General features: G+C 62.7%; 97 protein-coding genes and 5 pseudogenes (2 of these 102 only partly in view). 53 read left to right on the top strand and 49 right to left on the bottom strand.

From position 1 onward, the window contains the following. Positions 1-675 carry the 5' portion of a mandelate racemase/muconate lactonizing enzyme family protein gene (locus X773_RS48260; protein ID WP_023675536.1) on the bottom strand. Its footprint begins 546 nt before the window's first position, so only the first 675 of its 1,221 coding nucleotides appear in the window; the start codon lies at positions 673-675; its stop codon lies off the left edge, out of view. Positions 676-793: 118 nt separating this feature from the next. On the opposite strand from X773_RS48260, the gene X773_RS48255 reads away from it, so the two are divergent. From X773_RS48255 to X773_RS48240, 4 genes are read left to right on the top strand one after another with little or no spacing between them, the layout of a single operon-like run. Then, positions 794-1,588 carry an SDR family oxidoreductase gene (locus X773_RS48255; protein WP_023675535.1) on the top strand — a complete coding sequence of 265 codons (795 nt, stop codon included), beginning with the start codon at positions 794-796 and terminating at the stop codon, positions 1,586-1,588. A gap of 4 nt (positions 1,589-1,592) precedes the next feature. Next, positions 1,593-2,441 carry a transketolase gene (locus X773_RS48250; protein ID WP_023675534.1) on the top strand — a complete coding sequence of 283 codons (849 nt, stop codon included), beginning with the start codon at positions 1,593-1,595 and terminating at the stop codon, positions 2,439-2,441. Further along, positions 2,438-3,427 (top strand): transketolase C-terminal domain-containing protein, encoded by a 990-nt coding sequence (locus tag X773_RS48245; protein ID WP_023675533.1) that lies wholly within the window; start codon positions 2,438-2,440, stop codon positions 3,425-3,427. Before X773_RS48250 ends, X773_RS48245 begins: the two co-directional genes overlap by 4 nt. A 9-nt stretch (positions 3,428-3,436) precedes the next feature. Continuing rightward, positions 3,437-4,621 (top strand): mandelate racemase/muconate lactonizing enzyme family protein, encoded by a 1,185-nt coding sequence (locus X773_RS48240; RefSeq protein ID WP_023675532.1) that lies wholly within the window; start codon positions 3,437-3,439, stop codon positions 4,619-4,621. On the opposite strand, the gene X773_RS48235 is transcribed toward X773_RS48240, so the two are convergent. Beyond that, positions 4,622-5,656 (bottom strand): LacI family DNA-binding transcriptional regulator, encoded by a 1,035-nt coding sequence (locus X773_RS48235; protein WP_031211416.1) that lies wholly within the window; start codon positions 5,654-5,656, stop codon positions 4,622-4,624. A 245-nt stretch (positions 5,657-5,901) separates the two neighbouring features. On the opposite strand from X773_RS48235, the gene X773_RS48230 reads away from it, so the two are divergent. The 4 genes from X773_RS48230 to X773_RS48215 all read left to right on the top strand — a co-directional run bounded on the left by X773_RS48230 (position 5,902) and on the right by X773_RS48215 (position 10,325). Continuing rightward, positions 5,902-6,912 (top strand): ABC transporter permease, encoded by a 1,011-nt coding sequence (locus X773_RS48230; protein ID WP_023675530.1) that lies wholly within the window; start codon positions 5,902-5,904, stop codon positions 6,910-6,912. Positions 6,913-6,976: 64 nt separating this feature from the next. Continuing rightward, positions 6,977-7,951 carry a substrate-binding domain-containing protein gene (locus X773_RS48225; protein WP_023675529.1) on the top strand — a complete coding sequence of 325 codons (975 nt, stop codon included), beginning with the start codon at positions 6,977-6,979 and terminating at the stop codon, positions 7,949-7,951. Positions 7,952-8,007: 56 nt separating this feature from the next. Beyond that, positions 8,008-9,567 carry a sugar ABC transporter ATP-binding protein gene (locus X773_RS48220; RefSeq protein WP_051406094.1) on the top strand — a complete coding sequence of 520 codons (1,560 nt, stop codon included), beginning with the start codon at positions 8,008-8,010 and terminating at the stop codon, positions 9,565-9,567. Beyond that, positions 9,564-10,325, top strand: a complete 762-nt coding sequence (locus tag X773_RS48215; RefSeq protein WP_023675527.1) for an SDR family NAD(P)-dependent oxidoreductase — start codon at positions 9,564-9,566, stop codon at positions 10,323-10,325. Before X773_RS48220 ends, X773_RS48215 begins: the two co-directional genes overlap by 4 nt. Here the strand turns inward: X773_RS48215 and X773_RS48210 are convergent. From X773_RS48210 to X773_RS48200, 3 genes are read right to left on the bottom strand one after another with little or no spacing between them, the layout of a single operon-like run. After that, positions 10,322-11,221 carry an aldose 1-epimerase gene (locus X773_RS48210; protein WP_023675526.1) on the bottom strand — a complete coding sequence of 300 codons (900 nt, stop codon included), beginning with the start codon at positions 11,219-11,221 and terminating at the stop codon, positions 10,322-10,324. The two genes, X773_RS48215 and X773_RS48210, sit on opposite strands and share 4 nt — an antisense overlap. Further along, positions 11,205-11,789: an SDR family oxidoreductase gene (locus X773_RS48205; RefSeq protein ID WP_023675525.1), complete on the bottom strand. Its 585-nt coding sequence runs from the start codon at positions 11,787-11,789 to the stop codon at positions 11,205-11,207. Before X773_RS48205 ends, X773_RS48210 begins: the two co-directional genes overlap by 17 nt. Positions 11,790-11,797: 8 nt before the next feature. Next, entirely contained in the window at positions 11,798-12,577 is a 780-nt protein-coding gene (locus X773_RS48200) for an SDR family NAD(P)-dependent oxidoreductase (protein ID WP_023675524.1), read from the bottom strand. Positions 12,578-12,999: 422 nt separating this feature from the next. Between X773_RS48200 and X773_RS48195 the strand changes: the two are divergent. From X773_RS48195 to X773_RS48160, 8 genes and pseudogenes are all read left to right on the top strand, one after another. Beyond that, a pseudogene (locus tag X773_RS48195) lies at positions 13,000-13,308 on the top strand (YoaK family protein); the annotation flags it as partial. Between the two features lie 544 nt (positions 13,309-13,852). Next, positions 13,853-14,167 (top strand): helix-turn-helix transcriptional regulator, encoded by a 315-nt coding sequence (locus X773_RS48190; protein ID WP_023675522.1) that lies wholly within the window; start codon positions 13,853-13,855, stop codon positions 14,165-14,167. Next, a complete protein-coding gene (gene hyfB, locus X773_RS48185) occupies positions 14,167-16,185 on the top strand; it encodes a hydrogenase 4 subunit B (protein WP_023675521.1) in 2,019 nt (672 codons plus the stop codon). Before X773_RS48190 ends, hyfB begins: the two co-directional genes overlap by 1 nt. Beyond that, positions 16,176-17,132 (top strand): NADH-quinone oxidoreductase subunit H, encoded by a 957-nt coding sequence (locus tag X773_RS48180; RefSeq protein ID WP_023675520.1) that lies wholly within the window; start codon positions 16,176-16,178, stop codon positions 17,130-17,132. The genes hyfB and X773_RS48180 overlap by 10 nt, the downstream gene beginning before the upstream one ends. Further along, positions 17,132-17,794 (top strand): hydrogenase-4 component E, encoded by a 663-nt coding sequence (locus X773_RS48175; RefSeq protein WP_023675519.1) that lies wholly within the window; start codon positions 17,132-17,134, stop codon positions 17,792-17,794. The genes X773_RS48180 and X773_RS48175 overlap by 1 nt, the downstream gene beginning before the upstream one ends. Continuing rightward, the gene (locus X773_RS48170; protein WP_023675518.1) at positions 17,791-19,242 is read left to right on the top strand and encodes a hydrogenase 4 subunit F; all 1,452 of its coding nucleotides are present in this window, start codon (positions 17,791-17,793) and stop codon (positions 19,240-19,242) included. The genes X773_RS48175 and X773_RS48170 overlap by 4 nt, the downstream gene beginning before the upstream one ends. Before the next feature lie 18 nt (positions 19,243-19,260). Beyond that, the gene (locus X773_RS48165) at positions 19,261-20,778 is read left to right on the top strand and encodes a nickel-dependent hydrogenase large subunit (protein ID WP_023675517.1); all 1,518 of its coding nucleotides are present in this window, start codon (positions 19,261-19,263) and stop codon (positions 20,776-20,778) included. A gap of 12 nt (positions 20,779-20,790) precedes the next feature. Then, positions 20,791-21,330: an NADH-quinone oxidoreductase subunit B family protein gene (locus X773_RS48160; RefSeq protein WP_023675516.1), complete on the top strand. Its 540-nt coding sequence runs from the start codon at positions 20,791-20,793 to the stop codon at positions 21,328-21,330. Here the strand turns inward: X773_RS48160 and X773_RS48155 are convergent, their stop codons facing one another. From X773_RS48155 to X773_RS48145, 3 genes and pseudogenes are all read right to left on the bottom strand, one after another. Next, a complete protein-coding gene (locus tag X773_RS48155; RefSeq protein WP_156937301.1) occupies positions 21,331-21,897 on the bottom strand; it encodes a hypothetical protein in 567 nt (188 codons plus the stop codon). 198 nt (positions 21,898-22,095) lie between these two features. Further along, positions 22,096-22,350, bottom strand: a pseudogene (locus X773_RS48150) (FAD-dependent oxidoreductase); the annotation flags it as partial. Between the two features lie 98 nt (positions 22,351-22,448). Further along, complete coding sequence (locus X773_RS48145; protein WP_023675512.1) at positions 22,449-23,780, bottom strand: sorbosone dehydrogenase family protein; 1,332 nt, start codon at positions 23,778-23,780, stop codon at positions 22,449-22,451. A gap of 398 nt (positions 23,781-24,178) precedes the next feature. Here X773_RS48145 and X773_RS48140 point away from each other — a divergent pair. After that, positions 24,179-25,114: pseudogene (locus X773_RS48140) on the top strand (DMT family transporter); the annotation flags it as partial. A 92-nt stretch (positions 25,115-25,206) separates the two neighbouring features. On the opposite strand, the gene X773_RS48135 reads toward X773_RS48140, so the two are convergent. After that, the gene (locus tag X773_RS48135; protein WP_198023536.1) at positions 25,207-26,403 is read right to left on the bottom strand and encodes an ROK family transcriptional regulator; all 1,197 of its coding nucleotides are present in this window, start codon (positions 26,401-26,403) and stop codon (positions 25,207-25,209) included. A 143-nt stretch (positions 26,404-26,546) separates the two neighbouring features. Here X773_RS48135 and X773_RS48130 point away from each other — a divergent pair, with 143 nt between their 5' ends. The 13 genes from X773_RS48130 to X773_RS48070 all read left to right on the top strand — a co-directional run bounded on the left by X773_RS48130 (position 26,547) and on the right by X773_RS48070 (position 40,534). After that, positions 26,547-27,812: an ABC transporter substrate-binding protein gene (locus X773_RS48130; RefSeq protein WP_023675509.1), complete on the top strand. Its 1,266-nt coding sequence runs from the start codon at positions 26,547-26,549 to the stop codon at positions 27,810-27,812. 57 nt (positions 27,813-27,869) lie between these two features. Beyond that, complete coding sequence (locus X773_RS48125; RefSeq protein WP_023675508.1) at positions 27,870-28,808, top strand: sugar ABC transporter permease; 939 nt, start codon at positions 27,870-27,872, stop codon at positions 28,806-28,808. Next, positions 28,801-29,733, top strand: a complete 933-nt coding sequence (locus X773_RS48120; RefSeq protein WP_023675507.1) for a carbohydrate ABC transporter permease — start codon at positions 28,801-28,803, stop codon at positions 29,731-29,733. Before X773_RS48125 ends, X773_RS48120 begins: the two co-directional genes overlap by 8 nt. A 10-nt stretch (positions 29,734-29,743) precedes the next feature. Further along, positions 29,744-30,841, top strand: a complete 1,098-nt coding sequence (gene ugpC, locus X773_RS48115; RefSeq protein ID WP_023675506.1) for a sn-glycerol-3-phosphate ABC transporter ATP-binding protein UgpC — start codon at positions 29,744-29,746, stop codon at positions 30,839-30,841. 4 nt (positions 30,842-30,845) lie between these two features. Continuing rightward, positions 30,846-31,619, top strand: a complete 774-nt coding sequence (locus X773_RS48110) for an SDR family oxidoreductase (protein WP_023675505.1) — start codon at positions 30,846-30,848, stop codon at positions 31,617-31,619. A gap of 37 nt (positions 31,620-31,656) precedes the next feature. Beyond that, entirely contained in the window at positions 31,657-32,658 is a 1,002-nt protein-coding gene (locus X773_RS48105) for a TIM barrel protein (RefSeq protein ID WP_051406093.1), read from the top strand. Continuing rightward, a complete protein-coding gene (locus X773_RS48100) occupies positions 32,655-33,467 on the top strand; it encodes an SDR family oxidoreductase (RefSeq protein WP_023675503.1) in 813 nt (270 codons plus the stop codon). Before X773_RS48105 ends, X773_RS48100 begins: the two co-directional genes overlap by 4 nt. A 225-nt stretch (positions 33,468-33,692) precedes the next feature. Next, entirely contained in the window at positions 33,693-34,955 is a 1,263-nt protein-coding gene (locus X773_RS48095) for an NAD(P)/FAD-dependent oxidoreductase (protein ID WP_348625919.1), read from the top strand. A gap of 129 nt (positions 34,956-35,084) precedes the next feature. Further along, positions 35,085-36,332: a sugar ABC transporter substrate-binding protein gene (locus tag X773_RS48090; protein WP_245274640.1), complete on the top strand. Its 1,248-nt coding sequence runs from the start codon at positions 35,085-35,087 to the stop codon at positions 36,330-36,332. A gap of 4 nt (positions 36,333-36,336) precedes the next feature. Then, positions 36,337-37,290, top strand: a complete 954-nt coding sequence (locus tag X773_RS48085; protein ID WP_023675501.1) for a sugar ABC transporter permease — start codon at positions 36,337-36,339, stop codon at positions 37,288-37,290. A 7-nt stretch (positions 37,291-37,297) separates the two neighbouring features. Continuing rightward, the gene (locus X773_RS48080) at positions 37,298-38,113 is read left to right on the top strand and encodes a carbohydrate ABC transporter permease (protein ID WP_023675500.1); all 816 of its coding nucleotides are present in this window, start codon (positions 37,298-37,300) and stop codon (positions 38,111-38,113) included. Between the two features lie 22 nt (positions 38,114-38,135). Next, a complete protein-coding gene (locus X773_RS48075) occupies positions 38,136-39,470 on the top strand; it encodes a sulfatase-like hydrolase/transferase (protein ID WP_023675499.1) in 1,335 nt (444 codons plus the stop codon). 68 nt (positions 39,471-39,538) lie between these two features. After that, positions 39,539-40,534: a LacI family DNA-binding transcriptional regulator gene (locus X773_RS48070; protein ID WP_023675498.1), complete on the top strand. Its 996-nt coding sequence runs from the start codon at positions 39,539-39,541 to the stop codon at positions 40,532-40,534. 12 nt (positions 40,535-40,546) lie between these two features. Here the strand turns inward: X773_RS48070 and X773_RS48065 are convergent, their stop codons facing one another. Both X773_RS48065 and X773_RS48060 read right to left on the bottom strand, forming a co-directional pair. Next, positions 40,547-40,987 (bottom strand): DUF2267 domain-containing protein, encoded by a 441-nt coding sequence (locus X773_RS48065; RefSeq protein ID WP_023675497.1) that lies wholly within the window; start codon positions 40,985-40,987, stop codon positions 40,547-40,549. Continuing rightward, the gene (locus X773_RS48060; RefSeq protein ID WP_023675496.1) at positions 40,984-41,367 is read right to left on the bottom strand and encodes a hypothetical protein; all 384 of its coding nucleotides are present in this window, start codon (positions 41,365-41,367) and stop codon (positions 40,984-40,986) included. The genes X773_RS48065 and X773_RS48060 overlap by 4 nt, the downstream gene beginning before the upstream one ends. Before the next feature lie 310 nt (positions 41,368-41,677). On the opposite strand from X773_RS48060, the gene X773_RS48055 reads away from it, so the two are divergent. Beyond that, the gene (locus tag X773_RS48055; protein WP_245274639.1) at positions 41,678-42,103 is read left to right on the top strand and encodes a VOC family protein; all 426 of its coding nucleotides are present in this window, start codon (positions 41,678-41,680) and stop codon (positions 42,101-42,103) included. 76 nt (positions 42,104-42,179) lie between these two features. On the opposite strand, the gene X773_RS48050 is transcribed toward X773_RS48055, so the two are convergent. The 5 genes from X773_RS48050 to X773_RS48030 form a co-directional block, all read right to left on the bottom strand. Beyond that, on the bottom strand, positions 42,180-43,376 hold the full coding sequence (locus X773_RS48050; RefSeq protein WP_023675494.1) for a glycoside hydrolase family 172 protein: 1,197 nt from the start codon (positions 43,374-43,376) through the stop codon (positions 42,180-42,182). Between the two features lie 24 nt (positions 43,377-43,400). After that, positions 43,401-44,243: a carbohydrate ABC transporter permease gene (locus X773_RS48045; RefSeq protein ID WP_023675493.1), complete on the bottom strand. Its 843-nt coding sequence runs from the start codon at positions 44,241-44,243 to the stop codon at positions 43,401-43,403. After that, entirely contained in the window at positions 44,236-45,162 is a 927-nt protein-coding gene (locus X773_RS48040; RefSeq protein WP_031211400.1) for a sugar ABC transporter permease, read from the bottom strand. Before X773_RS48040 ends, X773_RS48045 begins: the two co-directional genes overlap by 8 nt. A gap of 21 nt (positions 45,163-45,183) precedes the next feature. After that, positions 45,184-46,539: a sugar ABC transporter substrate-binding protein gene (locus X773_RS48035; RefSeq protein WP_023675491.1), complete on the bottom strand. Its 1,356-nt coding sequence runs from the start codon at positions 46,537-46,539 to the stop codon at positions 45,184-45,186. 73 nt (positions 46,540-46,612) lie between these two features. Further along, positions 46,613-47,617, bottom strand: coding sequence for a LacI family DNA-binding transcriptional regulator (locus X773_RS48030; RefSeq protein WP_023675490.1), 1,005 nt, complete (start codon positions 47,615-47,617; stop codon positions 46,613-46,615). Between the two features lie 887 nt (positions 47,618-48,504). Here X773_RS48030 and X773_RS48025 point away from each other — a divergent pair. Beyond that, positions 48,505-48,957, top strand: coding sequence for a hypothetical protein (locus X773_RS48025; protein ID WP_023675489.1), 453 nt, complete (start codon positions 48,505-48,507; stop codon positions 48,955-48,957). A gap of 39 nt (positions 48,958-48,996) precedes the next feature. On the opposite strand, the gene X773_RS48020 is transcribed toward X773_RS48025, so the two are convergent. The 3 genes from X773_RS48020 to X773_RS48010 all read right to left on the bottom strand — a co-directional run bounded on the left by X773_RS48020 (position 48,997) and on the right by X773_RS48010 (position 52,776). Then, a complete protein-coding gene (locus X773_RS48020; protein WP_023675488.1) occupies positions 48,997-49,671 on the bottom strand; it encodes a response regulator transcription factor in 675 nt (224 codons plus the stop codon). Next, entirely contained in the window at positions 49,668-51,110 is a 1,443-nt protein-coding gene (locus tag X773_RS48015; protein ID WP_023675487.1) for a sensor histidine kinase, read from the bottom strand. The genes X773_RS48020 and X773_RS48015 overlap by 4 nt, the downstream gene beginning before the upstream one ends. A gap of 148 nt (positions 51,111-51,258) precedes the next feature. Then, positions 51,259-52,776 (bottom strand): alpha/beta hydrolase, encoded by a 1,518-nt coding sequence (locus X773_RS48010; RefSeq protein WP_023675486.1) that lies wholly within the window; start codon positions 52,774-52,776, stop codon positions 51,259-51,261. 279 nt (positions 52,777-53,055) lie between these two features. On the opposite strand from X773_RS48010, the gene X773_RS48005 reads away from it, so the two are divergent. Further along, entirely contained in the window at positions 53,056-53,553 is a 498-nt protein-coding gene (locus tag X773_RS48005) for a hypothetical protein (protein ID WP_023675485.1), read from the top strand. 84 nt (positions 53,554-53,637) lie between these two features. Here X773_RS48005 and X773_RS48000 read toward each other — a convergent pair whose 3' ends face one another. Continuing rightward, positions 53,638-55,005, bottom strand: a complete 1,368-nt coding sequence (locus X773_RS48000; protein ID WP_023675484.1) for a four-carbon acid sugar kinase family protein — start codon at positions 55,003-55,005, stop codon at positions 53,638-53,640. A gap of 4 nt (positions 55,006-55,009) precedes the next feature. Next, a complete protein-coding gene (oiaX, locus tag X773_RS47995) occupies positions 55,010-56,284 on the bottom strand; it encodes a 3-oxo-isoapionate-4-phosphate decarboxylase OiaX (RefSeq protein WP_023675483.1) in 1,275 nt (424 codons plus the stop codon). Positions 56,285-56,468: 184 nt separating this feature from the next. On the opposite strand from oiaX, the gene X773_RS47990 reads away from it, so the two are divergent. After that, positions 56,469-57,182, top strand: coding sequence for a transcriptional regulator NanR (locus X773_RS47990; RefSeq protein WP_023675482.1), 714 nt, complete (start codon positions 56,469-56,471; stop codon positions 57,180-57,182). 312 nt (positions 57,183-57,494) lie between these two features. Next, positions 57,495-58,463: a helix-turn-helix domain-containing protein gene (locus X773_RS47985; RefSeq protein ID WP_198023535.1), complete on the top strand. Its 969-nt coding sequence runs from the start codon at positions 57,495-57,497 to the stop codon at positions 58,461-58,463. A 78-nt stretch (positions 58,464-58,541) separates the two neighbouring features. On the opposite strand, the gene X773_RS47980 is transcribed toward X773_RS47985, so the two are convergent. The 7 genes from X773_RS47980 to X773_RS47950 form a co-directional block, all read right to left on the bottom strand. Then, positions 58,542-60,449 carry a hypothetical protein gene (locus X773_RS47980; protein WP_023675480.1) on the bottom strand — a complete coding sequence of 636 codons (1,908 nt, stop codon included), beginning with the start codon at positions 60,447-60,449 and terminating at the stop codon, positions 58,542-58,544. Then, complete coding sequence (locus tag X773_RS47975) at positions 60,446-61,480, bottom strand: Gfo/Idh/MocA family oxidoreductase (protein WP_023675479.1); 1,035 nt, start codon at positions 61,478-61,480, stop codon at positions 60,446-60,448. Before X773_RS47975 ends, X773_RS47980 begins: the two co-directional genes overlap by 4 nt. A gap of 1 nt (position 61,481) precedes the next feature. Next, entirely contained in the window at positions 61,482-62,546 is a 1,065-nt protein-coding gene (locus X773_RS47970; protein WP_023675478.1) for an ABC transporter permease, read from the bottom strand. After that, a complete protein-coding gene (locus X773_RS47965) occupies positions 62,543-64,087 on the bottom strand; it encodes a sugar ABC transporter ATP-binding protein (RefSeq protein ID WP_023675477.1) in 1,545 nt (514 codons plus the stop codon). The genes X773_RS47970 and X773_RS47965 overlap by 4 nt, the downstream gene beginning before the upstream one ends. Beyond that, positions 64,084-64,737, bottom strand: a complete 654-nt coding sequence (locus X773_RS47960; RefSeq protein WP_023675476.1) for a DUF2291 family protein — start codon at positions 64,735-64,737, stop codon at positions 64,084-64,086. Before X773_RS47960 ends, X773_RS47965 begins: the two co-directional genes overlap by 4 nt. A gap of 113 nt (positions 64,738-64,850) precedes the next feature. Continuing rightward, positions 64,851-65,792: a D-ribose ABC transporter substrate-binding protein gene (locus tag X773_RS47955; protein ID WP_023675475.1), complete on the bottom strand. Its 942-nt coding sequence runs from the start codon at positions 65,790-65,792 to the stop codon at positions 64,851-64,853. Between the two features lie 263 nt (positions 65,793-66,055). Further along, complete coding sequence (locus X773_RS47950; protein ID WP_023675474.1) at positions 66,056-66,883, bottom strand: phosphogluconate dehydrogenase C-terminal domain-containing protein; 828 nt, start codon at positions 66,881-66,883, stop codon at positions 66,056-66,058. Between the two features lie 341 nt (positions 66,884-67,224). Between X773_RS47950 and X773_RS47945 the strand changes: the two genes are divergently transcribed. The 3 genes from X773_RS47945 to X773_RS47935 all read left to right on the top strand — a co-directional run bounded on the left by X773_RS47945 (position 67,225) and on the right by X773_RS47935 (position 69,729). Further along, on the top strand, positions 67,225-67,899 hold the full coding sequence (locus tag X773_RS47945) for a DUF2161 family putative PD-(D/E)XK-type phosphodiesterase (RefSeq protein ID WP_023675473.1): 675 nt from the start codon (positions 67,225-67,227) through the stop codon (positions 67,897-67,899). A 147-nt stretch (positions 67,900-68,046) separates the two neighbouring features. Next, complete coding sequence (locus X773_RS47940) at positions 68,047-68,472, top strand: hypothetical protein (RefSeq protein WP_023675471.1); 426 nt, start codon at positions 68,047-68,049, stop codon at positions 68,470-68,472. Between the two features lie 66 nt (positions 68,473-68,538). Then, the gene (locus X773_RS47935) at positions 68,539-69,729 is read left to right on the top strand and encodes an NADH-quinone oxidoreductase subunit D (protein WP_023675470.1); all 1,191 of its coding nucleotides are present in this window, start codon (positions 68,539-68,541) and stop codon (positions 69,727-69,729) included. A 286-nt stretch (positions 69,730-70,015) separates the two neighbouring features. Here X773_RS47935 and X773_RS77965 read toward each other — a convergent pair whose 3' ends face one another. After that, positions 70,016-70,447, bottom strand: coding sequence for a hypothetical protein (locus X773_RS77965; protein ID WP_023675469.1), 432 nt, complete (start codon positions 70,445-70,447; stop codon positions 70,016-70,018). 475 nt (positions 70,448-70,922) lie between these two features. On the opposite strand from X773_RS77965, the gene X773_RS47925 reads away from it, so the two are divergent. Genes X773_RS47925 through X773_RS77270 form a run of 3 tightly spaced genes read left to right on the top strand, consistent with a single transcriptional unit; the run spans position 70,923 to position 73,729 of the window. Beyond that, a complete protein-coding gene (locus X773_RS47925; protein WP_245274638.1) occupies positions 70,923-71,891 on the top strand; it encodes an HlyD family secretion protein in 969 nt (322 codons plus the stop codon). Then, positions 71,888-73,501 (top strand): DHA2 family efflux MFS transporter permease subunit, encoded by a 1,614-nt coding sequence (locus X773_RS47920; protein WP_023675467.1) that lies wholly within the window; start codon positions 71,888-71,890, stop codon positions 73,499-73,501. Before X773_RS47925 ends, X773_RS47920 begins: the two co-directional genes overlap by 4 nt. A gap of 60 nt (positions 73,502-73,561) precedes the next feature. Beyond that, positions 73,562-73,729: a hypothetical protein gene (locus tag X773_RS77270; RefSeq protein ID WP_084640998.1), complete on the top strand. Its 168-nt coding sequence runs from the start codon at positions 73,562-73,564 to the stop codon at positions 73,727-73,729. Positions 73,730-73,733: 4 nt separating this feature from the next. Here the strand turns inward: X773_RS77270 and X773_RS47915 are convergent, their stop codons facing one another. Beyond that, the gene (locus X773_RS47915) at positions 73,734-74,486 is read right to left on the bottom strand and encodes a metallophosphoesterase (RefSeq protein WP_023675466.1); all 753 of its coding nucleotides are present in this window, start codon (positions 74,484-74,486) and stop codon (positions 73,734-73,736) included. Beyond that, positions 74,479-75,291 carry a nucleotidyltransferase gene (locus X773_RS47910; RefSeq protein ID WP_023675465.1) on the bottom strand — a complete coding sequence of 271 codons (813 nt, stop codon included), beginning with the start codon at positions 75,289-75,291 and terminating at the stop codon, positions 74,479-74,481. Before X773_RS47910 ends, X773_RS47915 begins: the two co-directional genes overlap by 8 nt. A 709-nt stretch (positions 75,292-76,000) precedes the next feature. Between X773_RS47910 and X773_RS47905 the strand changes: the two are divergent. Then, a pseudogene (locus X773_RS47905) lies at positions 76,001-76,856 on the top strand (hypothetical protein). Between the two features lie 59 nt (positions 76,857-76,915). Here the strand turns inward: X773_RS47905 and X773_RS47900 are convergent. The 16 genes and pseudogenes from X773_RS47900 to X773_RS47825 form a co-directional block, all read right to left on the bottom strand. Further along, entirely contained in the window at positions 76,916-78,430 is a 1,515-nt protein-coding gene (locus X773_RS47900; RefSeq protein ID WP_023675464.1) for an aldehyde dehydrogenase family protein, read from the bottom strand. Positions 78,431-78,617: 187 nt separating this feature from the next. After that, entirely contained in the window at positions 78,618-79,892 is a 1,275-nt protein-coding gene (locus X773_RS47895; protein ID WP_023675463.1) for an RNA polymerase sigma factor, read from the bottom strand. Further along, a complete protein-coding gene (locus X773_RS47890) occupies positions 79,889-80,263 on the bottom strand; it encodes a YciI family protein (RefSeq protein WP_023675462.1) in 375 nt (124 codons plus the stop codon). The genes X773_RS47895 and X773_RS47890 overlap by 4 nt, the downstream gene beginning before the upstream one ends. Before the next feature lie 84 nt (positions 80,264-80,347). Next, positions 80,348-81,466 carry a DNA topoisomerase IB gene (locus X773_RS47885; protein ID WP_023675461.1) on the bottom strand — a complete coding sequence of 373 codons (1,119 nt, stop codon included), beginning with the start codon at positions 81,464-81,466 and terminating at the stop codon, positions 80,348-80,350. 109 nt (positions 81,467-81,575) lie between these two features. After that, on the bottom strand, positions 81,576-82,460 hold the full coding sequence (locus X773_RS47880) for a transglutaminase family protein (RefSeq protein WP_023675460.1): 885 nt from the start codon (positions 82,458-82,460) through the stop codon (positions 81,576-81,578). Positions 82,461-82,467: 7 nt separating this feature from the next. Beyond that, positions 82,468-84,952: pseudogene (locus X773_RS47875) on the bottom strand (circularly permuted type 2 ATP-grasp protein). Between the two features lie 6 nt (positions 84,953-84,958). Continuing rightward, complete coding sequence (locus tag X773_RS47870) at positions 84,959-88,330, bottom strand: transglutaminase family protein (protein WP_023675459.1); 3,372 nt, start codon at positions 88,328-88,330, stop codon at positions 84,959-84,961. Between the two features lie 446 nt (positions 88,331-88,776). Beyond that, on the bottom strand, positions 88,777-89,967 hold the full coding sequence (locus tag X773_RS47865; RefSeq protein ID WP_023675458.1) for an acyl-CoA dehydrogenase: 1,191 nt from the start codon (positions 89,965-89,967) through the stop codon (positions 88,777-88,779). 243 nt (positions 89,968-90,210) lie between these two features. Further along, positions 90,211-92,523 carry a Tex family protein gene (locus tag X773_RS47860; RefSeq protein ID WP_023675457.1) on the bottom strand — a complete coding sequence of 771 codons (2,313 nt, stop codon included), beginning with the start codon at positions 92,521-92,523 and terminating at the stop codon, positions 90,211-90,213. 119 nt (positions 92,524-92,642) lie between these two features. Beyond that, positions 92,643-93,824: a serine hydrolase gene (locus X773_RS47855; RefSeq protein WP_023675456.1), complete on the bottom strand. Its 1,182-nt coding sequence runs from the start codon at positions 93,822-93,824 to the stop codon at positions 92,643-92,645. 27 nt (positions 93,825-93,851) lie between these two features. Next, entirely contained in the window at positions 93,852-95,048 is a 1,197-nt protein-coding gene (locus X773_RS47850) for a serine hydrolase (RefSeq protein ID WP_023675455.1), read from the bottom strand. A 62-nt stretch (positions 95,049-95,110) separates the two neighbouring features. Continuing rightward, positions 95,111-96,139 carry an extracellular solute-binding protein gene (locus X773_RS47845; RefSeq protein ID WP_023675454.1) on the bottom strand — a complete coding sequence of 343 codons (1,029 nt, stop codon included), beginning with the start codon at positions 96,137-96,139 and terminating at the stop codon, positions 95,111-95,113. A 27-nt stretch (positions 96,140-96,166) separates the two neighbouring features. After that, positions 96,167-96,979 (bottom strand): ABC transporter permease, encoded by an 813-nt coding sequence (locus X773_RS47840; RefSeq protein WP_023675453.1) that lies wholly within the window; start codon positions 96,977-96,979, stop codon positions 96,167-96,169. After that, on the bottom strand, positions 96,972-97,901 hold the full coding sequence (locus X773_RS47835) for an ABC transporter permease (RefSeq protein WP_023675452.1): 930 nt from the start codon (positions 97,899-97,901) through the stop codon (positions 96,972-96,974). Before X773_RS47835 ends, X773_RS47840 begins: the two co-directional genes overlap by 8 nt. Continuing rightward, positions 97,901-98,995, bottom strand: a complete 1,095-nt coding sequence (locus X773_RS47830; RefSeq protein ID WP_023675451.1) for an ABC transporter ATP-binding protein — start codon at positions 98,993-98,995, stop codon at positions 97,901-97,903. The genes X773_RS47835 and X773_RS47830 overlap by 1 nt, the downstream gene beginning before the upstream one ends. 138 nt (positions 98,996-99,133) lie before the next feature. Beyond that, positions 99,134-100,801: an amidohydrolase gene (locus X773_RS47825; protein ID WP_023675450.1), complete on the bottom strand. Its 1,668-nt coding sequence runs from the start codon at positions 100,799-100,801 to the stop codon at positions 99,134-99,136. 141 nt (positions 100,802-100,942) lie between these two features. On the opposite strand from X773_RS47825, the gene X773_RS47820 reads away from it, so the two are divergent. Continuing rightward, complete coding sequence (locus X773_RS47820; protein ID WP_023675449.1) at positions 100,943-101,974, top strand: histone deacetylase family protein; 1,032 nt, start codon at positions 100,943-100,945, stop codon at positions 101,972-101,974. A 237-nt stretch (positions 101,975-102,211) separates the two neighbouring features. Beyond that, positions 102,212-103,855, top strand: coding sequence for an MFS transporter (locus X773_RS47815; RefSeq protein ID WP_023675447.1), 1,644 nt, complete (start codon positions 102,212-102,214; stop codon positions 103,853-103,855). 220 nt (positions 103,856-104,075) lie between these two features. Here X773_RS47815 and X773_RS47810 read toward each other — a convergent pair whose 3' ends face one another. After that, positions 104,076-106,376 carry a hypothetical protein gene (locus X773_RS47810; RefSeq protein WP_023675446.1) on the bottom strand — a complete coding sequence of 767 codons (2,301 nt, stop codon included), beginning with the start codon at positions 106,374-106,376 and terminating at the stop codon, positions 104,076-104,078. A 327-nt stretch (positions 106,377-106,703) separates the two neighbouring features. Here X773_RS47810 and X773_RS47805 point away from each other — a divergent pair, with 327 nt between their 5' ends. From X773_RS47805 to X773_RS47790, 4 genes are read left to right on the top strand one after another with little or no spacing between them, the layout of a single operon-like run. Next, complete coding sequence (locus tag X773_RS47805; protein WP_023675444.1) at positions 106,704-107,564, top strand: xanthine dehydrogenase family protein subunit M; 861 nt, start codon at positions 106,704-106,706, stop codon at positions 107,562-107,564. Beyond that, positions 107,564-108,040: a (2Fe-2S)-binding protein gene (locus X773_RS47800; protein ID WP_023675443.1), complete on the top strand. Its 477-nt coding sequence runs from the start codon at positions 107,564-107,566 to the stop codon at positions 108,038-108,040. Before X773_RS47805 ends, X773_RS47800 begins: the two co-directional genes overlap by 1 nt. Positions 108,041-108,042: 2 nt before the next feature. Beyond that, on the top strand, positions 108,043-110,307 hold the full coding sequence (locus X773_RS47795; protein ID WP_023675442.1) for a xanthine dehydrogenase family protein molybdopterin-binding subunit: 2,265 nt from the start codon (positions 108,043-108,045) through the stop codon (positions 110,305-110,307). Next, positions 110,307-110,552, top strand: coding sequence for a MoaD/ThiS family protein (locus tag X773_RS47790; RefSeq protein ID WP_023675441.1), 246 nt, complete (start codon positions 110,307-110,309; stop codon positions 110,550-110,552). The genes X773_RS47795 and X773_RS47790 overlap by 1 nt, the downstream gene beginning before the upstream one ends. A gap of 274 nt (positions 110,553-110,826) precedes the next feature. Here X773_RS47790 and X773_RS47785 read toward each other — a convergent pair whose 3' ends face one another. After that, positions 110,827-111,720, bottom strand: coding sequence for a LysR family transcriptional regulator (locus X773_RS47785; protein ID WP_023675440.1), 894 nt, complete (start codon positions 111,718-111,720; stop codon positions 110,827-110,829). 151 nt (positions 111,721-111,871) lie between these two features. Between X773_RS47785 and X773_RS47780 the strand changes: the two genes are divergently transcribed. The 5 genes in view from X773_RS47780 to X773_RS47760 are tightly spaced (at most 58 nt apart) and all read left to right on the top strand, a layout consistent with a single transcriptional unit that may run on beyond the window. Further along, positions 111,872-113,062 (top strand): MFS transporter, encoded by a 1,191-nt coding sequence (locus X773_RS47780; RefSeq protein WP_031211387.1) that lies wholly within the window; start codon positions 111,872-111,874, stop codon positions 113,060-113,062. 8 nt (positions 113,063-113,070) lie between these two features. Next, the gene (locus X773_RS47775) at positions 113,071-113,541 is read left to right on the top strand and encodes a cyclophilin-like fold protein (RefSeq protein ID WP_023675438.1); all 471 of its coding nucleotides are present in this window, start codon (positions 113,071-113,073) and stop codon (positions 113,539-113,541) included. 12 nt (positions 113,542-113,553) lie between these two features. Beyond that, complete coding sequence (locus tag X773_RS47770) at positions 113,554-113,949, top strand: cupin domain-containing protein (protein ID WP_023675437.1); 396 nt, start codon at positions 113,554-113,556, stop codon at positions 113,947-113,949. A 26-nt stretch (positions 113,950-113,975) separates the two neighbouring features. Continuing rightward, positions 113,976-114,992: a zinc-dependent alcohol dehydrogenase family protein gene (locus tag X773_RS47765; protein ID WP_023675436.1), complete on the top strand. Its 1,017-nt coding sequence runs from the start codon at positions 113,976-113,978 to the stop codon at positions 114,990-114,992. Between the two features lie 58 nt (positions 114,993-115,050). Beyond that, positions 115,051-115,343: the 5' portion of a lipocalin-like domain-containing protein gene (locus X773_RS47760; RefSeq protein WP_245274637.1), read on the top strand. It continues 142 nt past the right edge of the window; only the first 293 of its 435 coding nucleotides appear in the window; its start codon is at positions 115,051-115,053; its stop codon lies off the right edge, out of view.

Raw genomic sequence — 115,343 nt, 5'->3', positions numbered from 1 at the left:
CTCGACCATGATCTCCATGTCGCGGCCGACGGCGTCGCGGATTTTCTGGAAGGGCTCCAGCGCCTTGTCGAGGTCGGCAAGCGAAATGCGGGTGCCGTTCGAGGCCTCGGCGGCGATGTCGAACGGCCATATCTTCATCGCGCCGATGCCTTCCGATTTCAGGCTCTTGGCGAGGTCGCCGGCATTGTAGCGCCAGGCGAGCAAATCCTCATATGGGCCTTCGTTCGAGTCGCCAGCCTTAAGCGACCAGTCTTCGCCACGTTCGAACAGCGCGTTCTTCCTTGTGGCGCGGACATGCTTGTAGCCGGCGCAGGTGTTGTAGATCGGCACGGTCTTGTGGGTACGGCCGCCAAGCAGCCGCCAGACCGGCTCGCCGAGCGCCTGGCCATAGATATCCCACAGCGCGATGTTGACGGCGGAATTGCCGCGCACTTCGGCGCCGGAATCGCGCGCGCCGACATAGACGCTGCCCAGCGTGCGGTCATGCAGCTCGATGTCGCGCGGATCCTTGCCGAGGAGATAGGCGGCGACATTGTCGTGGATATAGGAGGCGACCGGACCCGGCGCCCAGAAAGTCTCGCCGGTGCCGATGAGGCCGGCATCGGTGTGGACGCGCAGCCAGAACAGGAACGGGAACTCCGCCAGCTGCAGCGTTTCGAGCGCAACGACTTTCATCTTTTCCTCCCCATTGCCGACCAACCGCACGGCCGGCGCACAATAGCACATCCCCGTTGACAGCCATTTATGGTACCGGTATCAATCCCGTCAAGATGGCCACCGGGAGGGTGCTCGCTTGCCTGCCGAAATTCACGATACCACGCGACCGAGGGCGCTGGTCACCGGGGCCGCCGGCGGCCTCGGCCGCGAAGTGGCGATCCAGTTGGCCCGGCGCGGCTGTGCTGTCGCAATTGCCGACATCAATGGCGAAGGATTGGCCGAAACCGCCCGACAAATCAGGGATATCGGTGCGGAAACCGAGGCCATAACAGGCGATTTCACCAGGGAAGGTGCGCCGGAAGCGGCGGTGGAAAAAGTGGTCGCACGCTGGGGCGGCATCGACATCCTCGTCAACAATGCCGGCTATGGCGTCATCGAGCCGTTCCTCGATGCCACCTTCAAGGCCTGGAACCGCACGCTGGCGCTCAATGTCACCGCACTTGCCATGGCCTGCAAGGCGGCGGGCCGGGTGATGCGCGAGCAGCGTTCGGGGCGCATCGTCAACATCACCTCGCCGGGCTCGCGCATGGCGCTGCCGGACTACACCGCCTACACCGCCAGCAAGGCCGGCGTCGATTCTATCACCCGCGCCGCTGCGGTGGCGCTGGCGCCCTATGGCGTGCTGGTCAACAGCCTGGCGCCGGGCATGATGGACACCGAGATGCAGCGCTCGACGGAGACCGATCTTGCCCGCGCCAACGGCCGCGACGACCTGCAGGCCTTTCTCGACGAGCGCACGCGCCGCATCCCGCTCGGCCGCCGCGCCGAGATTTCCGAGGTCGCGGAGGCTGTCGTCTGGCTCTGCCTCGATTCGCCCAAGTACATGACGGCCGAGCGGCTCAACATGTCGGGCGGGCTCGACAAGGACTGACCAGATGCTGCGCAACTCCCCTCCCGGTACCGCCGATGTCGGCGCGCTCGAACGCAAGGCAACGCGGCTGCGCCGCCACATGCTGACCATGGCGCACGGCCAGGGCCAAGGCTATATCGGCCAGGGCCTCGGCATCGCCGATGCGCTCGCAGCGCTGTATTTCCATGAGTTGCGCTACGACCCGCACAATCTGGCGTGGCCCGAGCGCGACCGTTTCCTGTTGTCGACCGGTCACTATTCCATCGCGCTGTGGGCGGCGCTGGCCGAGGCCGGCATCATTCCGATCGAGGAGCTGGTCACCTATGGCGCCGACAAAAGCCGGCTGGTGATGTCGACGCTCGACACCACGCCCGGGGTCGAAATGATCGGCGGCTCGCTTGGCCATGGGCTGGGACAAGGTGTCGGCCAGGCGCTCGGACTGCGCGTCGACCGCTCCGACGCGCGCGTCTTCGTCGAGCTGTCCGACGGCGAGATGCAGGAAGGCTCAACCTGGGAAGCGGCAATGTCGGCCAGCCATTTCAAGCTCGACGGGCTGGTGGCGCTGATCGACTGCAACGGGATCCAGGCCGACGGGCCTGTCGTGCTCGACATGGAACCTGTCGCCGACAAATGGCGCGCCTTCGGCTGGGAAACATCAGAGATCGACGGCAACGACATGACGGCGATAGTCGGCGCGCTGACCGGTGCACGTCAGCGCAACGGCAAGCCGAAGGCGATCGTGCTGCGCACACTGCCCGGCAAGGGCGTGCCGCGCATCGAGAGCAGCGAGAAATCGCACTTCTTCCGCATCGACGTGGGGCAATGGGACGGCATCATCGCCGAGTTCGAGAACAGCGTGGGAGCGGGCCAGTGAGCGGCACGGCGATGGAGGCTGGCCGCACGCCGGCCATGGGCCAGGACGAAGACGTTGGCGACGGCCGGCAGAGCGTTGAGGCACCGTTCGGCCGCGCGCTGGCCCGTCTTGGCCAGAGCCATCCAGACATTGTCGGGCTGACCGCCGATCTCGGCAAATACACCGACATATTGCCGTTCCGCGATGCCTTTCCAGACCGCTTCTTCAATGTCGGCATGGCCGAGCAGAATCTGGTCGCCGTCGCCGCCGGACTGGCGCGCACCGGCAAGGTGCCGTTCGCCACCACCTATGGCGTGTTCGCGACGCGGCGCGCCTATGATTTCGTCGCCATCGCGCTCGCCCACTCCAGCCTCGACGTCAAGATCGTCGCCGGACTGCCGGGATTGACCACCGGCTATGGCGGCACGCATCAGGCGATCGAGGACCTGGCGCTGATGCGCATGATCCCCGGCCTGACCATCATCGACCCCTGCGATGCGACCGAGATCGAGGCTGCGACCGGCGCGATCGCCGAGCATCGTGGTCCGGTTTATATGCGGCTGCTGCGTGGCAACGTGCCGGTGGTATTTGAAGCTGGCTATCGCTTCGAAATCGGCAGGGCGCGACAGCTTCGCGAAGGCTCGGATGTCGGCATCATCTCGACCGGCTTCATGACCGAGCGGGCGCTGGACGCGGCGGAAGCCTTGCGCAAACAAGGCATCTCCGTCGGAGTGTTGCACGTGCCGACGATAAAACCGTTCGACGCCGAGGCGGTGGCCGAATTTTCGACCGGCTTCAACCATATCGTCACGGCGGAAAACCATGTTGTTGTCGGCGGCTTGGCGAGCCTTGTGGTCGAGACCTTGTTCGATGCCAGCATTGCGAAGAAGGTAACGCGCATCGGCCTGCCCGACCGCTATATCGAATGCGGCGCGGTGCCGACCTTGCAAGCGAAGTACGGCCTGACGACCGAGGCCGTCATCGCAACGATCGCCGCCCTGAATTAGGACTGCCGCATGAAGATCACAGAGATCGAGACGTTTGCCGTCGGCGCGGGCTGGAAGAACTGGCTGTTCGTCAAAGTGCATACCGACAAAGGCATCCATGGGATTGGCGAAGGCACGCTGAACGGCTTCATCAAGACCACCGAAGCCGGGGTGCACGAGCTGAAGCATCTCGCCATCGGCCAGGACCCGCGCCGCATCAATGCGCTGGCCAAGCGCTTGCTGGACAGCGTTTCGCTCGATGGCGGCCATATCCACCGCACGGTGATCGCGGCGATCGAGGTCGCCTGTTGGGATATCCTGGGCAAGAGCCTCTGCGTGCCGATCCACCAGTTGCTCGGCGGCCAGGTGCGCGACAGCGTGCTCGGCTACGCCAATGGCTGGTACCGCACGGAACGCACGCCGGAAGCCTTCCTCGAGGCCGCCAAAGCGGTTTTGGCCAAGGGTTTTAAGGCATTCAAGCTCGACCCGTTCGGTACCGCGCAAGGGTTTATTTCGCGCGAGGAACTGGACCTCTCCTACGCTATCTGCCGGATGCTGCGCGACAGCTTGCCCACGGACACGCTGATCCTGATCGACGTGCATGCCCGCTTCACCGAGATCGCGGCGCTTCAGGCAGCCCAGAAATTTTCCGATCTCGATATTTACTGGTGGGAGGAGCCGACCTCGCGCGACCGGCCGGAGACCGTGCACGAAGTGGCGCACCGCTCGCCGATCCCGGTTGCGACCGGCGAGATGTACGACACGGTCGGCCAGTTCTACACGCTGGCCGCCGGCGGCGGCGTCAACATCTTCCAGCCTGAGCCGATGTCGCTCGGCGGCATCGGGCCGTCGATGCAGGTGGCCAATCTGGCGCTCGCGCATGGCAGCCATATCGCGCCGCACCAGAGCGGTGGACCGGTGGCTACGGCGGTGTGCCTGCAGCTCGCGGCAGCGGTGCCGAATTTCCTTATCCAGGAGCATTTCGACGCCTTCAACGACCCGTGGACGCGCGACCTCGCGACCTGGCATCCGACCATCAATCCCCACAATGGCCACCTGTCGTTGCCGGACGCGCCGGGGCTCGGCATCGATCTCAACATCGATGCGATCAAGGATCATCCCTACGATCCCGATGCCTATCTCAACGTCCACGCCGAAGGCTGGGAAAAGCGCCTCGGGCGGCGAGACGACACGGCAAAGAAACAGCCGTCCTGATCAAGCGCTCTCGCGGTCGACGATCTCGAAGCCGAGGCTGGTGATGGTCGGCACCTTGGTGTCGCCGCCGAGCCTTGCCAGCAATTGCCGCACGGCGCGCCGGCCCATCTCGTAGCGATTAACCTTCACGGTGGTCAGCGGCGGATAGAGTTGGGCCGCGAGATCCATGTCGCCATAGCCGGCGATGGCGATCCTGCCCGGCACCGCCCAGTGGCGGCGGTGGCATTCCTGCACGGCGCCGACGGCCAGCGTGTCGCTGGAGAAGAAGATGGCGTCGATGTCCTTGTGCCTCGACGTCAACGTCACCAGCGCCTCGGCGCCGCCTTGCGGGGTGATCGGCACCTCGACCTCCATGTCGGCATGGTTCTTGATGCCGAGTTCGGTGAGCGCGGCATGATAGCCGGTGCGGCGCTGCTGCAGGCGATCATTGCCATGGATCGGCGTCGAGACGAAGCCGATGCGCTTGTAGCCCTTGGCCGCCAGATGCATGGTCATGGCGTAGGCGGTCTCGAAGTTGGACACGCCGACCACCATGTCGATCGGCTTGCGGCCCTTGATCTCCGAGATTTCGACCACTGGTGCGCCGCTGCTCTTGAGAAGCGCACGGGCCGTGTCGCTTTGCACGAAGCTTTGCAGGATCATGCCGACCGGGCGCCAGCCAAGCAGGGTGCGGATCGATTTCTCCTCTGCCTCCTGCGTGAACTCGCCCTGCACCAGGAGCATCGAATAGCCGCTCTCGTGGCATTCGTCGGACATGCCCTGCACTTGCTCGGCGATGCCCGAATTGATCAGCGGCGGCACCACCGTGCCGATCATGCGGCCGTTGCCGCGCATGCTGGACGCCAGCCGGTTGGGTACGAAGCCGGCCTGCTCGATGGCCTGCAGCACCTTGGCGCGCGTCTCCGGCGAGACCATATCGGGATTGGACAGCGCCCGCGACACGGTCATCGGCGCGACGCCGACGCGCTTGGCGATCTCGCGGACGCCAAGGCGCCGCGACTTTTTCTCGCCCGGGCCGTCCGGCCTGTCGGTCATCAGCATGCTCCAAGAGAGCGCGACCCGCCAAAGCAATGTTCTCCGGGTCACGCCACAAACGCCATTCATAGCGGTTGCGGCGGACGCTTTCCAGCGATGGACCCAGCTATGCACCATCAGGGAATTTCATCATTGACAAGTTATAATATTATAATCTTAATGGGCGAGAGGAGCGCGGCAAGATCGGCGTGGGCGCGTGGCGCCGGTCGCAAGAGCCGGCAACAGGCGCCGCAAGGGAGGTCAGGATGAACAGCGTGGCTGAGGTGAGCTCGCCGCCGCGGAACGCGCAATTGTTTCGGCGGCGACTGATCGGCTTCATTGCCGTCGGCGAAGTCGGCGTGCTGGCAGCGATGGCCCTGCTGATCGCGTTCTTCTGGCTGCTCGAACCAGCGTTCCTGTCGGAGCGCAATATCCGCGCCATTCTCAACGTCGTCTCCTTTGTCGGCATCATTGCCATCGGCCAGACCATCCTGCTGGTTACCGGCGAGTTCGACCTGTCGGTCGGCTCGGTGGCTGGTCTCTCCGCCGTGGTCGCTGCCAAGCTGATGACCGCGGCCGCCCTGCCGGTGACGGTCGGCATTCTCGGCGGCATCGGCGTCGGAGCTCTGATCGGGCTGCTGAACGGCCTGATTGTCGTCAGGCTCGGCATTCCCGCCTTCATCCAGACGCTCGGCATGCTGTTCATCGGCCAGGGCCTGATCCAGGTGGTGACCGGCGGCTATCCGGTCTACCCGCTACCGGAGGCGATCAACACGATCGGCGGCACCGACTTCGCCTTCGGTCTCGGCTGGAGCTTTGCCTTCTTCGTCATTGCGGCCGTCGTCGCCGACTTCGTCCTGCGGCGCACCGTGCTCGGGCGCAACATGTATGCCACCGGCGGCAACCAGGAAGTGGCGCACCTCGTCGGCATCAACACCAATGCCTACAAGATCGGCGCCTTCATTGTCGTCGGCGCGCTGTCGGCGATCGCCGGCATGTTCGTCATGGCCGATCTCGGCAGCGGCGGCACCTCGATCGGCAGCGGCTGGGAACTGACGGTCATCGCCGGTGTCGTGGTCGGCGGCGTCAGCCTCTTCGGCGGCGCCGGCACAGTGGCCGGCGGCGTTGTCGGCATTCTTTTGCTGAAAATTGTGCAGAGCGGCCTCGTCGTCATCGGCGTCAACTCCAACTGGCAGCAGATCGCGGTCGGCGTGATCATGGTCATGGCCGTCGGCCTCGACATCGTGCGCCGCCGCTACTTCATCGCCGGAGCCTGAGCAAACCGCGGGGAAGTGGACATTGAGCCGGCAAAAAATGCCGGAGAACCAAGGGAGGTACGACATGAGAATAAATCTGAAGAACGGACTGATCCGCAGCGCGCTTGGCGCGGCGGCAGTAGCCACTTCGCTCGGTTTAGCGAGCATTGCCCAGGCGGCGGACATCCACCTGCTCTGGGTGCAGGCGATGAAGGATCATCCCGTGCACCGGCTGATGCAGGCCGGTTTCCTCAACAAGTGCAAAGAGCTCGGCTACACCTGCGAGGTCGTCGGCGACCCGAGCGCCACCAACTGGGACATCCCCGCAACGCTGCCGCTCGCCGAGGCCGCCCTTGCCCGCACCAAATACGATGCCATCGGCGTCTATGGCGTGGATCCGGCGATCTATTCCTACATCACCAAGCTTGCCAAGGAGGGTTTCCCGATCGTCACCTGGCATGTCCTGCCGCCGGAAGGCACCGTCAATGGCCTCAAGGCGGCGACCGGCGAAGACATCGCCGAGGTCGGCGCCAATGCCGCGATCGCGATTGGCGACAAGCTCGGCGGCAGGGGCACGGTTGCGCTGACGCAAGGCGCCTCCAACGATACCGAGAACGCCATGTCGGACGCCTTCCGCAAGACCATCGCGGCGAAATACCCCAGCATCAAGGTGCTCGACACGCAGATGGAGGGCTTTGAGCCGTCGGCGGCCGAGGCAAAAGCGGTAGCCATCCTGCAGGGCAATCCTGATGTGACCGCCGCCTTCGGCACCACCGGCAACAGCATCCAGACCTGGTCGGGCGCTGCCCGCAAGGCCGGACGCGATGTCGTCATCATCGGCATGGACTATATCAGGCAGAATCTCGATCTGGTGAAGTCGGGTGCCGCCTACGGCATCGTCGCGCAGCCGCTCTATGAAGAGAGCGCCAAGGTTGCCGAACTGCTGGGTGATCTCGCCCAGGGCAAGACCGTGCCCTACAGCAATCCGTTGCCGGCCAAGGTGATCACCGCTGCCGACCTCGATCCCTATTACAAAATGCTGGACAGCGCCGGCCAGTAACACCCTGCTGCCGGGTCTGCATCTGGCGGGCCCGGCAACATCCAGAGAGGATCGCCGTGTCGACCACCCAAGAGCCGCTGTTTTCGGCCACCGCCATCGCCAAGAATTTTGGCGGCGTGCAGGCACTGCGCGGCGTCGATTTCGATGTCGTTACCGGCGAGATTCACGCCCTGCTCGGTCAGAACGGCGCCGGCAAGTCGACGCTGGTCAAGATCCTCAACGGCGTGCATCCGGCCGGTTCCTACACCGGCACGATCCAGCTCGACGGCCGGCCCGTCAGTTTTGCCTCGCCGGCCGATGCGCGATCGAACGGTGTCGGCTACGTGCCGCAGGAAATCGAGGTGCTCGAACAGCTTTCGGTCGCCGAGAACGTCTTTGCCGGCCGCACCGGTCTGGGCGACGGCATGCTGGTTCACCAGCGCAAACTCGAGCAGCGTGCCGGGGAAATCTTTGCCGACCTCGGCATCGACATCAATCCCAGGGCCTATGTCGCGTCGCTGACCTCGGCGCAGCGCCATCTGGTGATAATTGCCCGTGCCATCGTACAGAAGCCGCGCGTGCTGATGCTGGACGAGCCGACAGCCTCGCTCTCCGGCACCGAGGTCGACGCGCTGTTCAGCGTGCTGCGCCGCCTGAAGGCGCAAGGCGTGGCTATGATCTACATCACCCATCGCCTGCCCGAGGTGCTGGCCATCTGCGACCGCGCCACTGTCTTGCGCGACGGGCAGGTGGCGGTGCGGATCGCGCGCGAGGACTTTGACGCCGAGACCTTCATCTTCTCGATGTCGGGGCAAAGGCTGCAGCGGCTGTTTCCCGAACATTCAGCACCCGTCGGCGCGCCGACAGCGCTGGACGTTCGTCATCTCACGGTCGCCGGCCACAGCGGCGCGGTGCATGGCGCCAGGGATATCAACCTCTCCGTGGCGGCGGGCGAGATCGTTGGGCTGGCTGGGCTACTGGGCTCCGGCCGCAGCGAGATCCTGCACGGCATCTATGGCCGCGTTCCCGCCGATGGCGAAATCCGAGTCACTGGCCGGACCGTATCGATCAGATCGCCCAGGGATGCTCGCGCGGCTGGCATTGCACTGCTGACCGAAGACCGCAAGCGTGATGGCCTGCTGTTCAACCTGCCGGTCGGCGCGAACATCACCATCGGCAATCTCGCGCCCTTGTCGCGGCACGGCATGGTGCGTGGCCGGCTGGAGCGCAGTTCCATCCTCGCCGCCATGAGCGCGCTCAACGTCAAGGCGTCATCGCCGCAGGCTTCGGTCACCCATCTGTCGGGCGGCAACCAGCAGAAGCTGCTGTTTGCCCGCGTGCTGATGCGGGCGCCGAAAGTGCTGCTGCTCGATGAGCCGACCAAGGGCGTCGATGCGGCAACCCGGCACGAAATCTACCGGCTTGTCGTCGAACTTGCCGAGAAAGGCGTGGGCTTGCTCATCGTGGCTTCCGAGATCGAGGAACTGATCGGCCTTTGCGACCGCTGTCTCGTCGTTGCCGACGGCCGCATCGTCGACGAATTCGGCCGAGGCGAGGGTGGCGAGGATCGTGTCTTGTGGTCGGTAACGGCGGCGCAAGCCGAGCGCCATGCCCTGGCTGCACAGGTTTCGTCATGATGTTCGCCGGCAAACGCGTTTTCGTCACCGGCGCTGCGACCGGCATCGGTCGCGCGACGGCCGAGTACCTCGCCGCCGAGGGCGCCAAGGTCTTTGGCGCCGGGCTGGATGGCGAGGAAGGAAAAGTGCTCGCCAGCCGCTACGCCGAAAGCCAATTGATCTTCCGCGAGAGCGATCTCACCCGTGAGGCCGACGTCCAGGCTGCCGTGTCGGCAGTCAATGCACGGTTCGGCGGGCTCGACGCGGTCGTCAACTGCGCCGGCATCTATCCCACCGGCAAGCGGCTGGAAGAGGTTTCCGACGAGGATTGGGAGAAAACCATAGCCGTCAATCTGACGGCCATTTTCCGCGTCTGCCGCGCCACCTTGCCGCTGCTGCGCGCGGCCGGCGGCGGCTCGGTCGTCAACATCGCCTCCGTTCATGCCGATGCCACGGTTCCCGGCGTGCCCGCCTATGCCGCGACGAAGGCGGCGGTTGTCGGCCTGTCGCGCCAGATGGCGCTCGACTATGCCGTCGACCGTATCCGCGTCAACGCCGTCCTGGTCGGCTCGGTCGCCACCCGGATGACGCTGGACGGGTTGGAAGCGGCCGGCGGTGCCGAAGCACTGGGGCTGTCGTTCGAGCCCAACAGGATCGCGCGCATCGCCAATCCCTCCGAGATTGCCACCGCAATCGGCTTCCTGGTTTCGGATGCCTCGTCCTTCGTCACCGGCAGCGCCATGCAAGTGGATGGCGGCCTGCTGGCGCGGCTGCTCTAGGTCTTGAGCGCGAAGGGCGTGAACGTAACCGTGCCGACAGCACTTTCACCTGTGGCGAGCACAATCACGCCTTCTTCCGGATCATCCCATCGGCCCCGGTTGAAGGCGCCCGAGGCGTTGGTCTGCGGCTCGACGCAGAAATATGGTTTGGTGGGATCGGCATAGAGCATCAGGTGCTTGAAAACCGCATCACCCTTGATGCGCAGTCCCGCGCCGCGCGTCGGAAAGTGGATTGTCGCTTCACCGCCCCAGCCGCCATAGTCATTGTTGCGCCAGCCATCCGGCAAGGGCCGCGCGGCGGTAAAATCGAGTTCGGGTGGCAGCGTGATCGGATCGCCCGAAATACCATCGGGCTCTTCAAGGTAGAAGCGCCTGGCCCTGAACTGCAATGTCACGTCTGGGTCGCGATCGAACCAGGGATGCAGGCCAAAACCGAACGGCAGGGAGATCGCCCCGGTGTTGGTCAGTGTCATGGTCACGCGCAGGCCCTCATCGGAGACCCCGAAAGTCTGCGTCGCGCGGTAGGAATGAAGGTCGGCTCCGGCATTGATGTCCAGCGAGAGCCTTGCGTCGGCGGTTCCGGCCTCGGTGACGGTCCAGGCGTGTTGCCAGCCACTGCCATGGACGTTGAATTTTTCGGGCGGATTGTTGGGCTGCACCAGCCAGCTTTTTCCCCCGAACTCAAAGGCATTTCCGGCGATGCGGTTGGCATAGGGCGTCATCGGGAACATGGCGATGCCAAGCACATTGCCGGCCTCGCGTTCCTCGTCCGAGAGCCGGCGCATGAGGTCGATGCCGCGCCAGCGTAGCGAACTCACGGAGCCACCGATCTGCGGCACCAGGGCGACTTCGAGCGCTCCCGATCCGATGTTCACCCATTCAGAAATTGCGCCCATAGCCTGCCGTCCATCCACCGTCTACGCTCAGCATCTGGCCCGTCGTGTAGGTGTTGAGCGGATCGCAGAAGAACAGCACGGCCGCAACCGCTTCCTCGATGCTGCCTGAGCGGCCGGCCGGTGTGTGGCTGAGCATCGCTTTGTCGCCGGAAACCATGGTTTCATCTTCGACCGCGCCGACGCCGACGGCATTGACCAGCACCTTCGGGCCGAACTCCATGGCCAGCGTGCGCATGCCTGCGAGGATCGAGGCGTTCTCCATGGAAAAGCGCGGATGGCGGCGCATCGGCATGCCGGCGGTCGCCGAGAGCAGGAAGACAATGCGTCCGCTGCCGTGCTCGGTCATGGTCACGGCAGCCTTGCGCGCATCGGCGTAGTGAGACCGCGGATCGCGCGTCGCCGTTCCTGGCCACAACGCGCAGGAGATCAGCAGGATATCGGCGGCCCGTGCATGGGAACCCTCGACCAGATGGCCGCCATTGGCCTGCAACGCGGCAAGTGCGGCCTCGGCCACCGGATTTGTGTCGCCATCGAGTGCGTAAGCAGTGCCCTCGAGATCGATTTCCATGCCCGCACTCACATCATGTATCCTGCTGTCCAGCCGCCATCGACGGCCAGCACCTGGCCGTTGATATAACTGGCGGTGGGGGAAGCGAGGAACAGCACCGCCTCGGCGATCTCCTCCGGCCGGGCCGGCCGGCCAAGCGGCACATGGGCGAGGAACTCCTCGGTGCGTCCGGCGAACTTGCCGTCCTCGCCATAGAACAGTTTGGCGGTCAGCGCTGTCATCACTGAACCCGGCGCGATCGCATTGGTCAGGATGCCCTTTTCGCCCAGTTCAATCGCCATCGAGCGCGTCAGGTGGATGATGCCGGCCTTGGCGGCGACGAACGGGCTCTGCAGGCGCATCGCCGCCAAGCCGACCACCGAGGCGATGTTGACGATGCGGCCGCCTCTGCCGGCGGCAAGCATCGGCACAAGCGCCGCGCGGCTCATGATGTAGAGGCCGTCGAGATCGATGCCGGTGATGCGATCCCATTCCTCGACTGGGAATTCATCGATGGTGACGCGGTGCGCCAGTGTATTGACGCCGGCATTGTTGACGAGAATGTCGAGGCGGCCGTAGCGCGCCATGGTGGCGGCTATCGCGTCGTCCACCGAGGCGGCATCGCGGATGTCGACGGCACAGGCCATCGCGCTGCTCAGGGTTGCCGCTACGCGCTCGGCGCCTTCCATGTCGATATCGGCGACAACGATTGCAGCATCATTGTCGGACAGCCGTTTGGCGATAGCGCTGCCGATCGCTCCCGCTGCACCAGTGACCAGCGCCGTCTTACCTCTCAAATCGCATCGCATGCGTCATTCCCCACCTTCGACCAGATTATGCTATTATAATGCTACAGGCTTCACAACAGAGCAGATTCGAACCGGAAGGAACGTCACAAACGCATCGCATAACATTGCCGGAGGTGCAGGAGGCAGGCTGAGTCGGCTTCGCCAGTAGCGGGCGCCGGTCCGACCCCCGCAGGAATAGACAGCCGCTTGACACGAGCCTTCGGAGGCAAGGCACTCCTTGCGCCAGATTTGTAGGCAGGACGGCCTCGTCAGCCGCTGCAGCGAAGTCGGAACTGGCAGCTCGATGAGTGGGGGGAAAGGCGGTAGCGCTCTCCCGCTACCAAATTCCAAAGATAAATCAGACACATAGAGATGTGCCGGTGCCAGTCGTCTCATTGTAGCGGGTCGCGCGATTTTGCAATTTTGACACCCGGTTTTGCACCATCATCACCAAGCTGTCGGAAGCCAGAATCCGGACAACGCATGTCACTGGCCTGGTGACTGACATGGGCATCGAACTCGGCAAGCTGCTTTATTGGAACATCTCGGGGAGTGACTCGGACGAACTGTTCGTGAAGGCAGATCGAAGAAAGCTGAGGCTGCTTGCGTCGCTTGTGGCATTGTTCTTTCTCGGCGGCGTCATCGGCGCTGTGGGTTTCAAGCATGTCGGCTTCGCGGCGACGTTGTTTCTCGCGGCCATTCTCCTCGTGCTGGCCTCCATGCCAGTCCTGGAGGACGTCTCCGTTCGCATGAGGCGGCTTTGGCAGTAGCGCTACAGAGCTTTGCCGCATGCCAGATTTGGCAGCACATTCGCGAAGGCGCTGTTCCTGGATTTCGGCAGCTATCTGTTTGGCCGATCCTGAAGCACGAACACGATGAGACCGGCCCAACGGCAAGAGCAAGCGAACTCAGCCATACCCACTCATAACGTAGAGTGGGGTCGAAGAGATAGCCGACGCGCCCGCGGCGGCTCCAATCGAGTGGCCGGCCGAGATAAGGCCCATTGCCAGCCCCATCACGCGCAATCCGAGANGCGCCCGCGGCGGCTCCAATCGAGTGGCCGGCCGAGATAAGGCCCATTGCCAGCCCCATCACGCGCAATCCGAGACGGCTGGCGACAAGACTGGCCGTGACGGGAATGGCCGCATGGCTTTGGTGCGCAGGGCGTATTGCCCGGTTTTCTACAGCCTCAAGACAGATGCGTCACGCATCACTAATTGAATGCGCCGCATTTTAATATATGCTGCAAGACGTAGAGATAATATCTCAAAGCTGATCAAAAAGGGGGATGCGACCGTGATAACTGCTCCACAGTTGCGTGCCGCGAGGGCGCTCCTTGGCATCGACCAGCGCAGGCTTGCCGAATTGTCCGGTCTTTCCGTGCCGACAATTCAACGCATGGAAGCCAGCGAGTCGATTATTCGGGGTAACGTCGATTCTCTCATGAAGCTGATCGGGGCACTTGACCTCGCCGGCGTGGAATTGATCGCTGAAGGCGCCTCCAGCCAGATCGGTGGGCGCGGCGTGCGACTGAAAGCGGATTTTGACCCCGCCAAAATCCTTGGCGGGGTCGACACGGATGCCAAACTCCCCGTGAGGAGCGTGGCGTGATTTCGGGGGCCGCGGTCCTCCTGTGGGGCGTTGCTGCGCTCCTGGGGACTGCGGTGCTTGCGATTGCGGAAAGCCGCAGATCGGACTCGGGAACACGCCTGATCTACGGCTTGACGCTAGGTATATCGGCGGCCGTGCTCATGGTTCTCGCGAGCCGCATCGCCGACAATCCCGTCACCCCGTCGACTGTGGTGTTGCCTCTTGGATTGCCATGGATTGGCGCTCATTTCCGTTTGGATGCGCTCTCGACTTTCTTCCTCATCGTCGTCAACTTCGGCGGCTCCATGGCCAGCCTTTATGGCCTCGGCTACGGCAGGCATGAGTCTGCGCCGCATCGGGTGCTGCCGTTCTTCCCGGCTTTCCTAGCCGGAATGAACCTTGTCGTGGTGGCCGACGACGCCTTCACTTTCCTGCTTTCTTGGGAATTCATGTCGCTCGCCTCCTGGGCGCTCGTCATGGCGCACCATCGCGAGCAGGACAATGCGCGGGCGGGCTACATCTATCTCGTGATGGCGAGCTTCGGCACACTCGCGCTGCTGCTTGCGTTCGGCCTGCTCGCCGGATCCGATGGAACCTACACATTCGACGCGATGCGAGCCGCCGATCCCACCCCGTTCGCCGCTGCTTTCGTCCTGGTTCTCATGCTGCTGGGCGCCGGCTCCAAGGCTGGACTCGTCCCGCTGCACGTTTGGCTGCCACTCGCCCATCCGGCCGCGCCAAGCCACGTCTCGGCTCTCATGAGCGGCGTGATGACCAAGGTCGCAGTCTATGGCTTCATACGCGTTATTTTCGATCTGCTCGGTGAGCCGGCATGGTGGTCGGGCGTTGCCGTGCTTTTCCTTGGCGGCCTGACGGCGGTTCTCGGCATCCTCTACGCGCTGATGGAAAAGGACCTGAAGCGACTGCTTGCCTATAGCACCATTGAAAACATCGGCGTCATCTTCGTAAGCCTTGGTCTCGCGCTCGCTTTCAAGGCGAACGCCATGCCATCGGCTGCAGCGCTGGCGCTCACCGCCGCGCTGTTCCACGTCCTCAACCATTCCTTTTTCAAGAGCCTGCTGTTTTTCGGCGCGGGCGCCGTGCTGACGGCAACCGGAGAGCGGGATATGGAGAAGCTGGGCGGTCTCATCCACCGCATGCCCTTTACAAGTTTTGCCTTTCTCGTCGGTTGCGTCGCGATCTCGGCACTTCCACCCTTCAACGGCTTCGTCTCCGAATGGCTGGCCTTTCAGGCCATATTGCAGAGCCCCGATCTGCCACAATGGGGACTGAAGGTCATGGTGCCCGCCGTTGGCGGTCTGCTGGCGCTGTCAGCGGCACTGGCCGCGGCCTGCTTTGTAAAGGCGTTCGGGATTACATTCCTCGGCCGGCCACGCTCGGCCGCGGTGGAACTGGCGCATGAGGTCGACCGCTACTCGCTGGCGGCAATGTTCATTCTCGCTGCCCTTTGTCTCCTGGCCGGCATTCTGCCCGGTCTTGTGATAGACGGCCTCTCATCGGTGACACTGCCACTGATCGGCAGTCGGATGCCTGTGCAGATGGCCCAGCCCTGGCTGTCTATCGTGCCGATTGCAGCGAGCCGCAGTTCCTACAACGGCCTGTTAGTGTTCCTGTTCATCGCCTTTTCCGCATCCGCTGCGGCATATGTGATCCATCGCTTTGCATCACATGCACTCCGTCGGGGTCCCGCCTGGGGTTGTGGCTTCCTGGATGTGGTCCCGAGCTCGCAGTACACGGCCGTCAGCTTCGCGCAGCCTATCCGCCGCGTCTTCGGCACGTTCGTATTCCGTGCAAGGGAAACCGTCGAAATGCCGGCACCTGGCGAGACCGGTCCGGCTCGTCTGAATGTCGAAATGCATGATGTGATCTGGGAGACGCTGTACCTGCCTATCGGCCGGGCCCTCGACTTTGCGACCGACCACCTCAACCATCTGCAGTTCCTGACGATCAGGCGCTACCTGACCCTCGTCTTTCTCTTTCTCATTGTCCTGCTCCTGGTGCTCGCACTATGGCCGTGATTCTCGAATTGGCCGTTCAAGGCGCGCAGATGGCGCTGGTGCTTTTGCTGGCGCCGCTCCTGACCGGATTCGTGCGCAAGGTGAAGGCACGGCTCTTGCGCCGCCAGGGTCCTTCCCTGATCCAACCTTACCGCGATCTCTTGCGGCTGATGCGCAAGGAAGTCGTTCTGGCGGACAACGCATCCTGGCTGTTTCGCGTGACGCCCTATCTGATCTTTGCCACCACCTGGGTCGGCGCGGCGCTCATCCCGACATTCGCGGCCGGCCTCACATTCAGTTGGACCGCCGATCTCATAGCCATTGTCGCACTGCTGGGAAGCGCCCGGTTCTTCCTGGCGCTGGCAGGCATGGACGTCGGCACGAGCTTCGGCGGCATCGGCTCGAGCCGCGAGGTGATGATCGCTTCGCTGGCCGAACCCGCCATGCTGCTCATCGTGTTCAGCCTGGCGCTCGTCGCAGGTGCTACGCAACTCTCAACGGTCGCCGCCTTCATGGGGTCACCGGAGGTTGGCTTGCGGGTGTCGCTCGGGATGTCGCTCATCGCCCTCGTGATGGTGGCGATCGCCGAAAACGCCCGCATACCCGTGGACAACCCATCGACCCATCTGGAACTCACCATGGTTCATGAGGCGATGGTGCTGGAATATTCCGGTCGCCATCTGGCGATGATCGAGTTTGCCGCCTTCCTCAAGCTTCTGCTCTATGTGTCGCTGATTTCCTGCGTCTTCCTACCTTGGGGACTGGCGAGCGCCGGGGCAGGATTGGAATCCCTTGCTCCGGGTGTCGTCGCCTATGTCGGCAAGCTTGCCGTCTGTGGCGTTCTCCTCGCCGTGTTTGAGACTGCCATCGCCAAGATGCGCGTCTTCCGCGTCCCGGATTTCCTCGGGGCAGCGCTGATGCTGGCCCTGCTCGGCACGCTCCTGCTGTTCGTCTCACGGAGCCTCTGATGAACGGCCTCACCTTCGACATCGCTCACCTGCTCGCCGGCGGCCTGGTGCTGGTCAGTTTCATGATGCTGTATCAGGATCGCCTCTTTGCTCTGATCAACGTTTTTGCGCTTCATGCAATCGTGCTGGCCCTGTCCGTAGCTTGGCAGGCATACATTCAGGACGCGCATCATCTCTACGTCACGGCGGCGATCGCCCTCGTCTTCAAGGCGATCGTCATTCCTGTCGGGCTTCATCGCATCATTCAGCGGCTCGGCATCCATCGTGACGTCGAGACCGCCGTCGGCATCGGTACGACGATGCTTGCGGGGATAGGCCTGGTGACCCTGTCCATGGTCCTGATGCTGCGCGTCACTCCCGAGGCTGATCCCCTCGCCCGCGAGGACCTGGCTTTCGCGCTGTCCATCATTTTGCTGGGGCTGCTGGTGATGGTCACCCGCCGCAACGCCGTCAGCCAAGTTGTCGGATTCATGTCGCTCGAGAACGGTCTGGTCCTCGCCGCCACGGGGGCCAAGGGCATGCCTCTGGTCGTCGAGATCAGTGTCGCCTTCTCGATCCTTATCGCCTTCATCGTCATCGGAGTCTTCCTGTTCCGCATCCGCGAGAGGTTCGACTCGGTGGATGTCGGCGCGCTCGACGACTACAGGGGAGAACACCGTTGACCGCGTTTTCCCTCGATGCGGTGGCCGCCATTTTGCTGATACCGGTCTTCGCGGCCGCACTTCTGGCGGCGCTGCCGAAATACCGGATATCGGCGGGCGTCAATGTCGCTGCGAGCTTGCTGACCTTGCTCGCCGCACTGTCGCTTCTTGTCACCGACCGCCCGCAGCCTGGGCAGTATCTGCTCGTCGACGATCTCAACATCGTCTTCATCGTGCTCAACACATTCGTCGGCTTCACCACCAGCGTCTTCAGCGCTTCCTACATTGCCCACGAACTGGAGAGCGGGCGGCTGACAGTCCCGAACTTGCGGTTTTATCACGCAATGTACCAGGTCATGATGTTCGGCATGAACCTGGCGTTCGTGTCGAACAATATTGGCTTGATGTGGGTGGCGGTGGAGCTTGCCACGCTGACCACCGTGCTCATGGTCGGCATCTACCGCACGCACGAAGCGCTGGAGGCCGCCTGGAAATATTTCATTCTGGGCAGCGTCGGCATCGCGCTCGCACTGTTCGGCACCATCCTCGTCTACATGGCTGCACAGCCGGTTGTTGGCGAGGGGACGAATGCGATGGTCTGGACGGTGCTCATCGCTCACGCCGCGCGCTTCGATCCGGCTCTGCTCAATGTCGCCTTCATCTTTCTGCTGCTCGGCTACGGGACAAAGGTCGGCCTTGCGCCCTTACATGCCTGGCTGCCAGACGCGCATGCTGAGGGTCCAACGCCGATTTCCGCAGTGCTGTCGGGCTTGCTGTTAAACGTCGCACTCTATGCCGTGCTGCGCTTCAAGCTATTGCTCGCGGCAAGCCCGGAAGCGATCGCACCTGGGCCATTGATGATCACGATGGGACTGACGTCGCTTGTCTTCGCGGCCTTCATGCTCTACCGCCGCCGCGACATCAAACGCCTGTTCGCGTACTCCTCGATCGAGCACATGGGCATCATCGTGTTCGCCTTCGGCATAGGAGGCCCGCTCGCCAATTTTGCCGGGCTGCTGCACATGGTCATGCACAGCCTGACCAAGTCGGCGATCTTTTTCACGGTCGGCCACATTGCCCAGGTCAAGGGGACACAGAACATCGCCGAAATCCGGGGACTGACGGAAACACATCCTGCCCTTGGCTGGGCGCTCGTCATCGGCGTCGTTGCCATTGCCGGCCTCCCTCCGCTCGGTATCTTCATGAGCGAATTCCTGGTCGTGAGTTCGACATTTGCAAGACACCCTCTTTTGGCGATGCCGTTGGTTTTCGGGATTCTGCTCGCTTTCGGCGCCCTGCTGCTTCGACTGACCGGCGTCGCTTTCGGCGAACCGCGCGGCAGCACTGCACCCGCCGAGGCGTCCTACATTCCGATGTATTCCCACTTGGCGTTGGTGTTTGCCGCCGGCATCTATCTGCCGCCACCGCTGGTCACATGGTTCCAGCACGTCGCAAGTATCCTGGGGTGAGCAGAGGAGAGAAAGAGCATGCCCGGGCTGATCGACCTCATCCTTGCTGGCCAACGTGTCGAAAATCATTTCCCGTGGTCGCGCGCCGTGGTGACTCCGAAAAAATGGGGCTTTGCCGTCGAGCAACTGGCCGAGGGCCACTGGAGCTTGCTCGGCCTATGGGGTGAGCCAGGCGCCGTCCACATGGCACTTCTCGATGAAAGCGCCGGGGACATTGGCGTCGCCAGCCTGGAATGCCCCAGTGGCCGCTACCCATCGGTCGGCCGGCTGCATCCGCCCGCATTGCGCCTGGAACGTGCGGCCGCTGACCTGTTCGGGCTCCTACCACAAGGTGCGCCTGATACACGACAGTGGCTTGATCATGGCCACTGGGGTGTCAGCTATCCGTTGAGTACCCGCGTCCGGACGTCTGCTGCGACTGCCTTCCCGTACAGTTTCCTGCCTGCAGAGGGGGAGAGCCTGCATCAGATCCCGGTCGGGCCCGTGCATGCCGGCATCATCGAGCCGGGCCATTTCCGGTTCACGGCGAGCGGTGAAACGGTCGTCCGGCTGGAGCAGCGCCTCGGATACGCGCACAAAGGTATAGAAGGCCTGATGGCGGGGTCCGACATCGACCGTGCGGCCAAATTGGCGGGCAGAACCTCTGGCGACAGTACCGTGGCATACTCCCTCGCTTTTGCCCGCGCCGTCGAGGCGGCGCTGGGTGTCCAGGTTCCCCCACGCGCGGTCTGGCTGCGAGCGCTCATGGCCGAGTTGGAGCGCCTGGCCAATCATCTGGGCGACATCGGCGCTATCTGCAATGATGCCGCCTTCGCGCTCATGCATGCCCACTGTGGGGTGCTGCGTGAGCGCGTATTGCGGGCAAGCGATGCTGCCTTCGGTCATCGTTTGATGCGCGACTGCATCGTGCCCGGAGGCGTGGCAAGCTTCCTGAGCGATGAGGGCACGACAGCGCTCAGGTCCCTGATCGCAGAGATCAGGCAGCGGTTTCCCGCGCTGGTCGAGCTCTACGACAACACTGCGTCGCTGCAGGATCGGACTGTCGCGACTGGCCGGCTGAAGGTGGAACTCGCTCGTCAATATCGCGCCGGAGGCTACGTTGGCCGGGCCTCCGGTCGGGACTTCGATGCCCGACGCAATCTCGCTTATCCACCCTATGGCGAACTCGCCTTCGATGTACCTCTCCTCCAGGAAGGCGATGTGAACGCCCGTGTATGGATTCGTATCCACGAGGTCGAACAGAGCCTGTCCCTGATCGAACAAGTCCTGCGACAGCTGCCAGACGGGCCGATCCGCGTCGATTTCGCGCAGACAAACCGATCGCATGAAGGCATGGCGCTCGTCGAAGGTTTCCGCGGCGACATTCTGGCCTGGCTGCGCATTGGCAAGGGCGGCTTGGTCGAGCGCTGTCACCTCCGTGATCCGTCATGGTTTCAATGGCCGCTCCTTGAAGCGGCGATCGAAGGAAACATCGTTGCCGACTTTCCGCTGTGCAACAAATCGTTCAACTGCTCTTATTCGGGCCATGATCTCTGAAGGCACGCTGTCATGCGCAAGCTTCTTTTTGAAAGCCTGATACGCCCCCCTCTCACCGAGCGTCCGCCGTTGGCAAGCAGCACGGCAGTCGACGAACTCGCACGCGCGCTCGATGGGGCTGCTCACAAACGATTGGGGCGAAGCCTGTCGATCCGGGCGGTCGATGCCGGTTCCTGCAACGGCTGCGAACTTGAGATGCACGCGCTGAACAACGCCTTCTATGACATCGAGCGTTTTGGGATCCGGTTCGTCGCATCACCGCGCCATGCCGATGTACTGCTCGTCACCGGGCCGGTCACAAAAAACATGCGCGAGGCATTGAAGCTGACCTACGACGCAACACCCAACCCAAAATGGGTGGTCGCACTGGGAGATTGCGCAGGCAATGGCGGCTGTTTCGCCGGCAGCTATGCGGTGGTGCGCGGAGTGTCCGAGGCCTTGCCTGTCGATCTGCACATTCCAGGTTGTCCGCCGCCGCCAATCGAAATTCTGAAAGGCCTGCTCGCCTTGCTTGAGGGCGTGAATTCCAAGACTGGTGCTGCCCGAAGGTGACTATGTAGAGGCTTTGCCAAGGTTGGCCTTGTCGCTGCATAGATCCAACCAATGCGTAGCCGTGAGTTTAAGGGCATCAGCCAACCTCTGTCCCAAAATTGGAAGGCGCTCGGCGGCGAGAACGGCTAAAACGCCTGCTTTTTCGCCGGCAGCCCAGCGCTTTCGATCGAAGGGGAACCCGTTCCCTAGTCCGAAATGGTTACTTGCGCTGCAGCTAATGTAGTTACAATCTTGTGCAGTCGGAAGCTGCATGGGCCGGCCAGGCGCGAATACCGCCTTCGCCGGCGTCTCAAAGCAGCCGACCACATTTTTGCGGTGCTCTAAGGGGGAATCAATGAGATTGACGATTGTTTGCGCGGCAATTGTGATGGCCGTATCCACCGCCGCCGTTGCGCACGAGAAAAAGAGAGTGGTCAGTACAGAAGTAACGTCGGCCTGCGCCGACCTGTCGGGCAGCACGATCAAGAAAAACAGGGAAACAAAATTGGATAGCAGTTCAACCGGAACTGTCTCCAGCGCGATTTCGAAAGACAAATCGGAGCCGCGCCTGGGATATGAAACGGTCAATCCTGCAATCATATCGATCTATTAGCTGAGGAAATAGCAGGCAGGTCTATCGGCGCTCAGGCTTCGGGAGCAGGGCATGGACCGACTCGCGGCCATTGCCTACGGACCATATTCAAGATCGATCAAGTCGGACGCCGCCGCGAAATCAGCCGTTAATCGCTTGGTGGCGGCGCTCGGCCTCATTGCGCATGCCTGCGCTCAATGTTTGATGCGGTCACGCATTGCGTACCAAAGCATGCCGAGCACATAGAGCGGGCCGCGCAGCGCCGTGCCGCCGGGGAACGGCAGCGGGCTTAGGGTCGAAAACAGATCGAGCCGCGAAGCATCACCGGTGATCGCCTCAGCGAGCAGCTTGCCCGACAGCGTCGACAGGATCACCCCCTTGCCCGAATAGCCATGCGCAAAATAGACGTCGCCATAGCGACCGACATGCGGCAGGCGCGATGTCGTCACCTGGCATTTGCATCGAAATCGCAGCCGAATGCAGCCATATCGGGCGTGGCGCAGTAGCCGAAGGCTGGTGAGGTCGGAATCAGAAAGGCCACCTGCGCTCAACGGCCATTCGCCCGGCGGACCCGCCAGATGACATTACCGACGTCGTCGGCGACGAGCAGTGCGCCAGTCTGATCGATAGCGACGCCGACCGGCCGGCCCATCGCCTCGCCATTACGCCCGATGAAGCCAGTGAGCACATCTTCCGGTGGACCGCTCGGTTTGCCACCATGGAACGGCACGAAGATGACCTTGTAGCCGCTGTGCACGCTTCTATTCCACGAGCCGTGCTGGCCGACGAAGGCGCCGTTGCCGTAGGCCGGACCGAGCCGCGCGCCTTTGGAGAAGGTCAGTCCCAGCGAGGCAGTATGAGAGCCCAGGGCGTAATCGGGCTTGATCGCTGCCGCCACGAGATCGGGGCGCTGCGGCTTGGCACGTTCGTCGACGTTCTGTCCGTAGTAGCTGTAGGGCCAGCCGTAGAAAGCGCCGTCACGAACCGAGGTCATGTAATCCGGCACAAGGTCGTCGCCGATCTCGTCACGCTCGTTCACGGCGACCCAAAGCTGGCCAGTCTCAGGATTCCAGGAGAGCCCGTTCGGGTTGCGCAGGCCCGAGGCGAAGACCCGAGTGCGGCGGGTAGACCGATCCACTTCAAGGACAGCGGCGCGGTTCTTCTCCGCGGCTATGCCGTTTTCTCCAACGTTGCTGTTGGAACCAACGGTGACATAGAGCTTGCGTCCATCCGGAGTTGCGATCACGTCCTTGGTCCAATGATGGTTGAGGTCCCCGGCCGGCAAGTCGATGATCTTTTCCGGCGACGTGCTGACTCGGGTCTGGCCATTGGAGTAGGGGAAAGCGACGAGCGCGTCGGTATTCGCGACAAAGAGTTTGCCTTTGGACAGCGTCATGCCGAAGGGCGAATTGAGGCCTTCCGCGAACGTCGTGCGCACATCCGCAATGCCGTCGCCATCGGTGTCGCGCAGGAGCGTGATGCGGTTGGCGCTTTTGGTCGCGGCGCCAGCCCGCTTCATAGCCAGGTCCATGAAGACCTTTCTAAGACTGAAGCCTTCGTCATGCTTGGCAGGGGCATTGGTTTCAGCAACCAGCACGTCGCCGTTCGGAAGCACATGTAGCCAGCGCGGATGGTCGAGGCCGGTGGCGAAGGCGTTCACTGTCAGCCCCTTCGCCGGGGTCGGCATACCTTCTTTCTGCCAGCCTTTCGCCTCGGCGATGTTAACAGTCGGGATCAGCGTCGGTCTTGGTTTCGGTAAAGTGGGGTTGGGGCCATAGCCGGATATTGCCCCGGTTTTTTGCGCCGGAATGCCAGCGCAGCTTGCCATGACGGTGCCCAACACCGCTACGAGTACGCTTCCTGGGAAGCCGGCATGCATCGGACGTCCTCCGCATGGATTTGTGTCGCGCTCTTTGTGCAAACGGAAGTCAGTGGCTTATTCTTCCAATTGCCTCGAAACAGCGGCGCTCGTAATCCGAGGGCCAGGAATTCGCGACAGATCTGCGCTCGGTAGAAATATGGCGCGAGAAGACTGTGGCAACCGCGCGAATATCTGTCGCGCAATATAAATCTCACATTTGTATCGCGCGAAATCGGTACGGCTTGCGCTTTTCGGTATCGAGTTGCTCATGGGCCAACATGCGTTCGAATGGAAGGAGACCGTGAACGGCGGGACCCACAATGACCCACCGATTGCACCAGCTGGTGAAACAGCTGTTGTTGCTGCTTAGCAAGACGCCGCAAATCTGCTAAAGTCTGCGGTGGGAGGAGACGGATATCCAATCGCTGCCGATAGCACATCCAAGTGTAGCGAAGGCGACACCCGGCGCATCACTTCCGCTCGCCTATTCCCTCGCGACGCTCTGCTGGCTCCTGTCGGCCGGCGTCTATATCGCCGCCAAGTGGGTTGCCCCCGAGATGCCGCCTTGGGCGCTCTGCTTCTGGCGGCTGACGCTCGCGTGCGCGATCCTGCTGCCTATCGTCCATCGTCATCACGGGGCGATGCTCGTGCTGATCCAATCCCGGGTGATCGAGGTGCTGGTCATCGGCACTATCGGGCTAACCTTGTGTCAGGGCATGATCTACACGGGCCTCAACTACACCAACGCGACAACCGCCGGCATCATCATGGCGCTGTCGCCGATCATGACCATGGTGCTTGCCCGCTTCGTGCTCGGCGAGCCCCTCGGTATCTGGAAAGCGCTTGGAGCGCTGGTCGCTCTGGCCGGGATGGTGGTGATCGTGGCGCGCGGCGACCTTGCCGCGCTGATGCAGCTGCAGTTCAATCCCGGCGAGTTGTGGATCGTCGGCAGCGCGTTTTGTTGGGGCCTCTACACCGTGCTGCTGCGTCGCGCCAAATTCGCTATCGAGCTTCTGCCGATGGTGGTCCTGCTGCTGGGAGCCGGCGCGCTGGCCGCACTGCCCTTCTATCTCTGGGAACTGTTTTCCGGGGATCGTTCAGCGCTGCATGCGAACGGCCTTCTGGCTCTCGCCTATGTTGCCGGCCCCGGCGGCGCTCTGATGTACTATCTCTACAACCGTAGCGTCGAGACGCTTGGTGCGGGGCGCGCCAGCATGCTGCTCTATCTCCAGACCGCCTTCGTCGCCGTTCTCGCTTATCTGGTCCTTGGCGAAAGCTTGCACGACTACGATCTCGCCGGCGCCGCCTTCATCATCGCCGGCCTGCTGCTCGCCACCGCGATCAAGCCGAGGCAGCGCACGGTGCGTGTCGCGTACGCAAACATCAGTTCCGCTGCTTCGGCGAGCAGCTCGCAAAATCAGAGCGCCACCCGAAGCAAGCCGGGTCACTGAAGCCGGCTGTTGTGGCGCAGCACGAGGCCGACCGCGCCGAGCAATGCATCGTTCTCCGTGTGCTTGCCAACGATTATCCGCGTGCGCAGCGCAGGCGCCACATCGCGGGACTTGATGAGCGTGTGGCGTTCATATGATGCGATCAGTGGCGCCAGGAGAATGTCGCCCGCCAAGGCCATGCGGCCGCTGATGATGATGAGCGGCGGATTGAGAACCGAACCGATCAGGCCAAGGCCACGGCCGGCGAACTCGGCGGTGTCCTCGATCATCCGCAGCGCCCTCACGTCGCCCTCCTCGGCCATCATGATCACGTCGTTCATCGTGACCGGCCGCCGCACGATGCGCGAAATCTGCTCGAGCGGTCCGGCAAAGCTGGCATAGAGCTCCAGGCATCCTCGATTGCCGCACCGGCAAAGGTCGCCGCCGGGATCGATGCTAATGTGCCCGAATTCGCCGGCGCCGCCGGCGATGCCGCTCACCAGACGACCGTGCTGGACAATGGCCCCGCCGACGCCCAGATCGACCTTGAACAGCACGAAATCGTCCTGGCCGACGGCAGCACCCCACATCAGCTCGGCAATGGCCGAGCAGTTGCTCTCATTGTCGGCGAAGATCGGCTGTTCAAGGACCGGCCCGAACACATCGCGGATGTTGACCCCGGCCCAGGTCGGAACGATACTCGCGCGCAGCACCACTCCTTCGCGGCTGACTGGGCCCGAGACGGAGACCCCAACCCCCAGGAGCCCCGCCATCGGCAGACCGTTCTCTTCGTAGCATCGGGCAATTACTGACTTGGCGAGCTGGGCCGCCTGTTGCGGCTGGTAGTCCAGACCCATGGGGATAGTTTGTTCGGCAACGAAAGAATGCGAGACGTCAGCGACGACACACCGCATCTCGTCGAGGCCCAGATGGATGCCGACGCAGGTGCCCGCAGCGGGATTGAGCGTCAATGTCGTGGCAGGCCTGCCGATACCCCTGGCCGCGTCATGATGGGCCGAGGATTCGATCACCATCCCTGACTTTCTCAAGCCGTTGAGCGCGGTTGAAACCGTCGACCGCGCCAAACCGGTAATGCGGGTAATTTGCGACGCAGAAAGCACGCCGCGCTCGCGCAGGCATCGGACGATCAGGCTCTCCGGCGACGCGGACGGCCTGTCGATCAGCCAATTTCTAAGCGAAGGTTTGTTCATGATGAGCACAAAGCACGTTGACTGATAGCCCAAATATGTCATCTTGGAAAGAACGGAGATTACTGCATCTCGCCGGCCACGACCTCAAATCGCGGGCCACAAGCGGTCGATACGAACCGTGCATCACATATGGGAGTGAAACGATGAAATACCTGAGGACGGCCTTTGCGGCCGCTACCGCCTTCACCTTGATTACCGGAACAGCCCTCGCGGAGCCGAAGACCAACCTCTTGCATCAATGGGCCACCGGATCGGACGCCCAGGCTATCGCCAAGCTCGGCGAGATGTTTACCGCCAAGGGTGGCACCTGGCAGCAGACCTCCATCGCAGGCCATACGGCCAATACCCTGGCCAAACTGCGTGCTGATGTGATCGCCGGCAACGCACCTCCCGCTGTGCAGCTCAAAGGCCCCGAGATCGCCGAATGGAACGAGACGGGCATGACAGCCAATCTCGACGACCTGGCGAAGGCGGAAAATTGGGAGAAGGTCGTCGCTCCCGAATTGCTGCCGGTGATGAAGCCGACCGGGAATTGGGTGGCCGCGCCGATGAACATCCACCGCATCAACTGGCTGTGGGCATCGCCGAAGGTCATGAAGGACGCGGGCGTCACCGAGATGCCGAAGACATGGGCGGAATTCAACGCCGCCTGCGACAAGATCGTGGCCAGCGGCAAGATCTGCATTTCGCACTCGACCGCCGACTGGACCGACTCGACCGTCTTCGAAGTGGTCGTGTACGGTCAGGACCTCGATCTCTACAAGAAAGCTTTCGTCGAGGGCGACGTCGATGCCATGCGCAGCGACGGCATGGTCAAGGCCTTCGAGCAGTTTCGCACCATGACCTCGAAGTACATGGACCCCGGCATGAACGGGCGTGACTGGGATACCATGTCGCATCTCGTCGGCCGCGGCGAGGCCGCCTTCCACATCATGGGCGACTGGACGATCGGCCTGCTGACGGCCGGCGGCTTCAAGGAGGGCACCGACTATGTCTGCGCTCAGGCGCCGACCGATTGGGGCAAGCCCGGTTTCATCTTGAATTCAGACTCCGTCGTGTTCTTCAAGCAGAAGGACCCGGACTATATCGAGGGACAGAAGCTGCTTGCCAGCATCATCCTGTCGCCCGAATTCCAGACCATTTTCAATCAGACCAAAGGGTCCATTCCGGCCCGCCTCGACGTCGATCTTTCGAACGGCTTCAATCCCTGCCAGCAACTCTCGCAAAAGGATCTGCAAGCCTCGATCGCCGCCGGCACGCTCGTGCGTTCGATGGCGCACAACATGACGGTTCCGCAAAAGGTCCGCGGCGCAATAATGGATAGCATCACGGAGTTTGTAGCAACGCCGGATATGAGTGCGCAGGACGCGGCCAATGCGATGGCGGATGCGGCCGAAGCGCAGAAGTGACGCTGCCCATGATGGCCGGGGGCGAAGCTCCCGGCCAGACCTCGCCGGAGCAGCCCGATGTCCACCCATGATCTGATTGTACCAGCCGCAGCTGCCGCGGCCCGTCCGTGGCGCGAGCGCCTGGGCACGATGGTGCCCATTCTGGTGCTGGCGCCGTCGATAGCGGCGAGTTTCATCTATGTTTTCGTCTTCACGCTCTGGACACTCTACATCTCGCTGTCCAATTCGTCGCTGTTGCCGACCTATGGGTTCGTCGGCCTGGACAATTACGCTTCGCTCTGGGCAAACCGGCGCTGGAACATCGCCTATACCAATCTCTTCCTGTTCAGCGGCTTCTATATCGTTGGCTCTATGGCGGTTGGCCTGCTGCTCGCGATCGCAATCGACCAGCGCGTCCGCGGCGAGGCGGCTTGGCGCACCATCTTCCTTTACCCGTTGGCGGTGTCCTTCATCGTCACCGGCACGGTGTGGAGCTGGCTCTATAATCCTGTCGACGGTATCCAGGCCTTCGTTCGCGGGCTCGGCTGGACCGACTTCAGCTTCGCCCTGACGGCCAACCGCAACACTGCGATCTATGCGGTGATCATAACCGTTATCTGGCAGTCGTCCGGCTTCGCAATGGCACTTTTCCTGGCCGGTCTGCGGTCGGTCGATCCGGATCTCGTCAAAGCCGCGCAAATCGACGGCGCGTCGGTTTTCCGGACTTATCGGAGGGTCATCCTGCCAACCATCGCTCCGATATTCCTGGCGGTGGCGGTCATTCAGATACAATTCGCCATCAAGACCTTCGACCTGGTGGCGGCGTTGACGCGAGGCGGCCCAGGTGTGTCCACCACCTTCCCCGCCATCTATGTCTACGACCTGATGTTCCAGCGCGGCCAAATCGGCGAGGGTGCCGCCGCGGCGATGATGATGCTCGCGGCGGTCGCGGTGGTGCTGGTGCCGTACTCCTTGTGGATCGTCTGGCGCCGGCGGGCGGAGGGCCGCAATGGCTGAAATTGCTCCCGATGCCAGCTTTGATCCGGCCCGCCCCAATCCGACCGGCTTTGATCCGGAAGCTGCCGCGGCCACGCGCCGGCATTTCTGGAGCCGCTTCCTTGTCTATGCCGTGCTGACGCTTTTCGCGATCGTCTATCTCGTGCCGCTACTGGTGGTGATCTTCAACTCATTGCGCGAGCAGTCGGAGATTGCCCGCAACGGCCTCATCTCCGTACCGCGCAGCTTCCGGTTCGATGCGTGGGCGCAGGCCTGGGGATCCTACTGCGTCAGCGGTACCTGCGAGGGCATGAAGCGCAATTTCTTCAACTCGCTGGCGATGACGATCCCCGCCACCATCATCTCGACCATTCTCGGCGCCATGAACGGCTACATCCTCTCCAAATGGCGCTTCAGGGGCTCTGAACTGATCTTCAATCTGATGCTGCTCGGCGTATTCATGCCCGGCCAGATTTCGTTGATGCCGTGGGCGTTCCTGCTCGGCAAGCTCGGCCTGACCAATTCCACATACGGGCTGGTGTTGATCCACGTCGTCCAGGGCATCTCGTTCACCACCCTGTTCTGCCGCAATTTCTACGTCAGCATACCGGACGACCTGATCAAGGCGGCACGCATCGACGGCGCCGGCTTCTGGCGGATCTTCCGCAAGATCATCCTGCCCCTGTCGCCGCCGATTCTGATTGTCACCGTCATCTGGCAGTTCACCGGCATCTGGAACGAGTATTTGTTCGGCGTCGTCTTCACATCGGGCCAGCAGCAGCCGATTACGGCGGCGTTGGTCGCGCTCACGGCCGGCGGCACGACCGCGCGTGCTTACGATGTGATGAGCGCAGCCGTGCTGATCGGCGCGTTGCCTCCGCTGCTGATCTATCTGTTTGGTGGAAAATACTTCGTGCGCGGCCTCACCCAGGGCGCCATAAAATGAGGCGTCGCCGATGTCCGCGTTGATGATCCGCAACCTTCACAAGAGCTACGGCTCGCTCGAGATTCTTGCCGGCATCGATCTCGAGGCTAAGACCGGAGAATTCGTCGCCCTTGTCGGCCCGTCGGGTTGCGGCAAGTCAACCTTGCTCGCCATGATCGCCGGACTGGAAACCGTCACGTCGGGCGAGATATGGATCGGCGACCGGCTGGTGAACTCGGTGCAACCCAAGGACCGCGATATTGCGATGGTGTTCCAGTCATACGCCCTCTATCCCACCATGACGGTGCGCCAGAACATCACCTTCGGCATGGAGAGCCGCGGCGTGCCAAAAGCGGCGCAGGCGGAAGCTGTCCAGCGGGTTGCCGCACTCCTGCAGATCGAACAGCTGCTTAAACGCAAGCCCGGCCAGCTCTCGGGGGGCCAGCGGCAGCGCGTTGCGATGGGGCGTGCCCTCGTGCGCGACCCGAAGCTGTTTTTGTTCGACGAGCCCTTGTCCAATCTCGACGCCAAGCTGCGCGTCGACATGCGTACCGAAATCAAGAAGCTTCACCATCGCGTCGGCAAGACCACGGTGTATGTCACCCACGATCAGGTCGAGGCGATGACGCTTGCATCCCGCATTGCGGTGATGAACCAGGGCTCGGTACAGCAGTTCGACACGCCGAAGCGGATCTACGACCGGCCGACCAACATGTTCGTTGCCGGTTTCATGGGATCGCCGGCGATGAATTTCATTCCCGCCCGGCTTACGGGCTCGACCAGCATCTCGGTACGCGCCGCTGACGGCAGCGACGCCAGCCTCGCCCTTGCCGCGCCGATGCCCGCCGGTGCGCCAAAGGACGTCGTGCTCGGTATCCGGCCGGAACACATCTACCGTTTCACGACCGATCTGAAGTCGCGCAAACCTGCTGTAGCGTCCATGCAGGCGCCGGTCGAATTGGTCGAGCCTACCGGGGCCGAGACGCTTGCCGTGCTCAGGCTGGGTGACCTGGAGATCACCGGCCGTTTCGAGCCGGATGACGCTCCCGTCATGGGCGAGACGATAACGCTCGGCATCGACATGTCGCGCGCCTGTCTGTTCGATCCAACAACCAAGGCGCTTCTGTAGTTTGATGTCCGTACAATTCGCGACTTATCCAAGCTTGACCGATCGGGTCGTGGTGATCTCCGGCGGCGCCTCCGGTATTGGCGCCGATATGGTCCGCGCCTTCGTGGCGAACGGCGCCCGGATAGCCTTTCTCGATGTGCAGGACGAACCAGCGGAGGCGTTGGTGCGCGAGCTCGCTGGTGCCGCCGGGCAGGCTCCGTTATATCTCCATTGCGATGTGACCGACGTTGATGCGCTAAAGGCGTCGGTAGCAGGCGTGCGCGCGCGGCTTGGTCCGGTCGCCGTCCTGGTGAATAACGCAGCCAATGATCAGCGCCATCCCATCGACGCGATAACGGCCGACTATTGGGACCGCAGCTTCGATGTCAATCTGAGGCATCACTTCTTCGCCGCGCAGGCAGTGCATCCGCATATGAAGGAACTCGGCTTCGGCTCGATCATAAACTTCTCCTCCATTGCCTGGCGGTTCGGAGCGGACCAGATGGTGGCCTATGCCACCGCCAAGGGGGCCGTGGTGGCGCTGACGCGTGCGTTGGCGCGGTCGTTCGGACCGGATAACATCCGCGTCAATGCGATCGAACCCGGCGCCGTCATGACCGAGCGGCAGCGTGAGCTGTGGTTCAAGACGCAGGAGGCAGTCGACCAGACGGTGCAGCGGCAATTGATCCGCCGCGTCCTGCTGGGCGAGGAGATTGCACGCACGGTGCTCTTCCTGGCAGCCGACGACAGCCGCATGATCACCAAACAGTCCATAACCGTCGATGCCGGTCTACGCTAGTGACGCCTCTCCGCTCTCCATTGGAACCGCCAAGCTGATGTTTCGTCTCGGCCTCAACCCTTACGGACTGACCTACTATCTCGGCCTGCAGGGCCGCGGCACGCCGCGGCACAATCCGGACGGCGTGGGGCTGGAAGGCTTCATCACGCTGGCGCAGGAACTGGGCGCACGCACGCTCGAGATCTACGAACCGTGGTTGACCGACTTGACTGACGCCGAAATCGTCGCCCTGCGCAGGCGTCTTGCCGCGCTGGACATCGTCCCGGTGGTGAGCGGCGGACTTCTAGTGGCAGGTCCGCTGGACAACGCCTTTCGGGCTGCGCGCCTGCTCGAGGCGACGACGATCCGTATCGCACTGACGCCTGTCCTGTGCGGCGACCGCAATGCGTGGGGTCCGAAATGGAGCGAGTTCAACGCAACGATTCGCGCTGCCTTGACGGAATGGGGGCTGCGTGCGGCGGCCGAGGGACGCGTGCTCGGCATCGAGAACCATCAGGACTTCGGCAGCGACGAACTGGTTGCGTTCTGCGAACTCGGCGGGCCGGGTGTCGGCATCACCTACGACACCGGCAACACCTTTCCTGTCGGCGAGGCGCCGCTTGCCTTCACGCGCCGGATCGCGCCCCATGTCCGCCACGTTCACCTCAAGGACTATCGCGTCCAGTTCACGGATGAGGGCTACCGCCTGGTCCGCTGCGCGATCGGCGACGGCGCCGTGCCTTTCGCCGAACTGGCAGCCATCCTTGGCGAGCACCACGACACGCTGACGGCGGTGCTTGAGCCCGGCGCGCTGGAGGCCCGTCACGTTCGCTGTCTTACCGACGACTGGTGGAACGGATATGCGCCGAAGACCGCCCGCGAGTTCGCGGCCTGCCTGAGTGCTGCGCGCCTGAACCGCCTTGCGGACGACGCCGACTACCGCACGCCATGGGAGCGCGATGATGACAGCGCGCTCGTTTCGTACGAGCTCGACATGATCCGCCGCAGCGCCGCAAACATGAAGAAGTTCGATTTCATTGCAATGGAGAAATCAGCATGACCACCCGAGACCTCAGCGGCCTGACCGCCTTCGTCACCGGCTCGGGACGCGGCCTCGGCCGCGTGATGGCCGACCGCTTGGCCGAACTTGGCGCAAACGTCGCGGTCCACGACCTCGATTGGGCCCGGCCATCTCAATATGGCGAATTCGCGGACCTCGGCGACTCTGCCAGGGGCTTGGAGAAGCATGGGACGCGCATCACCGCGGTCACCGGCAACATCGGCGACAAGCAAGCTGTCGCGGAAATGAAGAGGAAGATCGAGGCGGAGCTCGGCGACGTGCACGTCTTGGTAAACTGCGCCGGCGGCGACATCGGCGCCAAGGGCGTAAAGCCCAATCCCAACAACGCACTGGACATCGACTACGAAGACATCAAGGTTCTAACCGAGAACAACCTCATCGGCACGATGCTGGTCTGCCAGGCGTTCGTTCCGCCGATGGTCAAGCGTGGCTCAGGCTCGGTGATCAACATCGCCTCGGCGGCAGCGCATATCGGATGCTCGCCCGAGGTGGTCTACTCGACGCTCAAGGCGGCTGTCGTCCATTATACGCGCTGCCTCGCCAAGGAACTGATCGACGATGGCGTACGCGTCAATGCGGTGAGCCCCGGCGCCACCAAGACGGCACGGTTCCAGGCGAGCCGTGTGGTCGATCCGCAGCGCATGGATTCGAGCAAGAAATCGCTGAACCGGTATGCGGAGCCTGAAGAGATCGCCGAAGCGGTGGCCTTCCTCGCCGGTCCGCGCGCGCGCTTCATCAACGGGCAGGTAATCCGAGTCGATGGCGGTTTCACGATCTTTCCAGGTTAGGCCGCGACCATTGCCGGTTTCGGATGAGTATTTGATTGTGCCGTGACCCGATAAAGCTGTTATCGTGCCCTCGCATCGGGGGCGAAGCCATGCAGATCGCGGGGATGGGTTCAGGCAGCATCGGCCGCTGTTTGGCGGTTGTCCGCTGGCCAAGGCGTTACGCTGATGGCGTTGGTGCCGCCTCGAAGCGCTGTTCCGGCGCCAGCACACCCGGATCCGCGGCAAATGACGGATGACGCCAACATCCTTGATGCGGTGGTGGTCGGGGCCGGTTGGGCCGGCCTGGGCGTCAGCTATTCGCTGGCACGGCAAGGCTTGCGCCATGCCGTACTGGAGCGAGGCCGCATCGGAGAGACCTGGCGCACGCAGCGGTGGGATTCTTTCCGGATGAATACCCCAAACGTTCAGACCGTCATGCCAGGCGACTTCTATGACGGTTCAGATCCGTTCGGTGCCCTGACGCGCGACCAGTTCGTCGCCCTGCTTGAGGATTTCGCCAGGCGAAACGAACTACCGGTCGAACCGGACACTGTTGTGACCGAGCTCTCCGGTGGGAACGGGAATGGCGTCTATCGGTTGACCACCTCGCGCGGCAAAGTTTTGGCACGCAACGTGGTGATCGCAAGCGGCGACTTGAATTGTCCGGTGCGCCCAGTGTTCGCCGCTGCCTTGCCGCCAGGCCTGCGCCAGTTCGATGCTTCTGATTACCGCAGCACCGCCGATCTTCCGGCTGGAGCGGTGCTGGTGGTCGGAAGCGGCCAGTCTGGTGTCCAGATCGCGGAGGACCTGGCAGAAGCAGGCCGAACAGTCTTCCTTGCCACCAGCCGCGTCGGGCGGCTCTCGCGGCGCTACCGAGGTCGCGACATCATGATCTGGCTCGTCGAAAGCGGGTTTCTCGACGTACGTCGAGACGAGATCATTCGACTTGCGGGGCGCATTCCACCTCGTGGTCTGCTTGGCGTGGAACACACGATAAGCCTGCAAGCGCTCGGCGCCCGAGGCATCGTGCTGCTAGGGCGACTCGCGGGCGTCGAGGACGACCGCCGTCTGTCGTTCGCCGACGATCTCGAAGAGCATATTCGTTTTGCGGATGAAGCCTCCGCCAACGTTAAACGCTATATCGACGAATACATCAGCCGCTCTGGAATCGATGCTCCCGTGTCGGAGCCGGATCCAGCGGATACTGTCACAGCGCATCGGCCGGACCCGGCTATCGTTTCGCTTGACCTCGCCGGGTCCGGCATCACGACCGTGGTGTGGTGCACCGGCTTCAAGGGCGATTTCAGTTGGGTGAGGCTTTCCGGTCTGCTCGACCCGGAAGGACAGCCTGTTCACGAGGATGGCGTGGCCGCCCTGCCAGGCATTTACTTCGCTGGCCTCCACACGCAAGTCAGGCACAATATTGGCAGTCACCGAGGAGGCGCCCCGCCTTGTCGAACACATCGTGCGGCGTTCGTGACGACCTGGACACCGTCGGCGGGTTTCTAAACCCCAAGGCCATTGATGACGACTAAGTCTCAGCTTGACAAAAACTGCGGTATAGCGGGTATATTAATCGAATAATATAACGCCATCCATTGTGAGGAAGGCGGTTGGCAAACCAGGGAGGAGACCAAGATGAGCCGCTACAAGTCAGTCGGATTCCTGCACGGCATGGTTTTGGGCGTGGCCCTGACGACCGCGACTGCGGCCTATGCCGAGACCTTGACGCTCTATTGGAACGCCGGCCACGCCTATCAAGCTTATGCCGATGCAATAGCAAAGTTCGAGGCCGATCATCCCGGATGGTCGGTGCAGTGGGAGAAATTCCAGTGGCCGGATATGCGCACCAAGCTGGTGGCGGATTTTGCTGCGAAGAGCCCGCCCGATCTCGTCGCCGAACCCGGCGGCTGGGTGCAGGAATTCGGCCAGCGGAATCTGCTGCGGCCGCTGAACGACTTCATCGAACAAGACGGCAAGGCGATCGGCTATCCCGACGACTGGCAAGCCTATTCCGTCGAGCGCAACAAACTCGGCGACCAGTACTATGGCGTCCAGATCCACCTCACCTGCGCCACCCTCGTGTACAACGTCGATATGCTTAAGCAGGCGGGCTTCGACACGCCGCCTGCGACCTGGGAGGAGTTCCTGAAGGTTGCCAAGGCGACGACGACCGGCGCCCGCTTCGGCTTCGCTCCCAACCCCAGCATCGGATATTATTCGTCGTGGCTGCTGCAGAACGGCGTAAGCTATTACGATCCCAAGACAAACAAGGTCAATCTCGACAGTCCTGAGGCGATCGAAGCGATCCAGTTCCTCGCCGACCTGATCCACAAGGAAAAAGCAGCGACCAAGCCGGCGGCGGGTGCTGACTATGAGGGTCCGCAAAAGCTGTTCACGGCCAACCGGGTCGCAATGATCATAACCGGTCCGTGGGACGTGAAGCCGATCCGCTCGGGCAACCCGAAGCTCAACTGGGCGGTTGCGCCATCACTCAAGCACAAGGTGCAGGCGACGTTCGCGGGCGGCGTCAGCGTGATGATCCCTAAGGACGCCAAGCACCCGAAGGAGGCCTGGGACTTGTTGAAGCGGCTCGTCGCGCTCGACACGGAACTAGCGGCTACCAAGGAAGCGGGCATGACGATGCCGCGCAAATCCTGGGCCGAAAACGCCGAGGTTCAGGCCGATCCGGTCATCGGCAGCTTCAGCAAATGCCTGCCTTACGCCCAAGACGTCACCGCCGAGCTGCGCCTCACCGGCAAGCACGCGCGAATCGAGAAGCGTCTGCAAAGTGCGCTCGAGGATATCATCTACAATCAGAAGCCAGCAGCCGAGATCATGCCGAAATTCGCGGCCGAGGCCAACGTCATCCTGGCCAACAACTAGGTCGATGTTTATCAGCGGCAGCACCGATACGGCCGATACGGACATTCGCGTCGGCGCGATGCCGACCCGGCGAGCTGCCCGCTTCAGCCGGCGCACCAGACAAACGCTTCTCGCTTACCTGCTGCTGTCGCCAGCAATCCTCTATTTCTCGGTCTATTTCTTCTATCCGATAGGACTGGAGTTTTGGGCGAGCCTGTACAGCGGCCAGCCGCTGATCGGCGAGAGCCGATTCGCCGGACTGGACAACTACGTTGCTGCCCTCGGCGACGCGCGCGTTCGGCAGTCGCTCTTCGTGACGCTGGCCTTCGCGATAGGCGTCACCGCGGCCAGCATCGCCATTGGCCTCGGACTGGCGGTCGTGCTCAACCGGCCGATCCCGGGGCGCACTCTGATCCGCGCAATCATCTTCTTTCCCTACATCACCTCCTTCGTGATCGTCGCGTTGATGTGGCAGGCAATTCTCGATCCCTACACTGGCATCTTGAACAGCTTCCTTGCCGAGCTTGGGCTGCCGACCCAGAATTGGCTCGGCGACACCTCGACCGCGCTGCCGACCCTCATCGCCATCACGGTCTGGAAGGATGTCGGCTATGCCATGCTGATCTACCTCTCCGCGTTGCAGTCGATCCCGTCCGACTTCTATGATGCCGCATCCATCGACGGCGCCACGCCGACGCAGCAATTCCGCTATCTGACCTGGCCGTTGTTGACGCCGACCACGCTGTTCATCGCGGTCGTCAGCACGATCAGCCAGCTGCAGGAGCTGGCGCCGGCCTACCTGATAACCAAGGGCGGACCGGCCGACGCGACGCGGTTCTTCAGCCTGCACGTGTTCGAGGCAGCCTTCTTCGAGCTCAACATCGGCTACGCCTCGGCGCTGTCTTTCCTGATGTTCCTGCTGATCCTGGCCATCACCTTCGTTCAGTTCCGCCTGCTCAACCGCGAAACCACCTATTGAGGTTGGCATGACATTCGCAAAAACGCTCCCGTCCTACCTACTGCTGCTCTTCTGCGTGGCGCTGTCGATCTTTCCGTTCCTCTACATGCTTTCGCTGTCGCTGCAGAGCGATGCCGACGTCTTCAGCGGCATTCCGATTCTGATCCCCGAGACGTGGCAATTCACGAATTACATCGACATCTGGCAGAAGGCGCCGTTCGCGCGTTTCACGCTCAACAGCTTCATCATCGCCGGCGGGATTACCTTCCTCCATCTGATCTTCGATCCGTTGATCGGCTACGTCTTCGCGAAGATGGAATTCGCCGGTAAGCGCGTCATGTTTGTCGCGGTGCTGTCGACGCTGATGATCCCATTCTTCATCCGCATGATCCCGCTCTATGTGCTCACCGCGCGGATGGGATGGCTCAACACCTATCAGGGCCTTATCCTTCCATTCGCCATGAGCGCCTACGGAATCTTCCTGATGCGGCAGTTCATCCGTCCGATTCCCGACGAGTTGCTTGACGCTGCACGGATGGACGGCTGCTCGGAACTCGGCCTTTACTGGCGCATCGTGCTGCCGCAGGTCCGTCCGGCACTGGCGACGCTGGCCCTCCTCACCTTCGTGTTCCAGTGGAACGAATTCCTCTGGCCGCTGGTCGCCGTCAACACCACCGAAATGCGGCCGATCACGACGGGACTGACGCTTTTCAACCAGGAATTCTTCACCCAGTGGAACCTGACGGCGACGGGCGGGATCATTCTCTTCATCCCGAGCCTGCTGCTGTTCCTCTTCACGCAGCGCTACTTCGTCCGCAGCGTGATGCTGGCAGGCATGAAATGACCATTCGGAGTTATTGCACCCTATGACGTCCCGCCGACCGAACGTGATCGTCTTCTTCACCGACCAGCAGCGTTGGGACACCGTTGGCGTCCATGGCAATCCGCTCCAGCTTACGCCAAATTTCGACCGCCTCGCCGGGATCGGCACGTTCGTGGCGAATTCGTTTACCTGCCAGCCCGTTTGCGGCCCCGCCCGCTCCGTCTTTCAGACGGGGCGGTACCCGACTACGACCGGCTGCTACCGTAACGATATCCCACTGCCTAAGAGCGAGCGCACGCTCGCGCATCATTTCGTCGCGGCAGGTTATGACACCGCCTACATCGGCAAGTGGCACCTGGGGTCCGCCGAGCCGGTCACCCAGGAAGAACGCGGCGGGTATCGCTACTGGCTGGCCTCCAACATCCTGGAGTTCACTTCCGGCCCCTTCGACACCGTCGTCCACGACAATGACGGCAAGGCGGTGAAGCTGCCGGGATACCGCGTCGATGCCCTAACCGACGCTGCAATCCGCTATGTCGCATCGAGGGAAGACGAGCCGTTCTTTCTATTCCTGTCCTTCCTCGAGCCGCATCACCAGAACCAGACGGACAACTACCCTGCCCCGCTCGGATACGAGGACAGGATCCGCAAGAAGCTCGCCATTCCCGGCGATCTCGCCGCACTTGGCGGCACGACAGCGGAACATTTCCCCGGCTATCTGGGCATGGTCGCACGCCTCGACGAGGCGTTTGGACGGCTGATCGAGGCGCTCTACAGCCTTGGCCGGCTTGACGACACGATCATCCTCTTCACCTCCGACCACGGATGTCACTTCAAGACCCGCAACAACGAATACAAGCGTTCCTGTCATGAGGCGTCGATCCGCGTGCCGACGCTATTCCACGGCCCCGGCTTCCAGCGCATCGGCACATATGAAGGCCTGGTCAGCCTCGTCGATCTCGCGCCGACCCTGCTCGCCGCGGCCGGCCTGAAAGTGCCCAATTCGATGCAGGGCGTCTCGCTGCTCGACGCGCTGCAGGGCGAACGGCCGCCGCGCGACGAGATATTCATTCAAATCAGCGAGCACCATGTCGGCCGCGCCTTGCGCACCAGACGGTGGAAATATGAGGTCGAGGCACCGGGAAAAGACGGCTGGCGGGATTCCGGCAGCGATTTCTATATCGAGGCGAGGCTCTACGACCTCGATGGCGATCCGAACGAGCTAACCAATCTCATAGCTTCGCCCGATCACGCAGAGACGCGTGCATGGCTGCGAGGCCGCATCGTTGCCCTGATGGAGGAGGCCGGCGAGGCAAGGCCCGAGATCCTTGCCGCCGGACATGGAAGCTGGAATGAAATCCGGCTGAGCGACAGCTGATCATGTCACGTCGCGCAGCGGATCCAACAATGCACGAGAGAAGTTCCGATCGCAGAAAGGCGCCGACCATGGCCGATGTCGCCCGGCGCGCCAATGTATCGACCGCTGCCGTGTCGTACCTGCTCAGCGGCGACAGCACGCGCCTGAAGTTCGTCGGCAAGGAGGCGCGGCAGCGCATCCTCGAGGCCGTCGCTGAGCTCAACTACGTGCAAAACCGCACCGCGCGGCAGCTGCGCCGCCAGCAGGCCGAGCGAATCTGCCTTGTACTGCCTCGTCTCGGCGTGCCGTTCAGCGACCGGATCGCGCAGGATATCCAATCTGCAGCGGCGCTGAGGGGATTTTCGACAATTGTCACCGCGGGAGACACCTTCGAGCGAACCGACCGGATCGTGAGGGAAATCGAGAGCGGGCTGGCAGACGGCATTATCGCCGACTGGCAGCATCTCTCCGAGCCCGAGGTGATGCTCTTGGCCGCGCGCCTGGCGGCCGCGGGCCGGCCAGCGGTGATCTTCCATCCGACCATCGAGCCGGCAGGCTTCTCGGTTGTGCGCCAGCATACTGGCAGGGCCGTCTTCGAGGCACTCGACTACCTCTACCGAACCGGCCATCGCTGCATCGCCTATATGGTGCATGAGCAAGCGGTGGACGGGAGCCGTCTCGCCGCCTATCGCAGCTTCCTGCAAGCACGCGGCCTTCCGCTGCGAGACAACCTGGTGATCGGCGGTGCAGAGGGGCGCAAAGCTGCGTTTGCCAATGCTACGGCGCTGGCCGCCCGCAAGGATCGGCCGACCGCGCTTTTCGTCGAATCCGATCTTGCTGCCGTGACCGCCCTGCACGCATTCGAGGAGGCCGGCCTCTCCGTGCCCGGCGACATTGCAGTCATCGGCTGCGGCAATATCGACGAGGGCGAATTCAGTCATCCGGCATTGACGACAATCGGCCCCGAAACTGCCCACTACGACCATCTTGCCGATCATCTGATCTCATTGATCTCGGCAACACCGGGCGCAATACCTACCCTTTTCAGCGTTTCGTGGCAGTTGGTCCGTCGCGCGTCCGCATGAGCAGGATCGCCGCTATTTGACGCCCACGCTTTCAGGCCAGAGGACCTGGATTTCCTTTGGCAGCGCATCCCGCACCTTTGCCGACTGGCCAAGGTCGATATGCCGTGCAAGCACACGCAGCACTGAGCGTGCCGCATCCTCGGGATCGACAGGACGGGTCGATTTCAATTCATCGGCGATGTGTTGCAGGAACTTCTCGAGCGAGCGTGTCTTGTCGGGCATGTCGGCGGGCCGATAGCGATCATAGTAGGCGCCGCGCACGAGCAGCGGCAGTTCCGCTCCCAAGTTGGCCGCCAGTCCGATCTGCAGCCTGTCCCGAAGGGTTCGCAGAACGGCGCCCAATGTATGCCAGGCCACGTGTCGATCCGGACCAAGATCCGCCATGATCTCGTCAAGCCAGATGTTTGTTATTTGCAGCGTTTTGTCAAAAACGTCCAAGCCGGTTGCGCTCATCGTCGCCTCCTCGAAAGGTTCTGCGGGCGAAACGGCGACCGGAGATTATTGTTTCGTGGTCCTGTGAAAATCGTCCTGGCAAAGCGGCGGAAACCGGTTCGGTCGGAGAGCCTGTCGGCGTCAGGTCTGCTCGACCTCTGCATCTGCTGGATTTCGGCGATCTGTCGGAAGCGGCCGTTTTCCACCCCGTTGAGTGCAGTCACAGCGGCCAGATTGTCGCCCTTTTCATCCCACCGCACCGGCTCGCGATAGGCGTTTCCCCTGAAACGGATATCGCGCACCGCCGCCAGAACGTCGCGCCGGCTCGGATATCCCTTGGATACAGTGCTGGCGTCTTTGATCGCGGCAAGGAGAAGGCAGGCCGAATCGTAGGCATTCACGGCATAATTGCGCTTCGGCTTCGCCGTCCGACGATCTCGCCAGCTTCGGCGAGCGTCGCTTCCAAGCAATCCCTTCGCGCGTCAACGACGCCCGTTCAACCTTCCCACAGTTGTATTCGGCGCCCTGCGTTCCGATCATTAAAGTCGTCTTTGCTGATCCGAAAGGTGGTTGTCCTCCGTCTAACTGAGCTTGCGCTCATCGGTTCCGAACGCCGTCAGCAATGAGACCAGTCCTCACGTTGCCCGAGCCCGGGTATCTCTTGACTGACTGAGCGGCCCGCGCCGACAATGGCATTGGGAAGATGGCGGGATGGCGCCCACGGTGTTCGGCACCACTTGGCGATCAAGCTGCGAAAGGGCTGTCATGGATTGGAAGCTGGAACTGGTCCCGGTCCCCGTATCGGACGTCGATAGAGCAATTGCCTTTTATGTTGGGAAGGTCGGCTTTCATCTCGATCACGACCACACCGTAAGCGACGAGATACGTTTCGTGCAATTGACGCCGCCCGGTTCGGCCTGTTCGATTGCCATGGGCAAGGGCCTCGTCGACAGCCCCCCGGGATCCATAAGGGGCCTGCAACTGGTCGTGCCCGATGTCGATGAGGCACACCGGTACCTGGCCGCTCAAGGTATCGAGGTCAGCGATATCAAGGATTTTCCCTGGGGCAGATTTGTCTTCTTTGAGGATCCCGACGGCAACACCTGGTCTGTCCAGCAACTTCCACCTCGCAGCTGAGGTGGCGCGCTGCGGCACGGTCGTGCCCCGACACAGATAGCGCGGGATGCACGGTTCAATTCGAACGCATCCCGGCCTAACGCCTCTTCTCGTCGAAGGCGGCATTCCAATTGTGATAAGGCGCGCGATAGGTGGGGATGCGGTCCTCGACATCGGCAAGCGCTTCGAACGGTTTGTGCGGTTCGGCCTGATACCAGAAGGCGACCGACGAAATGTCGTCCGAGCGGCGATTGGCGTGACCGTGCTCGATGGTCACCCGGATGCGTTTGTGGAAGATGACCGGGTCCTCTATGTGCCAGCGATAGAGCGTAACCGGCTCGGTCCAGTTCGGCCCGCCGGCGGCGATGATGCCGTGATAGGGCGCGCTGTAGTCCTGTGTCGGGCACCATGCCGTATTGAAATAATCTTCCGTGCCGGTGCCGTGCAGCGTCGGCGGCCAGGCATCGTTGGCGCCGGGGCCGGTCTCGCCGCGATCGTCGATCAGTTCGGCCTTCGGTCCGATGCGCGGATCGGGCTTGCGCACTGTATCCGGCACGGAAATGCCCGGCTCGCCATCGACGAAGATCATGTCGTCGCCCTCGCCATACCAGTCCCATAGTGCGGAACGCCGCCGCGAATAGACGGAATAGAGCACGCCGACATAGTGGCCATGACCTTCCGCCTCCAGGATGGTGTAGTTGCCGTTCCCGTCGGTGTTTTCCCCGCCAAACAGGACCTGCTCGTTGGCCAGCCCCGTCTCGTCTATGCCATCAGGTCGCTGCTGCCTGTATTGGGCGTGGAAGCGGCCCAGGCCTTCCTCGAGTTCCTCATGCAGTTCGAGATCGACATAGTAATAGAAAAGCAGGTCGTCCTCAGCCTCATTGGTGACGGTGAAGCGCATGTGGCTGGCAAACGGCATCGGAAAGTAGCAGTTGAAGGCCTTGCCATCCTCTGGACTTGCCTGCACCGGCAGGCTGGCAAAATTGCGCGTGCGGGCGTGGCCCATGCCGAAGAAATCGCCGATCGGCGTTTCGATGCTCGGATATTCCTCGCCATCCCAGTAAGCGCGCAGCACGATCTTGCGCAGGAAGTCCTCACTCTTGCAGGCGAGCGTCGCCCAGATATGCGTGACGATGCCGGCACCGTCATGCTCGGCAATCACCACCGTCTGGCCGGGTTCAATATGCAGCCGGTCGTCATTGCCGCCGGTGCGGTCGTAGCTTGAGAACCGGCGGGTTTTGGCGTCGCGCAATTTGGCGAGCCCGCGAAGCGGCGACAGGCCGGCATTATCCATGTGTTTCTCCTCTTGCTTCAGCGGTTATTTCAGGCCGTTTGTCTTGATGGATTCCATGATCTGGCGCTGGAAGATCACGAAGAGGACCAGCATCGGCACGGCGACGATGGTCGAGGCGGCCATGACGTAATTCCAGGCGGCGGCGTACTGGCTCTTGAAATTTGCTATCGCAACCTGCACCACCCAGAGATCGAGGTCGGAGGTGATCGTCAGCGGCCACAGGAAAGCGTTCCAGTTGGCGAGGAAGAACAGGATCGCGAGCGCCGACAGGATCGGCCGGCTGAGCGGCAGGATGATGCTCCAATAGATGCGCCAGTAGCCGGCGCCGTCCATGATCGCGGCTTCTTCCAACTCCCTGGGCAGCGACAGGTAGTATTGCCTGAGCAGAAAGATGCCGAACGCGTTGAAGATCGCCGGAATGATCAGCCCGGCATAGCTGTCCAGCATATGCAGCGTCCGCGTCAAAATGAACAGCGGCACGATGATTACCGGCAGCGACACCAGGAAGGTCGAGAACATGGCGAGGAACAGAATGTCGCGGCCCGGAAAACGCAGCCGTGCGAGCGAATAGCCGGCCATCGAATGGAAGAACAGCGCAGCGACGGTTACTGTGGCCGACACAAAGAACGAATTGAAGAGATAGCGCAGGAACGGCACCTCGGTCAGTACGTAGAGGAAATTGCCGAGCGTCGGCCGTTCCGGAATGAGGCTCGGCGTGAAGACGTCGCTCGCCGGCTTGAGCGAGATGACCAGCATCCAGACAAGCGGGAATACCGTCATCAGGCCAAGTGCGGCGGTTGCCAGCATCCAGGCAAGTCTCGCCGCCCGTATCTGCGAACGGCCGGAAGGAGTTCGGCCGTCAGTCATGCTCGAAGCGTCCGCCGCGCGTCAGCACGAAGAAGAAGACCGTGACCAGCATCAGCGCCAGCACCAGCAGCGATGCCATTGCCGATGCATAGCCGAACGCGCCGAACTGGAATGCCTGCTTGTAGATGTAGATGATCAGCACCGAGGTCGAATTGACCGGACCGCCTTTGGTCATCACATAGATCAGGTCGAAGACCTGGCCGCCGGCGACAGCCGCGACGAGCGAGACCAGGAGGACGAAGAAGCTGGTCGGCTTGAGCAAGGGCAAAGTAATGTACCAGAAGCTTGTCACCGGCCCGGCACCGTCGATCTTTGCGGCTTCGTAGTACTCTGCCGGGATGTCCTGGAGCCCGCCGAGGAAGATCAGCATGTAGAAACCCATCAGGAACCAGACGCTGACCAGCACCAGCGTGAACAGCGCCAGATTTGGATCGCCGAGCAGCGAAATTCCGCCGAGGCCGACGAGCGGCGCCAGCCGGCTGACGATGCCGACCTTTTCGACCAGCATGAGCTGCCACACGAGCGCCACCACGACCAGGCTGACCATCTGCGGCGCAAAGAACATCGAGCGCATGACCGCGTTGAAGCGGTTGGTCTTCTGCACCAGAAGCGCCAGTCCCAGTCCGGCGACGTAGAGCGCCGGCACCAGCATGACGGCATAAGCTACCGTCACCTTCACGGACGACCAGAACAGCGGGTCGCCCCACATGCGCCTGTAATTGCCGAACCCGACGAACCTGTAGCCGCCGAAGCCGTTGACCTCGAAGAACCCGACTACGAGCGACAGCAGCATCGGCACGCCGACGAACACCAGCAGGCCAAGCGCATCGGGCAGGACGAACAGCCATGCGGCGCAGCGCTCCCTTTGCTTGGCGGTGAGGCCGCGGGCGGAATTCGCGCCCGCGGCTGGCGGTTTCATCTGATCCATGCTGGAAAGGGCCTAAAGGATCGGCGCGCCGGAATAGGAAGCGAGGAACGCATCGAGTTGCTGACTGGCCGTCGTCGCCGCCTGCTGGGCATCGACCCCGCCAAGCTGTGCCGACTGGATGGCGTCGGAGATGATCTTGTAGGCCTCCGGCGGAACCCGCGGCTCGGCGCGCGTCCCCGGATGGATCTCCTTGGCGAAGGTGCCGAACTTGCCGGTGCTGAAGACATCGGCGCCGGCCTTCAGCGCGCTGTTGCGCGGCGGCATGTCGCTCTTGGCGACAGTGCACCAGTTGACGACCCGGTCGATCGAGGCCTGGTCCATTGAGGCCAGCGCCCAGGCGCAGAACTGGGCGGAGGCATCTGGGTTCTTGCCTCCGGCATTGGCGACAAAGGCCCAGCCACCGCCGACGGTGACGTATTTGCCATTGGCCGGTGTCGGCAATTTGAAGATGCCGTAGGGCACGTCCTTGGCGTTGTTGTCCATCGCCGAAATGCCCCAGATGCCGCAGTTCTGCATGGCGCACAGCCCTGCCCCGAGATTGGCGACTATGTCGAAGCCGCCGCCGACCACCTGACGCGGCGCCACGCCGGTATTGATGGCATCCTGCCAGAGTTTCAGCGCCTGGACGGTGGCCGGCGAATCGAAGGCGCTCTTGCCGTCCTTGCCCTGGAATTCGCCGCCGCCCTGCCACAGGAACGGATACCAGGTGAAGTTCTGGTAATAGCCGGGAGTCGTTTCGAACAGCACGCCGTAGCGACTGGGCGTCGTCAGCTTTTTGGCGACCGCCAACAGCTCGTCCCAGGTCTTCGGCACGTCGTTCTCGTTGAGCTTTGCATCCTCGAACGCTTTGACCGAATAGTAGAAGGCCATCGGCTCGACTTCCATCGGCACACCGTAGATCTTGCCGTCCACCATGCGGTTGGCGATGACGCTTTCCGGGAAATCGGCTTTGGCGGCATCCTCGATATGCGGCGTCAGGTCGGCAAGCACGCCGCCATTGTAATAACGCAGGAAATCGCCGGGGCTGATGAGGAAGATGTCAGGGCCCTCGCCCGACGCGAAGGCCGTTGCCAGCTTGGAACCGGAGATGTATTCGCTGTTGACGACATATTCGAGCTCGACCTTCTGGTCGTGGCCGTCGTTCCAGTCGGCCACCAGCTTTTCGAACCACTGGACCTGCGGCTTCACGTCTCCGCCAGGCGCATAGAACTGCCAGAATTTCAGCGGCGCTTCCTGAGCGCGCACGGCCATCCTGTTGATGAACGGGAAGCCTGTGAGGCCGGCGGCAGCGAAAGTGGCGCCGCCCTGGATCAGCCGACGACGGTTCAGGCTGGCCAATGGCCGGTCGCGGGTCGTTTTGTCAGTCATCAATTCCTCCCTTGGATGTTGTTCGGTCGAACGTTGGCGAAGGGACCTCCGTTCCCTTTGCCGGCATCTGGCGTCACGCGCTGTCGAATGGGCTCAACGCGCATGGGATCACTTCGGTGCGCGGCGCGCTCTCGACTTTGCCACCCAGCCGTTCGAGCAGCATTTCCGTGGCGCGCTTGGCAAGCATTGTCGGACTGTTGCCGACACGGGTCAGCTTCGGCCTGACATATTCCAGTTGAGGCAGGTCATCGAAGACTGCGATGGCGATATCCTGAGGGATATTGATCCCATGGTCGTAGAATTCGGTCAGCGCACCGGAGGCCATCAGATAATTGGCGAAGAACATCGCCGACGGCAGGTTTCCGCCGTGCTTCTCCCTGAGCCAGGTGACCGCTTCCCGCCCTGACGGGGCAAGATAGCTTCCCTCGAACCGCAGATCGGCGGAGATTGGCACGCCATTGTGGGCGAGCCCTTTTTCGAAGCCGGCAGCACGCGCCATCGCCTCCTTGAAAAAGGATGGCCCGGTGACATGGGCGACGCGGCGATGGCCCCTCTTCGCCAGATACTCGCCCATCAGATAGCCGCCGCCGAAATCGTCCAGCTGGACGCTGTCGACAGCATGGTTCGGCAGATGGCCGATGAAGACGGCGGGCAGATCGAGGCTGAGCAGTTCGCTGTGCATGCCGTGCAGCGCGAAGTCGGCAACGATGACGCCGTCGACCCGCTTGCGCCCTATCTGGCGCAAATACTCGCGGCCGTGATCCTGTGAATGTCCGCCCGGCACGTCGGTGTTGAAGATCAGCATGTCGAGGCCGACCACTTCGAGCGTCGACTGCGCCGTTTTCACCAGCTCCGGATAGAACGGGTTGCGGATGTCCGGGATCAGCATCGCGACGATGTTGGTGCGGCCGGTGCGCAGACTTTGCGCCTGCGGGTTCGGCGTGTAGCCGAGTTCGTCGATCGCCGCTTGTACGCGTTCACGCAGCGATTTCGATACCCGGTCCGCATGGTTGATGACATGCGACACGGTCGTGCGCGACACGCCCGCTCGCGTGGCAACTTTGGAAATCGTGCTCATGATGACAGGTTATGAGCACATGAATGCATTTGCAAATCGATTTTACCGATGTCTCGCAAATCAGGCGGATTGCGCAAAATGCCAAAAGAAAAGGCCGGACTGTTAAGCCCGGCCAAGTGTGAAGGTCTATAACCTCCAGAGGGGAACGCGCCGGACGCAATGGGAGGAGACATCCGACGCAATTCGCATATGGGTCTGTATTGGTGGAGTTTCAACGATGCGGCAGTAGACCAACGGCGTTGCTGCCATAGAGCCAGAAACGCAAAGCATTCGAAGGGGGCGGTGGATCGCAGCTGCCAGTTGGACACAAAGGTCGCCGAATGCAGGGTGGCTCCTGGCATAGGGACTTCAGTCTGTAGGCCTATCGACTAAGGACCCGCACAGCCAAACTTTGGTCCGAGGCTGCTATCGCAAAAGCCCGAAATGCGAGAGTTTCAGGAACTGAGTTCCGAGGAGCCCCGTTGCGATGCCGACTGTTACAGGAGGCCGCCATGGACCCGAGCATTCACCAGGCACGTTGGCTGCTTTTTCCGTTATTTGGCCTGTGTTTCGGGATCGCGGCCATTGGATTTATTGTTGGCTGACAGTGGGAACTCGGCGCTATCGCGGAGAGACGCAACCACGGGAAGGCAAAAGACTTGCGCAGTAAATAGTCCCTTCCTGCGCTAGCGAGACCCACCAGTTACCATCGTGGGACTGGTGGGCCTTGACGTTCCGGACGCAAACCATTGTTTTAAGCATCACACGAATTCGAACAGGAGGCAGTACGACAAAGCCGTATGATTAAGGGGAGTTCCGACATGCGACTGACAAGTTCATTGATGACGACCCGGAAACGAAGGACCGGATCTTCACGAGGACGTCATGTCGGCATTTCTGTAGTCGTCTTGACCTTCATTCTCGTCGTGAGCCCCTATCGCGTCGTGGTCGATGGATCATCGCAGCCGCTCGGCCCGCAGGCTGCCTGGGCCAAAGATGGCGGGAACGGCAATGGCGGGAACGGGAATGGGAACGGCAATTCGGGCAATTCGGGTGGAAACTCCGGCAATTCGAACTCGAACGCTGGTGCCGGCAAGGGCAAAGCAAAGTCGCAGGACGACAATCTCCCTGATCCCGCCCCTGCGGTAAACCCCGATAGCAAGCCAAAACTCTTTGTCAACGCATCCACAGGAGACCGGGTCGAGGTGAGCGGCCCGAGCATTGGCGTGGTGCATTCGAACGGACTCAGTGAGCGCATCGACAGCGACCAATATGAAATGCGGGATGCCGAGGGCCGCATCATCATTCGGCGCCTGGCGACGCGTTCCGATCGGGACAGGTTGCTTGGAATGATCAACTGAGGCCCAGTTCACATGGCCGCGCAGTGCGGCAATTTCGGCTCAAGCATGATCGCGAACAGGCGGATGGCGGCGCTCAGTCGCGTCGCGCAAGGTCATGGCGGCTTCGGTCCTGTTGCTGACGTTGAGCTTGGCCAGGATTCGCGTCATGTGGTGCTTTATCGTCTTTTCATGCAGGTTCAGCCGAAGCCCGATCCGCTTGTTGCTCAGTCCCGCGGCAACCAGCGTCAGGATCTCCCTTTCGCGGCTGGTGAGGTCGGCAAGTCCTTCAGCTTTCGCCGGCTCTTTTGATTGAGCCGAGAGATCGGCCAACAGGCGCGCCGACAATTGTGGACAGACATATCGTTCGCCCGACGCTACCGTGCGCAGGATCGCAGCCAACGTCCTCGACCCGACCCCCTTCAGAACATAGCCCCTTGCCCCGCTCTGCAACGCGGTCATCACGTGCTGGTTTTCTTCCGAAACGGTCAGCATCACAATTTTCAGTGCCGGATGCCGCTCAAGGGCCGGTCCGATCACGCCAAGGCCACCTCCAGGAACCGAGATGTCCATCAGCAGAATGTCGGGCCGCTGGTCTTCGATTATCCGCAGGGCATCGTCTCTGCTGCTTCCTTCACCGACGATCTCGAACCCGCCGATCTGATCGAGCGTGCGCACAACGCCTTCCCTGAACAGCGGGTGGTCGTCGACGATGGCGAGCTTGATGGCTACTGTCATGTCTGCCCCATTTCAACGATGTTGAGGCCCATTCTTACGACTGTGCCACTCTGTGAGGAAGTCACGGTAAACTGACCCCCGAGGCTTTCCACCCGCTCGCGCAGCCCAACGAGTCCCAGCCTCTCGGGACGCACGATTTGCGGGTCAAAGCCAGCGCCGGCGTCGGCCACTTCGATACAAACGCGCTCGCCGTCGAAATGTTTCTCGACCGACTGACCTTCACCTCCGGCATGACGGAATCCATTGTTCAGCGCCTCCTGGACGAAGCGAAAGATGCAGATCTTGGCCGCCGGCGACAACGGCGCATGGCCGCCGGTCATCGATAATCTCACTTTGACGCCGGTTCGTTCTTCGTGCGCCTGTACGGCTAGCTGGAGAATTTCACCCAGTTCGGCATGCTCGATATGCGGCAGGACAAGGCCCTTGCTGATGCTCCTGATCTCGCGCATGGCATCGTCCAGATGTGCTTTGATGGCCAGCAATTCCTGTGCACGCTTCGATTGCGGCGTAGCGGGATCGGCAATGACGGGGCTGTCGATCCCCAGCGCCGCGAGAGCAACCAATTGCGCGGGGCCATCGTGCAAGTCCGCACCGATGCGCCTGAGATAGCGTTCGTTAAGTGCGGTGGCACGCTGCGAGGCACGCTGCACCCGCAGCCTCAACAGTCTGTTTTGCGCAAGCAGATCGGAAAGCTCGGCAATGCGCTGCTTCAACGAGCGGCTCTGCGAACTGATCATGCGGCTGCCACGGAACACGATTGCCGACAGCCCGAGAAAGAAGGCCGCTGTGACGGCGGCAACGTCCAGCCAGGTTCGAATGAGCGCCTGATGCAGGTTTCTTTCAAAATCAGTGGCGACCTCGTAGAATTCCGAAACGGCCACCACTTCCCCCGACCATGGCTGCAGCACCGGATTGTAGATCTCGAGGAGATGCAAGCCGCTGGCTCTTTCGGCCTCGCTGTCCGGATCGTCGAGCTTGTCGAACTCCGAAACCATTTGGCCTGCGAATGCCGTCCGGAGATTGTCGCTGGGTTCAAAGCGCTTGCCGATCAATGTCTTGTCGGTCGAATACAGGATGGTTCCGTCGCGACGCCAGAGCTTGAAGGATTCGAGCCTTGTGCCGAGTGCCCCTTGTCCCAGCGTTTCATCGAGCGCGTGGGCGACGCTCTCGTCGAGCACTTCGCTCTTGCGCATATCCGGAAGCAGCGGTGCGATAACGCTGTCCACGTAAAGAGCCGTTGCGGATGCCGAATTCTGCGTGACCACGGTTTCTATATGGTTCGTGACGGAAATCCCCACCACCACCATGGCTGACAGGGAAAATAGACCGCCCGCGAGCAGGAACTGCGTTGCCAGCGACAGCGCATTCCAACGGTCAACAAGGCTTGTCAGCCTGTGTGGCTTGGTGTTCCGAATGGCCCGCTCGACGGCACGCCGCACCAGTGGCGCGATTCTGGAGAGCCGGCTAATCCGTTGTCGAACGTCGCTGAAAGACGCCATCCTAGGTATGTAACCGATCAATCGCGATGGAACTAGGGCCTGATGAGAGGGCGAACAGCGTATCCGGCGCTTTTTTGGGCAAACCGTCTCATTGCGTCGTTCGGTAAAGCTCGGACGCGGCCTGCTTCAGTGCCGCCCGTCCATCCGGCCTCAGATACATCATGTGCCCGCCCTCCAGCACCTCGGTGCGAATGGGCTTTGCGCCGGCAAGCGAAGGAATTTGACCAAGCAGGTAGCGCGAGCCCATGTACGGCGTCACCAGGTCGCTGTAGCCGTTGACGATCAGCACGCCGAGGCTGGGGTTTAGCACGCGCGCCTGTTGAAGGTCGTCCATGACACCCGCATAGCCCTGACGCGTCGCGCTCGTCCCATAGTCCCAATTGCCGCTGACTTCACGGTTGAGAAGCCGATAGCTGATATCCGTGCGGAAGTTCAATTCATCACGCACATAGCCGACGAAAGCGGAGGTGAGCGCCGGCACGCTTCGGTCGAGCACCGGATCGGGACCCTCGACTCCCAGGCTCTCTGGCGCCACGTCCGCTGTCGCGATGTTGCCGTCATAGGCGCTGAGAACATTGCCCTTTGCCCGTGCAAACTCCTTGGCGAACAGCCCTATGGGAATGCGTGCAAAGTGCCGCTGGACGAGATCGAGCGGCAGACCGGTGATTGCGGCGACACGCTGGCTCGCCAGGCGTCCACCCTGCTCCAGCCCACCTGCCAGCGCGGCCAGATAATCGCCGAGCGCATAGCGTTCGACTTCCGCCAGCCGCTCCTGCAGGGCCGGGCCGGAAACGCCTTCGCTGTGTAGGCGCACTGCCGCCAGCGACGGCAGTTCCAGCGCCCAGTGGAGCGGCTGGAACTCGTCCGGGCGCACCAGCGTGAATTCGAGCGCCGGCGAAATCAGCACGACGCCACTCGGGCTGATGCCGATGTCTTCCTGAAGCTTCCTGGCGAGCAATGCTGCTCGAAAGCCGCCATAGCTTTCGCCAGCCAGGAAGACAGGCGATGCCGTACGGTTCGTCTGCGCCAGATAGAGCCGGATAAACGCGCCTATCGACGCGGCGTCCTGGCTGACGCCCCAGAAGCTGTGTGCTTCCGTGCCGGGCGCTTCACGGCTGTAGCCGGTTCCAACAGGGTCCACAAAGACCAAGTCGGTCATGTCGAGCCAAGTGTCGGGGTTGTCGAACAGCCTCTGCGGCGGCGGCAGGAAACTTCCATCGGCCGCCGTCGCCAGGACCCGCGGACCGAGCGCGCCGAGATGAAGATAAGCGGAAGCTGCTCCCGGACCGCCATTGAACACGAAGGTGATCGGGCGCCGCGGATCCGGTCCCGTTTCTTTCCCGGCGTGCAGAGCATAGGCGACATAGAAAATCTCGGCGGTGATATCGCCTTTGCCGGACGGTAATGACAGCGTGCCGGCCTTGGCCTCGTAATCGAGCGTGCGTCCGGCAATGACGATCGAATGATCGGAAGTCTGCGGCGGTGGCAGGAGCGAGAGAACCCCGCCTGTGGGCGGCGGCCGCTGGGCCGTCTCCGCGTGACCCACCCCAGTTCCGGCAACCAACAGCAGAAGAGCGAGGGCGATTTCTTGCAGCTTGATAGGCATGACGTCTCCGGAGCAATTGGCTGAAACTAGCACACCGTCGGCCGAACCAAAGTCACAGCACCGTGCGCCAGTACGTCTGACAAGAAGGGATCGGTTTGGGAAATCCGATGCCCAGGCGGAAGATAGGGCGCGAGGGTCACGGCGGCAGCCTCAACCTCTTCCAGCAGATGCGTGCGGCGGAATGGCGGACCAAACGACTTCGTGAATTTTCTGCCGGTTGACTCGATTGGCCCACTTCCTAGGTTGGCATTCGGGGCTCCCGTGCAATCCGAAGTTGGTATGACATCTTTCCACACCCGAAAGCTTGCCCTTCTCCTTCTATCGGCAAGCGCCGCCATCCTGTCTTCCTGCGTCATGCCCGACGACACGTCGAGCACTGCAAAAGAGGACGCCACGGCGGCAGCAGCCCGCAGGGAGATGGTCGGCCTTAGCGAGGCGGACGTTCGAATGTGCGCCGGCTTTCCGACCGCCACTGCCGATGTCGGCAAATCCGGCCAGATCTGGACCTATCAGCGCGTCGTTCAACGTGGCAATCTCAACATTGTGGTTCCGACGGTGGCCATTGGCCCGGTCCCTGCGCTCGGAGGTTCCGTCAACGTCGCCCCCGGCGGCTATTGCAACACACAAATTCGAATGGTTGACGGTCATGTTGCCGAGGTTGCCTACGCCGGCGACAACAACCTGCCGAACAACCGCGATGCGCTTTGTGTCAGCACGGTGGACGCCTGTGTCGCCTACGCCCGTCAGTATCATCCAGGCAGGGCAATGGGCAGATAGCGGGATGAGTGGCATTGCCGCTGATCTGAACGCCTGAGATTTCTGGTTTGCCGGCTAGTGACTATCCTCGATCCCGATCGAGCATCACCGATTTGACCTGATATCCCCGCTCTCAACCGCCGACCCGACCCCATCGCGAATAGTGGAGAAATAGCGGTCGGTTCCGACCTGCCCGCCCTTGAGGGCAATTTCCAGCCCATCGATCGCCTTAATGCTTGAATGCGCCACACAAAGTGGCGAGCCCGGCGATGCCGGCAGCGGCATTCGCACAGTCAGCGCGTCGACGCCCATCTGGCCAAGTGCATGGCTCGACGTGTCGCCGCCGGCGATGACCACGCGCAGTAGCTTCTCTTGAAGCGTCAGTTCGCGGAGAACCTCGCCAAGGCCGCGGCCGAGCTTATGGCGGGCGCCTTCCCGGAGATCGATTTCTGCACCGCGGTCGGCCGCAGGTCCGAGCGCGGTGTAGAGGATGACGCTGCGCCCGGCCCGTAGGCTGGAGCGGCCGGTTGCCACCGCGCGCGCAATCGCGTCGTTCGAAGCCTCAGAAACCAGTTTGACCGGGTCGAGCTCGATCCCGTCGAAGCCGTCGGCCAGAGCATGACGGATCTGTCGTTCCGTCGTCGGCGAGCAGCTCCCCGAGACCACGGCGATCCTGTCGACAGCGCCCGGCGGCGAAAAGGCGGATTTGGTATCCACGATCCGGTTCGATGCCCATTCGACCAGCAAGGCATATTCGATGCCTGAAGAGCCGACGACGAAATAACCGCCCGGCTTGCGAGCGCGCCAAATCTCCTTGCCGGCAAGTGCCTGGGTTTCCAGGCTATCGACATCGACAAGCACGATACCTGAGCCATTCTCCACAAGCCGGTCGAATGCTTTCGACCGCGACGCAGACTGCAGCGTCGCCAGGTCGACCAGGCCCGAGGCGAGGCTGGTCTGGCGCGACAGATGGATCAGCAGGTCGGATTCGTCCATCGGCGTGGTCGGATGGCGGCTCATCACGGGATGGCGGTCGATGCGGAAATATTTTTCGCGATAGGCCGCGAACAGATGACCGAAGGCGGTGTAGCGCTTCAGCTGCGGCGCGCCGACCACCAGCGGCACGCCGTCTTGCCGGAAAACCGAGCGGCCGATTTCGATCGCCCGGCCGATGCTGCCGATTGCCGGGCTGGAATCGAAGGTCGAGCAGACCTTGTAGTGGCAGATCTCGGCGTTGACGGTCTTCAGCCAGGCGAAGGCATCTCGCAGATGCGTGTCCATCCACTGCGGCGTCTCGCTGCGGCTGGTGCCGGCCAGCCCGAGGGCGCGGCAATGCGCAAATTGCGAAAGCAGCGCCTCGTCCGGCTGGCGCATGAACAGGACGGTCGGCACCCCGCCGAGCTCGAGCGCCTCCATAACGTCGGTCGAGCCGGTCAGGTCGTCGCCATAGTAACTCAGAAGCAGGTTTTGCATGGCGTCAGGCCGCCTCGCCGCCGCCGAACTTCTCGATCGACCGCGCCAGCTCGACATGGCTCAAGGCATAATCCGCCAACGGAATGTCTTGGACTGCCGCCTGCCAGGCCTGCTGCACGGCGCGCACGCCGGCGCCCGGCCCGTCCGGGTGGCTGACGATGCCACCGCCGCAGAGATAGAGAAGATCGACCGTTCGGCCGGTTCGCTGGAAGGTTTCAGGCGCCTGCCCGCCCCACTGGCCGGAGCCGGCGACCGGCAATGCGCAATCGGCCGGCGAAAAGATCGGCGTGGTCACCGCCTTGAAGGATTCGACGAAGGACCAGTCGGGTTCCCAGTATTTCGAGGCGATGCCGTTGATCTGGAACTGGTCGACGCCGAGCAACCGCCAGAACTGCTGCCAGACCTTGAAATCCATGCCGAGGCCGGGATGGCGGGTGAGAATGTCCCAGCCATTGCGGTGGGCATGGAGCACCAGGCTAGAGCGCTTTCGGAGGTAAGCCATGCCACCAAAGCCGATCGAATTGATGTTGACCACCGCGCAATTGCCACCGGCCTTTGCCACCAGATCGTGGTTTCGCATCATCTCGTCGGGATCGGCATGTGAAATGCCGAAGGCATACATGACCTTCTTACCGCTCTTCTGCTCGTGGTCGAGGATCAGCGGCATGATTGCCCTCACTCGCTCCGACAGCGGTGAATAGGCCGGGCTCATCAGCTTCTCGTCGTCCTTGATGAAGTCGACGCCAGCGGCAATCAGCTCTTGCACCATTGCGGCCGTCTCGTACGGGCGGAGTCCCAGCGCCGGCTTGACGATGGTCCCGATGATCGGACGATCCGCGACACCGGTCAGCCTGCGGCTGCCCGTGACGCCGAATTGCGGGCCCGGATGCGCGCCCCGGTACTCCTCGGGTAGCTTCATGTCGACGACACGGATGCCGGACAGGCCCTTGATCGAAAAGGCGCCGCCGATGGCGATGGTCATCAGCGCCGACAGGTCGGTGCCGATGGCGTCCAGCGGAAAGGCGATATCGATGTCGGCGCGCTTGACCGGGCCGTTGCGTGCTTCGGGGCTTGCTCCCGAACCGGTTTCGGGAAGGGACGGCCGGTCCGCGTCCGGCAGATGCCGTATCGCCAGGACTCGCGCTGCGACCCTGGCCTTGAGCTCTTCCGTCTCGCCGGCCAGCGCGACGAAGGTCCCGGTCGACTGGTCGCTTGCAATCTTGGCCGCCAGCGCCTCGATATTGCCGGGCGTTTCGATGCGATAGGTAAGAACAATCATATTCGCGCGGCCTGCCGGGGTGGTTCGAAAAAGGTTCCTTGGCCCTTGAAATCTGGTATAATGAGTACATAAGCTTTGCAAGCCCTATCCGGCTGGGCAGGGCCGGGCGAGCCGGCAGCAGGCGTTCCGGAATTCACGCCGGAAATGCTAGATAGGGGGCCGGCCAAAGGAGTGATTCGCGACGATGAACCGTTCGGAGCCGATCGTCCGGCGCAAGCTTTCCGACGAAGTATTCTTGAGACTGAAGCGCTTGATCACCGGCGGCGAATTGCTGCCGGGTGACGACATGCCGTCGGAGCGCGAATTGATGGAGCGTTTCGAGGTCGGCAGGCCGGCGATCCGCGAGGCGATGCAGGCATTGAGCAATATGGGGCTGGTCGCGATCTCGCATGGCGAGCGTGCCAAGGTGCTGCAGCTCACCGCCAAGTCGATCATCAAGCAGGTCGACGGCGCAGCCAAGATCATCCTGTCGTCATCGAAAGACACGCTCGAGCACCTCAAGAACGCGCGCATCTTCTTCGAGCGCGGAATGGTCAAGGAAGCTGCAGAAAAGGCCACAGCCGAGGACGTGCAGCGGCTGCGGGAAACGGTCGCCGAGCAGCGCAGCCATCGTGGCAACTCGGAAGCCTTCATATCCGCCGACATGAAATTCCACACACAGATCGCGGCAATATCCGGTAACCCGATCTATGTCGCCGTCAGCGAGGCAATGCTAGGCTGGCTAAAGGAATACCACACCGAAATGCTGATCTGGACCGGCAAGGAAAAGTTCACGCTAACCGAGCACGAAGAGATCGTCGGACGCATCGAAGTCAAGGATGCGGATGGCGCCGAGAAGGCGATGATCAAGCACCTCGAACGCTCGCGCGCGCTCTACGTGATGAATTCCGGCAACTGAAAATCAAGTGCAGGTCCCGACCGGCGTCGCGGTCGGACCTTGCTCTCGGCCTACTGGCTGACCACAGATCAGCCTGAGCCCGGACCGACGCAGTTTTATGTTGCCGTCTGAATCCGGTGTATGTGCCGCGTTGTTTTCATTCAGCGATTTCAGCATTTGCATCTTCCCAGCCGTGGATTTCCGCCGCCCGCTTTCGTCAGCAGGCCCGCATAGGCCCGTCTTGGAGGCGCCTGGCTTCTTCTTGAATTGGCAATTCTTGCAAAGACTATGCTAGATTTGCCAATCGGCGAGAACGACACCCGGAGAACCGCAATGGCTGACAGGAGCCTCCACGTCGTGATCTGGCTGCCGACGAATTTCTATTCGGCCGTCGTCTCGACGCTCGTGGAAATGTTTCAGCTTGTGAATGACGTCTGCCGGTCACAGGTTCTCTCCTGTGAGTTCGTTTCAAGGGGCGCGCCGTCGACATCAAGTACAGGAATTTCCTTCCCGACGAAGGCTCAACCATCCCGGAAAATGGATGTCCTGATTCTCATTGCGATGCCGGGCGTCGAGATTCCGGAGCTTCTGCGCTCGCTCGACGAGGAGAGTGAACATTCAAAACCGCTGATCGCGCTCGCGCAACAGCAGGACGCAATCATCGCAGCACATTGCGGCGCGTGTTATCTGCTCGCCAATTCGGGATTATTGGACGGTAAACGCGCAACGATATCCTGGTGGCTGAAAGCCGAGGCAAGCCGCCGGTTTCCGCAAGTGCGATGGGACGCTTCCCGCCTGCTCATTCGCCAGGACCGCCTTTACACATGCGGAGGCGGGTTTTCCGGACTCGAACTCGCCAGGGCTTTGCTGATCGATCTGGGCTTCTCGAAAGAGGAGCGGATCATTCGAAAACTTCTGGTTCTTCCTCCGCCGCGCAAATTCCAGAGTCCCTACGAATTTTCTCTCGACGAAATTTCGAACGAGGCCAGCCCATTCGAGAACAAGCTGCGCGAGCTCTCGAAAGACAAGATGTCGGAAATCGATCTGAAATTTCTCGCAACTGAATTGGGCATGTCTTCGCGAACCCTGTCTCGCAGATTTTTCGACGAACTCCAGACAACGCCGGGAAAATGGATCCAGGAACGGCGGCTGGAGTTGGCAAAATCCATGCTTGAGGAAACGAAACTGAGTGTTTCAGAAATTTGCTATCGCGTCGGATATCAGGACGTCGCCTCGTTCAGCCGTCTTTTTTCCAAGACAACTGGAATGGCACCAGGCGAGTTTCGAAAGCAAATCCGGTGACAAGTCGGCAACGGAAGTGCTGCGGCTACGGGCAACCGCCGCGGAAGTGCGGCTATCCATGAGCCTCGGCAAATGACTTCAGCCGATCCGGACGATTGCATAGGGTGTCATCACAAGATGGTCTCGGACCGACGTATCTCGCGGAATCTTGCGCGATATTCGTCCATCCCAGATCTTCAGAGGACCCCGATCGGAGCCGAGCCCGGAAACATCGACTGGAACGTCGTCCGAGGTAAGGTTCGCCAGCCAGACGATGATCTTGCCTGTCTGGGAGCGGCCGGCCAGTGCCAGCACCCGCGTCTCATCGGTCGTTGTCGCCGCCATATGCGCATGGCCGGCCAGATCGCAAAGTCCTTTCACCGCGTGGAAAATCGGCCGGGGTGCACCTTCTTCGACAGGTTCGCCCGACGAGGCCAGTACGCCGAATGGTCCGGTGAAGCTGCAGAGCGTGAGCATTTCGAGCCCGGCCGGCGCAACGCGCGCGGCATAGCCGATCGTCCACGCGGCCCCGAACAGCCCGGCATGGCGAGGGTCGCGGTCGGCCATGGCAATGCGCTGATTGTCGGGATTGGCCTTGGTCGCGCCGCCATAAGGGTTCTGGCGCATGGCAATGGTCGACGGCCCGATCCGATAAGGTATTGTTCCGAAGATCGTTCGTACTGACGCCGTGATGAAAGGCAGTGCCCCCAGCGATTGCATGACGCTGAGATCGTCGGCGGCGTGCACGATCGGGCAGGTGCAATGCGTGACGAAATCGAGCGGGTCAGCCGGCACACGCTTGCGATTGAGTTCGGTGAAATAACTGAACATGCCGCCACCGAGGCTGGTGTCGGGAAAGGCGCGCCGCGCCGCGGCATAGACGTCTTCGAGCGGTGGGCATTGCGGCCATGCGCTGCCCGGCGGCGTCGACTGCCGGTCGACCGAGGGCGAGACGGCAATGGCCGAAAGCTTGAGCCCGGCCTGGCGCACCATGTCGGCGACGCCTGAAAGCTCGGCGTCGAGATCGCCGTCGCCGGCAATGACACATTCGAGCGTTGTCCGGACCGGATAGGCGGCGGCGAGCTGGGCGTAAGCCCGCAAGGCGTCGAGCCCATGGCCACGCGTCGGGTCGTAATGGAACATCAATTGCTGCGGACCAAGCTCGGACAGCATCGGCAGCTTGCCCAGCGCCGCCTCGACCTCATCCGGATAGACGATCACGCCGATATCCGGCAGCGCCGGTCCGGCTTTGCCGAGCGTGACGCGAATTGGTTCGACGGTTGCCGCAGCCGCCGGCAGTTTCCCGCGACCCTCTATCCGCAAGCTGATGGTCTGGCGGAAGGTCTTGCCGGCGGGCAGCACATAGGGCCATGGCAGCGCGAGCGGCCGGACATAGGTCTTGTAGGAGGCATCCGACCAGTTGCGCTGGTCCTCCATCTCGAAAGTATCGCCTTGCATACGGCATTCGGCGGTGACGCCCGGCCGGACCTCATGGGTGATCGCCCGCAGATCCTTGAAAGGCTGCCAGGCATCGATCAGCTCTGGAAGCCGCGTCGCGACCACGCTGCCATCGGTATGCTCGACTGTGACCGGGCTGCCGGCCAGGCCGGCAATCGGATGCAGGATGCAGAAGCCGCAGCGATTGGTCTCGAAATCGTTGTCGGGAAGAGCGCTCACGTCGAAGATCAGCTGGCCATCAGCCGAGCCCTTGATGGTCGCACGGAAGTCGAGCCGGCTTCCCTCTGGTCCGAAACAACCTGCCGAATAGCTGACGAAGAAAGCGTCATCGCCCTGGTCGATGATTAAATCGGTGAGCGTCGGCTCGTAGGTGCCCCAGTCGCGATCCCTGACGATGTAGGCGATGGCACGCAGAACTTCGGTGTCGCCGTGGCGGATGCTGCGCAGATTGCCGTTGACGAAGTCCGCCGTCAGCGCGCCGGCGCGCAGCCTGACCGGTTCGGCTTCAACGGCACGTGTGCCGTAGAGGAGGAAGGCGTCGGCTGTCATTTCAGCAAGGCGTCGAGTTGCACCGGCTCCCGGCTTGCGGCGCCGGCATAGGCTGCCTCGACCAGCGCTAATGTCTTGAGGTTGTCCGCGCCCGAGGTCGCGGGCTCGGTTCCGTTGGTCAGGCAATCGACCCAGTGCTTTTGAATGGCGACGACGCTTTCCTGGATGTTGTGCCACGGCCGTGATGCCCAGGCCAGCAGCGGTGGCGAGACGTCGCTCACGGCTGTCCCGCTCCTGCCGGTGACGGTGAGCCGGTAGCCCTGCGCCAGCCGGATCGTGCCGTCGCTGCCGTCGATCTCGATCAGCGTCTCCGGAAACGGCTCGGTAGCGAGCTTGCTCGCGTAGCTGCAGTCGACCACGGAAGTGGCGCCGCTCGTGTGGTCCATCAGCATCGTCGCAACGTCCTCGCCGGCAATGCCGGGATTGATGCGCGCCGTTCGCGCAGTGACGGTCGAGACGTCGCCCAGCAGGAAGCGGGCGATGTCGAGGATGTGGATACCCAGATCCTCGATGATGAAGCGCTTTCCCGTCGCCAGATAAGGCTGGCCAGAAAACACGTCATAGGCAGAGCGGAACGAGATCCGTCCGAAAAAGGGGGGGCCGATTTCGCCGCTGTCGAGCACGGTACGCACCGCCTGGATCGGCGACTGCCAGCGAAAATTCTCATGCACCATCAGCGGCACGCCGGCGTCAGCACAGGCCTTTACCATCGCCTTGGCGTCGGCAAGCGTCGGCGCAAACGGTTTTTGGCAGATTGCCGGAACGCCGTGCTGCGCCGCCATCTCCACGAGCATTCTGTGGCTTGGTGCGGTGGTGGCGATGTCGACGAAATCCAGCCTTTCGCCGGCAAACAGCGCTGCCGCGTCGGTATAGCGCCGCGCGACCCCGAACTGGTCGCCGACGATCCGCAGCCGGTCCGGATCACGGTCGCAGATGGCGGCGATCGAGGCGCCCTCTATGTCGCGCCAGGCATGCAACTGGTTGACGGCAAAGAAGCCGCAGCCGATCAGCGCTCCACGCAGTTCCGCCATGTCAGCCGGCCTTTGCCATCTGCATCAGCGTGACACGGCTCTGCAGCCGGCGCTGTGCCTGGTCGACGACGACGGCGACGATGATGACGAGGCCCTTGATCACCATCTGCCAGAACGAGCTCACTCCCATCATCACCAGCCCGTCCGAAAGGATGCCGATGACGAAGGCGCCGACAATGGTACCGCCGATGGTACCGCGACCGCCCGACATCGAGGTGCCGCCGAGCACCGCCGCGGCAATGGCGTTCAGCTCGAAGCTCTCGCCGGTCGCCGGATGCGACGCCATCAGCTCGGACGAGATGATCAGCCCGACGATCGCCGCGCAGAAGCCGGAGAACATGTAGACGAACATCTTCACCATATTGACGCGGACGCCCGAAATCCGCGCCGCCCGTTCGTTGCCGCCGACCGCGAAGATGTGGCGGCCGAGCGGGGTGTATTTGGCGAGATAGGCCGCCCCTAGCGCAACGACGAGCAGAATCCAGAGCGCGACCGGCAGGCCGAGCAACCGGCCGGCGCCGAGAAAGCCGAATCCGGTGGTGCCGAGCTCCGGCTTGCCGACGAGATTGGGGAAAGTACGGCCGTCCGACGACAGCAGCGCCAGGCCGCGTGCGACATAGAGCACGCCGAGCGTGGCAATGAAAGGCGCAACGTTAAGCCTGGTGATCAGCAAGCCGTTGACGGCGCCGATCAATATGCCGACGGCAAGCGTGATCAGCGCGATCTCGAAGACGTTGAAATAGATGGTGTAGCCGACCTGCAGGTCGATGCCGTTGAGCACGAGGTAGCCGGCCACCATGCCGCACAGGCCGACGATCGAGCCGACCGACAGGTCGATGCCGCCGGTGATGATGACGAAGGTCATGCCCATTGCGAGGAATGCGTTCAGCGCCACGTGCTTCGACATCAGGATAAGATTGGCGGCCGATAGGAAATTGGGGGCGGCTATCGAGAAGAATAACAGCACGGCGATCAGCGCGATGAACGTCCTCGCCTTCATCAGCGTCAGCAGGACCGAGCCGCCCGACATGGAGTTGACCGCCGCCTTGGCTGGGATGTCAGTCATGCGCCTTGCTCTCCGTGCGGGACCGGTCCGTGGCCGAAGGCCGAGGCAGCGACGAGCGCGGCCTCCGTCGCCTCTGCGCGATCGAACATGCCGGTCAATTTTCCATTGCTCATCACTGCGATACGGTCGGACAACGCCATCACTTCGTCGAGATCGGAGGTGGCAAACAGAATCCCCAGGCCGTCGCGCGACAGCTTGCGCATGGTGCGGAACACGTCGGCCTTGGCGCCGACGTCGATGCCGCGGCTGGGCTCGTCCATCAACAGCACCTTCGGGCCGGTGAGCAGCGCCTTGCCGATCACCACCTTCTGCTGGTTGCCGCCTGACAGCGACGAGACTTCCTGCGCCGGATCGGCGACCTTGATGGCCAGTTCGCGCACCGTCTGGGTCACCGCCTGTCGTTCGGCGGCACCACGAATGTGGAACAGGCGCACGAACCGCGACAGGCTGGCCAGCGTCAGATTGCTGGCGACGGAGAGGATCGACACCAGCCCTTCGCGCTGGCGGTCTTCGGGGATCAGCGCCAGGCCGCGCCGGATGCGCCGCGTCGTGTCGCGCTCGTGCACTTTTTTGCCGGCAATGAATATCGCGCCCGTCGAATGGCCGTGGCGGCCCATGATGCAGTCGAACAGCTCGCTGCGTCCGGCGCCCATCAGGCCATAGATGCCGAGGATTTCGCCGGTGCGTAGCGATAGCGAGACGTGATCGACCGCAAGCCCGCCGGTGACGCGCGGCAGGCAGATGTCCTCGGCGCGGAATATTTCCTCGCCCGGCACATGGCCGTCGGCCTTGGCGAAGTCCTTGGCGTCCGAGCCGATCATCTGCCGCACGATCCATTGGGTGTCGACGTCTTTCATCTCCGCCTGGCCGGTGATGCGCCCGTCGCGCAGCACCGTGATGGTGTCGCCGATGCGGATCAGTTCCTCGAGCCGGTGCGAGATGTAGACGATTGCCACGCCGCGTGCCTTGAGGTCGGCAATCACCTTGAACAGGATCTCGACTTCCGCCGCGCTGAGCGCCGAGGTCGGTTCATCCATGATCAGGATGCGCGCATCGAGCGAAACCGCCTTGGCGATCTCGACCAGCTGCTGCTGGCCGATGCGCAGATCCTCGACCAGCATGTCGGGCCGGATGCCGGCTTCCAGGCGTTCAAGGAACTCCGCCGCGCGGCGCTCCTGCTCCTTGCGGTCGATCTTGCGGAAGCGGTTGGTGATCTCGCGGGTGGCGAAAATATTTTCGGCGACAGTCAGATTGCCGAACAGATTCAGCTCCTGGAAAACCATGCCGATGCCGCGGCTCACGGCATCACCGGAAGACGAGAATGAAACCTCCTCGCCGTCCAGCAAGATGCGCCCGAGCGTCGGTTGCTCGACGCCGGCGATGATCTTCATCAGCGTCGATTTGCCGGCTCCGTTTTCGCCGACCAGCACGTTGACCGCGCCTTTGCGCACCTCGAAATTCGCCCGCTTGACCGCGACGGTGCCGGAATAGACTTTCGAGACGTCCTCCAGCTTTAGGATGACATCTTGATCGCCGGTCATGGCTTCGGCCCGATCTTTGCTTCCGCCGGCGTCACCAGCGGCAGGTCCTGGCCACTGCCCGGCGTATAGGCGCCAAGTACCTCGACGCTGCGGCCCTCGAGTGCCTCGCGCGGCAGCTTGGAAAGCACGGTCTTGTCGGCATAGGCGTTGAAAGCCTTGCCGAACTGGGCGAAGTCGATCTGGTTGGTGAAATCGTTGAACTGGATGAAGTCGAGGCTGTCGCGCAGCGCGGTTCCGCGCATGGCGGGTCCGATCTGCACCCGCGCGTCCGCCTTGCCGTCGCCGTCGGCATCGATGTCCATCGTCGCCGCGCGTGACTGTGTGTTGGCTGCCACGACCTTGCCCTCGAGCCGAACCGCGAAGGTCCATGGCGAATTCGCCTGCTTTTTCGGATTGCCGTATTTGGCGCCGGCAGCGGCGGGATCGGTCTTGGCCAAGGCATGAACCTCGGGAAACGGCCCGGCCTTCTGCTGCAGATAGGGTATCACTTTCGCCGCCCAGATGTCCTCGACCATCTTGTCGGGATTGAACGCGGAGCCAGTGCCGCCGTTTTCCGCCGACGGCGTCGGCAAGATCTTGCAGGCGGTCAGGCTGCCTATTGCTGCGAGGAACAATGCGACAAAGATCGGCCGGGTCAGCGTGTTGAACATGTCGGCTCGTTCGGCATGGCGGTCAGGAGCACCCAGAGAAATGGAGGCAAGGGCGAAATGGAAGCAAGGGACGAACCGGAGGCTCGTCCCTTGCTGCTTGATGTTACGCCGGCTCAGTTGGTGAGCGCGAATGTCTCCAGCTTGGCGGCATTGTCGCCATTGACCAGGACGCAATCCATCAATTGCTTTTCCTCGGCCGGAGACTTCTTGTTCTTGATGAAGTCGTTGGCCTGCTCGACCGCCATCTGCGCCTGCGCGAAGGCCGGCTGCAGGACTGTCGCCTTGATGCCGCCGGAGGTGATCGAATCGCGCACGTCGTTCGACCCGTCGAAGCCGACGACGATGACGTCCTTGCGGCCGGCAGCGGCAAGTGCCGCATAAGCGCCCATCGCCATCGTGTCGTTGCCGGAGATCACGCCCTTGATATCGGGATTGGCCTGGAGGATCGATTCCATCTTTGAATAGGCCTCGGTCTGGCTCCAATTGGCCGACTGCTGCGCCACCATCTTCAGGTCCGGATAGTCGTCGATGACGTCGTGGTAACCCTTGGAGCGGATGCCGGCATTGGTGTCGGATTCCTTGCCGACGAGCTCGACGAAATTACCCTTCTCGCCCATCAGCTTGACGAATTCCTGTGCGCCGAGCTGGGCGCCCTGATAATTGTTGGAGACGATCTGCGCGACGGCAACGCCGGTGGCATTGATCTCGCGATCGATCAGGAAGGAAGGAACGCCCGCGTCCTTGGCCTTCTGCACCGCGGCGACGGTGGCGTCGGCGCCGGCATTATCGAGGATGATCGCCTTGGCGCCGCGGCCAATCGCCGTGTCGATCAATTCGGACTGCTTGTTGGCGTCGTCGTCATGGACGAGCACCAACGCCTCGTAACCGAGTTCCTTGGCCTTGGCCTCCGCGCCGACAGCTTCCGCCTTGAAGAACGGATTGTCATGCGAGGGCGTGATGATGGCGATCAAATCCGCCGCATAGGCGGGTGCGGCGGTGCCAAGCGCCAGCATGCCGGCAAAAGCCGCAAGCGTCATTCTGCGTGTCAGTTTCATGTATTCCTCCCGTTGAAAATCCGTGCCTTATCCCAAGGCTATATGCATTCGATTTCGTTAGCCGGCCGTAGGCGGCGGGTCGCGTCAGATTCACAAGCCTTGCCGGCTTCACTTCGACGGATCGCTCCCCCTATCCTCCACTCATCCAGCGCCTGATCCTGCTGCGAAGCTTGACGGTCCGATCCATCGAACAGCTAAGCCAACTGGTATGATGAGTCAATGACAATTACAGGTGACATGTTCCGGAAGACGCGTCGCTGCCCTCAAGTGATGCGCTGAATGCTCGCGGCAATCTCCTCCGGCTCGAACACCCGCTTCCAGTCGTCTCGCATCAGCACCGGCTTGCCGAACTCTATCGCCTTGTTGCAGGCGTCGGAGAACACGCCTTTGGTCTCGCCGAAGATGACGGCGCCAAGCACGTTCATATGGCCAAGCAGGAAGTCGAGCGCCGCCTGCTTGTCGACCCCGCGCGCCACCACCTCGTCAACGGCCTCCTTCATGACGACGAGCAGCGAAGCGCATACCGTTTCCGAAAGGCCGGGCTCGAGCAGCGCCATCTGATCGACGGTGACGCGATGCGAGCGCATGACCGGGGCCCAGATGATCTTGGCGATCGCCTCACCCCTGGCGAAATCCTCCTCCGGTCCCTGCATCAAGGCGCTGACCATGTGCTGCTTGGCCTTGACGCCGCCGAAATAGTCCTTCTTCGCCGCCATGTCGGTCTCGTCGTTGAAGATCGGCGGATGGCACGGGTGGGTGACGAAATAGGTCAGGTCCGGCCGCTTCGGCAAATGCCCGGCGAAAGGTGCCGCGGCGTCGAGCACGACGACCATCGTGCCTGATGCAAGCTTGCTCTCGATACTCGCCGCGACCTTGCCGATGTGCGTGTCCGGAACCGCCAGGATCACCACATCGGCGCCATCAAGCGCCTCATCGGCGCTGACGGCATCGATGCCGAGGCCCGACTTAAGCCGCTCGCGGCCGGCGTCGCTGACCTCGACATGGCGTATCGTATAGGGAGATCCGCGAAAATTGGTCGACAGACGGTAACCCATTTTGCCGCCCGCACCAAACAGCGCAATCGTTGTCATGTGTCCGTTACTCCTGAATTCCAACGACGGCCCTGCCGATCGTTATCCCATTGACTTGTGAGCACATTGCCGCCGGTTGGCGGATTAGAGAACGCAGGGGAGCCGCCGCTCAAATGACGATGCCATGGACGATGTCTCGGGCGCCCGGATGTCCAGCACAGCGCAGCTACGCGGAGCATGCTACCTCAGGTACACATTATACCAGCATACCAAATTGGCAAGCGGCCATGGCACGGCTCTGACCACTTGCTCGGCCGTCGTTTACCTCCTGTTCAACGGCAATGAGCGATCATCGCGCTGAACCGCCGATCGGCGGGATGATTCGCAGCCGACAAAGGCCCATGCTCGAAACGTCACTCTACAGCCCGGTCAAGGCCTTCCTGGAAGGCCTGGGATTTATGGTCAAGGGCGAGATCGGCGGCTGCGATCTGCTGGCGCTGAGTGCCGACTCTCCACCGATCGTCGTCATCTGCGAGCTGAAGCTGAAGTTCAACCTCGAACTCGTCCTCCAGGGCGTCGACCGTATGGCGGCGAGCGACGAGGTCTGGCTAGCGGCATGCATGTCGGCCCGCGGCAAGGGCCGTGAGAGCGATGTGAGATACCGCAATCTCTGCCGTCGGCTCGGCTTAGGCCTGCTTGGCGTGCGACCGAACGGCGAGGTTCAGGTGCTGCTCAGCCCGACGGCATTGGCTCCGCGTCGCGATCCCCGGCGCCGCTCGAAGCTAATTGACGAACATCGGCGTCGGCAGGGCGATCCTGTCGCCGGCGGCGGCTCGCGTGCGCCGATCATGACCGCTTATCGCCAGCAGGCGCTGGCATGCGCCGCAGCCCTCGCCGACGGCCCAAAGCGGCCGCGTGACTTGAAGCCCAACCTGCCGAACGCGCCTAAGATCCTGCTGCACAATGTGTATCGCTGGTTCGCACGCACCGATCGCGGGATCTACGAACTGACCGCTCAGGGCCGTGAGGCGTTGCAGCGCTGGCCGCAGCCCGATCGCAGCCACACCGCTGCCTGAGACAGGCAACGCCGGATTTCGCGCCCTGCTTTCCGCGACAATCACGGCTTTCGGCAAGACATCACCTCGGTCACGGAACCATATTTCGACACGATGGTTTTGTCGTCACCGAATTGATCGTCCGCTGAGCAAACGGAAGGAACGGCCATGCGCCTATCGACGACAATTGCCACACTTTCGGCGCTGGCCCTTGCCTCGCCGGTCTATGCGCAATCCGTGGGACCAGAGCTTGCCCCTGTCCCGCCGACGGCCCCGCAAACCCTGCCAGAGCAAGCCACGCCCGAAGGGACCACTCCCGACCAGACTACACCTGACCAAGCCTTCTCCGCCCAGAATTTCACCGCAGTGACAATCGTGGCGATGGAGGATCTGCCTCCTGACATCAAGGCACAGGCGGAGGCCGTCGTCACCCAGACCAGCGCCGAGGATTTGCGCATCCTGCAAAGTTCGATCGACGCATCCCCGCAGGCGGCATCGGCGCTGGCGGCGAACGGGCTTAATTCCACGCAGGTCGTGGCGGCCAATATCGACGGCGACGGCACGCTGACGCTGATCATCCAGACGACGACGTGAGCGGCTGAAAGCGGACAAGCCGGCTCCGGCACGGAAACGAAGGCCGCCCGATCGCGGAGGACTGTCATGGCCGAGGCTGCAGTTCGCAACTTCACCATCAATTTCGGGCCACAACATCCCTCCGCTCACGGCGTCCTGCGGCTGGTGCTCGAACTCGACGGCGAGATCGTGGAACGCGCCGATCCCCACATCGGCCTGCTGCATCGCGGCACCGAAAAGCTCATCGAGTACAAGAACTACCTGCAGGCCTTGCCCTATTTCGACCGGCTCGACTACGTCGCGCCGATGAACCAGGAGCATGCATTCTGTCTCGCCGCCGAGAAGCTCCTCGAAATATCGGTTCCGAAACGCGGACAGCTCATCCGCGTGCTTTTCTGCGAAATAGGCCGGCTGTTATCGCACCTCCTCAACGTCACCACGCAAGCCATGGACATCGGCGCGCTGACGCCGCCGCTCTGGGGTTTCGCCGAGCGCGAGAAGCTGATGGTCTTTTATGAGCGCGCGTCCGGCGCCCGCATGCACGCGAATTATTTCAGGGTCGGCGGCGTGCATCAGGATCTGCCGCCGGAACTCCTCGACGACATCTGGAAGTTCTGCGATCCGTTCCTCAAGGTCTGCGACAATCTCGAAGAGCTGTTGACCGAGAACCGCATTTTCAAGCAGCGCAATGTCGATGTCGGCGTGATCGGCCTCGACGATGCCTGGGCCTGGGGCTTTTCCGGCGTGATGGTGCGCGGATCGGGCGCGTCCTGGGACCTGCGCAAGGCGCAGCCATACGAATGCTATTCGGAGATGGATTTCGATATCCCAGTCGGCAAGCATGGCGACTGCTACGACCGCTATCTCGTCCGCATGGAGGAAATGCGCCAGTCGGTCCGGATCATGCGGCAATGTCTGGAAATGTTGCGCTCACCAGAAGGTCAGGGGCCGGTCGCGATCCCGAACCGCAAGATCACGCCGCCGCCGCGTGCCACGATGAAGCGCTCGATGGAAGCGACGATCCACCACTTCAAACTTTATACCGAAGGCATTCGCGTGCCGAGCGGTGAAGTCTATGCCGCCGTCGAGGCGCCGAAGGGTGAATTCGGCGTCTACCTCGTGTCGGACGGGGGCAACATTCCCTACCGATGCAAGATCCGCGCACCTTCCTTCGCCCACCTGCAAGCGATGGATTTCCTGTCCCGAGGCCATATGATCGCCGATGTTGCCGCGATCATCGGCTCGCTCGACATCGTGTTCGGAGAAATCGATCGCTAGTTTAGCCAGGTCGCAGGATCTTCCCCGATCGCAGGATCATTCGTCGTTAGTAGCCGCGCAGGCAGGCCTGGACGGCGCTCGACCGCCGGTCAGACGAAGGCCCTCACCTGCGGCGGGCCAGCTCAAATTCTCACATCAAGGACGCACGCATGGCCGCGACAAGGCGCAGCCAAGCGTCGAGGAGTTTCACAATCTGCGCGGCCCGACGGGGCACGAGCCCTTCCAAGTTCGGAAGCGCTCTCCACGGCGCGGAAAGAACGCGTGTTCCGCCGTTCCTCGTACCGCCTCAATGCACGATCAAGCCCTTCATCCAGGCAACAAATCTGTTGCCGCGAACTATCCCGCGCACCCTGGCAGCGGCCCATCTCGCTTGCATCGTAGCGCCGACATGGCAATGGCAGACGATTTGGTGCAACTGCCGGTCGCTCAGTTCGAAGAAGCGCTTTGCCTCACCATAGGTATCATCGCTGAGGCCCATGGCACGCAGAACCGGATCCTCGAAGGCGACAGTGAGCGGCGTCCCAGCGCCACGCGATCTGTCACGCGCTTCCCTGTTCATATATTCGGTGCCTGGAAGCGCCCCAAGGCATCGCGTCGGATTTTGTTCGAGAAGTTCCGCCCAACGTTCAATCCGCTGGGTTCGAGTCATCGCCGGATACGCCGCGAAGGACTCAACTTCCGCGACGGCCTGCAGTTGGTCGAGTGTTTGATGTTTCATGGTCGGCTCCTGTCGACAGGTGAATTCGCCCACGCCTACATGAGCAATTATCGCGCCATGGAGCGCTGACAAGGCCGGACCGTCGCAACATGAGGCGTACGGATCACCTGCCCGGTGAAGCGGCGCTCGAATTCCGACGCGCCCCCGCCTGTGTTCGATGTCGACCCGTTAACCGAACCCGTTTCCGGACAGGAACTTTTGCGGAAGCTTGCCGTTTGGCTTTGCGTCCGCTTCGGCGGCTGCAATATCAGTCTTGAAAGCAATTCCGTTGGACACGAAGCCTCAACGCGTCGAGCAAGACGTCGAGCCTGTAAATGAAACCCGGGAGCAACCGGCCCCGGTTCGAGAATCTCGTGAGCGATCGGCAGAGCCCCGGCAGGAAAAACCCGACGGGAATGCCTCGCAACGAAAGGCCGGTCTGCTCGGCTTTCCCAGGCGCCATCCCTATGCGGCCGCAGCCATCGCGCTTGCGCTGTTGCTCGTCGCGGCAGGCATCGCGATCTGGTGGCTGAACGCTCGCCAGTACGAATCGACCGACGACGCCTTCATAGATGCGCGCACAGTGATGATCGGTGCGCAAATAGCCGGCCGCATTACCGAGCTGGCGGTTACCGACAATCAGCATGTACAGGCGGGCGATGTCCTCCTGCGTATCGACGACAGCGACTATCAGGCAAACCTGAAGCAGGCCGATGCCGGCGTCGCCGCGGCCGAGGCCGAAATCGTCAATGTCGCCGCCCAGATCGAGGCTCAAAACGCAAAGGTAAACGCTGCCCAGAGGCAGGTTGCACAGGCCAAGGCAGCGCTGGATTTCGCCAAGGCCGAGGATCAACGCAATCGCGAACTCCTGGCCAGGGGCACAGCAACGCAGCAGCAGGCGCAGCAGGCGGCATCGACGTTGCGTCAGGACCAGGCCGCGCTGGACAGCGCCGAGGCCAATGTCGCCTCCGCAAAAAGCCAGGTTTCGGTCTTGCAGGCACAGGCCAGGAGCGCCGAGGCGCAGCTCGAGCAGGCAAAGGCCAGCCAGGAGCAAGCCCGCACGACGCTGTCGCGCACGACTATCACAGCACCCGCAGCCGGGCGCGCAACGAGCATTTCCGCCGCTAAGGGCACCTACGCCCAACCCGGCCAGGTATTGATGATGTTCGTTCCCGACGAGGTCTGGGTGAAGGCCAATTTCAAGGAGACGCAGCTCGATCTGATGCGGCAGGGACAGCCGGTCGACATCGACATCGACGCCTACCCGGACAAGTCCTTCCATGGCCGCGTCGACAGTATCCAGGCCGGCAGCGGCACCGCCTTCAGCCTCCTGCCGGCCGAAAATGCCACCGGCAATTACGTCAAGGTGGTGCAGCGCGTGCCGGTCAAGATCGTCTTCGACAAGCCGCCGGATGTGCTTCTCGGGCCAGGCCTGTCGGTGGTGCCGACGGTCAAGGTGCGATGAACGGCGAAACCACCAGAAATCAGGGCGAAAGCCGATCCGCCGCCGGGACACACAATCCGTGGCTCATCGCCGTCGTCGTCTCCATCGCCACTTTCATGCTGGTGCTGGACACCTCGATCGCCAATGTCGCCCTGCGCAACATCGCCGGCAGCCTGGCGGCCGGAATGGATGAAAGCACCTGGGTGATTACCACCTATCTCGTTGCCAACTCGGTGATCATTCCGGTCAGCGGCTGGCTGGCAAGCGTCATCGGCCGAAAGCGCTACTACATGCTCTGCGTGGCGACCTTCACCGTCGCGTCGCTGCTGTGCGGACTGGCGCCCAACCTGGAACTGCTCATCCTGTTCAGGGTCCTTCAGGGCCTCGGCGGCGGCGGCATGGCGCCAAGCGAGCAATCGATCCTTGCCGACACCTTTCCGCCTGAAAAGCGCTCGCAGGCCTTCGCGCTTTACGGCATTGCCGTCATCGTCGCACCGACGGTCGGGCCGACGATCGGCGGCTGGCTGACCGACCATTTCTCCTGGCACTGGATCTTCTTCATCAACGTGCCGTTCGGCATCCTGTCGCTGGCCCTGGTGCAATGGCTGTTGGTCGAACCGGACGTACTCGAACGCGAACGCAAGGAACGGCTGAAGGGCGGCCTGAAGATCGACGGGATCGGGTTCGTCCTGGTGGCGACGGCCTTGGGGTGCCTGGAGATTTTTCTCGACCGGGGCCAGCGCTACGATTGGTTCGCCTCGGATTTCATCACCACTTTCGCAGTGATTTCCGCGATCGCGTTCCTGCTGCTTATCCCATGGGAACTCAGTCGCAGCGATCCGGTCGTCGACATGCGTCTATTGTTCACGCGCCAATTCGGCACGGCCTTCCTGGTCATGATGGCGGTCGGTGCTATCCTGTTCAGCACCACCCAGATCGTGCCGCAGCTGCAGCAGACGACATTTGCCTACACCGCGACGCTCTCGGGCCTTTCGATGATGCCGGGCGGCATCGCCATGCTGATCTTGATGCCGGTATCCGGATTTGTAGGCACCATCGTGCAGCCCAAATACCTGATCATGATGGGCATGTCGGTGGTCGCAGTGGCCCTTTGGCATATGACCTCGCTCACCCCGGACGCCAGCTTCCGCTTCTTTGCCTTTGCCCGTGTTTTCCTGATGGTCGGGCTGCCGTTCCTGTTCATTCCCATCTCGACCGCGGCCTATGTCGGCCTGCCCCCGCAGAAGACCAACCAGGCATCGGCGCTGATCAACGTTGCACGCAATATCGGCGGCAGCATCGGCGTCTCGCTGTCCAACACCGTCATTGCGCAAAGCTCCCAGATCCATCAATCGAATCTGGTCGGCCACACCGTGCAGTCGTCGCCCGCCTATCAGCAGGCGCTTCGGCACGCGACCGAGCATTTCGTCGCCCAGGGTTCGCCGATGGTCGAGGCGAAGCAGCAGGCGATCGGCTGGCTTGGCCAGTTGATCGCCCGCCAGGCCACGCTGCTCGCCTATGTCGATGTCTTCCGCTACTGCGCGGTGGCAACCGCCCTGCTCGTTCCGCTTGCTCTGCTGCTGCGATCAAGCAAGTCGGGCAGCAGACAGGCGAATCCGGAGATGGGCTGACCAGAAGGCGGGAACCAGCTGACCCATTGCGTTGTTCTGCGCCAAGAGGAGATGATCACGATGGCCACTATTCCCACACCCGAGCCAACCCCGACCCCGGTGCCGCCGCCTCCCATCCCCGATCCCAAGCCCGTGCGTGAGCCGGACCCCGACAGGCTCCCCGACGAGGACCCCATTCCCAATCCGGATGAAAACGATATTCCGCCGAAGCGGGCGTTCAACATCTAGCCTATTAGATTTCGAGCACAGCGTAGGGGCGGCCGGTCGGCTTGGCGACATGCATGGCAACGTTATAGACCGACGCCCCGCCCGGTGTGCGGCCCTCGTAGGCGCCGCGATGCGCATGGCCATGCACCACCGCGCTAACCTGGAACCGGTCTATTGTCTCGGCCAGGCGTGACGAACCGAGAAACGGGAAGATCTCCAGCGGCTCGCCTTCGACCGTCTCGACGACAGGCGCATAGTGCAGAACGACAAGCGTGCGTTTGGCGCGGACCTGCCGCATTGCGTTTTCAAGCCGCATCGCTTCGTTCACGCTTTCCGCCACCATCGACTTGATCGCCGGTTCGCCGAAGGAGCCGAGCATGCGCGATCCAAAACCGCCAACGAAACCCTTGACCCCGACGAACCCGACCTCGTGAATCTCCGTCGCCTCGCCGTCGAGCAGGTGAACGCCCGCCTGGCGCAGAATGTCGGTGACCTGCTCGACGGCGCCTGACTCATAGTCGTGATTGCCAAGTACGGCGACGACCGGGATCGTGCAGGCACGCAGTTCCTCGGCAAGGATTTCGGCCTCCCGAGGCTTGCCGAGATTGGTAAGGTCGCCGGTCAGCACGAGAACCTGGGCTGCACGCGACATCTCGCCGAAAAGATCGCGGTACGAGGCCTGGTCCTCCTTGCCGACATGCAGATCGCCAATGGCGGCGACTTTGAGTGCGCTGCCGTTTTCCGCCTTCGGCGAAGCAGTTTCGAGCTCGTCAGCCATTGCTATGTTCTCCTTCACCGCCGACGTCGGCAAAACCCCAGTCGTTGACGTCGATCTCATAGTCAGTTCGTGAAAGCATGCGCCCACGGCAGATTTTCATCCGGGAAGGTGGCAATTCGCGCTGCTTGGCCAGCCGGTCAAGCAGCTCGTCGAGCAGCCAGGCGGGCACGCGGCCCCGCTCCGTCGGATAGATCCATCGGAAGTTCAAGAGATGCATCAGCAGAACTTCCCAATGAACTTCCATGTAGGAAAGCAGCCTTTGCCAGTCGATCTGGTCGTGGGCCTTGAGGATGGTGTGCGAGATGTCGGCACCATCGTGGCGACCGCGGTCCTGGATGAAACTTTTGGACCAGATAAGCTCGGTGGGCCCGATGATCCGCACCTGGCTGCCCAGCAATTCGCCCTGACGGGCGTGCTCCAGCCACTGGTCGTCGACAGGCATTGTGCCGTTCATCGAGGCGAAAATGACGTCGAAAAAATGGGTGCCCTTGAACACTTTGCCGAGCCACCGGTCGTCCTCGACCACGACGGCGTAGCCGATCTGCTTAAAATGGGCGAGGATGCGCGGGCAGTCGCCGGCCTTGCAGAAAATGTCGAGATCCTTGGTCTGGCGGATGATCCCGGTATAGGCGCTTACGGCATAGGTGCCGGCGACGAGAAAGGGGATGCCGGTCGCGACAAGTTCGCGGATCGCTTCGATATAAAAGACCTCCGCTTCGGCATTGCGAAGCGTCGGGGCGGCTTTTGGATCGACCGACGGAACGGATGCCGGGATAGCACTTTTCGGTGGAGGATCGATGATCATAAGCAATGGCTCCTGGCCCGGCAGACCAGCAGCCGCCTGTATCTAATAGCCAAGCATGCCCGATGGTTCCCGCCGTTACGCGGCACTGCCGCTCTCGCCTGCTGCATCAGGCGGACACGCCGCCGTGGCAGGCCTTCGAAGCGGTCATGGTTGTCGGCTGCGGCGCGGCCCTAAAATGATATGTGAGCGGTCATTTTTGACGTCAAGATCGCAGCGCGGTCAGCCTCAAGCACGTCGAGGCGGAGTGGGCCCGCTATCGTCCTCGGGTTCGGAAAGGATTGGCTTCAACATGGTTCCCGAGCTGTCGGAGGCGCTGCGCACTCGGCGCAACAGCCACTTGAGCGCCCGTGGCCAGACCGACTCTGTTTGCCGGAAAGCTGCAGGCGGCGTGGCGAAAAGGCCATTCTCCATTTTGTAGTCCCTCACTGTCTCAGTCCAATCAGCGTTCTTCAACGAGCAAAGCTTGTGTTGGTTCCGCGTCGCCATCGGCGGGAGCACGGGCTGGACAGGCGAAGTCATCGTTGGTGGGTTCGAGCGGGCTGGCCCTCTGCAGCGAAATCAGTGGCCTCGGCGATCAAGTCGCGGAATTCAGCCCACTAGCCGGCGGGATTCAGCTCGTATCCTAATGCGCCGGCTCTGGACACGACCCGCGAAGGCTGAAATTGTGATCGGCATTTTCCAGTTGCAAATTTGGTTGGGCTCGGCGGGGATGGCGCTGGTTTCTGAAGACATTGCCAGCCATCCGGCACTGCGTCGCCATGTCCAGGCTCAGTCGCGGACGCTTCTCCAGACCTATGAAGCGAACCCGCGGCGTATTCGCCACGCAACAGCGTTGGCTGATGGCCCATATCGGCCTTGGCTTGTATTTCAATCGAGAGCCGGATGATCATCGCAAGGGACTTACGTCCGCACGGTTCATGGACGACATCTGCCGGCATTCGGTGGCCAGCCGCAACACCGCCGATGCCTTCCTGAAGGAGATGCTGCATTACGGTTTCATCCGGCATCTGCCGATTAAATATGGGCGCATCCGCCCCTTTGAGCCGGCCGCGGGCACTCTGGAGACGGTTGCCGGCTGGGTCATGGCTCATCTCAAAACGCTGGACAGCCTGGACGGTGGATCTCGACTGGCTGCATTCGTCGTACAACCGGATGTGCTCGCCAAACTGCAGCCGCTGGTGGCCGACGGCCTGCTTTCGTCGCATGCCGTGCGGCAGCCAAAACAGACTTTTTCCTTGTTCACCTGGCTCGACAATGGCGGCATCGTCATGGATTGGCTGATGTCCGGCGTCGACCCCGATCATGCCGACCTGGACCGAATCCCGACCGGTGTCGTCTCAATCGGAGATTTCGCGAACTGGCTCAAGCTTTCCCGCACTCACCTGTCACGCAAATTGCGCGATGCCGAGGAACTCGGCAGCATCGGCTGGCTGGGCCAGCGCGGTCACTCGGTCATGTGGGTGTCGAGCGAGTTCTATCAGGAATACATGACCGCCCAGGCGGTCAAGCTCGCCATCATCGATGCAGCCTTCGACAATTGTGTTGTAACTTCCGAAACTAGCTGAACCGCGAGCCGACCGCCGTCGTGGCAGCCTTGGCGCCGCCGCGACGGAGGTCTGGCTTTTCAAGCGATGTCGAACGACACGCCCTGCGCAAGCGGCAGCGCCTTGGAATAATTCACCGTATTGGTGGCGCGCCGCATATAGGCCTTCCAGGCATCGGACCCCGACTCGCGGCCGCCGCCGGTCTCCTTCTCGCCACCGAAGGCACCGCCGATCTCGGCCCCTGACGTGCCTATATTGACGTTGGCGATACCGCAGTCCGATCCGTCGACGCTAAGAAAGCGCTCGGATTCCTGCAGGTCGCGGGTAAAGATCGAGGATGACAGCCCCGCTCCCACCGCATTGTGTTCTTCTAGCACGGTGTCGAAGTCCGAATATTTCATCATATAGAGGATGGGCGCGAAGGTTTCCTCCGTCACCGGCGAAACCTGCCGCGGCATTTCGACCAGCGCCGGACGCACATAGTAGGCCTCGGGGTGACCGTTCTCGACCCGCATTCCGCCGGTTATCTTACCGCCATGCGAAGCCGCCTCCTCCAGCGCCTTCTGCATATTCTCGTAGGCAGCCTTGTCGATCAGCGGGCCAACCAGAGCGCTTGTCTCCAGCGGATTGCCGACCGAGACGCTCTCATAAGCCTTCTTCAGGCGCGGAACGAGCTGGTCATAGACGCTCTCATGCACGAACAGGCGCCTGAGCGTCGTGCAGCGCTGGCCGGCCGTGCCCATGGCGCCGAAGGCGATGGCGCGGAGCGCCATGTCCAGATCGGCCGTCGGGCAGACGATGCCGGCATTGTTGCCGCCGAGCTCCAGCACCGCACGGGCAAAGCGCTTCGCCAGCCGTGGGCCGACATCCCTGCCCATGCGCGTCGAGCCGGTGGCCGAGACCAGCGGCACCTTCGGATGGTCAACCAGGATCTCGCCGACGGCACGGTCGCCGATCAGCACCGGCGCCAGGCCCTGCGGCGCGTCCGTGCCAAAACGCTTTACCGCGCGTGCAAAAATCGCTTCGCAGGCGAGCGCCGTCAGCGGCGTCTTCTCGGACGGTTTCCACACCACCGCGTCGCCGCAGACCAGCGCAAGTGCCGCGTTCCACGACCATACCGCCACCGGAAAGTTGAAGGCCGAAATGACGCCGACGACGCCGAGCGGATGCCAGGTTTCCATCATGCGATGGCCGGGACGCTCGGTGGCGATGGTCAGGCCGTACAATTGCCGGGAAAGACCGACGGCGAAATCGCAGATGTCGATCATCTCCTGCACTTCGCCAAGACCCTCGGACGGGATCTTGCCGACCTCGATCGATACCAACCGGCCAAGCTCGGTCTTGTAAATGCGCAATTCCTCGCCGAGCAGCCGCACCAGCTCGCCACGCTTGGGAGCTGGCACCTGCCGCCACGCCAGGAAAGCCTTGTGGGCCTTGTCGATGGTCGTTGCCGCATCGGCCGGCGAGATGGTCTTCAGCGCGGCGATCTGCTCGCCGGTCACCGGGCTGCGCACGATGAGGTCGCCGCCCGTAAGCGCGCCCTCGGCAACGCCCAGTTTCGCCAGAAGCCCGGCCGTTTCCTTCGCAATCGTCATTTCGTTTCGTCCCTTTCAGATCCCGTCGCTCATATGGCGTCGGTCCAAGCTTTTCGCCATACCGGTTCCCTGCCGGTCGGCATACCAGGCGCTGTCATGGCGTGGCATTACGCGTTTCAGGGAGAAATCGCCACCCCGGCATGGTCCAAGCCGGCGTCCGACTGTTGAACCAGCCAGATAGAGCGAATCAGTGTGCCGTCTTGGCGGTTTCCCGCACGGCGCTTTCTTTCATCAGCCGGTCGATATGCATGCGGATATGCGCTGCCTCGGCGGCCGTATTGGCAAGCGCGATAGCGCGGTCGAAAGCGACGCGCGCCTCCTCGCCGCGGCCAAGCTGCATCAGCAGTCCGCCCTTGAGGCCGAAGAAATGGAAATAGCCGGAAAGCCTTCCCTCCAGCGGCTCGATCATGGCGAGTGCGGCTTCCGGTCCACGCACCTTGGAGACCGCGACGGCGCGGTTGAGCGTCACCACCGGCGACGGCTGCATCTGCTCGAGCAGGCCGTAGAGCAGGTCGATCTCGTTCCAGTCCGTGTCCTCGGGCTTTTCCGCCCGCGCATGCAGTGCGGCGATCGCCGCTTGCACCTGGTAGGGACCGGGCTTGCGATGGCGCAACGCCTTATCGACCAGCGCCAAGCCTTCATCGATCATCTTGCGGCTCCACAGGCTGCGGTCCTGGTCTTCGAGCAGCACGATCTCGCCGTTCTCGTCGAAGCGAGCCGGCGAGCGTGCATGCTGCAGCAGCACCAGCGCCGTCAGCCCCATGATCTCCGGCTCGGTCTGGAACAGCCTGAGCAGCAACCGGGCCAGCCGGATCGCCTCTTCGCAAAGCGGCGCACGCGCCGAAGCCTCGCCGCTGTTGCTGGAATAGCCTTCGTTGAAGATCAAGTAGACCATGGCGGCGACGGCGGCGAGCCGTTCGGAGCGCTCGACCGCTCCCGGCGTCTCGAACGGCACCCCGGCGTCGGCGATACGCGCCTTGGCGCGCGTGATACGCTGCTCCATGGCGCTTTCACCAACGAGGAAGGCGCGGGCGATCTGCTTGACCGTCAGGCCGGAGACGATGCGTAACGCCACCGCGATCTGCTGTGTGGCCGGCAGGTCGGGATGGCAGCAGATGAACAGCAGCCGCAAAATATCGTCGCGATAATGCGCGCCGTCCAGCCGCTCGGCGACGTCGCTCTCGGCATCCTCCAGATCGGAGATCTGGTCCTCCTCCGGCAGCGGCGCCTGCTTGGCGCGCTTGCGCACCGCATCGATGCCGCTGTTGCGGCCGACGAAGATCAGCCAGGCTGCCGGATCGCGCGGAGGACCGTTTTTCGGCCAGTTGTTCAGTGCCCTCAGGCAGGCGTCCTGGAATGCTTCCTCCGCCGCGTCGAGGTCGCGGAAGTAGCGCAGCAATGCCCCCATCACCTGCGGGCGAGCGGTGCTGATTGCTGTGCTGATCCAGGCGAGTTCGGTCATGCGGAAACCTTGGCGGGATTGAAGAGCGAGACCGGCCGGATTTCATAGGAGCCGCCGCTCGGGTTGACCTCGGAAAGCTCGCGCGCGAAGTCGACGGCCTCATCGAGGTCGGCGCATTCGAGCGTGTAGAAGCCGAGGAACTGTTCCTTGGTTTCGGCAAACGGGCCGTCGATGACCACCGCTTCGCCCTTGATCTTCCTCAGCGTCGTCGCCGCCGTCGTCGGCAAGAGCCGCGCCACCGGGCCAAGCCGTCCCGCCTGGGCATATTTTTCCTGCACGCCGAGGAGTTTTTCCATGACCGCATCATCCTGCTCCTTGCTCCAGGAGCAGACGACGTCTTCAGAGGCATAGCAGAGGATCGCGTAGAGCATGGGTCGTCCTTTTCTCTGTCAAAGGACGAAACACTAGGACCGATCCCGACACCGCGTCGACAAAAAAATACGCTCCGTCCGGTGTCATTCCCTCGCCTTCAGCCATCTCAAGACCAAGGCCTCCTCGTCGTCGAGCCCAGCGATCGAGCGCTTGCCTTTGTTGGCATCCGCCATTTCGTCCAGCAGCCGTCCTTCGGACCAGGCGCGGAACACTTCCGGATGGATGTAGCATTGGCGACAAACCGCGCGCGTATTGCCGAGCCGCTCGGCAACCTTGTCGATGACATTGTTCATCACCCGCTTTTGCTGCGCCTGGCTTTCCGGACGCTCGGTTTGCGCAAACAGCGACGCCGCATGGATGGTGCCACCCCAGGTTCTGAAGTGCTTGGAGCTGAACTCCGCTCCGGCGTTCTCCCTGATATAGCGGTTGACGTCGTCTGAGCGCACCGGATGCCTGTTTCCGTCCTCGTCGAGATACTGGAACAGTTTTTGGCCCGGCAGGTCCTGCGCTCCACGCACGACCTTGGCAATCCGGCGATCGACAAGCTTCAATCTCCATTCCTTACCGGATTTACCGATGAAGGCAAAACGCAGGCTCGAGCCCTTGATGTCGACATGGCGGTCACGCAGCGTGGTCAGCCCAAAACTCTTGTTGTAGCGGGCATAGGCGGCATTGCCGACACGGATCATCGTGTTGTCGAGCAGCCAGACGATAGCCGCAACGACGCGTTCCAGCGGCAGGCCGTGACGGCGCAAATCGACGTCGATCTGCCGCCGCAGTTCGGGCAGGCTTTCGGCGAAGGCGATCAGGCTCGAATATTTGACGCCGTCACGCTCCTCCGCCCAGTGCGGGTGATAGCGGTATTGTTTGCGGCCGCGCTGGTCCCGACCGGTCGCCTGGATGTGACCGTCGGCATCCGGCGAGATCCACACATCCGTCCAGGCCGGTGGAATGGCGAGCGCCTTGATGCGTGCCAGCGCCTCCCCGTCGACAATCCGCCCGTCGGGTCCTTTGTACGAGAACCCCTTGCCCGAACGCAGCCGGCGAATACCGGGTTCAGTGTCGGTGACATAGTTGAGCGAGGCCCGAACGGCCGAGGCTTGCGCGCCGTTCTCCAGCGCTCCGTTCTGCGGCACCCCGTTTTTTGGTGCAGCTTTCCTCACAGCCGATCGGCCAGACGACGACCCGGATTTGTCCAGCATGTCCTCTCCACGGAATTTCCGTAGATAAGCCGCTTGCCGGCTGCGGGTTCCACCGCCTTTTGATTGCCAGGACAGATTGACGACGACGCCGTGCAACGAGGAGGTGCCGTCACGCCTTTTCGAGCACGACCGGTATGACGTCGACTGCCTGCTCGCCAACCTGCCCGCCAGTGGTTTTCAGCACGCCGACGATCGGCGCCACGTCCGAGTAGTCGCGGCCATAGCCGACCGTGATATGGTCGTTGCTTGCCCGCATGCCGTTGGTCGGATCGAATTCCTGCCAGCCGGCATCGCGCCCGCACCAAACCTTGACCCAGGCATGCATGGCGTCGGCGCCTTCGAGCCGCGGCTTCCCACGTGGCGGGATGGTGCGCAAAAACCCGCTGACATAGCCTGCAGGAATGCCGAGGCCGCGCAGGCCGGCGATCATGATGTGGGAAAAATCCTGGCAGACGCCGCGCTTCAAGCCGAAGGCGTCGCTGGCCCGCGTCTGCACCGTGGTCGCCTCGCCGTCATAGGTGAAATCGCGGTGAATGCGGTTGCACAGAGCCGTGGCCGTGCCGACCGTCGAACTGCCGGCGCTGCCTTTCGCATAGGCAGTGATTGCCGCGTCGATGCCGGCATGATCGCTGGCGGCCAGAAAGTGATGCGGCGAAGCCGGCGCCAGCGAGTGCACTGCGCCGAGTTCTTCCCTCAGCCGGCGTATGTCCGGCGATACGTCGAGCCCGGGTTCGGGCCGCGACACTGAAACACGCGCGCTCATCCTGATGTCGAGCGCATCATGCGCGTCACGAAAGGCGATCGAGGTGACACTGTTGCCGAAAAAGTCGGAAAAGTCGGAACGTTCGCTGGGCGCCGGCACAAAAGACAGTGAAGCGGCGATGACGCGCTGCACGCCAGGGATGGTCGGCGGCAGCACGCGCACCTGATGGCGGCCGCCGCCGGCCGCCGCATCATAGTCGTAACGCAGGTGAAGCCTGATGTCGTAGAGCATGCTGTCTCTACCCGAAATAGGCTTTGGCGAGGCTGTTGTAGAGCCCGCCGATTTCATTGGCGAGATCGCCGAGGGCCTTGGCCGTCATGTCCGAGGGCTCCTTGATGGCGATCGACGTGTTGAGCTGCAGGATTTCCTTGGCCGCCGGCGACATATGGCCTTCAGCGCCGACAGCGGGCAGCAGCGCGATTTCGGCTTTCAGCCGTTCGAGCTGGAAAAGGATTGAGCGCGGGTTGAGCGGATCGAGCGCCAGAAGGTCGACCACGGTGCGCCGCCCCGCCTGCACCGGATATTGCCGACGGTGCGTCATGACGCTGTCGCCGATCTCCAGCATCATGTCGAGCGCGCCTTCCGGCGCCTGGGCTCTGGTCAGCCGGGCGAGCGTGCGGGCGATCTGGATGCCGCGTTCGAGCCTGCGGCCGATTTCCAGGAAACGCCAGCCGGCAAAGCGGTACATGTTCTCGTGCAGCAGGCCGGAAAACCCGGCCAGCTTGCGCAGGATGACCGTCATTGCCCTTGTCGCGTCGTCGCCCGGCGCCACTGTCGCGGCAAATTGATGGATGGTCTTCGACAGATCCTTCAATGCCAGCCAGCCATCGGGCGAGAAGCGGTCGCGGATCTGCCCGGCGCTGTAAACGGCGCTGTCCAGCGTGCCGATGAGCCCCAATGGGATTGCCGTCTCGACGTCGATGCCGAACGGCGCGAGATAGTCGCTGATATCGGCGAGCAGCGGCATCTCGGGATCGGATGTCTCGGCCAGCCGCACATGGTAGGCGCGCAGGATGCGCACCGTGTCTTCCGACCGCTCGATATAGCGGCCGAGCCATGTCAGGTTCTCAGCCGCGCGGCTGGGCAGGCTGCCCGGCAAGGTTCGGGTGAAGCTGTCGTGCTCCTGCGGCAGCAGCGTCTCGCGCTCGACCGGCCTGTCGCTGACCACCCAGACATCCGCCGCCTGGCCGCCGCGCTGCATGGCGATGGCCGTCGGGTCGAGCGAAAAGCCGACACGGGCAAAACCGCCCGGCATCACGGTCCAGCCTTCCGGCGTCCGCGCCAGATAGACGCGCAGGCTTGCCGGCCGCGGCTCCAGCCAGCCGCCGACATAGACAGGGGTGGTCGACAGCGTCACCGCTTCCTGGCCGACGAAGTCGCCGCCGTCCCGTTCGATCCTGGCGACGAGTTCGGCCCGTTCCTCGACCGACAGCGCTGACCCGAGCTTGGTCGAGCCGTCGTCCTCGAAGGCAAGCCGCGTCGACAGCGCCGGGCCGATCACCATGCCATCGATGTTGGCGAGCACATGCTCGCGCTCCGTCTCCTGCCCGCACCACCATGTCGCGACCGTCGGCAGCAGCAGTTCCTCATTGCGCAGGGCGCGCGAAATCTTCGGCAGGAAGGCGAGCAGCGCGCGCGTCTCCATCAGACCGGAACCCAGTGCATTGACGGCCGAAACCGCCCCTTGCCGGACCGCTTCGACCAGCCCCGGCGTGCCGATCTGCGAGTCCGGCCGCAATTCAAGCGGATCGGCGAAGGCGGCGTCGAGCCGCCGCCACAAGACGCTCACNGATCTGCGAGTCCGGCCGCAATTCAAGCGGAACGGCGAAGGCGGCGTCGAGCCGCCGCCACAAGACGCTCACCGGCATCAGCCCCGAAACCGTGCGCACCATCAGCCTGCCGCCGGAGACGGTCAGGTCCTCGCCCTCGAGCAGCATGATGCCGAGATAGCGGGCGATATAGGCATGTTCGTAATAGGTTTCGTTCAGCGGTCCCGGCGTCAGGATGGCGACACGGCCGCCGGCTTGCTTGGCCATGCCGATCAGCGCGTCGCGGAAGCGACGGAAGAAGCCGGCCAGGCGGTGCACATGCATTTCGCCGTAGATGTCGGACAGCGCCCTCGTGGTGGCGACGCGGTTCTCCAGCGCGAAGCCGGCGCCCGACGGCGCCTGTGTGCGGTCGCCAAGCACCCACCAGCGGCCGTCCGGGCCACGACCGAGCTCGAAGGCGCAGAAATGCAGGAAATGGCCGCTGGCCGGCCTGGTGCCGACGACCGGCCGCAAATATTCCGGGCTGGCCGCGATCAATCCGGCCGGCAGAATGCCTTTCTCGACCAGCCGGTTCGGCCCGTAAATGTCGGCGATGGTCTCCTCGAACAGATCGGCGCGCTGGACCAGGCCGGCGCTGATACCAGCCCATTCCTGCTCCTCGATCAGCAGCGGCACATGCGCCAGCGGCCATTCCCGCTCGTTGGCGCCGGCCTTGTCGTAGACGCGGTAATAGACGCCGGCATCGCGCAGGTACTGGTCGGCGCGGGCGAAGCGCTGGGCAATTTTTTCCGGCCCCAGGTCCTCCAGCGCCTCGATGAAGTGCCGCCAGGCCGGCCGCGGATTGCCCGACGCATCGACCATCTCGTCGACGACGCCGTCGATCGGCTGATAGTGCTCCAGCAGACTGTGGGTTTGCGGCTTGCTGCGCAGCCTTTTGTGATTCCCCTTCGCCATGGCTGATCAGAGTCTTTGCGGCCGCCGAAGGTCAAGGGTCATCGGGAAATCTTCAGAGGCTTCTTCGTTGCGCAGCACATAGCTGGACGGCGTATGGCCACGTGGCTCGAAGCGGGCGAGCCGCCGCGCCTCCGCTTCGTTGCCATTGACCGGGAAGGTGTCATAGCTGCGCCCGCCGGGATGTGCCACATGGTAGACGCAGCCGCCGACCGCGCGGCCCGACCAGCGGTCATAGATGTCGAAGACTAGCGGGGTGTTGACCGGTAGCGCCGGATGCAGGCCCGACGCCGGCTGCCAGGCCTTGAAGCGCACGCCGGCCACTGCGATCTCGCGGTTGTCGGTCACCTTCATCGGCACGACGCGGCCGTTGCAGACGACGGCGTGACGCTCCGGGTTGAGCCCATCGGTCTTCACCTGCAGCCTTTCGACGGAGGAATCGACAAAGCGTACGGTGCCGCCGATCGCGCCTTGCTCGCCCATCACGTGCCACGGCTCGAGCGCCTGCCTGAGCTCCAGCTTGACGCCGGCATGCTGGACCTCGCCGCAGAACGGGAAGCGGAATTCGAGCTGGGCGTCGAACCATTCCGGACGGAACGCAAAGCCGTTCAGCTTGAGGTCGTCCAGCACGTCGAGAAAATCCCCCCAGACATAATGCGGCAGCATGAAACGGTCGTGCAGCGAGGTGCCCCAGCGCACGAAGCGGCCGTCGAGCGGGTTCTTCCAGGCCCGGGCGATGATGGCGCGCACCAGCAATTGCTGCGCCAGGCTCATGCGCGCGTTGGGCGGCATCTCGAAGCCGCGGAATTCGACCAGCCCGAGCCGGCCGGTCGGCCCGTCCGGCGAAAACAATTTGTCGATGCAGATTTCCGAGCGATGCGTATTGCCCGTCACGTCGGTCAGAAGGTTGCGGAACAGCCGGTCGACCAGCCACGGCAGGGGTGCCGCGCCCTTGTCCGGATGTGGCACCTGCGCCATCGCGATTTCGAGTTCGTAGAGCGAATCGTGGCGCGCCTCGTCGAAGCGCGGCGCCTGGCTGGTCGGGCCGATGAACAGGCCGGAGAACAAATAGGACAGCGACGGATGTCGCTGCCATTGCAGCACCAGGCTCTTCAACAGGTCGGGGCGGCGCAGGAACGGACTGTCATTGGGCGTGGCGCCGCCGACGACGACGTGGTTGCCGCCGCCGGTGCCGGTGTGGCGGCCGTCGATCATGAACTTGTCGGCGCCAAGCCGCGTCTGCCGCGCCTCTTCGTAGATCGCCGTGGTCGTCGCCACGCAATCCTGCCAATTCGCGGCGGGGTGGATATTGACCTCGATGACGCCGGGATCGGGTGCGACACGGATGACGTTGAGGCGCGGATCGTGCGGCGGGCCGTAGCCCTCGATGTGCACCGGCAGGCCGATCGCCCTTGCCGCGTTCTCCGCCGCCGCCACCAGTTCGAGATAGTCCTCCAGCGCCTCGACCGGCGGCATGAACACACAAAGCCGTCCGTCGCGCGGCTCGACCGAAAGGGCCGTGCGCACGGCGCCGCCGATCTCGGTAATCTCCTGTTCAACGCGGTCCTGCTGGCCGGTAACGGCCGTAAAGGATACCGCCTGCTGGCGTCGCGCCATCTCGTCGGCGCCCTCCAGTTCGGCCGCAGCGGGCGACGAAGCAGAACCGGGCAAGATCGCCTCACGCGCCGGCAGTGGTCCGCGCGGCAGCGATGGATCGACCGGGACTATGTAGGGAAACTGCGCCGGCGGCACATAGGGCAGCGTGCCGAGCGGCAGGCGGTAGCCGACCGGCGAATCGCCGGGCACCAGGAACAGCCTGCCGCGCCGCGTCTTCCATTTCTCCGAGCGCCAGCGCGGTCCGGAAGCCTGGCTGTTCCAGCGCTGGACGGGCAGCACATAGCCCGACGGCTTGGTCAGCCCGCGTTCGAACACCCGCGCCATGCGGCTGCGCTCCTCCGGATCCTCCAGCTTCGAATTGGAAGGATCGACGTTGTCAGGCAGCTTGCCTTCCTTGAGCAGCCACTCGGCCGGATCCTCATAGGCTTCGCTGACCATCGTCTTGTCGATGCCGAGTTCGTCGGCGATCGCCGTCAGCAGGCCTTCGGCCTGCTTCGGTCCGACATCCGCCTCGCTCTTTTCATGCGCGATCAGCGACGGGTCGCTCCACACCGGCTCGCCGTCGGTGCGCCAGTAGAGCGAGAAGGTCCAGCGCGGCAGGCTTTCGCCGGGGTACCATTTGCCCTGTCCGTAATGCAGGAAGCCGCCCGGCGCGAAGCGTTCGCGCAGCCGGCGGATCAGCGCGTCGGCCTTTTCGCGTTTGGTCGGCCCGACGGCGGCGGTGTTCCACTCTGCAGCCTCGAAATCGTCGATCGAGACGAAGGTCGGCTCGCCGCCCATGGTCAGCCGCACGTCGCCGGCCTGGAGCGCAGCATCGACCTGGACCCCCAGCGCGTCCAGCGCCTGCCAGCTCTCGTCGGAGAACGGCTTGGTGATGCGCGGATGCTCGGCGATGCGGTCTACCCGCATGTCGAAGCCGAATTCGACATTGGCGAAGCTCGCCATGCCGGAGATCGGCGCGGCATTGCGGAAATGCGGCGTTGCCGCGAGCGGCACATGGCTTTCGCCGGTGAGCAGGCCGGAGGTCGGGTCGAAGCCGATCCAGCCGGCGCCCGGCAGATACACCTCGCACCAGGCATGGAGGTCGGTGAAATCGGTCGCCGTGCCGGGCGGCCCGTCGAGCGCAACGAGGTCGGGTTTGAGCTGGATCAGGTAGCCGGAGACGAAACGCGCGGCGATGCCGAGGTTCCTCAGTATCTGCACCAGGAGCCAGCTGGAATCGCGGCACGACCCCTTGCCGGCGGCCAGCGTTTCCTCGGGCGAGAAGACGCCGGTTTCCATGCGCACGATATAGGCGATCTCGCGCTGCAGCCGCGCATTGAGGTCGACGACAAAATTGACGGTGTTGGTCGGGTGGCGCGCGAGGGTTTTCAGGAATGCCTCCAACAGCGGCCCCGCCGGTTCCGGCGTTCGGTAGATGGTCAGATCGTCCCGGATCTCTTCGGGGTATTCGAACGGAAACGTCTCGGCCGACGGTTCGACGAAGAAATCGAACGGATTGTAGACCGTCATGTCGGCAACGAGATCGACCTCGATCTTCAACTCCGTCACCGGCTCGGGAAAGACGAAACGGGCAAGGAAATTGCCGTAGGGGTCCTGCTGCAAATTGACGAAGTGGTTTGCCGGCCCGACCTTCAGCGAATGGCTGAGCACTTTGGTGCGGGAATGCGGCGCAGGCTGCAACCTTATGACTTGCGGGCCCAAGACGACCGGCCGGTCGTATTTGTAGTGGGTCAGGTGATAGACGGCTGCCAGAATTGCCATGGTGCCCCTGAAGTCGGCGTTTCAAAAGGAGTTCGCTGAACCCTGACACGAATGCTGACCATTCTCCAAGCAGAGATGTTGCGCTGCACCTAAATTAAGCAGCTTTCACAGCTTCACGAAACGGAGCGCCGACCTGGGATTCCGTGGCGTGGCGGCAAGACGTTGCAACGGTGCAGAGCCGAAGGCCGGCGGGTCAGCACCGGGCGCTTCCCGCCGACATTGATGTCAGCAGCACGCGTGATGCTTGGTCGAAAAGAGCTGAAAAGAAAAACCCGCCTCGGTGAGCGGGTCGTCGGTGCGAATTAGCACCATAGCGAAATTAGTAGCATAGCTGCCGGCACAAAGCAAGAACAAAATGTGGCGCCGTTGGCGAAAATTGCCGATCTCCCGCCTTGCGAGGGGAGATGCCAAGCAGTGGCGCTGGAAGCGGAGGACACCTGCCAATGCTAAAAGAACGCCTGCAACCCGGTCTGCGCCCGCCCGAGGATCAGCGCATGCACGTCATGCGTGCCCTCATAGGTGTTGACGGTTTCCAGGTTCTGGGCGTGGCGCATGACGTGGTAGCCTATCTGGATGCCATTGCCGCCATGCATGTCGCGGGCCTGGCGGGCGATGTCGAGCGCCTTGCCGCAATTGTTGCGCTTGACGAGCGAGATCATCTCCGGCGCCATCTTGCCTTCATCCATCAGCCGCCCGACGCGCAGGCTGCCCTGCAGGCCGAGCGCGATCTCGGTCTGCATGTCGGCGAGCTTCTTCTGGAAAAGCTGCGTGCCGGCCAGCGGCTTGCCGAACTGCTTACGGTCGAGGCCATACTGGCGGGCGCGGTGCCAGCAATCCTCAGCCGCGCCCATGGCGCCCCAGGAAATTCCGTAGCGCGCCCGGTTGAGGCAGCCGAACGGTCCCTTGAGACCCGAGACGTTGGGCAGCAGCGCGTCCTCGCCGACCTCGACGCCCTCCATCACCACTTCGCCGGTGATCGAGGCTCGCAGCGACAGCTTGCCGCCGATCTTCGGCGCCGACAGCCCGTTCATGCCCTTTTCCAGGACAAAGCCGCGAATCTCGTTGTCATGCGCGGCCGATTTTGCCCAGACGACGAACACGTCGGCGATCGGCGCGTTGGAAATCCACATCTTCGAGCCGGAGATCCTGTAGCCGCTCGCGGTCTTCTCGGCCCGCGTCTTCATGCCGCCCGGGTCGGAACCGGCGTCAGGTTCGGTCAGGCCAAAGCAGCCGATCCATTCGCCCGACGCCAGCTTCGGCAGGTATTTCTTGCGCTGTTCTTCCGAGCCATAGGCGTGGATCGGATACATTACCAGCGACGACTGCACGCTCATCATCGAGCGATAGCCCGAGTCGATCCGCTCCACTTCCCGCGCGACCAGCCCGTAGGTGACGTAGTTGGCGCCGAGCCCGCCATATCCTTCTGGGATGGTGATGCCGAGCAGACCGGCCTCGCCCATTTCGCGAAAGATCCCGGCGTCGGTCTTCTCCTCGAGATAGGCTTCCTCGATCTTCGGAGCGAGCTTGTCGGCGGCAAACGCCGCGGCGCCATCGCGCACCATGCGCTCGTCCTCCGAAAGCTGGTCCTCGATCAGGAAAGGATCATCCCAGACGAATGCGTTCTTGTCGGCGGCCATGGCTCTCGGTCTCCCAAACTCATGCATGTCGCCCAAAGCTTGCCCGCGGGCCCTGACCCGAGGGTGTTCGGCAGCTTGGAGATAACGACATGCATCGAAACAGAAATCTTGAAACGCGCGGCTTATCGGCTCCCGTCCTGAAAAAATCAAACGAAATAGCTTCGCCGATCCATGAGCATTGGTGATGGATGATCAATGTCGAGCGCCGCCGTCTGACCTGGCGGCGCAGCCCGGCTCGCGAAATTACTTCCGCTTCAACGCATCGGCCAAAGCGGCGCCGAACGCGCCCTGCTGCACCGGCCGCTCCGGCTGGCGTTGGGGCGCGGGCGCGCGCGGCACCGGCCTGCTGCCATTGTCGCGCGGCTTCGGTGCGCCAGCGTCGCCATCCTTGCGCATCGACAGACCGATGCGCTTGCGCTTGATATCGACGTCGACGACACGCACCTTGACCACGTCGCCGGCCTTGACCACCTCATGCGCGTCCTTGACGAAACGGTCGGCTAGTTGCGAGACGTGCACCAGTCCGTCCTGGTGCACGCCGATATCGACGAAGGCGCCGAAGGCGGCGACATTGGTGACAGTGCCTTCAAGCTGCATGCCGGGCTTCAGATCTTTGATGTCGTCGATGCCATCGGCAAAAGTCGCGGTCTTGAAGCCGGGGCGCGGGTCGCGGCCGGGCTTTTCCAGCTCCGCCAGGATGTCGCGCACCGTCGGCAGGCCGAAGCGCTCATCGACGAAGACGCGCGGATCGAGCGCCTTGAGTGCGGCGCTGTCGCCCATCAGCGAGCGGACGTCGCGCCCGCAGGCCGCAACAATCTTCTTGGCCACGCCATAGGCTTCCGGATGCACCGCTGACGCATCGAGCGGTTCGCTGCCGTTTGGAATGCGCAGGAAGCCGGCGCATTGCTCGAACGCGCGGGGTCCAAGGCGGGAGACCTTCAACAGTTCGCGACGGCTGGCGAACGGGCCGGAGGCATCGCGATGCGCAACGATCGCCTCGGCCAGCGATGCGCCGAGACCCGAAACCCGCCCCAGAAGCGGCGCTGAGGCCGTGTTGAGATCGACGCCGACGGCGTTGACCGCATCCTCGACCACCGCTTCCAGCGAGCGGCCGAGGCGGTACTGATCGACGTCGTGCTGGTACTGGCCGACGCCGATCGACTTCGGCTCGATCTTGACCAGTTCGGCGAGCGGATCCTGCAGGCGCCGCGCGATCGACACTGCCCCGCGCAGCGACACGTCAAGGCCGGGAAATTCCGCCGCCGCCGTTGCCGAGGCGGAATAGACCGAGGCGCCGGCTTCACTGACGATCACCTTGAGCGGCTTCGGCCCGGACCCGGCAGGCATGTCAGCCAGCATGTCGGCCACCAGCCTTTCGGTCTCGCGGCTGCCGGTGCCGTTGCCGATCGAAATCAGCTCGACCTTGTGCAGCCGGATGAGCTTGGCCAGTTCGGCCTGCGTGCCGCGGACATCGTTCTTCGGCGGGAACGGATAGACCGTTGTCGTCGCCAGCAGCTTGCCGGTGCCGTCCACCACCGCCACCTTGACGCCGGTGCGAATGCCCGGATCGAGCCCCATCGTCGGCCGCGAGCCGGCAGGCGCGGCAAGCAGCAAATCCTTGAGATTGCGGGCGAAGACATGGATGGCTTCTTCTTCGGCCCGCTCGCGCAGATCGCGCATCAGATCGAGCGTCAGGTGCAGCGACAGCTTTATGCGCCAGGTCCAGCCGGCGACCTCCATCAGCCAGCGGTCTCCCGGCAACTGGCGGCCGATGGCGTAGGCGTCGGCGATCATCCGCTCAACCGGTTTCACCGGAGAGGCGTCATCGGCATCGACTTCGACGTCGAGCGACAGAACCTCCTCGTTGCGGCCGCGCAGCATGGCCAGCGCGCGATGGCTCGGCACGTTGGCCCAGCGCTCGACATGGTCGAAATAGTCGGAGAATTTCGCGCCCGCCTCCTGCTTGCCGTCGACGACGCGCGACCGCAGGAAGGCGCGTTCCTTCATGTAGGTCCGCAATCTGCCGACCAGATCGGCATTCTCGGCGAACTGTTCGGACAGGATGTCGCGCGCACCCTCGAGCGCCGCCTTGGTATCGACCACGTCTTCGCTGATGTAGGCCAGCGCCAGCTCGGCGGGTACAGCCGTACGGTCGGCGAGAATAGCTTCCGCCAGAGGCCCGAGCCCGCGCTCGCGTGCGATCTCGGCCTTGGTCCGGCGCTTCGGCTTGTAAGGCAGATAGATGTCTTCGAGTTCGGCCTTGGTGCCGGCCGCAGCGATCTTTGCCTCGAGCTCGTCGGTCAGCTTGCCCTGCTCGCGGATCGAACCAAGGATGGTGTCGCGGCGCGCGTCGAGTTCGCGCAGGTAGGCCAGCCGCTCGGCAAGGTCGCGCAGCTGCGTGTCGTCGAGGCCGCCGGTGACCTCCTTGCGGTAGCGCGCCACGAACGGCACGGTCGCGCCGTCGTCGAGCAAGCCGATCGCCGCCGCAGCCTGTTCGGGCCGCGCGCCGATTTCGGCGGCTATGATGGTTGCGATGCGCTTGATGTCGGCTGCCATGTCGTACCTGTCGCTAGTCGAAACGAGCAGCGACCATAGGCGCAGAGCACTGCCGCGCCAACTGCGCCATTTTCAACCCGGCGAGAGGTCCACAGGAAAGGTCGGGCTGTCTGGATGGATCAGACCATCCGGCTCAGCGCCTCGAAGAAAGAAGTCATATCCAGATCGAGCGGATCGTCGACCGGTACCGGCTGCGACGACATTTTTGCGATTACCATTTCGGCCTTCGGATTGACGTAAAGCCACTGGCCGTGGATGCCGATGCCGCAGAAGGCGCCGCTTGCGGCGCCCGTCTGGTACCATTTGTTGCGGTAGCGGCCACGCTGAAACAGGAACGCCATCGTGCCGCGCCGCCAGGCCTCGGCGTCACCGCCAGTTTCGGCCGTGTCGCGCACCCAGGCTTCCGGCACGACGCGGCGGCCATTGGCCGTGCCGCCTTGCCGCATCATCTCGCCGACGCGTGCGAGGTCGCGCGGTGTCACCGAAATGCCGCCGGCGGTGCGCGCCGTTCCTTCCATGTCGACTGTCACCGAGGCATCGCCGACGGCGCCGAGCGGCGCCCATAATTTTTCGCGCATCAGATCGGCGAAGCGCCGGCCCGACGCGCGTTCGAGCAGGATGCCGAGCAGGTCGGAATTGGGCGAGCGGTAGCGGAAAGTCCGGCCATGCGGCTCGGCCAGGCCCTGCAGCGTCATGAGGAAAGTGGCCAGGCTCTCGATGCCCCCGCCTGGATTCCACAGCATGGCGCGGCGGTAGCGGGCGAAGGCGCTTTCCGGATCGAGATAGGCCTCTTCGAAATCGAGGCTGACACTCATGTCGAGCACGTGCCGCACACGCGCATCGCCATAGGCCGAGCCGGCGGCTTCGGGCAGATAGAGGCTTACCGGTGCCTGCGGATCGAAAATCCCCTCGCCTTCCAATGTGCCGGCAACAATGGCGGTCAGCGACTTGCTGATCGAAAAGACGATGTGGCGCGCCCCAAACTCCATATGCGGCGCGAACCAGTCGCCGACGAATTTGCCGCGTTTCATGATCGTCAGCGCGTCGGTATCGGAGCGCGCGAGAAACGCCGCGACCGTCTCCGCGCCGCCTGCAAGAGCGACCTTTTCGCCAAGTAGCCCGCCGAAATCCTGCGCCGGCGCCTCGCTGCTGCCCGGCTGTGCCGCCACGGCAGCGCTCGGCACCAGCTCGCCGACATTCTGGAACGACCACCGGCTGAACGGGCTTTCCCGCCAGTTGCCGAGCAGAACCTCATTGCGGCGAAAGCCGTATCTGGTCTCGAACGCGGTCTTGCCGGTCATGGTGGTCCTGCGGATTTTCTTTGAGGTTCAGGCGAGCGCAGCGGCAATGGCATGCACGGCTTTCAAGGTCGCCACCGAATAGCCGATGTTGGTGAAATCCGGATAGCTCGAAAGCTTCACCACGACCATTTTCGTATCCCAGTCGATATGGATCAGCTGCCCGAACACGCCCCGGCACATCAACGCGCGCGAGCGCGGGTCCTCGATCCAGAACTGGTTGCGGTAGCTGCCTTCCGGCAGGCTGGGACTGAAATCCGGTCCATGCCTGCCATTGCGCGTCGCCTCGATCCAGTCGGCCGGCACGATGCCGCCTCCATTGTCGAGGATCAGCTGGCCGAAGCGGCCATAATCGCGCAGCGTGGCGTTGAAGCCGCCGTCGGCGACCGCATAACCGGCGCTGTCGACAGTGAAGCAGGCGCTTTCATCGGCGCCGAGCTTTTGCCAGAGCTCTTCCGAAATCAGCTGCGCCAGCCTTTTGCCGCTCACCCGCTCCATGATGAAGGCAAGCACGTCGGTCTCGATCGAGCGGTATTCGAAGGCAGCGCCGTGCGGCCGGCTCTTTTCCTTGAGCCCCAGGATCAGTTCGAACATATGCGATGGCCAGCGGAAGGCCGGATCGCTGCCCGGCGGCACCGGCTTCCAGCCGGTGGCGACATCGACCTGGCCGATGTCGGAATAGGGGTCGGTGTATTCCTCGGAAAAGCGCACGCCGCTCGTCATGTCGAGCACATGCTGCACGCTGGCGCCTGCCCAGCCGGTCGCTTCCAGCTCCGGCAGATAGGCCGTCACCGGCAATGCCGGATCGATCAGCCCACGCCCGACCAGTATGCCGAACACCGAGCCCGTGACCGACTTCGCCATTGACTGCGACAAATGCAGCGTGCGCTCGGTCATGCCGTTGAAGTAGCGCTCATAGGCGACCTTGCTGTCCTTGAGCACGAGAAACCCGTCGGTATAGGTCTCGTCGAGCAGCCCGGCGAGCGTCGTCGGCTGCCCCATGCTGTCGCTCACCGGCAGCGCGTCGAGATCGACCTCGGCGCGCTCGAAGCGATGCCGATGGCCATTGCCGCGCCAGACTTCGACGGTCGGCAGAAATTCGCGGATGTGCTGAAACGCCCAGCGGTTCCATGGCGGCCGGTCCCAGTCGAGCTTCGGCGGCACCATCCGCGGCGGCGAACCCTGCATGATCGGCGGCGCCGGTTCGCTGTTGCGATAAGATTTCATCCAATCCCCTTGTCGCAAAGAAGGGAGGCCGAAGCCTCCCTTCGATCGATCCCACGTCGAGCCTATTTGCGCAGATTGGTCCAGATCTTGTTGTAGATCTCGACCACTTCCGGTGGGCAAGGTGGCACGAATTCCGCAGTCGGCGCACCGGCCGGCGGATTGATTTCCGGCGCGCTGGCGAAGTCCGACGGCAGGAATTTGTGGCTCCCGGTAATGCCGTTGTCGTAACCGGCGAATTCCGAAATCAGCGCGGCGTTTTCCGGGGCCATGACGAAATCCTGAAACAGCTTCGCATTTTCAAGGTTCTTCGCGCCTTTCAGCACGGCCACATTGTCCATCCAGCCTTCGATGCCTTCCTTGGGATAGGCGTATTTGATCGCCGGAATTTTCTGGCGCGCACGATAGGTTGCGCCGTTCCACGCCTCCGTGACGATCACATCGCCCGAGGTGATCTTGGTGATGGTGTCGTAGCTGAAGGTCTTCCATGACGGCTTGGCGGCCATGAGAATGTCGTTGACCTTCTTCAGATTGGCCTTGTCGGCGCCGCAACGCGGCACGCCGGCATAGCGCTCGGCCGCGTGCATCACGGTGTTGACATCGTCGAGCATGTTGATCTGGCCTTTCAACTCGTCCGGCGGGTCGAACAGGATTGCCAGCGTGTCGATGTCGCCCTTGTATTTGTCGGTGTTGACTTCGAACGCGGTGGTGCCGAACTGCCATGGCACGGTGTAGTGACGGCCTTTGTCCCAGTAGATGTCGACGAAGCGCGGGTCGAGGTTGTTGCCGTTCGGCATCGCATTGGGCTCGGTCTTTTCGAGCAGGCCCTCATCGATCATGATCTTCACCGTGTAGTCGGATGGGACGACGATGTCGTAGCCGGAATTGCCGGCGCGCACCTTCGACAGCATGGTCTCGTTGGAATCGTAGTCGTCCAGCGTCACCTTGACGTTGTATTGTTTTTCGAATTTCTCGATCAGCTTGGGGTTGGTGTAATCACCCCAATTGTAGATGTGCAGCTCACCATCGGCGTGTGCAGGTACTGCCCATAAAAGTGCTGCCGTCGAAACGGCAGCCATCAGTTTCCTAGACATCACAGTCTCCTTTGCCTTCCCATTGACTCACTTGGCGCGGCGGCGCGCGATCAGGAACGATATCGAGACGAACAGGATCGACACCAGCAGCAGGATGGTGGAGATGGCATTGATCTCCGGCGTCATCGGCCGCCTGATCTGGTTCCAGATGTAGAGGGGCAGCGTCGTCTGCCCGGGGCCGGCGACCAGCTGCGTGATGGTGAAATCGTCGAAGGAGACGATGAAGGCGAGCGCCCCACCCGACAGGATGCCGGGAACCAGCAATGGCAGCGTTATGCGCCGGAAAGCATGCCAGGGCGTGGCATAGAGATCGGCCGCGGCAGCTTCGAGCGTCAGATCCATGTCCTCGAGACGCGCCCGGATGGGCATATAGGCGAAAGGAATGCAAAAGACGGTGTGGGCGAGGATCAGATTGCCGATGCCGAAATTGAGCCCGAGAGTGCCCGCGATCAGCGCAAAGAACGAGAGCGTCGCCACCGCCGTGATGATCTCCGGAACCATCAGCGGCAGGTTGATGACCATGAAGGCGGCCGACAGCCCGCGCCACGGCTTGACCCGGGTCATGCCGATCGCCGCCAGCGTCGCGGCGATCGTCGAAATGATCGTGGCGGTGACAGAGATGATCAGCGTGTTCTTGGCGGCGTTGTGGAATTCCTGGTTGAGCAGCGCACTGCCATACCAACCGAGCCCGATGCCTTCCCAACGCGTGACCAGAGACCCGGTGTTCAGCGAGAAGATCATCAGGATCAGGATCGGCGCGTAGAGCACGCAGAGGCAGATGATGGCGATCGAGCGGAAGCCCGGTTGGTCCTTGATATCGGCGCTGCGGGGGTCAGCCATGCCTCATCTTCCCCGACGTGTTACGGACATAGAAGTAGAGCGCCACCAGCACCGCTGCCATCAGGATCAGCGCCTGCGCGCAGCCGAGCGGCCAGTTGCGCCCGGAGCCGAATTGCTGGGCGATGAGATCGCCGATCATCAGGTGGATACCGCCGCCGAGGATCAGCGGCGTCACATAGGCGCCGAGGGCCGGAATGAACACAAGCAGGCAGCCGGCGATGATGCCGGGCAGCGACAGCGGGATGATCACCCGCCATAGCACCTGCCGACGGGTCGCATAGAGATCGTAGGCGGCCTCGACCAGCCGGAAATCCAGCTTCTCCAGGCTGGAATAGAGCGGCAGCACCATGAACGGCAGGAACGAGTATAACAGGCCGAGCTGGATGGCGAAGTTGGTGTAGAGCATGGTGATCGGTTTCTCGATCACCCCCAGAGCCATCAGTGCGTTGTTGATGAGGCCCTCGTCGCGGATGATGAACATGATGGCAAGAGTGCGCACCAGCAGGTTCGACCAGAACGGGATGGTGATCAGCAGCACCCACCAGTTGCGCTGCGCCGGCGGTCGCGTGGCCATGAAATAGGCTGTCGGAAAGCCGAGCAGCAGGCAGATGACCGTCGTCACCACGGCGAAGACGAACGAGCGCAGATAGATGATCAGGAAATCCGGCGTGAACTGCAGCGTGTCGTCGAAGATGTCGCGCTGGAACAGGAAGTTCAGATAGGCGTCGGTCGAGAATTGCCACTGCACGCCGCCATAGGGTGCTGCGGCAAGAAATGAATAGATGACGATGATGAGAAGCGGCAGCACGCCGAAAATGCCGATGATTATCAAAGCTGGCAACGAAAGCAGGCGGTGGCGCCTGGCGCTGGCCTTCTCCGCCTCTGCTTCGAACAATGCAGCTTGGGAAAACGCGCTCGCCATCAATCCCTCAGCACTTGCGCGGCGTCGTTGCCGATCGAGACGCCGACCTTGTCGCCCCGCTCGAAACCGCAGCCTGCGCTGCGCGTGTTCTGCTGGCGCACGGTGAAGGCTTCGCCGCTGTCCAGTTGGACATGAATATGCGTGTCGGTACCGAAATAGACGATGTTTTCGATGGTTCCGGAAAGGTCGCCCTTGCCGCTGGTCAGCTTGGCGTGTTCCGGCCTGACCACCACGGTAGCATTATCCTTCGGCTGGAAGCCTTCAGCCACGGTCGCGTCGATCGTTGCGCCGGATTTGAGGGTCGCGCGAGCCTTGCCGTTGCCGATGTCGGTGATGGCTGCGGTCAGGAAATTGGTTTCGCCGATGAAGTCGGCAACGAAGCGCTCCGCCGGCTTGTCGTAGATGTCCCAGGGCGTGCCGACCTGCAGGATCTTACCGGCCGACATCACAGCGATGCGGTCCGACATGGTCAGCGCTTCCTCCTGGTCGTGGGTGACGAAGATGAAGGTGATGCCGGTCTGGTGCTGCAGCCGTTTCAGTTCGATCTGCATCTCCTTGCGCAGCTTGTAGTCGAGCGCCGACAACGGCTCGTCGAGCAACAGCACTTTTGGCTGCGGCGCCAGCGCGCGGGCCAGTGCCACGCGCTGCTGCTGGCCGCCGGAGATCTGGCTGGTGCGGCGGGCACTCAGCGCCTCCATTTTGACCAGCTTCAGCATCTCGGCGACGCGCGCCTTGATTTCGGCTTTCGGCTTGCCCAGCATCTCCAGCCCGAAGCCGATATTCTCGGCCACCGTCATGTGCGGGAACAGCGCATAGGACTGGAACACGGTGTTGACCGGCCGCTTGAACGGCGGCAGCGGCGCGATGTCCTGCCCGTAGAGCAGGATTTCGCCTTCGCTGGGAAAATCGAAGCCGGCAATCAGCCGCAGCAGCGTCGTTTTTCCGCAGCCGGACGGCCCGAGCAGCGTGAAGAACTCGTTCTCGCGGATCGATACCGAAACCGTGTCGAGAGCGGCGACTTGTGCGTCCCCGGTACCGAACACCTTGCGGACGCCGCGTACCTCGATTGCACTCTTACCCGGGTGATCCGGCACGCACTACCCCATTGTTATGTCCGCTCTTAAAGGCGGATGCAGTTCCCATTCGATTGTCAGCACATGCCGGTCGGCTTGGCAACCATGCGTCTGAATCTCGGTTCAGAACGCAAGCCCCGTGCCACGGCAGCTCCGTCATCAAATCTGATAAGTGACCTTGCCGCCGCAGATGGTGGTGACCGGATGCACCTTGTGCAGGGAAGCCGGCTGAATTACCTCAATATCGGCCGACAGCACCACCAGATCGGCCAGACAACCGGGTTTCAGCCGGCCCTTGCGGTGCTCCATGAATTCGGCGTAGGCGCCTTCGACCGTATAGCCGGCAAGCGCTTCCAACAGCGAGAAGCTCTGGTCGAGATTGCCCTCTGCCCAAGGTTTGCGCAGCATCGCCGCCTGAATGCCCAGGATCGGCTCGATCCGCGACACCGGCCAGTCGGAAGCGAAGACGACATGCGCGCCCGCCTGCTTCAGCGTCCGCCAGGCATAGCTGAGCGGCCATCTTTCGCGGCCGATGCGCGAAAGCGTCGGCTCCAGCGGGAAGTCCATGGCGCCGGGCGGGTGCGGCGGCTGCATCGAGGCGATGACGCCGAGTTCGGCGAAGCGCGGCACGTCGGCGGCAGTGGTGACCTCGATGTGCTCGACCCGGTGACGGCTGTCGCGCTTGCCATTTTTCCGTCGCGCCGCCTCGTAACCGTCGAGGACCGCGCGCACCGCGCCGTCGCCGATCGAATGCACGGCGATCTGCAGGCCGCGCCGGTCGGCCTCCACCGCCACCTCGGCGAAATGCTCGGGCGTGAACAGCGGCTCGCCGCGCCAGCCCGGCCGGTCGGCATAGTCGTCGACCATGACCGCGGTCCAGCCTTCCAGCACGCCGTCGTAAAACATCTTGACCATGCCGGACGACAGCCATTCCGATTGGTAGGAGCTGGCCATGCTCGATGCCTTTTCCAGCCTGTCGAGCGACATGAAATTTTTGAAATGAAACGGTATCTTGGTGCGGCAGAGCAGCCGCCCTTCCTGCTCCAAACCGGCAAGCAGTTCGAGCTGGTAGAGATTGCCGTCCATGTTCTGGATCGAGGTGATGCCGTGGCGGGCGCACCATTCCAGCCCGCGATGCATCAGGTCGCGATCGGCCGCGACTTCGGCTGCGGAAGGGTACGGCTCGGGCTCGCCGCCTGTCGCAAGGCCGAGCCGCACGCGGTTCTGCCCGGAAAGCTCGAGGATCGGCCCAAACGCCTCGCCCTCACGCAATTCGCCGGCCGCGAGGCCGTCGGCGCCCATGACGATCTCGTTGCCGGGGCCGAGTTGCTTGCCGTGCAGGATGCCAGCCAGCTTCAGCGCCTTGGTGTTGGCCCACATCGTGTGGTGATCGGAAGCCGACATGGCGAACGGCCGGTCGGGGATAATGCGGTCGAGATGATGGCGGGTGACCGGCTCTTCCTTGGAAAGGATGGTGTAGTCGACGCCGGCCCCAAGCAGCAATTTGGCGTTCGGCCGTGCCGCAGCGTAGGCGCGGATCGCGTCGCTCAGCGCATCGAAGCCATGCACGCCCTGAAGATGCAGATTGTCGAGTTCGGCCGCGCCGCCGAAAAGATGCATGTGCGCTTCGATGAAGCCCGGCACCACCGAACCGCCTTGCGCATCGATGATCTTCGTGGCCGGCCCTTTCAGCGCCTCGATCGTCCGGCGATCGCCAACCGCCATGATGTTGCCGTCCTTTATCGCCACCGCCTCGGCCGTCGGATTGCCTTCGTCCATGGTCAGCACACGGGCATTGGTGACGATCAGGTCGGCATTTGAACTCATGATTACCCGCAGTTCGGTTGCGCTGTCGGCAGGCTAGACGACCGGCTGCCGGGCCAGCAAGCCATGGCTGGTTGGCCCAGCGCCTTGTGAAAGGCAGTGCAGGACGGTTAGGGTCGCCGCGTCTCACCACGGAACAATTTCATGAAGACTGTTTTTTCGCCTTTCCATGCCGGCCATTCCGGCAATGTCGAATTGATCGCCGGCGCCATCGTGCCGGCTTTCGAAAAGCCCTCGCGCGCCGAGTTCATCAGGGCGCGGGTGGAGAGCGAGAAGCTCGGTCCGATCCTGCCGCCGGAAAGCCACGACCTTGCCGCCGCCAGGAAGGTGCATGCCAGCGACTACATCGATTTCCTGCCGACCGCGTGGCCGCTCTGGGAAGCGTCGGGCCGCAGCGGTTCGGCCATTCCCTTCACCTGGCCGACGCGCGGCCTTCGCGGCGACGTGCGCCCGAAAGGCATCGATGCGCTGCTCGGCTTCTACTCCTTCGACGGTGGCGCGACGTTCGTCAAAGGCACATGGGATGCGATCAAGTCGTCCTATGACGTCGCGCTGACCGCCGCGGCGCTGGTCAAGGCCGGTGAGCCTTCCGCCTTCGCCCTCTGCCGCCCGCCAGGGCACCATGCAGGGGCGGCCTTCATGGGCGGCTATTGCTTCATCAACAACGCCGCCGTCGCCGCGCAATGGTTCCGCGACCATGGCGCCGGGCGCGTTTCGATCCTCGACATCGATTATCACCACGGCAACGGCACCCAGGAGATATTCTATCGCCGCGGTGACGTTCAGGTGCTGAACCTGCATGGCGATCCGATGACCGAATATCCCTTTTTCCTCGGCCATGCCGACGAACGCGGCGAGGGCGACGGCGAAGGCTTCAACGACAATTACCCGATGCCCTTCGGCACCGGCTGGGACGTGTGGAACGCCTCACTCGAGGACGCTTGCACGAGGCTTTCGGCTTATGCTCCTGACGTCGTCGTGGTTTCACTCGGCGTCGACACTTTCGAGAAGGACCCGATCAGCCAGTTCAAGCTGAAGACCCCCGACTATCCCCGGATCGGCCGCCGCATCGCCAGGCTCGGCCTGCCGACGCTGTTCGTCATGGAAGGCGGCTACGCCGTCGAGGAGATCGGCATCAACGCCGTCGGCGTGCTGACCGGCTTCGAGGACCGCTAGAAGTGCCGCCGGTGCCTGCCAATCACATGGCAGCGCTCGGCAAGCGGTACCGCCTGCCTGACCGATCGTTCAGCCTGCAGCGGCACGCGCTGACCTGCCCGCTATCTTGTTGTTGGACCATGATGTTTTTCCAGAATGCGTTCGCCCTTTGCGAAATGATGTTCTATTTTTTGAACCCACGGCTTGCGGGGCCGATTGATCGGAAGAACAAACGCATTTGAGCCCGGGACAGCATTTATGAACGACGACACACCGGAAAGCGAAAGCGCCTCGGCGCTGGCGCCGTTCCGGCACGGCATCTTCCGGGCGGTGTGGTCCGCCAGCCTCGTCTCCAATTTCGGTGGCCTCATCCAGGGCGTTGGCGCCGCCTGGATGATGACGACGATCGCCACCTCGTCCTACCAGGTGGCATTGGTCCAGGCCTCGACCACCTTGCCGATCATGCTCTTCGCGCTGCTGGCCGGCGCCATCGCCGACAGCTTCAACCGGCGCAAAATCATGCTGATCGCCCAGATCTTCATGCTCGTCGTCTCGGCTCTTCTGACCGTCTTCACCTATCTCGACCTGATGACGCCGTGGACGCTGCTCGCCTTCACCTTCCTGATCGACAGCGGCACCGCGCTCAACAGCCCGTCCTGGCAGGCTTCGGTCGGCGACATGGTGCCTCGCACCAAGGTGCCGGCGGCGATCGCGCTCAACTCGATGGGCTTCAACCTGACGCGCAGCGTCGGCCCGGCGATCGGTGGCATCATCGTTGCCGCGGCAGGCGCTGCCGCCGCCTTCGCCGCCAACACGCTGAGCTATGTCGGCCTCATCGTCGTGCTGGCCCGCTGGAAGCCGGAACTGCCGGCATCGACCTTGCCGCGCGAGACGCTGGGCGCCGCCATGGGCGCCGGCCTGCGCTACGTCGCCATGTCGCCCAATATCGGCAAGGTGCTGGTCAGGAGCTCGGCTTTCGGCTTCAGCGCCGGCGCGGTCCTGGCGCTGCTGCCGCTGGTCGCGCGTGACGTCGTCAAGGGTGATGCCTTGAGCTACGGCATCATGCTCGGCGCCTTCGGCATCGGCGCCGTCGGCGGCGCGCTGATCAGCGTCAGGCTGCGGCAGCTGCTGTCCAGCGAAACCATGGTGCGCATGGCATTCGCCGGCTTCGCGCTCTGCGCCTTCAATGCCGCGCTCAGCGAGAATGCCTGGCAGACCTCGCTCGGCCTGCTGCTCGGCGGCGCCTGCTGGGTGACCGCGCTTTCGCACTTCAACGTCACCGTCCAGATGTCGACGCCGCGCTGGGTGGTCGGCCGCGTGCTTTCGGTCTACCAGACCGCGACCTTCGGCGGCATCGCGCTCGGCAGCTGGGTCTGGGGCGTCGTCGCCGACGCGCATGGCGCCGAAGTCGCCCTGATGGCGGCCAGTGTCGCCATGCTGGCGGGAGGCGCCATCGGCCTGCTGCTGCCGCTGCCGCAGCAGGCGGTGCTCAACCTCGACCCGCTCAACCGTTTTCAGGAGCCGCATCTGGCGCTTGATCTCAAGCCGCGCAGCGGTCCCATCGCCATCATGATCGAATATGTCATCCGCAACGAGGACGTACCGGAATTCCTCGCCACCATGGCCGAGCGCGGCCGCGTTCGCCGCCGTGACGGCGCCCGCAACTGGACATTGGCGCGCGATCTCGAAAATCCCTCGATATGGATCGAGCACTACCACACGCCGACCTGGGTCGAATATATCCGCCACAATCGGCGCGCCACCTACGCCGACGCGGTCATCGGCGAGCGCATAAGGGCGCTGCACAGCGGCAACGAGCCACCTCGCGTCCGTCGCATGATCGAGCGCCCGACGACAGCAGGCACGGCGCTGGTCATGCCGAAGGGACCGATCGAGCATTAAAGCATTTTGCAGCCAAGGGAATCACTTGACGTCGCAGAAATGCGGTTAAAACAAATAGATAAAGCGGGATGCACCGTTCAATTTGAACGCATCCCGCTCCAGCGCAATTCCAGGAAAAGTGTGAAACGGTTTTCCGTCCGGAAGAGACAGAGCGGTTCGCCGTTTCCGTGAAACGATGAACCGCTCCAGCCACCCTGACGCCCTTCCGCTGGCGATTCGACTACATGAGCTCTATGACGAAATAATCGCCCTGCTGTATCCACTTTACCAGGAAGTTGATCGTCAGGTCGGTACCGCTCCAATACATCTCGACGGTTGATGGAGACGGCTTTATGAGGCCTCCCTCGATAAAGTCACTCGACCTCGTCCCAGATACGCCTGAGATGAAATTGAAATCCTGGAACTGGAATGTGACCTCGCAGCTGAGAGTGAACGGCGTGAACCCGCCGCCGGCCGGCTTGGGCAACGCGAACTGAACCAACGCCGGCTCTGCGTTCGGCTTTTCGGTCTTTGAAAAGCTGCCGGATGGCCCCTGCAGGTGCCAGGTGATTTCAGTGATTTCTTTCTTAGTGGCGTTGAACCAGAGACCCGTTGCTATCGTCAGCATCGCCGGCTTGACGACCGGCGCCGCAGTAAGGGGAATACTGATGGTCTCGGTCTTGTAGCCAACGGCTGCAACTTGCAAGCTGACCGATGCTTGGCCGGTCGGCGGAGATAGCGTGAACGCTGTGTTGGTGGCCCCGACCACCGCGCCCCCTTGCGATATGGTCCCTCCAACCGATTGGGACTTGTTATCGGCGTCGACTGCTTTGATGGTTATCGTCGCCGGCTGGCCCGCTATCAGGGACGGGGGAGCCGCGGAGAGCAGCATTTCCCCGAGGGTGACATTGACGGGAACTCTGGTGAGCGGAGACATCTTCGTGCACAATGTCTGCATCACCGTAATTTGGTCTTCTACCTTGAGCTTGCCCACGTAAATCCCGAAGAAGAGCGTCGTCCAACCAAGTGGCGTATCGCTGGCGCGCCACTTCCCGTTCACGAATACATGCACGCGCGCCCCGGGAATCACGCCTGATACGTAAATTAACCGCTGGAAGACCCGGACGGGCTGTTGAATATCCGGGGTCTTGAGTGGGGTCAGGTCGGACACTTTGATCGGGCCCCCGACCCGAAGTGCGAGGGGCTGACAAGTAAGCTCCAGCTCGGCGTGAATGTGCTCGCCGGCGCGCAACGGCCGAAATGTCTCGACCCAGACGAGGCCGCCAAAACTGAATACGGGCTTGCTGATTACAGGAGAATCTGGCGCATCCGAGTACAAACGTACGACCGCGTTGTCGACGCTGTTGACGAAAGCGCCGCTTGCACATTCAAATGCAGGCTCCATGACGGTCGGCGGAAATACGCTGCCCTGGTAAGACCCTACCACTAGCAACTTATCCGATGTGGCTGTCTTGCCGCATAGCTCCTGGATGACGACGAGCGATGGAAACGGTGGCGAGGCCGGGATCAGGGCCGACACGTCGGGAATCCAGTATTGGCCGGAACTCACATCCTCGCCGACTCCGATTCTCCCGAGCACGGTAGCTGCACCCGAAGTCGGATCGACAAGTTGGATCGTCAATGTCGCGCCGGGCTCGAGATTGGAGATAGGCAAAGCACGGGCTGCCGGGCAGGAGTACTGTGAGGCGTCGATTACGGGCTTTCTAACCGGCAAGGTTTCGTCGACGATCACCGGAGGGGCAGATGACGGACTTGATGCATTGCAGCGCTCGAAGTGCTGCGTGGCGCTGAAGACATCCGGATTGTGCGCGGCACGGCCAAGCAGCGCCAGGAGGTTGGCACCGACGAAAGGATATTCCAGCACGTCGCCATTGAAGTGGACCTTCGTGGTGGCGCCTTGAGCCAACCCCCTGACGGGTACTGCTTGCGCGCACCCAGGAACCGGGCCGACTGCTGGTGCCGGCATGGTATTTTCCCGATACGGCGTCTGTTCGGCGGGCAAGCTCGGGGTCTGACTGCTCTTCACCTGTCCGGCAGGCGTCTGAACGGACTGCACTGCGCTAAGCACATCGTTAGCCTGGATCGCCCCGCGAATGCGCACTGGTACGACATTTCCGCGTGCAGTATCGCTGCCAATCAATGCGCCGCCGTTGAAAATCTCGACCGTGGCGCCAGGATAGGCTGCGCCTATCAGCACCCAGTCGACGCACTCGTGCACCTGACTCAAATACACCAATGCGCTTAGCGTCGAGGGATACCCGAGCACGACGATCGGGACCGGGCTTGGATCACTGGTTTCGGCGCCGAGCGTCCAACGTGCGGTCAATGCATCCCCCACGTTGAGGGAGCCTGCGGCGACCGGCACAAAGGTACTGGTTGTGGCGCCGGCATTTACCGCAGGGACGGGTACGCCATTTACCAGGAGGGAAATGCTCGAGCCGGGAAGCGGCCCATCGATACGGACCGAGGTACTCAAGACCGATACGGGGCCAATCACAATTGGTGCAAGGAGCGTGCTCATGTTCGTTTCCCTCTCTGTACGGCGCAGACATGTCGCCTGGTTCGAAACAGGACATAGAGGGAGCGCACTTACGGATGACTTACGGATCGGTCGGCGCGGTGCTGGACTGCGCTCGCGTCCGTCGCATGATCGAGCGCCCGACGACAGCCGGCACCGCGCTGGTCATGCCGAAGGGACCGATCGAGCATTAGTGGCTGGCGGCGCGTCCAATTGGGCGAGCAAATGAAATTGCGGCGCCTGGCCCAATCCGCGAATGCACGAACAGGATGGCCATTGTGGAGAGACGGTTATATCAGTTGGTGTGACTATGACCACTAAGGGGAGACGATGCGTTACATACGTCCGCTTTCAATTGAAGACGCCGCCGGCCTGTTGGCCGGTTCAGCCGGCACGGCCGCCATCCTCGCCGGAGGCAGCGACCTCTTGGTGCGAATGAAAGGCGGCTTTATCGAACCCGACCTGATCGTCGACATCAAGGCGATCGACGGGCTTGGCGAGATCAGGGAAACAGCCGAGGGCTTCAGCATCGGCGCCGCGGTCCCCTGCGCCGTGCTGGGCGAGAACACGGCCCTGCAGAAGGCATGGCCCGGCGTCGTCGAAGCGGCCAAGCTGATCGGCTCGAAGCAGGTGCAGGGACGCTGCACCATCGTCGGCAATCTGTGCAACGCCTCGCCGGCCGCCGACAGCGTGCCGGCGCTGGTGGCCGCTGGCGCCAAGGCTGTGGTCGTCGGCCCGGGAACCAGGCGCACGATTGCCGTGGAAGCGGTGCCGACTGGGCCGGGCAAGACGTCGCTGGCCAAGGGCGAGATCGTCGAGGCAATCCTGCTCGACAGCCGTCTGCCGCGTTCGGGCGATGCCTATCTGCGTTTCATTCCGCGCACGGAGATGGACATCGCGGTGGTAAGCGCCGGCGTGAACTTGACGCTCGATGAGCAAGGTCGCGTCAAATCCGCCCGTCTGGCGTTGGGCGCCGTGGCGCCGACGGTGATTCTGGTCGAGGAGGCCGCCGAGGTTCTCATCGGCTCCAAGCTGGACGAAGCCACGCTGGAGAGGCTCGCCAAGGTCTGCTCGGGCGCCTGCCGCCCGATCGACGACAAGCGCGGCACTATCGAATTCAGACGGAAAGTCGCGGGTGTGCTGGCCAAGCGGGCCGCCACGACCGCCTATGCACGCGCAGGAGGCAAATGATGGCTGGTGTGGCAGTATCAACGACAATCAACGGCGACAATGTCGAGTTTCTTTGCCAGCCGGACGAGACGCTGCTTGATGTCCTGCGCGATCGCCTGGGGCTGACGGGCGCCAAGGAAGGCTGCGGCACCGGCGACTGTGGGGCCTGCAGCATCATCCTCGACGATCGGCTGGTGTGCTCGTGCCTGGTGCTCGGCGCGGAGGCCGAGGGCCGGCACGTCGAGACCATCGAGGGCATGGCGCATGGCGACAGGCTGCATCCGCTGCAGCAGAAATTTCTGGAACACGCCGCACTCCAATGCGGCGTCTGCACGCCGGGCTTCCTCATGGCTGCCAAGGACCTTTTGGCCAAGAATCCCGATCCGACCGAGGAGGAGATCCGCTTCGGCCTCGCCGGGAACCTCTGCCGCTGCACCGGCTATGACAAGATCGTGCGTGCCGTTCAGGACGCCGCCAGCGTGATGAAGGGAGCATGACGATGAATTTCGATCCGCGTTACTCCGGACGCAATTTCACCTCTGTCGGCACGCGTCCCATCCGTCCCGACGGCGTCGACAAGGTGACGGGCCGCGCACGCTATGGCGCCGACTTCAACATGGCCGGGCAACTGGTCGGGCGCGTTCTCAGAAGCCCCCATGCACATGCCACGATCAGGAAGATCGACACGTCGAAGGCGGAGAAGCTCGCCGGCGTCAAGGCCGTGATCACCGCGGCCGACCTGCCCGACCTCACCGACGGCGATGCCGCCATGTACGACATCCTCGACAACTGCATGGCGCGCAAGAAAGCGCTCTATGACGGCCATGCCGTGGCCGCGGTGGCTGCGGTCGATGCCCGCACGGCGAGGCAGGCACTGAAGCTGATCGAGGTCGACTACGAGGTGCTGCCGCATGTCACCGACGTCGACGAGGCGATGAAGCACTCCGCACCCCTGATCAACGACGCCATCTTCACCGAGGGCCTCGAGCAAAAGCCCGTCAAGCCTTCAAACGTCACCAAGCGCACCCAGTACGGCCATGGCGACATCCATGAAGGTTTCGGCCAGGCCGATTTCGTCGTCGAACGCTCCTTCAAGACCGAGCAGACGCACCAGGGCTATATCGAGCCGCATGCCTGCGTGGCCAATGTCAGCTCCGACGGCACCGCCGACCTCTGGGTCTGTACGCAAGGCCATTTTGTCTACCGCCAACACTGCGCCCAGCTGCTTGGCATGGAAGCCTCGAAGCTGCGCGTCACCTCCTCGGAGATCGGCGGCGGTTTCGGCGGCAAGACCCATGTCTGGGCCGAGCCGGTGGCACTGGCGCTGTCACGCAAGGCCGGGCGGCCGGTCAAGCTGGTCATGACGCGCGACGAGGTGTTCCGCGCCTCCGGCCCGACCAGCGCCACCTCGATCGATGTTCGGATCGGCGCCCGCAAGGACGGCACGATCACGGCGGCCGAGGCGACGCTGCGCTATAGCTGCGGCCCCTATGCCGGCACGTGGGCCGAGATCGGCGCCATGACGGCCTTTGCCTGCTACAAGCTCGAGAACGTCAGGACGGTCGGCTACGAAGTGCTTGTCAACCGGCCCAAGACCGCGGCCTATCGCGCGCCGTCGGCTCCGATGGCGGCGTTTGCGGTGGAAAGTGCGGTCGACGAGCTGGCCAAGGAGATCGGCATGGACCCCGTCGAGTTCCGGATCAGGAACGCGGCGCAGGAAGGCACCAGATCGTCCTATGGACCGGTATACGGCCCGATCGGCATCGGGCCGACGCTGGAGGCGGTGAAGAATCATCCGCACATGAAGGCGCCGCTCGGCAAGAACCAGGGCCGCGGAATGGCCTGCGGCTTCTGGTTCAATTTCGGTGGCCAGACCTGCACCGACCTCAACATCGGCATGGACGGCTCGGTCTCCCTTGCCGTCGGAACCGTGGACGTGGGTGGTTCGCGCGCGTCGCTGTCGCTGGTGGCGGCGGAGGAGCTCGGTATCCCCTATGAGCAAATCAAGGCGGTGGTCGCCGATACCTCCAGCCTCGGCTACAACGATATGACGGACGGCAGCCGCGGCACCTTCTCGTCTTCGATGGCGACGATCTCCGCCGCTCGCAACGCTATCAAGGTGTTGCGGGAACGCGCCGCACAGATGTGGGACATTCCCGTCGACGACGTGGTCTGGGAAAAAGGTCACGCGATTGCCAAGGGCGAGAAATACGACAACCTTGCAGCATTGTCGCTGAAGGAGATCGCAGCCGCGTCAGGGAAGACGGGGGGACCGATCGCAGGCCACAGTGAGCTCGTCGCCGACGGCGCCGGCGTCTCCTTCGCCACCCATATCTGCGATATCGAGGTGGATCCCGAGACAGGCTCGACCAGGGTGCTGCGCTACACCGTCGTTCAGGACGCCGGCAAGGCGGTGCATCCGACCTATGTCGAGGGGCAATACCAGGGGGGTGCCGCACAAGGCATCGGCTGGGCGCTCAACGAGGAGTATATCTACGGCAAGGACGGGCGGCTGCAGAACCCTGGCTTCCTCGATTACCGGATCCCGGTCTGCTCGGACCTGCCGATGATCGACACGCAGATCCTCGAAATCCCCAATCCTAACCATCCTTACGGGGTGCGCGGCGTCGGCGAGACCTCTATCGTGCCGCCGCTGGCGGCGATCGCCAATGCGGTCTCGAACGCCGCGGGCGTGCGGATGACGCATATCCCGATGTCGCCGCCGCGCATCCTGGCGGCGATCGAGGCGGAACGGGGAGGCTGATGGTCGAAGTAACGCTCTGGGGGTCGCTCGGCGCGATCGCCGGAGGCAAGAGCAAGGTCGAAATCGAGGCGAAGGACATAAGGGAGCTGTTCAGGAAACTGGCTGAACAGTATCCCGGCCTCGAGCCCTACATCGATCGCGGCATCGCCGTCGCCATCGACGGGACGATCTATCGCGACACCTGGTCGAAGGAACTGCCGGAAGGGGCGGAGATTTTCCTGCTGCCGCGCCTTGCCGGGGGATAACTGAACAACCCTGTCCTACCCATTGACGACCAAGACATGGCCTAGGCTCGAGAAAAACCTCGGCTATCCACGAGAATTCTTGGCCAGTTCAGCCTGCGAGTTTGGCTCCTTTTCGATGACTGCTTCTGTGTCAATCACAGGCATAGAGGCGAGCGAGCTACACGTCTGCTTTGAGGCGAAAGCAGCCGCCCGCAGCGTAGAAGTCAAATGGCTTGGGTCAGAACCTACCATTTACCAATGTCAGCTTCATGATTCATAGGCACAGTCTTGGGAGTCAGATGCGATGGCGGAGCGTCTCAATGATCACCGCCATCGCAGGCGAGAGCTGTCGCCTGCTCGGGTAGTAGAGGTGATAGCCCGCAAATGGCGGACTCCAGTCGTCAAGCACGAGCCTAAGGCATCCCTTGGCGATGTGGTGGCTGACGAGGTTTTCCGGGACATAGGCGATCCCGAAACCGCTTATCGCAGCCTCGATCATGGGAATGGACGAATTGAAGGTGAGTTGGCCTTCCACCCGCACACGAAGGTCGCGGCCATCCCTGGCGAATTCCCAGGCATATAATCCGCCGAACGTCGCCTGCCGCATATTAATGCAGTCATGATCGACCAGATCCTGCGGTGCGGTCGGAACCGGATGGCGGGAAAAGTACTCCGGCGAAGCCACGGCCACGAGCCTCCAATCCGGCCCGATGCGCACTGCGATCATATCCCTGTCGATGCTCTCACCAAGCCGCACGCCTGCGTCGAAGCGCTCCTCCACAATGTTCTTCATGCCGTTGTCGCTGTAGAGTTCGACGCACACGTCAGGATAGTCGCTGAGCAAGGGCTGCAGCTTCGGCCAGACGGTCGTCTGGAGCGCATGGTCGGAAAGCGTGATACGGACCGTTCCGGAGGGCTTGTCGCGAAAGGCCACCAGGCTTGCGAGGTCCGCTTCGATTTCCTCGAAGCGGGGAACAAGAGATTGGAAAAGTCGCTCGCCGGCCTCGGTCGGAGCGACGCTCCGCGTCGTACGCGTCAGCAGGCGGACGCCAAGACGAGCTTCAAGCTCCTTGATTGTCGAGCTCAGGGTCGACTGCGAGGTTCCGAGCTTGGCCGCCGCCTTGGTGAAGCTGCGCTCCCGGGCGACCGCCACGAACCAGAGCAAATCCTTCATGCCATCGCGCTGCATAGGGCACCTCCCGTCGGACATTTATATCATAAGCAGATAAGTCCATGCGAATTACTCAGTCTAATAGAATGGGTTCCTCTGCAATATCTTCCAGCATGGTGACGGGGATGGGCGGCTGATCCACCCCCGTCGCCTTGCAAGGATGCCAATTATGGAAACGACCTACGACACAAGGCTTGTCGAAGACCGCGCCGCATGGGGCGCGGTGCTGTCGATGGCTCTGTGTGTTTCCGTGCTCATCGCGTCGGAATTCATGCCGGTCAGCCTGCTGTCGCCGCTAGCGGCCGATCTCGGCATCACCGAGGGCCGCACGGGACAGGCGATCTCGATTTCGGGCGCTTTCGCCGTCGTGACCAGCCTGCTGGTCGCCGGCCTCACGCGCCGGATCGACCGCCGACTGGTCGTGACCGGCTTCACCCTTCTCCTCATCGTGTCCGGGCTCACTGTCACCTTCGCGCCGAACTACGCGTTCCTCATGGTCGGCCGGGCGCTGCTCGGCATCGCGATCGGCGGGTTCTGGTCGATGTCGACCGCGATCGTCATGCGCCTCGTGCCGCAAGACATGGTTCCGAAGGGTCTCGCCATGCTAAACGCTGGCAATGCCATTGCGGCCACCATCGCCGCGCCGCTGGGCAGTTTTCTTGGCGCCTATGTCGGCTGGCGCGGCGCTTTCTTCCTCGTCGTGCCGCTTGGGCTCCTGGCGCTGGTCTGGCAGTGGACAAGCCTGCCGGCGCTGCCCCCGCGCCGGAGGAAGCGTCCAGGCAATCCGCTGGCGCTCCTCGGCCGTCTTCCTGTCGCCACCGGCATGGCGTCGATCATGATGCTGTTCATGGGCCAGTTCGCGCTCTTCACCTATCTGCGGCCCTTCCTCGAGAGCGTCACTAGGGTCGACATCGCCGCGCTTTCGGCGATCCTGCTGGCGATGGGGCTGGCCGGGGTGCTCGGCACCCTCTGCATAGGCCGGCTTTTGCGCACGCGCCTGTTCAGCATCCTCATCGTCATCCCGCTGGTCATGGCCGCGCTGGCAGCTGCGCTCATCGCCCTCGGTGCCTTGCCGGTTCCCACAGCGCTGCTGCTCGTTGCCTGGGGCTTCTTCGGCACGGCCGCGCCCGTTGGCTGGGGCACGTGGCTCAGCCGGACGTTGCCGGACGACGCAGAGGCCGGCGGCGGGCTGCAGGTGGCAGTCATCCAGCTCGCCATTACAGGCGGCGCCGCGATCGGCGGCACGCTCTTCGATACGGTCGGCTGGTGGGGTGCATTCATTTTCGGCGCGGTGCTGCTCTGTGGATCGGCGCTCGCCGCCTTTGCAGCATCGCATTTGGCCCGGAGGTCGCAGCCATGACGGCAGCCATGACGATCGACCGTCCGGACCTCAGCCGCCGCGCGTTGCTCGGCGGCGCGCTCGCGGCAACGGTCCTGCCGCGGGCCGCCCGCAGCCAGCAGGGCAGCGACCCAGGCAGCCAGGAGCCCACCGACATGAAGATCAAGATGATTTTCAATGGCCGGACCATGACCGCCACGCTCTACGACAATCCGTCGGCGCGCGACTTCTTCACCATGCTGCCGCTCGATCTCACCATCGACGACTACGCGCATAACGAGAAGATTGCCTATCTGCCGCGCAAGCTGACGGAGGAGGGCAGCGGCCCGTTCGGCAACGAGCGGCCATACGACCTTTGCTATTTCATGCCCTGGGGCAATCTGGCCATGTTCTACGCCGACTACCGCCATCCCGGGCTGATCAGGCTCGGCCGCTTCGACGCGGGCGAAGAGGCCCTACACGTAAGCGGCAAGTTCCCGCTTCGCATCGAACGCATCTGACAGGAGATCACCATGGATATTCTTCGCGCAGGCACCAGGCCGTCTGGCAACGGGCCTTCCGACTGGTTCACCGGCACGGTCCGCATCGATCCGCTGTTCAACCCGTTCGACGCCGCGCGCGTGCAGGGCGCGCAGGTGACGTTCGAGCCGGGCGCCCGCACCGCCTGGCACACGCATCCGCTTGGACAGACGTTGATCGTCGTCTCCGGCCTCGGCCTCGTTCAGAGCGAGGGCGGGCCGGTCGAGGAGATCCGTCTCGGTGACGTTGTCTGGTTCGCACCCGGCGAGAAGCATGGGCACGGTGCCTCACCCGAGACGGCCATGATCCACATTGCCCTCCAGGAGGTCAAAGACGGCAAGGTGGTGGACTGGCTGGAACACGTCAGCGACGCCGACTACGGCGCCTGACATCGATTGAACGAAAGGAAAGCAAAATGCTCGCAACCGTTCTTCATAAGCCCGGCGACATCCGCTGCGAGGAAGTCGAAGACCCAAGGATCCTTCGCCCGACGGATGCTATCATCAAGCTCTCGGCGAGCTGCATCTGCGGCTCGGACCTGTGGCCCTATCGCGGGCTGCAGCCGGTCAACGGCCCGATGCATATGGGCCACGAATATTGTGGCATCGTCGTCGAGGTCGGCGCAGAGGTGCGCACGGTCCGTCCCGGCCAGTTCGTCGTCGGCTCGTTCTGCCTCTCCGACAATACCTGCCCGCATTGCCGCTTCGGCTTCCAGTCGTCCTGTGTGCAGCGCGAGTTCATGTCGGGCGCGCAGGCGCCTTACGCCCGCGTGCCGTTGGCGGATGGCACACTGGTCGCCACCGCCGAGGTGCCGCCGGCCGAACTCATCCCTGACCTGCTGGCTGTGTCCGATGTGCTCGGCACCGGCTGGTATGCGGCCGACGCAGCCGAGGTCCGAGAAGGATCGACGGTGGTGGTGGTCGGCGACGGTGCGGTCGGCCTGATGGGCGTGCTTGCGGCCAAGGAGATGGGCGCCGAGCGCATCATCGCCATGAGCCGGCACGCCAGCCGCCAAAAACTCGCCCGCGAATTCGGCGCGACCGACATCGTCGCTGAGCGCGGCGAGGAAGGTGTGGCCCGGATCAAAGGGCTCACTAAGGACGTCGGCGCGGACTCGGTGCTGGAATGCGTTGGCACGGCGGAATCCTTCGACCAGGCGCTGGCCTGCTCTCGCCCCGGCGGCACCATCGGCTATGTCGGCGTGCCGCATGGCGTGAGCTTCGATGGCCAGAATCTCTTCTTCGGCCAGAAGCGCATGCTGGGCGGCCCCGCGCCGGTGCGCCGCTTCCTGCCCGACCTCATGGACCGTGTGCTCAAGGGCAGGATCAAGCCCGGCAAGGTCTTCGACCTCAAGCTGCCGTTGGCCGAGGTCGCTGAAGGCTACCGCGCCATGGACGAGCGGCGCGCCATCAAGGTCATGCTTTCGGTGTAAGCGAAGATTGGGCGGACGGCCTGTCCGCACCCACAAACCAGAAAAGGAACAACGACATATGACGATGAGATTGAAGATCGCCGCCCTTGCGCTTGCGCTTTCGGTCGCCACGCCGGCTTTCTCTCAAGAGTCCCCGATCATCGGCGCATGGCGCATGAGGTCGCTCGAGGCCGGTGCCGAGGGAAACCTCAAGCCCGTGCCATATTCCGGCCAGGTCATCTTCACCGAGGCCGGCACCCTCTCGGTGCAGGCCCAGAACCCCGACGCTAAGGCGCCGGACACGCTTTACACGGCGAATGGCTACGAAGCCTATTACGGGCCGGTCGCCATCAACGACCAGGACAAGACCTT

The organism is Mesorhizobium sp. LSJC280B00, assembly GCF_000502835.1.
In the GTDB taxonomy this organism is placed as follows: Bacteria; Pseudomonadota; Alphaproteobacteria; order Rhizobiales; family Rhizobiaceae; genus Mesorhizobium.
Note: the sequence above shows the minus strand (reverse complement) of the source record. Positions and strands in the feature narration are given on the sequence as shown.

Bases quoted from the DNA above. Each gene is read 5' to 3' on its own strand.
- X773_RS47835 (WP_023675452.1), bottom strand. From the start codon at position 97,901: ATGGCGAGCGCGTTTTCCCAAGCTGCATTGTTCGAAGCAGAGGCGGAG.
- X773_RS47785 (WP_023675440.1), bottom strand. From the start codon at position 111,720: ATGCAGCGCGATGGCATGAAGGATTTGCTCTGGTTCGTGGCGGTCGCC.
- X773_RS47940 (WP_023675471.1), top strand. From the start codon at position 68,047: ATGCGCCTATCGACGACAATTGCCACACTTTCGGCGCTGGCCCTTGCC.
- X773_RS77270 (WP_084640998.1), top strand. From the start codon at position 73,562: ATGGCCACTATTCCCACACCCGAGCCAACCCCGACCCCGGTGCCGCCG.
- X773_RS48225 (WP_023675529.1), top strand. From the start codon at position 6,977: ATGAGAATAAATCTGAAGAACGGACTGATCCGCAGCGCGCTTGGCGCG.
- X773_RS47915 (WP_023675466.1), bottom strand. From the start codon at position 74,486: ATGGCTGACGAGCTCGAAACTGCTTCGCCGAAGGCGGAAAACGGCAGC.
- X773_RS47990 (WP_023675482.1), top strand. From the start codon at position 56,469: ATGAACCGTTCGGAGCCGATCGTCCGGCGCAAGCTTTCCGACGAAGTA.
- X773_RS48020 (WP_023675488.1), bottom strand. From the start codon at position 49,671: ATGACAGTAGCCATCAAGCTCGCCATCGTCGACGACCACCCGCTGTTC.
- X773_RS48230 (WP_023675530.1), top strand. From the start codon at position 5,902: ATGAACAGCGTGGCTGAGGTGAGCTCGCCGCCGCGGAACGCGCAATTG.
- oiaX (WP_023675483.1), bottom strand. From the start codon at position 56,284: ATGATTGTTCTTACCTATCGCATCGAAACGCCCGGCAATATCGAGGCG.
- X773_RS47840 (WP_023675453.1), bottom strand. From the start codon at position 96,979: ATGGCTGACCCCCGCAGCGCCGATATCAAGGACCAACCGGGCTTCCGC.
- X773_RS47880 (WP_023675460.1), bottom strand. From the start codon at position 82,460: ATGCTCTACGACATCAGGCTTCACCTGCGTTACGACTATGATGCGGCG.
- X773_RS47780 (WP_031211387.1), top strand. From the start codon at position 111,872: ATGGAAACGACCTACGACACAAGGCTTGTCGAAGACCGCGCCGCATGG.
- X773_RS47970 (WP_023675478.1), bottom strand. From the start codon at position 62,546: ATGACTGACATCCCAGCCAAGGCGGCGGTCAACTCCATGTCGGGCGGC.
- X773_RS47810 (WP_023675446.1), bottom strand. From the start codon at position 106,376: ATGAGCACGCTCCTTGCACCAATTGTGATTGGCCCCGTATCGGTCTTG.
- X773_RS48240 (WP_023675532.1), top strand. From the start codon at position 3,437: ATGAAGATCACAGAGATCGAGACGTTTGCCGTCGGCGCGGGCTGGAAG.
- X773_RS48090 (WP_245274640.1), top strand. From the start codon at position 35,085: ATGAGCCGCTACAAGTCAGTCGGATTCCTGCACGGCATGGTTTTGGGC.
- X773_RS48100 (WP_023675503.1), top strand. From the start codon at position 32,655: ATGACCACCCGAGACCTCAGCGGCCTGACCGCCTTCGTCACCGGCTCG.
- X773_RS48145 (WP_023675512.1), bottom strand. From the start codon at position 23,780: ATGCATGCCGGCTTCCCAGGAAGCGTACTCGTAGCGGTGTTGGGCACC.
- X773_RS47895 (WP_023675463.1), bottom strand. From the start codon at position 79,892: ATGACCGAACTCGCCTGGATCAGCACAGCAATCAGCACCGCTCGCCCG.
- X773_RS47955 (WP_023675475.1), bottom strand. From the start codon at position 65,792: ATGAAACTGACACGCAGAATGACGCTTGCGGCTTTTGCCGGCATGCTG.
- X773_RS48110 (WP_023675505.1), top strand. From the start codon at position 30,846: ATGTCCGTACAATTCGCGACTTATCCAAGCTTGACCGATCGGGTCGTG.
- X773_RS47960 (WP_023675476.1), bottom strand. From the start codon at position 64,737: ATGTTCAACACGCTGACCCGGCCGATCTTTGTCGCATTGTTCCTCGCA.
- X773_RS48050 (WP_023675494.1), bottom strand. From the start codon at position 43,376: ATGGATAATGCCGGCCTGTCGCCGCTTCGCGGGCTCGCCAAATTGCGC.
- X773_RS47950 (WP_023675474.1), bottom strand. From the start codon at position 66,883: ATGACAACGATTGCGCTGTTTGGTGCGGGCGGCAAAATGGGTTACCGT.
- X773_RS47800 (WP_023675443.1), top strand. From the start codon at position 107,564: ATGGCTGGTGTGGCAGTATCAACGACAATCAACGGCGACAATGTCGAG.
- X773_RS47765 (WP_023675436.1), top strand. From the start codon at position 113,976: ATGCTCGCAACCGTTCTTCATAAGCCCGGCGACATCCGCTGCGAGGAA.
- X773_RS47790 (WP_023675441.1), top strand. From the start codon at position 110,307: ATGGTCGAAGTAACGCTCTGGGGGTCGCTCGGCGCGATCGCCGGAGGC.
- X773_RS47775 (WP_023675438.1), top strand. From the start codon at position 113,071: ATGACGATCGACCGTCCGGACCTCAGCCGCCGCGCGTTGCTCGGCGGC.
- X773_RS48045 (WP_023675493.1), bottom strand. From the start codon at position 44,243: ATGACTGACGGCCGAACTCCTTCCGGCCGTTCGCAGATACGGGCGGCG.
- X773_RS48065 (WP_023675497.1), bottom strand. From the start codon at position 40,987: ATGAGCGCAACCGGCTTGGACGTTTTTGACAAAACGCTGCAAATAACA.
- X773_RS47860 (WP_023675457.1), bottom strand. From the start codon at position 92,523: ATGGCAGCCGACATCAAGCGCATCGCAACCATCATAGCCGCCGAAATC.
- X773_RS48055 (WP_245274639.1), top strand. From the start codon at position 41,678: ATGGCGCCCACGGTGTTCGGCACCACTTGGCGATCAAGCTGCGAAAGG.
- X773_RS48010 (WP_023675486.1), bottom strand. From the start codon at position 52,776: ATGCCTATCAAGCTGCAAGAAATCGCCCTCGCTCTTCTGCTGTTGGTT.
- X773_RS47865 (WP_023675458.1), bottom strand. From the start codon at position 89,967: ATGGCCGCCGACAAGAACGCATTCGTCTGGGATGATCCTTTCCTGATC.
- X773_RS47910 (WP_023675465.1), bottom strand. From the start codon at position 75,291: ATGATCATCGATCCTCCACCGAAAAGTGCTATCCCGGCATCCGTTCCG.
- X773_RS47870 (WP_023675459.1), bottom strand. From the start codon at position 88,330: ATGGCAATTCTGGCAGCCGTCTATCACCTGACCCACTACAAATACGAC.
- X773_RS47920 (WP_023675467.1), top strand. From the start codon at position 71,888: ATGAACGGCGAAACCACCAGAAATCAGGGCGAAAGCCGATCCGCCGCC.
- X773_RS47885 (WP_023675461.1), bottom strand. From the start codon at position 81,466: ATGCTGGACAAATCCGGGTCGTCGTCTGGCCGATCGGCTGTGAGGAAA.
- X773_RS47945 (WP_023675473.1), top strand. From the start codon at position 67,225: ATGCTCGAAACGTCACTCTACAGCCCGGTCAAGGCCTTCCTGGAAGGC.
- X773_RS47965 (WP_023675477.1), bottom strand. From the start codon at position 64,087: ATGACCGGCGATCAAGATGTCATCCTAAAGCTGGAGGACGTCTCGAAA.
- X773_RS48035 (WP_023675491.1), bottom strand. From the start codon at position 46,539: ATGACTGACAAAACGACCCGCGACCGGCCATTGGCCAGCCTGAACCGT.
- X773_RS47770 (WP_023675437.1), top strand. From the start codon at position 113,554: ATGGATATTCTTCGCGCAGGCACCAGGCCGTCTGGCAACGGGCCTTCC.
- X773_RS47935 (WP_023675470.1), top strand. From the start codon at position 68,539: ATGGCCGAGGCTGCAGTTCGCAACTTCACCATCAATTTCGGGCCACAA.
- X773_RS48095 (WP_348625919.1), top strand. From the start codon at position 33,693: ATGACGGATGACGCCAACATCCTTGATGCGGTGGTGGTCGGGGCCGGT.
- X773_RS48080 (WP_023675500.1), top strand. From the start codon at position 37,298: ATGACATTCGCAAAAACGCTCCCGTCCTACCTACTGCTGCTCTTCTGC.
- X773_RS47795 (WP_023675442.1), top strand. From the start codon at position 108,043: ATGAATTTCGATCCGCGTTACTCCGGACGCAATTTCACCTCTGTCGGC.
- X773_RS47820 (WP_023675449.1), top strand. From the start codon at position 100,943: ATGAAGACTGTTTTTTCGCCTTTCCATGCCGGCCATTCCGGCAATGTC.
- X773_RS48235 (WP_031211416.1), bottom strand. From the start codon at position 5,656: ATGACCGACAGGCCGGACGGCCCGGGCGAGAAAAAGTCGCGGCGCCTT.
- X773_RS48135 (WP_198023536.1), bottom strand. From the start codon at position 26,403: ATGAACAAACCTTCGCTTAGAAATTGGCTGATCGACAGGCCGTCCGCG.
- X773_RS77965 (WP_023675469.1), bottom strand. From the start codon at position 70,447: ATGAAACATCAAACACTCGACCAACTGCAGGCCGTCGCGGAAGTTGAG.
- X773_RS48005 (WP_023675485.1), top strand. From the start codon at position 53,056: ATGACATCTTTCCACACCCGAAAGCTTGCCCTTCTCCTTCTATCGGCA.
- X773_RS47980 (WP_023675480.1), bottom strand. From the start codon at position 60,449: ATGACAGCCGACGCCTTCCTCCTCTACGGCACACGTGCCGTTGAAGCC.
- X773_RS48040 (WP_031211400.1), bottom strand. From the start codon at position 45,162: ATGAAACCGCCAGCCGCGGGCGCGAATTCCGCCCGCGGCCTCACCGCC.
- X773_RS47890 (WP_023675462.1), bottom strand. From the start codon at position 80,263: ATGCTCTACGCGATCCTCTGCTATGCCTCTGAAGACGTCGTCTGCTCC.
- X773_RS48125 (WP_023675508.1), top strand. From the start codon at position 27,870: ATGTCCACCCATGATCTGATTGTACCAGCCGCAGCTGCCGCGGCCCGT.
- X773_RS47975 (WP_023675479.1), bottom strand. From the start codon at position 61,480: ATGGCGGAACTGCGTGGAGCGCTGATCGGCTGCGGCTTCTTTGCCGTC.
- X773_RS48205 (WP_023675525.1), bottom strand. From the start codon at position 11,789: ATGGAAATCGATCTCGAGGGCACTGCTTACGCACTCGATGGCGACACA.
- X773_RS48200 (WP_023675524.1), bottom strand. From the start codon at position 12,577: ATGCGATGCGATTTGAGAGGTAAGACGGCGCTGGTCACTGGTGCAGCG.
- X773_RS48070 (WP_023675498.1), top strand. From the start codon at position 39,539: ATGGCCGATGTCGCCCGGCGCGCCAATGTATCGACCGCTGCCGTGTCG.
- X773_RS47815 (WP_023675447.1), top strand. From the start codon at position 102,212: ATGAACGACGACACACCGGAAAGCGAAAGCGCCTCGGCGCTGGCGCCG.
- ugpC (WP_023675506.1), top strand. From the start codon at position 29,744: ATGTCCGCGTTGATGATCCGCAACCTTCACAAGAGCTACGGCTCGCTC.
- X773_RS48175 (WP_023675519.1), top strand. From the start codon at position 17,132: ATGAACGGCCTCACCTTCGACATCGCTCACCTGCTCGCCGGCGGCCTG.
- X773_RS48120 (WP_023675507.1), top strand. From the start codon at position 28,801: ATGGCTGAAATTGCTCCCGATGCCAGCTTTGATCCGGCCCGCCCCAAT.
- X773_RS47855 (WP_023675456.1), bottom strand. From the start codon at position 93,824: ATGACCGGCAAGACCGCGTTCGAGACCAGATACGGCTTTCGCCGCAAT.
- X773_RS48000 (WP_023675484.1), bottom strand. From the start codon at position 55,005: ATGCAAAACCTGCTTCTGAGTTACTATGGCGACGACCTGACCGGCTCG.
- X773_RS48215 (WP_023675527.1), top strand. From the start codon at position 9,564: ATGATGTTCGCCGGCAAACGCGTTTTCGTCACCGGCGCTGCGACCGGC.
- X773_RS48160 (WP_023675516.1), top strand. From the start codon at position 20,791: ATGCGCAAGCTTCTTTTTGAAAGCCTGATACGCCCCCCTCTCACCGAG.
- X773_RS48165 (WP_023675517.1), top strand. From the start codon at position 19,261: ATGCCCGGGCTGATCGACCTCATCCTTGCTGGCCAACGTGTCGAAAAT.
- X773_RS47825 (WP_023675450.1), bottom strand. From the start codon at position 100,801: ATGAGTTCAAATGCCGACCTGATCGTCACCAATGCCCGTGTGCTGACC.
- X773_RS48250 (WP_023675534.1), top strand. From the start codon at position 1,593: ATGCTGCGCAACTCCCCTCCCGGTACCGCCGATGTCGGCGCGCTCGAA.
- X773_RS47985 (WP_198023535.1), top strand. From the start codon at position 57,495: ATGGCTGACAGGAGCCTCCACGTCGTGATCTGGCTGCCGACGAATTTC.
- X773_RS48180 (WP_023675520.1), top strand. From the start codon at position 16,176: ATGGCCGTGATTCTCGAATTGGCCGTTCAAGGCGCGCAGATGGCGCTG.
- X773_RS48075 (WP_023675499.1), top strand. From the start codon at position 38,136: ATGACGTCCCGCCGACCGAACGTGATCGTCTTCTTCACCGACCAGCAG.
- X773_RS48030 (WP_023675490.1), bottom strand. From the start codon at position 47,617: ATGAGCACGATTTCCAAAGTTGCCACGCGAGCGGGCGTGTCGCGCACG.
- X773_RS47845 (WP_023675454.1), bottom strand. From the start codon at position 96,139: ATGTCTAGGAAACTGATGGCTGCCGTTTCGACGGCAGCACTTTTATGG.
- X773_RS48130 (WP_023675509.1), top strand. From the start codon at position 26,547: ATGAAATACCTGAGGACGGCCTTTGCGGCCGCTACCGCCTTCACCTTG.
- X773_RS48085 (WP_023675501.1), top strand. From the start codon at position 36,337: ATGTTTATCAGCGGCAGCACCGATACGGCCGATACGGACATTCGCGTC.
- X773_RS47900 (WP_023675464.1), bottom strand. From the start codon at position 78,430: ATGACGATTGCGAAGGAAACGGCCGGGCTTCTGGCGAAACTGGGCGTT.
- X773_RS47850 (WP_023675455.1), bottom strand. From the start codon at position 95,048: ATGAAATCTTATCGCAACAGCGAACCGGCGCCGCCGATCATGCAGGGT.
- X773_RS47805 (WP_023675444.1), top strand. From the start codon at position 106,704: ATGCGTTACATACGTCCGCTTTCAATTGAAGACGCCGCCGGCCTGTTG.
- X773_RS48210 (WP_023675526.1), bottom strand. From the start codon at position 11,221: ATGGGCGCAATTTCTGAATGGGTGAACATCGGATCGGGAGCGCTCGAA.
- X773_RS48105 (WP_051406093.1), top strand. From the start codon at position 31,657: ATGTTTCGTCTCGGCCTCAACCCTTACGGACTGACCTACTATCTCGGC.